103 protein-coding genes (2 of these 103 cut by a window edge) are annotated in these 113,259 nt (G+C 71.0%); 33 read left to right on the top strand and 70 right to left on the bottom strand.

The window, feature by feature from the left end; all coding sequences use genetic code 11:
- Positions 1 to 195, top strand: the 3' portion of a protein-coding gene (locus ACFY16_RS22285) for a L,D-transpeptidase (protein WP_390648888.1). 510 nt of this gene lie to the left of the window's left edge; 195 of the gene's 705 nt are visible here — the last part of the coding sequence; its start codon lies off the left edge, out of view; its stop codon occupies positions 193 to 195.
- 117 nt (positions 196 to 312) lie between these two features.
- Here the strand turns inward: ACFY16_RS22285 and ACFY16_RS22280 are convergent, their stop codons facing one another.
- Together ACFY16_RS22280 and ACFY16_RS22275 are read right to left on the bottom strand one after the other, a co-directional pair.
- Complete coding sequence (locus tag ACFY16_RS22280; protein ID WP_390648887.1) at positions 313 to 1,770, bottom strand: sensor histidine kinase; 1,458 nt, start codon at positions 1,768 to 1,770, stop codon at positions 313 to 315.
- 44 nt (positions 1,771 to 1,814) lie between these two features.
- Positions 1,815 to 2,555, bottom strand: coding sequence for a response regulator transcription factor (locus ACFY16_RS22275; protein WP_390648886.1), 741 nt, complete (start codon positions 2,553 to 2,555; stop codon positions 1,815 to 1,817).
- A gap of 152 nt (positions 2,556 to 2,707) precedes the next feature.
- On the opposite strand from ACFY16_RS22275, the gene ACFY16_RS22270 reads away from it, so the two are divergent.
- The 8 genes from ACFY16_RS22270 (at position 2,708) to ACFY16_RS22235 (ending at position 10,857) form a co-directional block, all read left to right on the top strand.
- Positions 2,708 to 4,060 carry a ferric reductase-like transmembrane domain-containing protein gene (locus tag ACFY16_RS22270; RefSeq protein WP_390648885.1) on the top strand — a complete coding sequence of 451 codons (1,353 nt, stop codon included), beginning with the start codon at positions 2,708 to 2,710 and terminating at the stop codon, positions 4,058 to 4,060.
- A 55-nt stretch (positions 4,061 to 4,115) separates the two neighbouring features.
- Positions 4,116 to 4,592: an FMN-binding protein gene (locus ACFY16_RS22265; RefSeq protein ID WP_390648884.1), complete on the top strand. Its 477-nt coding sequence runs from the start codon at positions 4,116 to 4,118 to the stop codon at positions 4,590 to 4,592.
- A gap of 59 nt (positions 4,593 to 4,651) precedes the next feature.
- Complete coding sequence (locus ACFY16_RS22260) at positions 4,652 to 6,034, top strand: ferric reductase-like transmembrane domain-containing protein (RefSeq protein WP_390648883.1); 1,383 nt, start codon at positions 4,652 to 4,654, stop codon at positions 6,032 to 6,034.
- 19 nt (positions 6,035 to 6,053) lie between these two features.
- A complete protein-coding gene (locus tag ACFY16_RS22255) occupies positions 6,054 to 6,872 on the top strand; it encodes an FMN-binding protein (RefSeq protein ID WP_390648882.1) in 819 nt (272 codons plus the stop codon).
- Complete coding sequence (locus ACFY16_RS22250) at positions 6,865 to 7,668, top strand: FAD:protein FMN transferase (RefSeq protein WP_390648881.1); 804 nt, start codon at positions 6,865 to 6,867, stop codon at positions 7,666 to 7,668. The genes ACFY16_RS22255 and ACFY16_RS22250 overlap by 8 nt, the downstream gene beginning before the upstream one ends.
- Positions 7,669 to 7,783: 115 nt before the next feature.
- Positions 7,784 to 7,990, top strand: a complete 207-nt coding sequence (locus ACFY16_RS22245) for a hypothetical protein (RefSeq protein WP_390648880.1) — start codon at positions 7,784 to 7,786, stop codon at positions 7,988 to 7,990.
- Between the two features lie 78 nt (positions 7,991 to 8,068).
- The gene (locus tag ACFY16_RS22240; protein ID WP_390648879.1) at positions 8,069 to 9,916 is read left to right on the top strand and encodes an ABC transporter ATP-binding protein; all 1,848 of its coding nucleotides are present in this window, start codon (positions 8,069 to 8,071) and stop codon (positions 9,914 to 9,916) included.
- Positions 9,913 to 10,857, top strand: coding sequence for a serine/threonine-protein kinase (locus ACFY16_RS22235; RefSeq protein WP_390648878.1), 945 nt, complete (start codon positions 9,913 to 9,915; stop codon positions 10,855 to 10,857). Before ACFY16_RS22240 ends, ACFY16_RS22235 begins: the two co-directional genes overlap by 4 nt.
- A gap of 51 nt (positions 10,858 to 10,908) precedes the next feature.
- Here the strand turns inward: ACFY16_RS22235 and ACFY16_RS22230 are convergent, their stop codons facing one another.
- From ACFY16_RS22230 to ACFY16_RS22195, 8 genes are all read right to left on the bottom strand, one after another.
- On the bottom strand, positions 10,909 to 11,682 hold the full coding sequence (locus ACFY16_RS22230; RefSeq protein WP_390648877.1) for an anti-sigma factor family protein: 774 nt from the start codon (positions 11,680 to 11,682) through the stop codon (positions 10,909 to 10,911).
- Positions 11,672 to 12,259 (bottom strand): RNA polymerase sigma factor, encoded by a 588-nt coding sequence (locus ACFY16_RS22225; RefSeq protein WP_390648959.1) that lies wholly within the window; start codon positions 12,257 to 12,259, stop codon positions 11,672 to 11,674. Before ACFY16_RS22225 ends, ACFY16_RS22230 begins: the two co-directional genes overlap by 11 nt.
- Before the next feature lie 107 nt (positions 12,260 to 12,366).
- A complete protein-coding gene (locus tag ACFY16_RS22220) occupies positions 12,367 to 12,906 on the bottom strand; it encodes an arginine repressor (RefSeq protein ID WP_390648876.1) in 540 nt (179 codons plus the stop codon).
- A gap of 19 nt (positions 12,907 to 12,925) precedes the next feature.
- On the bottom strand, positions 12,926 to 14,113 hold the full coding sequence (locus tag ACFY16_RS22215) for an acetylornithine transaminase (RefSeq protein ID WP_390648875.1): 1,188 nt from the start codon (positions 14,111 to 14,113) through the stop codon (positions 12,926 to 12,928).
- Positions 14,110 to 15,012 carry an acetylglutamate kinase gene (gene argB / locus ACFY16_RS22210; protein ID WP_390648874.1) on the bottom strand — a complete coding sequence of 301 codons (903 nt, stop codon included), beginning with the start codon at positions 15,010 to 15,012 and terminating at the stop codon, positions 14,110 to 14,112. The genes ACFY16_RS22215 and argB overlap by 4 nt, the downstream gene beginning before the upstream one ends.
- Positions 15,009 to 16,160, bottom strand: coding sequence for a bifunctional glutamate N-acetyltransferase/amino-acid acetyltransferase ArgJ (argJ, locus tag ACFY16_RS22205; RefSeq protein WP_390648873.1), 1,152 nt, complete (start codon positions 16,158 to 16,160; stop codon positions 15,009 to 15,011). The genes argB and argJ overlap by 4 nt, the downstream gene beginning before the upstream one ends.
- Positions 16,157 to 17,185 (bottom strand): N-acetyl-gamma-glutamyl-phosphate reductase, encoded by a 1,029-nt coding sequence (gene argC, locus ACFY16_RS22200; RefSeq protein WP_390648872.1) that lies wholly within the window; start codon positions 17,183 to 17,185, stop codon positions 16,157 to 16,159. The genes argJ and argC overlap by 4 nt, the downstream gene beginning before the upstream one ends.
- A 141-nt stretch (positions 17,186 to 17,326) precedes the next feature.
- Complete coding sequence (locus ACFY16_RS22195) at positions 17,327 to 19,810, bottom strand: alpha-L-arabinofuranosidase C-terminal domain-containing protein (RefSeq protein ID WP_390648871.1); 2,484 nt, start codon at positions 19,808 to 19,810, stop codon at positions 17,327 to 17,329.
- 161 nt (positions 19,811 to 19,971) lie between these two features.
- Between ACFY16_RS22195 and ACFY16_RS22190 the strand changes: the two genes are divergently transcribed.
- On the top strand, positions 19,972 to 20,223 hold the full coding sequence (locus ACFY16_RS22190) for a hypothetical protein (RefSeq protein ID WP_390648870.1): 252 nt from the start codon (positions 19,972 to 19,974) through the stop codon (positions 20,221 to 20,223).
- A 2-nt stretch (positions 20,224 to 20,225) separates the two neighbouring features.
- The gene (locus tag ACFY16_RS22185; protein WP_390648869.1) at positions 20,226 to 20,669 is read left to right on the top strand and encodes a DUF6314 family protein; all 444 of its coding nucleotides are present in this window, start codon (positions 20,226 to 20,228) and stop codon (positions 20,667 to 20,669) included.
- Here the strand turns inward: ACFY16_RS22185 and ACFY16_RS22180 are convergent.
- The 3 genes from ACFY16_RS22180 to ACFY16_RS22170 all read right to left on the bottom strand — a co-directional run bounded on the left by ACFY16_RS22180 (position 20,651) and on the right by ACFY16_RS22170 (position 23,283).
- On the bottom strand, positions 20,651 to 21,244 hold the full coding sequence (locus ACFY16_RS22180; protein WP_351143969.1) for a histidine phosphatase family protein: 594 nt from the start codon (positions 21,242 to 21,244) through the stop codon (positions 20,651 to 20,653). The genes ACFY16_RS22185 and ACFY16_RS22180 overlap by 19 nt on opposite strands.
- A 116-nt stretch (positions 21,245 to 21,360) precedes the next feature.
- Positions 21,361 to 21,798, bottom strand: coding sequence for a GNAT family N-acetyltransferase (locus ACFY16_RS22175; RefSeq protein ID WP_390648868.1), 438 nt, complete (start codon positions 21,796 to 21,798; stop codon positions 21,361 to 21,363).
- A gap of 18 nt (positions 21,799 to 21,816) precedes the next feature.
- Entirely contained in the window at positions 21,817 to 23,283 is a 1,467-nt protein-coding gene (locus tag ACFY16_RS22170; protein WP_390648867.1) for a PLP-dependent aminotransferase family protein, read from the bottom strand.
- On the opposite strand from ACFY16_RS22170, the gene ACFY16_RS22165 reads away from it, so the two are divergent.
- Both ACFY16_RS22165 and ACFY16_RS22160 read left to right on the top strand, forming a co-directional pair.
- Positions 23,282 to 24,208, top strand: coding sequence for a DMT family transporter (locus tag ACFY16_RS22165; protein ID WP_390648866.1), 927 nt, complete (start codon positions 23,282 to 23,284; stop codon positions 24,206 to 24,208). The genes ACFY16_RS22170 and ACFY16_RS22165 overlap by 2 nt on opposite strands.
- 26 nt (positions 24,209 to 24,234) lie before the next feature.
- Positions 24,235 to 24,432 (top strand): DUF1918 domain-containing protein, encoded by a 198-nt coding sequence (locus tag ACFY16_RS22160; RefSeq protein ID WP_390648865.1) that lies wholly within the window; start codon positions 24,235 to 24,237, stop codon positions 24,430 to 24,432.
- A 1-nt stretch (position 24,433) separates the two neighbouring features.
- Here the strand turns inward: ACFY16_RS22160 and ACFY16_RS22155 are convergent, their stop codons facing one another.
- The gene (locus ACFY16_RS22155; RefSeq protein ID WP_390648864.1) at positions 24,434 to 25,669 is read right to left on the bottom strand and encodes a glycoside hydrolase family 10 protein; all 1,236 of its coding nucleotides are present in this window, start codon (positions 25,667 to 25,669) and stop codon (positions 24,434 to 24,436) included.
- Positions 25,670 to 25,845: 176 nt separating this feature from the next.
- On the opposite strand from ACFY16_RS22155, the gene ACFY16_RS22150 reads away from it, so the two are divergent.
- Positions 25,846 to 26,706: a 3-hydroxybutyryl-CoA dehydrogenase gene (locus ACFY16_RS22150; protein ID WP_390648863.1), complete on the top strand. Its 861-nt coding sequence runs from the start codon at positions 25,846 to 25,848 to the stop codon at positions 26,704 to 26,706.
- Between the two features lie 195 nt (positions 26,707 to 26,901).
- Positions 26,902 to 27,159: a hypothetical protein gene (locus tag ACFY16_RS22145; RefSeq protein WP_390648862.1), complete on the top strand. Its 258-nt coding sequence runs from the start codon at positions 26,902 to 26,904 to the stop codon at positions 27,157 to 27,159.
- 23 nt (positions 27,160 to 27,182) lie between these two features.
- On the opposite strand, the gene ACFY16_RS22140 is transcribed toward ACFY16_RS22145, so the two are convergent.
- The 10 genes from ACFY16_RS22140 to infC all read right to left on the bottom strand — a co-directional run bounded on the left by ACFY16_RS22140 (position 27,183) and on the right by infC (position 38,208).
- Positions 27,183 to 27,728 (bottom strand): NUDIX hydrolase, encoded by a 546-nt coding sequence (locus ACFY16_RS22140; protein WP_390648861.1) that lies wholly within the window; start codon positions 27,726 to 27,728, stop codon positions 27,183 to 27,185.
- A 128-nt stretch (positions 27,729 to 27,856) separates the two neighbouring features.
- Positions 27,857 to 29,197 (bottom strand): transcriptional regulator, encoded by a 1,341-nt coding sequence (locus ACFY16_RS22135; RefSeq protein WP_390648860.1) that lies wholly within the window; start codon positions 29,195 to 29,197, stop codon positions 27,857 to 27,859.
- 277 nt (positions 29,198 to 29,474) lie between these two features.
- Positions 29,475 to 30,566, bottom strand: a complete 1,092-nt coding sequence (locus ACFY16_RS22130; protein ID WP_390648859.1) for a PP2C family protein-serine/threonine phosphatase — start codon at positions 30,564 to 30,566, stop codon at positions 29,475 to 29,477.
- Between the two features lie 248 nt (positions 30,567 to 30,814).
- The gene (gene pheT / locus ACFY16_RS22125) at positions 30,815 to 33,331 is read right to left on the bottom strand and encodes a phenylalanine--tRNA ligase subunit beta (protein WP_390648858.1); all 2,517 of its coding nucleotides are present in this window, start codon (positions 33,329 to 33,331) and stop codon (positions 30,815 to 30,817) included.
- Positions 33,331 to 34,452, bottom strand: a complete 1,122-nt coding sequence (pheS, locus tag ACFY16_RS22120; protein ID WP_390648857.1) for a phenylalanine--tRNA ligase subunit alpha — start codon at positions 34,450 to 34,452, stop codon at positions 33,331 to 33,333. The genes pheT and pheS overlap by 1 nt, the downstream gene beginning before the upstream one ends.
- 129 nt (positions 34,453 to 34,581) lie before the next feature.
- Positions 34,582 to 35,718 carry an ATP-binding protein gene (locus tag ACFY16_RS22115; protein ID WP_390648856.1) on the bottom strand — a complete coding sequence of 379 codons (1,137 nt, stop codon included), beginning with the start codon at positions 35,716 to 35,718 and terminating at the stop codon, positions 34,582 to 34,584.
- Between the two features lie 51 nt (positions 35,719 to 35,769).
- Entirely contained in the window at positions 35,770 to 36,627 is an 858-nt protein-coding gene (locus ACFY16_RS22110) for a TrmH family RNA methyltransferase (RefSeq protein ID WP_390648855.1), read from the bottom strand.
- A 97-nt stretch (positions 36,628 to 36,724) separates the two neighbouring features.
- Positions 36,725 to 37,108, bottom strand: coding sequence for a 50S ribosomal protein L20 (rplT, locus tag ACFY16_RS22105; protein WP_055492778.1), 384 nt, complete (start codon positions 37,106 to 37,108; stop codon positions 36,725 to 36,727).
- 97 nt (positions 37,109 to 37,205) lie between these two features.
- On the bottom strand, positions 37,206 to 37,400 hold the full coding sequence (rpmI, locus tag ACFY16_RS22100; RefSeq protein WP_003977225.1) for a 50S ribosomal protein L35: 195 nt from the start codon (positions 37,398 to 37,400) through the stop codon (positions 37,206 to 37,208).
- A 109-nt stretch (positions 37,401 to 37,509) separates the two neighbouring features.
- A complete protein-coding gene (gene infC, locus ACFY16_RS22095; protein WP_390648854.1) occupies positions 37,510 to 38,208 on the bottom strand; it encodes a translation initiation factor IF-3 in 699 nt (232 codons plus the stop codon).
- 359 nt (positions 38,209 to 38,567) lie between these two features.
- Between infC and ACFY16_RS22090 the strand changes: the two genes are divergently transcribed.
- A complete protein-coding gene (locus ACFY16_RS22090; protein ID WP_390648853.1) occupies positions 38,568 to 38,945 on the top strand; it encodes a DUF1844 domain-containing protein in 378 nt (125 codons plus the stop codon).
- Positions 38,946 to 38,990: 45 nt separating this feature from the next.
- Here the strand turns inward: ACFY16_RS22090 and ACFY16_RS22085 are convergent, their stop codons facing one another.
- The gene (locus ACFY16_RS22085; RefSeq protein ID WP_390648852.1) at positions 38,991 to 39,722 is read right to left on the bottom strand and encodes an SseB family protein; all 732 of its coding nucleotides are present in this window, start codon (positions 39,720 to 39,722) and stop codon (positions 38,991 to 38,993) included.
- Positions 39,723 to 39,872: 150 nt separating this feature from the next.
- Between ACFY16_RS22085 and ACFY16_RS22080 the strand changes: the two genes are divergently transcribed.
- On the top strand, positions 39,873 to 40,889 hold the full coding sequence (locus tag ACFY16_RS22080; RefSeq protein ID WP_390648851.1) for a serine hydrolase: 1,017 nt from the start codon (positions 39,873 to 39,875) through the stop codon (positions 40,887 to 40,889).
- A gap of 14 nt (positions 40,890 to 40,903) precedes the next feature.
- On the opposite strand, the gene mycP is transcribed toward ACFY16_RS22080, so the two are convergent.
- Together mycP and ACFY16_RS22070 are read right to left on the bottom strand one after the other, a co-directional pair.
- Positions 40,904 to 42,088 (bottom strand): type VII secretion-associated serine protease mycosin, encoded by a 1,185-nt coding sequence (mycP, locus tag ACFY16_RS22075; protein ID WP_390648850.1) that lies wholly within the window; start codon positions 42,086 to 42,088, stop codon positions 40,904 to 40,906.
- Positions 42,085 to 42,897, bottom strand: a complete 813-nt coding sequence (locus ACFY16_RS22070; RefSeq protein ID WP_390648849.1) for a hypothetical protein — start codon at positions 42,895 to 42,897, stop codon at positions 42,085 to 42,087. Before ACFY16_RS22070 ends, mycP begins: the two co-directional genes overlap by 4 nt.
- Before the next feature lie 1,592 nt (positions 42,898 to 44,489).
- Between ACFY16_RS22070 and ACFY16_RS22065 the strand changes: the two genes are divergently transcribed.
- A complete protein-coding gene (locus tag ACFY16_RS22065; protein WP_390648848.1) occupies positions 44,490 to 45,692 on the top strand; it encodes an amino acid deaminase/aldolase in 1,203 nt (400 codons plus the stop codon).
- Positions 45,693 to 45,946: 254 nt separating this feature from the next.
- On the opposite strand, the gene ACFY16_RS22060 is transcribed toward ACFY16_RS22065, so the two are convergent.
- Genes ACFY16_RS22060 through ACFY16_RS22050 form a run of 3 tightly spaced genes read right to left on the bottom strand, consistent with a single transcriptional unit; the run spans position 45,947 to position 49,559 of the window.
- Positions 45,947 to 46,768, bottom strand: coding sequence for a 3-oxoacyl-ACP reductase (locus ACFY16_RS22060; protein WP_390648847.1), 822 nt, complete (start codon positions 46,766 to 46,768; stop codon positions 45,947 to 45,949).
- On the bottom strand, positions 46,765 to 48,180 hold the full coding sequence (locus tag ACFY16_RS22055; protein ID WP_390648846.1) for an aldehyde dehydrogenase family protein: 1,416 nt from the start codon (positions 48,178 to 48,180) through the stop codon (positions 46,765 to 46,767). Before ACFY16_RS22055 ends, ACFY16_RS22060 begins: the two co-directional genes overlap by 4 nt.
- Positions 48,181 to 48,188: 8 nt before the next feature.
- Positions 48,189 to 49,559 (bottom strand): glutamine synthetase family protein, encoded by a 1,371-nt coding sequence (locus tag ACFY16_RS22050; RefSeq protein ID WP_390648845.1) that lies wholly within the window; start codon positions 49,557 to 49,559, stop codon positions 48,189 to 48,191.
- Between the two features lie 82 nt (positions 49,560 to 49,641).
- Here ACFY16_RS22050 and ACFY16_RS22045 point away from each other — a divergent pair, with 82 nt between their 5' ends.
- On the top strand, positions 49,642 to 50,394 hold the full coding sequence (locus tag ACFY16_RS22045) for a FadR/GntR family transcriptional regulator (RefSeq protein WP_390648844.1): 753 nt from the start codon (positions 49,642 to 49,644) through the stop codon (positions 50,392 to 50,394).
- A gap of 94 nt (positions 50,395 to 50,488) precedes the next feature.
- Positions 50,489 to 51,175 carry a gamma-glutamyl-gamma-aminobutyrate hydrolase family protein gene (locus ACFY16_RS22040; protein ID WP_390648843.1) on the top strand — a complete coding sequence of 229 codons (687 nt, stop codon included), beginning with the start codon at positions 50,489 to 50,491 and terminating at the stop codon, positions 51,173 to 51,175.
- On the opposite strand, the gene ACFY16_RS22035 is transcribed toward ACFY16_RS22040, so the two are convergent.
- Both ACFY16_RS22035 and ACFY16_RS22030 read right to left on the bottom strand, forming a co-directional pair.
- A complete protein-coding gene (locus ACFY16_RS22035) occupies positions 51,159 to 52,112 on the bottom strand; it encodes a phosphotransferase (RefSeq protein WP_390648842.1) in 954 nt (317 codons plus the stop codon). The genes ACFY16_RS22040 and ACFY16_RS22035 overlap by 17 nt on opposite strands.
- A 143-nt stretch (positions 52,113 to 52,255) precedes the next feature.
- Entirely contained in the window at positions 52,256 to 53,188 is a 933-nt protein-coding gene (locus ACFY16_RS22030) for a LysR family transcriptional regulator (protein WP_390648841.1), read from the bottom strand.
- A 70-nt stretch (positions 53,189 to 53,258) separates the two neighbouring features.
- Here ACFY16_RS22030 and ACFY16_RS22025 point away from each other — a divergent pair, with 70 nt between their 5' ends.
- A complete protein-coding gene (locus ACFY16_RS22025; protein ID WP_390648840.1) occupies positions 53,259 to 54,422 on the top strand; it encodes a TDT family transporter in 1,164 nt (387 codons plus the stop codon).
- Here the strand turns inward: ACFY16_RS22025 and ACFY16_RS22020 are convergent.
- From ACFY16_RS22020 to ACFY16_RS22005, 4 genes are all read right to left on the bottom strand, one after another.
- Positions 54,334 to 55,053 carry a helical backbone metal receptor gene (locus ACFY16_RS22020; RefSeq protein ID WP_390648839.1) on the bottom strand — a complete coding sequence of 240 codons (720 nt, stop codon included), beginning with the start codon at positions 55,051 to 55,053 and terminating at the stop codon, positions 54,334 to 54,336. The genes ACFY16_RS22025 and ACFY16_RS22020 overlap by 89 nt on opposite strands.
- Positions 55,054 to 55,056: 3 nt before the next feature.
- Positions 55,057 to 55,623 carry a helix-turn-helix domain-containing protein gene (locus ACFY16_RS22015; protein WP_390648838.1) on the bottom strand — a complete coding sequence of 189 codons (567 nt, stop codon included), beginning with the start codon at positions 55,621 to 55,623 and terminating at the stop codon, positions 55,057 to 55,059.
- Between the two features lie 647 nt (positions 55,624 to 56,270).
- Positions 56,271 to 58,892: an ABC transporter permease/substrate binding protein gene (locus ACFY16_RS22010; protein WP_390648837.1), complete on the bottom strand. Its 2,622-nt coding sequence runs from the start codon at positions 58,890 to 58,892 to the stop codon at positions 56,271 to 56,273.
- Positions 58,885 to 59,973: a glycine betaine/L-proline ABC transporter ATP-binding protein gene (locus ACFY16_RS22005; protein ID WP_390648836.1), complete on the bottom strand. Its 1,089-nt coding sequence runs from the start codon at positions 59,971 to 59,973 to the stop codon at positions 58,885 to 58,887. The genes ACFY16_RS22010 and ACFY16_RS22005 overlap by 8 nt, the downstream gene beginning before the upstream one ends.
- 213 nt (positions 59,974 to 60,186) lie before the next feature.
- Here ACFY16_RS22005 and ACFY16_RS22000 point away from each other — a divergent pair, with 213 nt between their 5' ends.
- Complete coding sequence (locus ACFY16_RS22000) at positions 60,187 to 61,107, top strand: 5'-3' exonuclease H3TH domain-containing protein (RefSeq protein WP_390648835.1); 921 nt, start codon at positions 60,187 to 60,189, stop codon at positions 61,105 to 61,107.
- A gap of 151 nt (positions 61,108 to 61,258) precedes the next feature.
- Positions 61,259 to 62,104, top strand: coding sequence for a siderophore-interacting protein (locus ACFY16_RS21995; RefSeq protein ID WP_390648834.1), 846 nt, complete (start codon positions 61,259 to 61,261; stop codon positions 62,102 to 62,104).
- 58 nt (positions 62,105 to 62,162) lie between these two features.
- On the opposite strand, the gene ACFY16_RS21990 is transcribed toward ACFY16_RS21995, so the two are convergent.
- The 3 genes from ACFY16_RS21990 to ACFY16_RS21980 form a co-directional block, all read right to left on the bottom strand.
- The gene (locus tag ACFY16_RS21990) at positions 62,163 to 62,939 is read right to left on the bottom strand and encodes an ABC transporter permease (RefSeq protein WP_390648833.1); all 777 of its coding nucleotides are present in this window, start codon (positions 62,937 to 62,939) and stop codon (positions 62,163 to 62,165) included.
- Positions 62,936 to 63,952 (bottom strand): ATP-binding cassette domain-containing protein, encoded by a 1,017-nt coding sequence (locus ACFY16_RS21985; protein WP_390648832.1) that lies wholly within the window; start codon positions 63,950 to 63,952, stop codon positions 62,936 to 62,938. Before ACFY16_RS21985 ends, ACFY16_RS21990 begins: the two co-directional genes overlap by 4 nt.
- A 177-nt stretch (positions 63,953 to 64,129) precedes the next feature.
- Positions 64,130 to 64,747 (bottom strand): PadR family transcriptional regulator, encoded by a 618-nt coding sequence (locus ACFY16_RS21980; protein ID WP_390648831.1) that lies wholly within the window; start codon positions 64,745 to 64,747, stop codon positions 64,130 to 64,132.
- Between the two features lie 229 nt (positions 64,748 to 64,976).
- On the opposite strand from ACFY16_RS21980, the gene ACFY16_RS21975 reads away from it, so the two are divergent.
- Positions 64,977 to 66,524, top strand: a complete 1,548-nt coding sequence (locus tag ACFY16_RS21975; RefSeq protein WP_390648830.1) for an amino acid permease — start codon at positions 64,977 to 64,979, stop codon at positions 66,522 to 66,524.
- Between the two features lies 1 nt (position 66,525).
- On the opposite strand, the gene ACFY16_RS21970 is transcribed toward ACFY16_RS21975, so the two are convergent.
- On the bottom strand, positions 66,526 to 67,107 hold the full coding sequence (locus ACFY16_RS21970; RefSeq protein WP_390648829.1) for a GNAT family N-acetyltransferase: 582 nt from the start codon (positions 67,105 to 67,107) through the stop codon (positions 66,526 to 66,528).
- 95 nt (positions 67,108 to 67,202) lie between these two features.
- Between ACFY16_RS21970 and ACFY16_RS21965 the strand changes: the two genes are divergently transcribed.
- Complete coding sequence (locus ACFY16_RS21965; RefSeq protein WP_390648828.1) at positions 67,203 to 68,162, top strand: RluA family pseudouridine synthase; 960 nt, start codon at positions 67,203 to 67,205, stop codon at positions 68,160 to 68,162.
- Here the strand turns inward: ACFY16_RS21965 and ACFY16_RS21960 are convergent.
- The 6 genes from ACFY16_RS21960 to ACFY16_RS21935 form a co-directional block, all read right to left on the bottom strand.
- The gene (locus tag ACFY16_RS21960; protein WP_390648827.1) at positions 68,156 to 69,658 is read right to left on the bottom strand and encodes a cytochrome P450; all 1,503 of its coding nucleotides are present in this window, start codon (positions 69,656 to 69,658) and stop codon (positions 68,156 to 68,158) included. The genes ACFY16_RS21965 and ACFY16_RS21960 overlap by 7 nt on opposite strands.
- A gap of 55 nt (positions 69,659 to 69,713) precedes the next feature.
- A complete protein-coding gene (locus ACFY16_RS21955; protein WP_390648826.1) occupies positions 69,714 to 70,334 on the bottom strand; it encodes an ATP/GTP-binding protein in 621 nt (206 codons plus the stop codon).
- Positions 70,315 to 70,710, bottom strand: coding sequence for a DUF742 domain-containing protein (locus ACFY16_RS21950; RefSeq protein WP_390648825.1), 396 nt, complete (start codon positions 70,708 to 70,710; stop codon positions 70,315 to 70,317). The genes ACFY16_RS21955 and ACFY16_RS21950 overlap by 20 nt, the downstream gene beginning before the upstream one ends.
- A complete protein-coding gene (locus ACFY16_RS21945; RefSeq protein WP_390648824.1) occupies positions 70,707 to 71,114 on the bottom strand; it encodes a roadblock/LC7 domain-containing protein in 408 nt (135 codons plus the stop codon). Before ACFY16_RS21945 ends, ACFY16_RS21950 begins: the two co-directional genes overlap by 4 nt.
- Positions 71,111 to 72,736 (bottom strand): ATP-binding protein, encoded by a 1,626-nt coding sequence (locus ACFY16_RS21940; RefSeq protein WP_390648823.1) that lies wholly within the window; start codon positions 72,734 to 72,736, stop codon positions 71,111 to 71,113. Before ACFY16_RS21940 ends, ACFY16_RS21945 begins: the two co-directional genes overlap by 4 nt.
- A 259-nt stretch (positions 72,737 to 72,995) precedes the next feature.
- Complete coding sequence (locus ACFY16_RS21935) at positions 72,996 to 73,622, bottom strand: TetR/AcrR family transcriptional regulator (protein WP_390648822.1); 627 nt, start codon at positions 73,620 to 73,622, stop codon at positions 72,996 to 72,998.
- A 203-nt stretch (positions 73,623 to 73,825) separates the two neighbouring features.
- Between ACFY16_RS21935 and ACFY16_RS21930 the strand changes: the two genes are divergently transcribed.
- Genes ACFY16_RS21930 through atzF form a run of 4 tightly spaced genes read left to right on the top strand, consistent with a single transcriptional unit; the run spans position 73,826 to position 80,550 of the window.
- On the top strand, positions 73,826 to 74,650 hold the full coding sequence (locus ACFY16_RS21930) for an urea amidolyase associated protein UAAP1 (protein WP_390648821.1): 825 nt from the start codon (positions 73,826 to 73,828) through the stop codon (positions 74,648 to 74,650).
- Complete coding sequence (locus tag ACFY16_RS21925) at positions 74,647 to 75,252, top strand: urea amidolyase associated protein UAAP2 (protein WP_390648820.1); 606 nt, start codon at positions 74,647 to 74,649, stop codon at positions 75,250 to 75,252. Before ACFY16_RS21930 ends, ACFY16_RS21925 begins: the two co-directional genes overlap by 4 nt.
- A complete protein-coding gene (locus ACFY16_RS21920; RefSeq protein ID WP_390648819.1) occupies positions 75,249 to 78,764 on the top strand; it encodes a 5-oxoprolinase/urea amidolyase family protein in 3,516 nt (1,171 codons plus the stop codon). Before ACFY16_RS21925 ends, ACFY16_RS21920 begins: the two co-directional genes overlap by 4 nt.
- Positions 78,765 to 78,780: 16 nt before the next feature.
- The gene (gene atzF, locus ACFY16_RS21915) at positions 78,781 to 80,550 is read left to right on the top strand and encodes an allophanate hydrolase (protein WP_390648818.1); all 1,770 of its coding nucleotides are present in this window, start codon (positions 78,781 to 78,783) and stop codon (positions 80,548 to 80,550) included.
- On the opposite strand, the gene ACFY16_RS21910 is transcribed toward atzF, so the two are convergent.
- The 11 genes from ACFY16_RS21910 to ACFY16_RS21860 all read right to left on the bottom strand — a co-directional run bounded on the left by ACFY16_RS21910 (position 80,532) and on the right by ACFY16_RS21860 (position 92,038).
- A complete protein-coding gene (locus ACFY16_RS21910; RefSeq protein ID WP_390648817.1) occupies positions 80,532 to 83,384 on the bottom strand; it encodes a DEAD/DEAH box helicase in 2,853 nt (950 codons plus the stop codon). The genes atzF and ACFY16_RS21910 overlap by 19 nt on opposite strands.
- 231 nt (positions 83,385 to 83,615) lie before the next feature.
- On the bottom strand, positions 83,616 to 84,566 hold the full coding sequence (tatC, locus tag ACFY16_RS21905) for a twin-arginine translocase subunit TatC (protein WP_390648816.1): 951 nt from the start codon (positions 84,564 to 84,566) through the stop codon (positions 83,616 to 83,618).
- Between the two features lie 47 nt (positions 84,567 to 84,613).
- Complete coding sequence (gene tatA / locus ACFY16_RS21900; RefSeq protein ID WP_390648815.1) at positions 84,614 to 84,895, bottom strand: Sec-independent protein translocase subunit TatA; 282 nt, start codon at positions 84,893 to 84,895, stop codon at positions 84,614 to 84,616.
- A gap of 258 nt (positions 84,896 to 85,153) precedes the next feature.
- Positions 85,154 to 85,348, bottom strand: a complete 195-nt coding sequence (locus tag ACFY16_RS21895) for a hypothetical protein (protein ID WP_390648814.1) — start codon at positions 85,346 to 85,348, stop codon at positions 85,154 to 85,156.
- A 44-nt stretch (positions 85,349 to 85,392) separates the two neighbouring features.
- Entirely contained in the window at positions 85,393 to 85,683 is a 291-nt protein-coding gene (locus ACFY16_RS21890; protein ID WP_390648813.1) for a hypothetical protein, read from the bottom strand.
- Positions 85,680 to 86,741, bottom strand: a complete 1,062-nt coding sequence (locus ACFY16_RS21885) for a helix-turn-helix transcriptional regulator (RefSeq protein ID WP_390648812.1) — start codon at positions 86,739 to 86,741, stop codon at positions 85,680 to 85,682. The genes ACFY16_RS21890 and ACFY16_RS21885 overlap by 4 nt, the downstream gene beginning before the upstream one ends.
- Before the next feature lie 18 nt (positions 86,742 to 86,759).
- Complete coding sequence (locus tag ACFY16_RS21880; RefSeq protein WP_390648811.1) at positions 86,760 to 87,713, bottom strand: helix-turn-helix transcriptional regulator; 954 nt, start codon at positions 87,711 to 87,713, stop codon at positions 86,760 to 86,762.
- A gap of 129 nt (positions 87,714 to 87,842) precedes the next feature.
- Complete coding sequence (locus ACFY16_RS21875) at positions 87,843 to 88,214, bottom strand: FKBP-type peptidyl-prolyl cis-trans isomerase (RefSeq protein WP_390648810.1); 372 nt, start codon at positions 88,212 to 88,214, stop codon at positions 87,843 to 87,845.
- Positions 88,215 to 88,274: 60 nt separating this feature from the next.
- Positions 88,275 to 89,279: an FKBP-type peptidyl-prolyl cis-trans isomerase gene (locus ACFY16_RS21870; RefSeq protein WP_390648809.1), complete on the bottom strand. Its 1,005-nt coding sequence runs from the start codon at positions 89,277 to 89,279 to the stop codon at positions 88,275 to 88,277.
- Between the two features lie 128 nt (positions 89,280 to 89,407).
- Positions 89,408 to 90,769 (bottom strand): Pup--protein ligase, encoded by a 1,362-nt coding sequence (gene pafA, locus ACFY16_RS21865; protein ID WP_340382033.1) that lies wholly within the window; start codon positions 90,767 to 90,769, stop codon positions 89,408 to 89,410.
- Positions 90,770 to 90,778: 9 nt separating this feature from the next.
- Positions 90,779 to 92,038, bottom strand: coding sequence for an MFS transporter (locus ACFY16_RS21860; RefSeq protein ID WP_390648808.1), 1,260 nt, complete (start codon positions 92,036 to 92,038; stop codon positions 90,779 to 90,781).
- A 128-nt stretch (positions 92,039 to 92,166) separates the two neighbouring features.
- On the opposite strand from ACFY16_RS21860, the gene ACFY16_RS21855 reads away from it, so the two are divergent.
- Positions 92,167 to 93,186: a LacI family DNA-binding transcriptional regulator gene (locus ACFY16_RS21855; RefSeq protein ID WP_390648807.1), complete on the top strand. Its 1,020-nt coding sequence runs from the start codon at positions 92,167 to 92,169 to the stop codon at positions 93,184 to 93,186.
- Between the two features lie 72 nt (positions 93,187 to 93,258).
- Here the strand turns inward: ACFY16_RS21855 and prcA are convergent, their stop codons facing one another.
- The 6 genes from prcA to arc form a co-directional block, all read right to left on the bottom strand.
- Complete coding sequence (gene prcA, locus ACFY16_RS21850; RefSeq protein ID WP_390648806.1) at positions 93,259 to 94,020, bottom strand: proteasome subunit alpha; 762 nt, start codon at positions 94,018 to 94,020, stop codon at positions 93,259 to 93,261.
- Between the two features lie 61 nt (positions 94,021 to 94,081).
- Positions 94,082 to 94,927 carry a proteasome subunit beta gene (gene prcB / locus ACFY16_RS21845; RefSeq protein WP_390648805.1) on the bottom strand — a complete coding sequence of 282 codons (846 nt, stop codon included), beginning with the start codon at positions 94,925 to 94,927 and terminating at the stop codon, positions 94,082 to 94,084.
- The gene (locus ACFY16_RS21840) at positions 94,879 to 95,454 is read right to left on the bottom strand and encodes an endonuclease VII domain-containing protein (protein WP_390648958.1); all 576 of its coding nucleotides are present in this window, start codon (positions 95,452 to 95,454) and stop codon (positions 94,879 to 94,881) included. The genes prcB and ACFY16_RS21840 overlap by 49 nt, the downstream gene beginning before the upstream one ends.
- Positions 95,455 to 95,505: 51 nt before the next feature.
- Positions 95,506 to 95,724 carry a ubiquitin-like protein Pup gene (locus ACFY16_RS21835; RefSeq protein WP_390648804.1) on the bottom strand — a complete coding sequence of 73 codons (219 nt, stop codon included), beginning with the start codon at positions 95,722 to 95,724 and terminating at the stop codon, positions 95,506 to 95,508.
- Positions 95,725 to 95,912: 188 nt separating this feature from the next.
- Positions 95,913 to 97,424, bottom strand: a complete 1,512-nt coding sequence (gene dop / locus ACFY16_RS21830) for a depupylase/deamidase Dop (protein ID WP_390648803.1) — start codon at positions 97,422 to 97,424, stop codon at positions 95,913 to 95,915.
- A 234-nt stretch (positions 97,425 to 97,658) separates the two neighbouring features.
- Entirely contained in the window at positions 97,659 to 99,425 is a 1,767-nt protein-coding gene (gene arc, locus ACFY16_RS21825) for a proteasome ATPase (protein ID WP_390648802.1), read from the bottom strand.
- A 249-nt stretch (positions 99,426 to 99,674) separates the two neighbouring features.
- On the opposite strand from arc, the gene ACFY16_RS21820 reads away from it, so the two are divergent.
- Positions 99,675 to 99,974, top strand: a complete 300-nt coding sequence (locus ACFY16_RS21820) for a ferredoxin (protein ID WP_390648801.1) — start codon at positions 99,675 to 99,677, stop codon at positions 99,972 to 99,974.
- Positions 99,975 to 100,032: 58 nt separating this feature from the next.
- Here the strand turns inward: ACFY16_RS21820 and ACFY16_RS21815 are convergent, their stop codons facing one another.
- The 3 genes from ACFY16_RS21815 to ACFY16_RS21805 form a co-directional block, all read right to left on the bottom strand.
- On the bottom strand, positions 100,033 to 100,614 hold the full coding sequence (locus ACFY16_RS21815) for a hypothetical protein (RefSeq protein WP_390648800.1): 582 nt from the start codon (positions 100,612 to 100,614) through the stop codon (positions 100,033 to 100,035).
- 229 nt (positions 100,615 to 100,843) lie between these two features.
- Complete coding sequence (locus ACFY16_RS21810) at positions 100,844 to 101,746, bottom strand: tRNA (adenine-N1)-methyltransferase (protein ID WP_067031713.1); 903 nt, start codon at positions 101,744 to 101,746, stop codon at positions 100,844 to 100,846.
- 40 nt (positions 101,747 to 101,786) lie between these two features.
- Positions 101,787 to 103,553 (bottom strand): site-2 protease family protein, encoded by a 1,767-nt coding sequence (locus tag ACFY16_RS21805; protein ID WP_390648799.1) that lies wholly within the window; start codon positions 103,551 to 103,553, stop codon positions 101,787 to 101,789.
- Between the two features lie 174 nt (positions 103,554 to 103,727).
- On the opposite strand from ACFY16_RS21805, the gene ACFY16_RS21800 reads away from it, so the two are divergent.
- Together ACFY16_RS21800 and ACFY16_RS21795 are read left to right on the top strand one after the other, a co-directional pair.
- Positions 103,728 to 104,666 (top strand): RecB family exonuclease, encoded by a 939-nt coding sequence (locus ACFY16_RS21800; protein ID WP_390648798.1) that lies wholly within the window; start codon positions 103,728 to 103,730, stop codon positions 104,664 to 104,666.
- Between the two features lie 81 nt (positions 104,667 to 104,747).
- Complete coding sequence (locus tag ACFY16_RS21795) at positions 104,748 to 105,419, top strand: response regulator transcription factor (RefSeq protein ID WP_053673884.1); 672 nt, start codon at positions 104,748 to 104,750, stop codon at positions 105,417 to 105,419.
- A 101-nt stretch (positions 105,420 to 105,520) separates the two neighbouring features.
- Here the strand turns inward: ACFY16_RS21795 and ACFY16_RS21790 are convergent, their stop codons facing one another.
- The 4 genes from ACFY16_RS21790 to metH form a co-directional block, all read right to left on the bottom strand.
- The gene (locus ACFY16_RS21790) at positions 105,521 to 107,101 is read right to left on the bottom strand and encodes an ABC transporter substrate-binding protein (RefSeq protein WP_390648957.1); all 1,581 of its coding nucleotides are present in this window, start codon (positions 107,099 to 107,101) and stop codon (positions 105,521 to 105,523) included.
- 67 nt (positions 107,102 to 107,168) lie between these two features.
- A complete protein-coding gene (locus ACFY16_RS21785) occupies positions 107,169 to 108,773 on the bottom strand; it encodes an ABC transporter substrate-binding protein (RefSeq protein ID WP_390648797.1) in 1,605 nt (534 codons plus the stop codon).
- Positions 108,774 to 109,203: 430 nt separating this feature from the next.
- Complete coding sequence (locus tag ACFY16_RS21780; protein WP_390648796.1) at positions 109,204 to 109,905, bottom strand: HAD family hydrolase; 702 nt, start codon at positions 109,903 to 109,905, stop codon at positions 109,204 to 109,206.
- 134 nt (positions 109,906 to 110,039) lie between these two features.
- Positions 110,040 to 113,259 carry the 3' portion of a methionine synthase gene (metH, locus tag ACFY16_RS21775; RefSeq protein WP_390648795.1) on the bottom strand. The gene runs 296 nt beyond the window's last position, so 3,220 of the gene's 3,516 nt are visible here — the last part of the coding sequence; its start codon lies off the right edge, out of view — the gene reads right to left on this strand; the stop codon is at positions 110,040 to 110,042.

The following is a 113,259-nucleotide window of genomic DNA, read 5'->3' as shown; positions in this document are numbered from 1 at the left end:
TTCAACTACCACAAGCCGGTGCGCGGGCGCGGCGCAGGCATCTTTCTGCACGTCAACGGGCGCGGGGCGACCGCCGGGTGTGTGTCGGTGCCGGTGGCGGCGATGCGTGCGCTGGTGCGCTGGGCCGATCCGGCGCTGAGACCGCACATCGCGATCGGAACGCGGAGCGGGCCGACGGCGATCACGCGCTACTGACGTCCGACGTCTTCGCTGCTGTGCCTGTGCCTGTGCCTTGCCTGTGCCTTGCCTGTGCCTTGCTGTGCCCGAGCCCGGGCCGTGACGCTCCCCGGTGCCCCGTCAGGTGGCGGCGGCTCAGCCGGCCGTCAGGGGCAGCCGCACCGTGAACGTCGTCGCCCCCGGGCGGCTCTCCAGGTCCACGCACCCGGCATGGGCCTCCACCACCGCCGCCACGATCGACAGACCCAGTCCCGCGCCGCCGCCGGAGGCCTCTGTGCGGCGACGGTCGGCGCGGCTGAAGCGTTCGAAGACGCCCGGCCGGATGTCGTCGGGGATGCCGGGGCCGTCGTCGTGGACCTTGAGGGCGGCCGTGGTGGCGTCGGTCTCCAGAGACACCGTCACCTTGGTGCCAACAGGTGTGTGCAAACGCGCGTTGGCCAACAGGTTGGCCAACACCTGGTGCAGGCGGTGCGTGTCGCCGGTCACCGTGACCGGATCCTCCGCGAGCTCCAGGATCCAGCGGTGGCCGGGGCCGGCCGCGCGGGCGTCGGTGACCGCGTCCAGGACCAGGCGGGTCAGGTCGACCGGAAGGTGTTCGAGGGGGCGGCCGGCGTCCAGGCGGGCCAGCAGGAGCAGGTCGTCGACCATCTCGCCCATACGGGAGGACTCGGCGGCTATGCGCTCCAGGGCACGGGTGACCTGCTGCGGCACCGGGCCGGGGTGCAGCAGGGCGAGTTCGGCGTGGCCGCGGACCGAGGCGACCGGGGTGCGCAGCTCGTGGCTGGCGTCGGCCGCGAAGCTGCGCAGCCGCTCCTCACTGGCGTGGCGTTTGGTCAGGGCGTCCTCGACATGGCCGAGCATGCGGTTGAAGGCGGCGGCCACCTGGCCCACCTCGCTGCGCGGGTCGGATTCGGGGGCGCGCGGCGGCAGCGCGACCTCCCCGCTGGCCAGCGACAGCTCGCTGACCCGGGTCGCGGTCGCCGCGACCCTGCTCAGCGGGCGCAGCGACCAGCGCACCCAGAGGGCGCCGGCGACACCGGTGGCCGCCAGGGCCAGGGCGAAGACGATCCCGGCGACCAGCTCCAGCCTGCGGACGGTGGCCTGCACCGGCTCCAGGGGCAGCCCCGTGATCAGTACGTCGCCGTCGAGGCCCCGGGTCGCCAGGACCCGGTAGTCGTCCAGGGAGGAGAGGTCGACCGTGTGTCCCCTGCCGTCTGCCGGGACCACGGCGAGCTGCTTCTCGTCCCCGGCGGACAGGGGCACGTTCAGGTTCGCCGTGGCGTCGCCGGAGCGGACGACCGCCGCGTTGGTGACCGTGCCGCCGACCAGTCGGGCGCCGAACGTACCCGTGGCCTGTCTGCGGGTGTCGCCGTGCTCGTCGCCGTCGTTGTCCGGCAACCGGCCCCGGTGTTCCAGGCTGGCCGGGAACCGGGTCCCGACGTCGCTGAGCTGCTCGTCGAGGCGGCGGGTGAGGAAGCCGTTCAGCTCGACCACGGCGGCGACGCCGACCGCGGCGCAGCTGATCGCCAGCAGCACCACCAGGCCGACGGTGAGCCGGGCGCGCAGGGTGCGTGGCCGGGGCAGGCGCCGCACTCGCTGTCGCAGTCGCGGCCTCACTGCCTGTCGCAGTCGCGGCCTCACTGCGCCACCGGCTTGAGCACGTAGCCGGCCCCGCGCACGGTGTGGATCATCGGCTCGCGGCCCGAGTCGACCTTCTTGCGCAGGTACGAGATGTACAGCTCGACGACGTGGGCACGGCCGCCGAAGTCGTACGACCAGACGCGGTCGAGGATCTGCGCCTTGCTGAGTACGCGCCGCGGGTTGCGCATCAGGAAGCGCAGCAGCTCGAACTCGGTGGGCGACAGCTCGATCAGCTCGCCCGCGCGGGTCACCTCGCGGGCCTCCTCGTCCATCACCAGGTCGCCCACGGTCAGCCGTGGCCCGTCCTCCTGCTGACGGGCGATGCCCGCGCGGCGCAGCAGTCCACGCACCCGGGCGACGACCTCCTCCAGGCTGAAGGGCTTGGTGACGTAGTCGTCGCCGCCCGCCGTGATGCCCGCTATGCGGTCCTCCACGGCGTCCCGGGCGGTGAGGAAGAGCACGCAGACGTCGGGTTTCACGGCGTGCAGGGTGCGCAGCACGGCGAAGCCGTCGGTGTCGGGGAGCATCACGTCGAGGATGACGGCATCGGGCATCAGTTCCCGGGCCTCGGTGACGGCCGACGCGCCGTCGCCGGCGGTGCGCACCTGCCAGCCTTCGTAGCGCAGTGCGCCGGACAGCACCTCGGCGAGGTCCGGGTCGTCGTCGACGACGAGGACGCGCAGCGGTGTGCCGTCGGGGCGGGTCAGGGCGGGGCGGCCGGAGCGGGTGGTGTTCATGACTCCTACCAGCATCACCCCTCCGACGGGTCGCGAGTGTCTGCGGAGGCTCTGAGTTTCCTTTGAGTCCACCGTCCGGGCCGCCCGCTCAGAGCGAGCTCAGAGGTTCGGCCTGCACAGTGGCGCCCAGGACAGGCGAAAGGACGCACACAATGACCACCGTGTACGAGCGACGGGCGGCGACCGCCGTGCCGCCGGCTCCCCGGCGCTCCCCCGCGGGTGGGGTGCTCGCCCTCCTGTGGGCGGGGGCCGCCGCGGTGCTCGCGCTGTGGTGGTCGGACACCGGCTCCGTGATCGGTGCGGCGGGCTGGCTCACCGGCGCCGGCCGGATCGCGGGGCTGCTGTGCGGGTACGCGTGCGCGGTGCTGGTCGGCCTGATGGCGCGCGTGCCGCTGCTCGAGCGGCGCATCGGCTCCGACCGGGTGGCCCGCTGGCACGCGATGGCCGGCCGCTACACGGTCTGTCTGCTGGTCGCGCACATCGTGCTCATCCTCGCCGGGTACGCCGCACAGGACCGCCAGTCGGTCGTGCACGAGACGCTGACCGTGGTCCTGGACTACCCGGAGATGCTGAAGGCCACCGCGGCCACGGTCATCCTGTTCGCGGTCGGCGTCACCTCGGCCCGCGCCGTGCGCCGCCGGACCAGCTACGAGTTCTGGTACTACGTCCACCTGCTCACGTACGCCGCGCTGTTCCTCGCCTTCGGCCACCAGCTGGCGCTGGGCAACGACTTCAGCGGCAACAGCGTGGCCACGGCCGCCTGGTACACGCTGTACCTCGGCGTCACGGCCCTGGTGCTCTGGTTCCGGATCCTCGCGCCGGTCCGGCTCAACCTGCGCCACCGGCTGCGGGTCGAGGCGGTACAGCGGGAGGCGCCGGGCGTGTACTCGGTAGTCGTGCGCGGCCGGCGGCTGGACGAGCTGGGCGCGCAGGCGGGGCAGTTCTTCCGGTGGCGGTTCTTCGGGGAGGGCATGGGCTGGACCTCGACGCCGTACTCGCTGTCGGCGCCGCCCCGCCGCGACCTGATGCGCATCACGGTCAAGGCGCTCGGCGGCCACAGCGCGGCCGTGTCCCTGTTGCGGCCGGGCACCCGGGTGTGGGCGGAGGGGCCGTACGGATCACTGACCGCCGACCGGCGCACCGCGTCCAGGTCGCTGCTGATCGCGGGCGGGGTCGGCATCACCCCGCTGCGGGCGCTGTTCGAGACCCTGCCCGGCGACGTCACCCTGCTGTACCGGGCGCGCACCGCCGAGGACCTCGCTCTGGGCGGGGAGTTGGAGGCCGTGGCGCGGTGGCGGGGGGCGCGGGTGCTGTACGCGCTCAACGGGCCGCACGGGGAGCGCCCCGACCTCACGGCCGACGCCCTGCGCGCGACCGTCCCCGACCTGTCCGGACACGACGTGTTCATATGCGGTCCGCACGGCTTCGCCCAGGATCTGTACGGAGCCCTGCGCGCCGCCGGAGTGCCGGACCGCCGTATCCACCACGAGTCGTTCGAGCTGTGAGAGCCGCGAGCGTTGCAAGAGTTGCGAGAGTTGCGAGAGTTGTGATGAGGCCGTCGTGCACGCACTGAAGAAGAACCGTCCCCTGCGCCGCATCGTGCTGGCGAGCGCCGCAACCGTCTCCGGAATGGTGCTGCTGCTGTCGCTGAAGCCGCACACGAGTACGGCCGTCGCCGTCGGGTCGCCCGCCACCGCTCCGTCCAGTGGCTCCAGTGCCTCCGCCGGGTCCGGCTCGACGGGCTCCTCCGGCACGACCGGCACGAAGACCGTGACGGGCGACTCGATCCAGACCCGCTGGGGACCCGTCCAGGTCCGGATCACCCTGAAGGACGGCAAGCTGACCGAGGTCACCGCGATCACCTACCCCCAGGAGAACCCCCGGGACCAGGAGATCAACAGCTACGCCGTTCCGCAGCTGAGGCGGGAGGCGCTGGCCGCGCAGAGCGCCGAGATCGACACCGTCTCGGGGGCGACGTACACGAGTGACGGTTACCGCCGGTCGCTCCAGTCCGCACTCGACTCGGCAGGAGGCTGAACACTCGCGAGCCGCGGCGCGTATCTGTGGGCCAAGGGTCAAGTCCCCACGGAGGAACCGTGACCACCACGCTCGCGGGCGGCCGTGCCGCCCGACGCCAGACGATGCGCCGCATCCGTCCGCGCCGCTCCCCGGCCGTCCCCCTGCTGCTCGCCGTGTGGGCGGGCGCGGTGGGGGTGCTGTGGCTGTGGTGGCACAACACGCCGTCGATCGCGGACGACAACAGCAAGATCCTCAACGCGGGCCGGATCACCGGCCTGCTCGCCGGATACCTGATGGCGCTCGTCGTCCTGCAGATGGCCCGCGTGCCCGCGCTGGAGCGGCGGGTGGGCTCCGACCGGGTGGCCCGCTGGCACGCGATGAGCGGCCGCTACACGGTCTGCCTGGTGGTCGCGCACGTCTTCCTCACGATGTGGGGCTACGCGTTGCAGGCCGGCAAGTCGCTCGGCGACATCGTCCAGCAGACGATCGACTCCATCAACCAGCTGCCGGACATGGGCAAGGCCGCCATCGGCACGGGTCTGCTGTTCCTCATCGGGCTGGTGTCGGTCGGCGGGATCCGCAAGCTGATGCCGTACGACACCTGGTACCACATCCACCTGATGACGTATGCGTCGGTGTTCCTGACGTTCTGGCACCAGCTCACCACTGGCAACGACTTCGCCGTCGAGCCGGTCGCGAAGACCGTCTGGTACGTGCTGTACGGCTCGGTCACCGCGCTGGTGGTCTGGTACCGCATCCTCACGCCGATCCGGCTGAACCTACGGCACCGGATGCGGGTCGAGGCGGTGATCGAGGAGACGCCCGGGATCGTGTCGGTGCTGATCGGCGGGCGCAAGCTGCACCGGATGGGTGCGGAGGCCGGGCAGTTCTTCCGCTGGCGGTTCCTGGCGCCGGGGATGCGGTTCAGCTCGCACCCGTACTCGCTGTCGGCGGCGCCCCGGCCGGACATGCTGCGGATCACCGTGAAGGCGATCGGCGACCACAGCGCCCGGCTGCGCGAACTCACGCCCGGCACCCGGGTGTGGGCCGAGGGCCCGTACGGGGCGATGACGGCGTCGCGGCGCAGCCGCGGCAAGGTGCTGCTGGTCGCGGGCGGTGTCGGCATCACCCCGATGCGGGCGCTGTTCGAGACGCTGCCCGGCGCGGCCGGCGACATCACCCTGCTCTATCGAGCCAACAGCACCCAGGACCTGGCGCTGTGGGACGAGCTGGCCAAGATCGCCGGTGAGCGCGGCGCGCGGCTGATGTACGCGGTCAACAGCCCCGACGGGGAGCGCCCCGACATCTCGGCCGAGAGCCTCCAGCGCAAGATCGGGGACATCGACCGCCACGACGTCTTCATGTGCGGGCCGCCCGGTTTCGCCCAGCAGGTGTACGAAGCACTGCGCGGCGCGGGGGTTCCCGCCCGCCGCATCCATCACGAGTCGTTCGAGATGTGAGCGACGGGAGTCAGGAGCGATGAAGAAGAGCCACCCCATTCGGCGTGTCGTGCTCGCCACCGCCGCCACCGTGTCCGGGATCGTGCTGCTGCTGTCGCTGAAGCCGGCGTCCGACCCGGGCTCCGCGCAGGCGGCCGGCGGCGTGGCCCCCCAGCAGACGGCCGCGGCACAGGAGTCGGCCCAGGGCGGCGCCGCGGCCGCCGGTGCCGGCACGGTCACCGGAGCCGTGGCCCAGACCCAGTACGGCCCCGTCCAGGTGCGTCTCACCATGAGCGGCGGAAAGATCACCAAAGCGGAGGCAGTCCAGGCGCCCAGCGGCGGCACCAGCACCCAGAAGACCGAGCTGGCCGTACCCAAGCTCAACCAGGAGGCGGTCGCCGCGCAGAGCGCGGACATCGACACCGTCTCCGGTGCCACGTACACCAGCACCGGCTACAAGCAGTCGCTGCAGTCGGCGTTGGACCAGGCCAAGGCCGCCGGGAGCGGGTCCGCCTCCGGGAGCGGTGGCTCGTCCGGTAGCGGTGGCTCGTCCGGGAGCGGTGGCTCGTCCGCCCCTGCCGCGCAGGCCCGTACCGTCACCGGACGCGTGGCGCAGACGCAGTACGGCCCTGTCCAGGTCCGTATCACGGTCAGCGGCGGCAAGATCACCAAGGCGGAGGCGGTGCAGGCGCCCAGCGGCGGCACCAGCAGCCAGAAGACCCAGCTGGCCGTGCCCAAGCTCGACCAGGAGGCCGTGGCGGCCGGCAGCGCGGACATCGACACGGTGTCCGGCGCGACCTACACCAGCACCGGCTACAAGCAGTCCCTGCAGTCGGCGCTGGACCAGGCCGGTGGCTGAGCCGGTGGCCGAGTCCGCGGAAGCTCCCGCCCCGGTACGTCATGTGGAGGAGGTCATGGGGACCGTCTTCTCCTTCGACGTCCGGGGCGGGGAACCCGCCGCCGTGCGGGCCGCGCTCGAGGAGGCCGTCGCCGGGCTGCACCGGGCCGACGAGGTGTTCAGCACCTACCGCGAGAACAGCCAGGTCTCCCGGCTGGCCCGTGGGGAGCTGTCCGTCGGGGAGTGCGCTCCCGAGGTGGCCGAGGTACTGGAGCTGGGCGCCGAGGCGGAGCGGGTGAGCGAGGGCTGGTTCAGCACGTCGTACGAGGGGCGCCTCGATCCGACCGGGATCGTCAAGGGCTGGGCCGCCGAACGGGCCGCCCGGCGGCTGGCGGCCGCCACCGGGGTGAGCGGGGTGAGCGTGAACGGCGGCGGGGACGTCCAGCTGTTCGGCACTCCGGGTCCGCAACGGCCGTGGCGGGTCGGGGTGTCGGATCCGCTCCGGCCGGGCGGGCTGGCCGCGGTGATCTCCGCGGCCGGGACGGACCGGCTGGCGGTGGCCACCTCCGGCACCGCCGAGCGGGGCGCGCACATCGTGGATCCGCGTACGGGGCGCTCCGCGGTGACCGATCTGGTGGCGGTGACCGTCGTGGGGCCCTCACTGACGTGGGTCGACTGCTGGGCGACGGCCGCCTTCGCGATGGGGTCGCGGGAGGCTCTGAGCTGGCTGGAGGGCCTGCCGGACGTGGAAGCGCTGCTGATCACGGCCGGTGACGAGGTGCGGTGCACCGGAGGGCTCGCGGCGCGGCTGGGCTGAACGGTGTCGAGGTTTTCGCCGATACGCGACCATTTTCACCTTTTTACCCCGGAACGCCATCCAACTTCCGTTCTGAGACGTATCCCATGTGCAGCAAGTTTCAGGAGGAATGCACATGGCCATCTTCAGCAATCTGATTCCCGCCAACCGCCGGGACCGCGACCGCGACACGTCGGGCCGCGACTTCTCGGGGCACGGTCACGGTCACGGCCACGGCCACGGCCACGACCACGACCACGGCGGCCACCGCGGGCACGGCCACGATCACGGTCATGACCACGGCAACGGCAACGGCCACGGCCACGGCCACGGCGGCTACTGACCGCACACGGAGGCTGAGCGGACCGGGGACCCGGGGCCCTGGTCCGCTCTGTCCGTCCGTCCATGAGGAACCCGTGCCATGGTGCATGTCCTGCGGCGTCTGCTGTCGGTGGGTGAGTCTTCCGACGTGGTGGCTGCCGCACCCCCGGTGTCTCCGCGCGAGGTGTTCCGGCGGTTCTGGCCCTACACCCGCGGTGGCCGACGCTGGTTCGTGCCCGTCGGCCTCTTCAGCCTGATCGGCCCCGCCGTCGAGGCCGCGGAGATCTGGCTCTTCAAGATCGTGGTGGACGACGTTCTGGTCCCCCGCGACATCAAACCGCTCCTGTGGATCGCACCGGCCTATCTGGGGCTCATCATCGGCTCCGGCATTCTGGGGTTCGCCGACGACGTGACGTCCACGTGGGTCAGCGAACGCTTCCTGCTGACTCTTCGCGCCGATGTGTTCCGGCACGTCCAGGGCCTGTCGCTCGGATTCTTCGAACGCCGGCGACTCGGGGACGTGCTGTCGCGTGTGACGGGCGATGTCGACGCGGTCGAGACGTTCCTGCTCTCGGGAGTGGCGGACGCCCTCTACTACGTGATCCGCCTGGGCGTCTTCCTCGGTCTGCTGTTCTATCTGCAGTGGGATCTGACCCTCCTGGCCCTCGTCATCGTGCCGTTGTTCTGGGGCGTCGCCCGGCACTTCTCAAAGCTGGTCAAGGAGGCGTCCCGGGAGCGCAGGCGTCGGAGCGGCTCGATCAGCGCGATCGCCGAGGAGTCGCTGGGCAACGTCGCCCTGGTGCAGGCGTACAACCGGCAGGGGTGGGAGGAGCGCCGGTTCGAGCGTGAGAACGTCGGCAGGTTCCGGGCCACGATGACCTCGACGCGGATCCGCGCCGTCTACGGATCCGTCGTCGAGATCGTCGAGGTGTCCGGCGTCCTCGCGGTCATGAGCCTGGGCACCTGGAAGCTGGCCCAGGGACAGCTCACTCTGGGCGGGCTCCTGGTCTTCCTGGCGCTGATCGGCAAGATGTACAGCCCGGTCCATGGTCTGTCCCACCTCGGTACCACCTTCTACGCGGCGTCCGCCTCGGCCGAACGGGTCATCGAGCTGCTGGACCAGCGGCCGCAGGTCGTCGAGGCCGCCGACGCCCGGCGGATCGGCCGGGCGCGGGGCGACGTGGAGTTCGACGGCGTCTCCTTCCGCTACCCCGGTACGTCGGCCTGGGCCCTGTCGGACGTGTCGTTCCACGTGGCACCCGGAGAGACGCTGGCGCTGGTCGGGGCCAGCGGGGCCGGCAAGTCGACGGTCGCGAAACTGCAGCTCCGCTTCTACGACCCCGACGTCGGAGCGGTCCGCCTCGACGGGACGGATCTGCGGGACCTGTGCCTGACCGACGTGCGGCAGAGCGTCGCGGTGGTCCTGCAGGAGACGCTCGTCTTCCACGGCACTGTGCGGGACAACATCGCCTATGGCCGGCCGGAGGCGACCGAGGCGGACGTCGTCGCGGCGGCGCGCGCCGCGGACGCGCACGAGTTCATCGAGCTGCTCCCGGAGGGCTACGACACGATGGTCGGCCAGCGCGGCCGGACGCTCTCCGGCGGACAGCGCCAGCGCCTGGCGATCGCCCGCGCGATGATCAGGGACGCGCCCGTGCTCCTCCTCGACGAACCGACCACCGGGCTCGACGTGCGGTCCGGGCGGCGGATCATGGACCCGCTGCGCCGGCTCATGGCCGGGCGGACGACGGTCGTCATCTCCCACAACCTGCTGACCGTCCGGGACGCCACGCGCATCGTGGTTCTCGACCACGGCCGGGTCGTCGAGTGCGGCGCCCACGACGACCTGCTCGAGCGCGGCGGGACGTACGCCCGGCTGCACCGGCTGAACGCCATGGCCGGTGCCGCTCCGGCCGGGTCCTCGGCTCCGGGGACGGTGCTGTCGTGAGTGTCCCGGCGGTGCCGACCACCGCCCCACCCCTGGCACCCGGCACGAGACCGGTCCCTGGCTACGAGGTCCTGGCGCGTCTGGCGCGCACCGGCTGGCTCGACGTCTACGACGCCTGGAGCGAGGAACGGGACTGCCGGTGTGTGATCAAGGCCGTACGTCCCGACCTCCGGGACCGGGAGCAGCTGCGCGACCGGCTGCTGCGTGAGGGCCGGTGGCTGAGGGCCTTCACCCATCCGCACCTGGTCCGCGCGTACGAGACGTTCGAGTCGCCGCTGCCGCTCGTCGTGCTGGAGACGCTGACCGGTGAAACGCTGTCCCACCTCGTCCACCGGTTGCGGCGCCGGCCGTCCGCCGCGGACGTGGCGCTTCTCGGGGTGCAGCTGTGTTCCGCGATCCACTACCTCCACGGTCAGGGTCTGCTGCACCTGGACCTCAAGCCGTCGAACGTGGTGGTGGACTGCGGTCACGCGAAGGTGCTGGACCTGAGCACCGCGCGGCCGCCCGGCCCCGCGCCCGCGGGGGTGGGCACGTTCCGCTATCTCGCTCCGGAGCAGGCCCGCGGCGGCCCGCTGTCGGCGGCCGCGGACGTGTGGGGCATCGGCATCACGTTGTACGAGGTCGCCGCCGGTGACGTGCCCTTCGACGGCAGGGGGCCCCACCAGGAGACCGGCGAGAGGCCCGGCGAGGAGCCTTGCGAGGAGAGGAGCACCGAGCCCTGCGACGCCCGCGTCACGGGCGGCGGTCAGGACGACCGGTATCCGCAGCTGGAAGGGCGCGCCCCGCCGATCGGCTCGCGGCGGCGTCTGCCCGGGGGGCTGGCGAGGGCCATCGACGGCTGCCTCCGGGCCGATCCGTCGTCCCGGCCCTCGGTCGCCGAGCTGGCCGCCGCGCTCGAAGCGACCCTGCCCGGCCCGGGGCGCCGCACCGCCCACCCCTGAGGCGGTGGCGGGGCGCCGATCTCACGCGCTTCGGCAGGGTCTCCAAAGGGTTCACGCGCTTCGGTCGGTGTCGAAGTGGCCGGTGGCGAGGACCGTGCCGTCGGAGGAGGTCAGGCGGGCGCCGGAGAGCGCCTCGGGGTCGACAGGGGCCGCCGCGCCCCACTCAGCGCGTCCCTCGCGCAGGGAGAAGGTGCCCACGCGGATCGAGGTGCCGTTCGAGCGTTCCAGCTGGCAGACGACCTTGCCGCTGTACGGAGTGCCGGCGGCGGCAAGATCGACAGACATGTAGATCCAGCCAGGCTTTCCCGGGTCCCCGGGGTGGGCGTAGATCTCACCGGCCGGCGGCCTGGGGCCCGAGGCCGAGGTCAGATCTCCCTCCATCAGACGCGACCCGGCCTCCACGGCGGGCGAGCTCGAGGCCGTGAGGTTCTCGATGGCGTTGCCCACCGCCCATCCGACGAACCCGAAGGTGAGTCCGAACGCGGCCACGGCGGACGCGACCCGCAACCGGGCACGACGGGCGCGGCCGCGGAACGCCTTGCGTCCGGGGCCTGACGCCGTCGACTGCGCGCCCCCTTCGTGCAGGGCCGCGTCCCGGACCAGCCTGCGAGCCACCCTGGTCTCGAACCCGAGCGGCGGTTCCCTGTCCGGCAGCAGGCCGATCAGCCCGTCGCCGACCAGGGTCATGTGCTCGATGTACTCCCGACAGGCCGCGCACCGGTCCAGATGCGCGACCGCCTCCGCCCGCTCACGGCCGGGCAGCACGCCCAGCGCCAGCTCGGCACCGATCTCGCGGAGCTTCTCGCAGGTCACGTCATTGGACATGGTCCCCTCGTTTCGGAGACGCGAGTGTGTTGCGCAGCTTTCCCATCGCGGTCCTGATCCGCGTTTTGGCGGTGCCCAGCGGGATCTGCTCCCAGTCGGCGATCTGCTGGGCCGTCATTCCGTAGATGCCCGCCATCACCAGGGCACGACCCTGTTCCCGCGGCAGTTGCGCCACGGCGGCCCGCAGCCGGGACGAGGCCTCGTCGGCCAGCGCCCACTCCTCGGGGGTCTCGGTCACGACATCGAGGAGCGCATCGAGGTCCTCGGGTGCCACCGGCTCCGTCCGCCGCGCACGGACGGCGTCGATGGCGAGGTTGTGCGCGATGGTCGTCAGCCAGGTCGCCACCGACCCACGGCGCGAGTCGTAGATCTGCGCATGACGCCACGCACGCTCGAATGTCTGCTGGGCGATGTCCTCGGCGAGCTGCGGGTCTCCGGTGACGGCGATGGCGACACCGAAGACCGTGCGCTGGAACCTCCGTACGAAGGTGACGGCGAGTTCCGGATCACCGGTGGCCAGCCCGGACAGCAGAGCCTCGTCCGGGAGACGGCCCACGGGGAACCGGAAGCTCGGCACACCTTTATATACGGCCCGCACCCGCCAAGGGATTGCCCGGCCGCTACGGAAGATCACATTCCCATTCTGCGCCGGTTTCCCCGGCGGCACGACCCCCCTCGGCGCGGTCAGTGACCGTTCTGCGCCAGCCGCAGCAGGTGATCCGCCAAGGACTGTCCCCCGGTCGGATCCCTGCTGATCAGCAGCAGTGTGTCGTCACCGGCGATCGTCCCCAGGATGTCGTGCAGTTCCGCCTGGTCGATCGCCGAGGCCAGGAACTGCGCCGCCCCCGGAGGGGTGCGCAGGACCACGAGGTTGGCGGAGGCCTCCGCGGAGATCAGCAGCTCCTGCGAGAGCCGCCGCATCCGCTCCTCCTTCGCCGACTCGCCGAGCGGGGCCCGCGGGGTGCGGAAGCCACCCTCGCTGGGGACCGCGTAGATGAGGTCGCCGTCCGTGTTGCGGATCTTCACCGCGTTCAGCTCGTCCAGGTCCCGGGAGAGCGTCGCCTGTGTGACGGTCAGCCCGTCGTCGGCGAGGAGCTTCGCCAACTGACTCTGGGAGCGCACCGGTTGCCGGTTGAGGATGTCCACGATCCGGCGGTGGCGGGCGGTGCGGGTCTGCGGCACGGCAGGCCCCGCGGTCTGCTCGTGATCCTGCGCCTGGCTCATCGTCGTCTCATTCCCCGGATCATCCGTCCCCCTTGGCCACGTCCAGGATGCCGGGCAGCGCCCCGACGAACGCGTCCACGTCGTCGTCGCCGAGGTTCAGCGCCGGCATCAGCCGTACGACATCGGGTGCGGGCGCGTTCACGAGGAAGCCGGCGTCCTGGGCCGCCTGCTGCGCCTTCTGCGCGAGCGGCTCGGTGAGCACGATACCCAGGAGGAGGCCCGCGCCCCGGACATGGTCGATCAACGGGTGCCCGAGGGACTCGATTCCGTCGCGCAGCTTCTCGCTCTGGTTCTTGACGTTCTCCAGGAGGCCGTCGTTCGCGATGGTGTCGAGGACGGCGAGTCCGGCCGCGCAGGCGACGGGGTTGCCGCCGAAGGTCGTCCCGTGCTGCCCCGGCTGGAGCAGTTCGGCGGCGCGCCCGAAGGCGACGGTCGCACCGAGCGGCAGCCCGCCGCCGAGGCCCTTGGCGAGGGTGACGACGTCGGGCAGGACGCCCTCGTGGGCCTGGTACTCGAACCAGTGCCCGGTACGGCCGATGCCGGTCTGCACCTCGTCGAGGACGAGCAGCGCCCCGGTCGCGGCGGTGATCGCCCGAGCGGCCTTCAGGTAGCCGGCGGGCGGGACGACGACGCCGTTCTCGCCCTGGATGGGCTCGATGATGACGAGCGCGGTCTCCTCGGTCACCGCGGCGGCCAGCGCCTGCGCGTCGCCGTACGGCACATGCGTGACGTCGCCGGGAAGCGGCAGGAACGGTCCCTGCTTGCCGGGCTGGCCGGTGAGCGCGAGAGCGCCCATCGTGCGGCCGTGGAAGCCGCCCCGGGTGGCGACCATGTGGGTCCGCCCGGTCAGCCGGCCGATCTTGAAGGCGCCCTCGTTGGCCTCGGCACCGGAGTTGCAGAAGTACACCTTGCCGTCCCGGCCGAAGTGCTGGAGCAGCCGTTCGGCGAGGGCGACGGGCGGTTCGGCGACGAAGAGGTTGGAGACATGGCCGAGGGAGGCGATCTGCGTGCTGACGGCCTCGACGACCGCCGGGTGGGCGTGGCCGAGCGCGTTGACCGCGATACCGCCGACGAAGTCGACGTACTCCTTGCCGTCGGCGTCCCACAGCCGGGTGCCCGCGCCACGGACGAGGGGCAGCCGCGGGGTGCCGTAGTTGTTCATGAGCGCGCCCTGCCACCGCTGGGTCAGCTCTTCGTTGGCGGTCATGCGTCCCCCTCCTCGTCCGGCACGACCATCGTGCCGATGCCTTCGTCGGTGAAGATCTCCAGCAGGATCGAGTGCTGGACCCGGCCGTCGATGACGCGGGCGGTGGTCACACCGTTGCGTACGGCGTGCAGACAGCCCTCCATCTTCGGCACCATGCCGGACGACAGCTCCGGCAGGAGCTTCTCCAGCTGGGAAGCGGTGAGGCGACTGATCACCTCGTCGCTGTTCGGCCAGTCCTCGTAGAGGCCCTCGACGTCCGTGAGGACCATGAGGGTTTCGGCCCCCAGTGCCGCAGCGAGTGCCGCAGCCGCCGTATCAGCATTGACGTTGTAGACATGTCCGTCGTCCTGGCTGCGGGCGATCGACGAGACGACCGGGATGCGGCCGTCGGCGAGCAGGGCCTCGATCGCGCCCGTGTCGATCGCGGTGATCTCGCCCACCCGCCCGATGTCGACGAGCTCGCCGTCGATCTCGGGCTGGTGCTTCGTTGCGGTGATGGTGTGCGCGTCCTCGCCGGTGAGGCCGACGGCGAGCGGGCCGTGCTGGTTGAGCAGCCCGACCAGCTCGCGCTGCACCTGCCCGGCGAGCACCATGCGTACGACGTCCATGGCGTCCTCGGTGGTGACCCTGAGGCCCGCCTTGAACTCGCTGACGATGCCGTGCTTGTCGAGGGCCGCGCTGATCTGCGGGCCGCCGCCGTGCACGACGACGGGCTTGAGCCCGGCGTGGTGCAGGAACACGATGTCCTGCGCGAACGCGGACTTCAGCTGCTCGTCGATCATGGCGTTGCCGCCGAACTTGACGACGACCGTCTTGCCGTTGTGCCGGGTCAGCCAGGGCAGTGCCTCGATGAGGATCTGGGCCTTGGGCAGGGCGGTGTGCTTGCGAGTAGTGCTCATGACGAGTACGCGCTGTTCTCGTGGACGTAGTCCGCGGTGAGGTCGTTGGTCCAGATGGTGGCGGTCTCGGAGCCGGCCGCGAGGTCGGCGACGATGTGCACCTCGCGGTAGCGCATGTCGACCTTGTCGCGGTCCTCGCCGACGCCGCCGTTCTTGCAGACCCAGACGCCGTTGATGGCGACGTTGAGCCGGTCGGGCTCGAAGGCGGCGCCGGTGGTGCCGATGGCGGACAGCACCCGCCCCCAGTTGGGGTCCTCACCGTGGATCGCGCACTTGAGGAGGTTGTTGCGGGCGATGGAGCGGCCCACCTCGACGGCGTCCTCCTCGGCCGCGGCGTTGATCACCTCGACCTTGATGTCCTTGCTGGCGCCCTCGGCGTCCCGGATCAGCTGCTGCCCGAGGTCGTCGCACACGGCACGCACGGCCTCGGCGAACTCCTCGTACTCCGGGGTGACCTCGGACGCTCCGGAGGCCAGCAGCAGCACGGTGTCGTTGGTGGACATGCAGCCGTCGGAGTCGACCCGGTCGAAGGTCATACGGGTCGCGGCCCGCAGCGCCTTGTCCAGTACGTCGCTGTCGAGGTCGGCGTCGGTGGTGAGGACGACGAGCATGGTGGCCAGACCGGGGGCGAGCATGCCCGCGCCCTTGGCCATGCCGCCGACGGTCCAGCCGTCCTTGGTGACGACGGACGTCTTGTGGACGCTGTCGGTGGTCTTGATGGCGATGGCGGCCTTCTCGCCGCCGTGCTCGCTCAGGGACGCGGCCGCGGTCTCGACCCCCGGGAGGAGCTTGTCCATGGGCAGGAGCACGCCGATGAGCCCCGTCGAGGCGACGGCGACCTCGGCGGCGTTGTGGCCGAGCACGTCGGCGACCTTCTCGGCGGTGGCGTGCGTGTCCTGGAAGCCCTTCGGACCCGTACAGGCGTTGGCGCCACCGGAGTTGAGGACCACCGCGGAGACCTGACCGCCCTTGAGGACCTGCTCGGACCACAGCACGGGGGCGGCCTTCACACGGTTGGAGGTGAAGACGCCGGCGGCGGCGCGGCGGGGCCCGTTGTTGACCACGAGGGCCAGGTCCGGGTTGCCGTTCTCCTTGATCCCGGCGGCGATGCCCGCCGCCGTGAATCCCTTGGCTGCCGTGACGCTCACGGTGCGACTCCGATCGTGGAAAGCCCGGTGGCCTCGTCGAGTCCGAGGGCGATGTTCATGCTCTGGACGGCACCACCCGCGGTGCCCTTGGTCAGGTTGTCGATGGCGCTGATCGCGATGATGCGGCCCGCGGCCTCGTCGTACGCGACCTGCACCTGAACGGCGTTGGAACCGTAGACGGACGCCGTGGCCGGCCACTGGCCCTCGGGGAGCAGATGGACGAAGGGTTCGTCGGCGAAGGCCTTCTCGTAGGCGACGCGCACGGACTCGGCGGTGACGCCGGGCTTCGCCTTGGCGCTGCACGTGGCGAGGATGCCGCGGGGCATCGGTGCGAGCGTCGGTGTGAAGGAGACGGTGACCGGCTCGCCGGCGGCCGCGCCGAGGTTCTGGATCATCTCGGGGGTGTGCCGGTGGCCGCCACCGACGCCGTACGGCGACATGGACCCCATGACCTCGCTGCCGAGCAGGTGGGGCTTGGGCGCCTTGCCCGCCCCGGAGGTGCCGGAGGCGGCGACGATCACGGCCTCGTTCTCGGCCAGGCCCGCCGCGTACGCCGGGAAGAGGGCGAGCGTGGCCGCCGTCGGGTAGCAACCGGGCACCGCGATGCGCTTGGACCCCTCCAGCGCGGCGCGGCCGCCCGGCAGTTCGGGGAGGCCGTAGGGCCAGGTCCCGGCGTGCGCGGAGCCGTAGAACTTCTCCCAGTCGGCGGCGTCCTTCAGCCGGAAGTCGGCGCCCATGTCGACGACGAGGACGTCCGGGCCGAGCTGCTCGGCGACGGCGGCGGACTGCCCGTGGGGCAGGGCGAGGAAGACGACATCGTGCCCGGCGAGCACCTCGGGGGTGGTGTCCTGGAGCACCCGGTCGGCCAGCGGCAGCAGATGCGGCTGGAGCGCGCCCAGCTTCTGGCCGGCGTTGGAATTGCCGGTCAGGGCGCCGATCTCGACCTCGGGGTGCGCCAGGAGCAGACGCAGCAGTTCCCCGCCCGCGTACCCGCTCGCTCCGGCCACTGCCGCACGTACCGTCATGGACTCCTCCTCCTTGATGGCATGACTATACGTATCGCTGCACGTTTATGCAATCCATGCGGGCGGCGACCTGCGCGCAGTCGTGACGGTGGTCATTGCGTGGGCTGCCGCCACTGGGACAGCAGCCCACGCCGGAACCCGCTACCTCTGCTTGATCCGCAGGAAGGTGATGGAGTTCGCCGGGAAGGTGTACGTGAACCTGTCGGCGACTCCGGTGAAGGTCGACGTCACCGGCTCGACCGCCGTCTCCGTCTCGGAGTTCACCGCGTCCGGCGCGGCGGCCAGCGTGGTCACCCGGGCCTTGGAGGCGACCTCGGCGCCGCCCAGGTCGACCGCCGTACGGGCCGCCGAGGACTGGGCATTGACGACCTTGACGATCAGGTCGCCGGTCTTCTTGTCCGTGGTGACGACCTGCCGGAACGGCTCGGCCGGCTTGTCGTCGGTGAAGCTGCCCCACTCCTGGCCGTCGAGGGAGAGGGTGACCTGGCGGCCCCGCACCTTGATGTCGACGTCGTACGCGCGGCCGGTCTCGATGGTCCCCGCCTTGGAGATCAGCGTCGACTTGCCGCCGTCCACGGCCTGCTCGACGGCGGACTGGGTGTTGTTCCAGCCGCCCAGGTTCCACCAGTAGTAGTTGCCGGTGTCCTTGACGCCGAAGGCGACGAGGAAGCCCTCCTTGCCGGACTTCTTGGTGGCCTTCACATGCAGGTCGTAGTCGTGCCAGGAGGGGTCGCCCGCCGAGACCATGGTGTTCTCGGCGGCCACGTCGGTCTGGACGTACTGCCCGTCCTGGAGGCTCCAGCTGCCGCCACCGGTGTGGGTCCACTGGGTGGCGTCACCGCTGAAGTCGTCGCTGAGCAGCGTCGTCCCGTCCGCGCCGGTCACCTTGACGTCGTCGTAGGCGGCCGTCGTGGCCCATGTCGACAGGCCGACGGCGCCGGAGATCGGGCCGCTCAGGGCCGGGGTCGTCGTGGCGGTGCTGGGCACCACGCGGTCGCCGACGTTGGTCATGAACAGCTTCTGGACCTCGTAGTCGGCCGAGTTCCAGGAGGCGTGGTTGTTGAACCACACCATGTCCGGGCGCCACTGCACGTAGTCCTCGTTGGCGAACAGCGGGGCGTAGGAGGCGAGCTTGACGACGTCCGCGTTGCGCTCCAGGCCGGTCATGTACGCGGCTTCGGCGAGGCCGTTCTTGAAGGTGTTGCCCTGGGAGGCGTACTCGCCGAGGAAGACCTTCGGGCCGCTGCGGTCGTAGGAGTCGTAGCGGTCGTTGTTCTGCAGGAACCACTGCGGGCTGTTGTAGTAGTGCTCGTCGACCATGTCGACCTCGGCGTCCTTGTTGAGCTGCCAGGCCGTGTCGAAGGTCGTACCGGAGTCGTCCGGTCCGGAGTTGGAGATGACGGTGATGTCGGGGTACTCGGCCTCGATGGCGGTACGGAACCGGGTGAAGCGGGCGAAGAACTCCTCGGGGAGGTTCTCCTCGTTGCCGACCTCGATGTGGGTGAGGTGGAAGGGCTTGGGGTGGCCCATCTCGGCCCGCTTCTTGCCCCACGTCGACGTGACGGGCCCGTTGGCGAACTCGATGAGGTCGAGGGTGTCCTGGATGTGCCGCTGGAGCAGGGCGTCGTCGTCGACGGCCTTGTTCTGGCCGCAGCCGGTCACCAGGGCGGGTACGACGGGCAGCGGCATCGCGCCGATGTCCTCGGCCAGGCGGAAGTACTCGTAGTAGCCGAGTCCGTAACTCTGGTTGTAGCCCCAGAAGTTGGAGTTCGTGGCGCGCTGCTCGACCGGGCCGATGGTGTCCTTCCACTGGTAGGAGCGGGCGCGCTGGTAGCCGGACGACTCGCTGTAGTCCTGCATGGAGCCGGTGTTGACCAGGCAGCCGCCGGGGAAGCGCACGAAGCCGGGATGCAGGGCGGCGATCTTCTCGGCGAGGTCCTTGCGCAGGCCGTTGGTCTCGTGCTTGTAGGTGTCGCGCGGGAACAGCGACACCATGTCGAGGGCGGCCGCGCCGGAGGAGGCGACGGTGAGGCGGCCGTCGGCGCTGGTGCGGCTCGCCGTGAAGGTGGCGGTGTACTTGGCCCAGCCACCCTGCGCGGCCACCTGGCGGACGTTCGCCAGCGTGCCGTCGGCGTCCTGGAGGGTGACGGTGAGCGTGGTGCCGCTGCCGGTCCGGGCCCACACCGAGAAGTCGTACTTCTTGCCCTCCTCGACGCTGATGCCGGTGTTGTAACCGGCGTTCGTGACGGACGAACCGGCGTCCAGGGAGAGGTAGTTGCGGTTGCGTGCGTTGAGGCGGCCGTCGTCGTTCACGACCTGGGCCGTACCGGCGACCGTCCAGGACGTGAGCGGGGTGTAGGACCGGTTGTCGGTGGTGGAGTACTCGAAGGACCGGTTCTGCACGAGCTCGGCGTACAGGCCTCCGTCGGCGGCGCGGTTGATGTCCTCGAAGAAGACGCCGTACATCGTGTCGTCGATCTTCGCGCCCTTGGCGGTCGGGTCGACGGTGATCGCGTAGTCGGTGACGTCCACGGCGTGCGCGGGGGCGGGGATCACGGCCGAGGCCGCCAGGAAGGCGGTGGCGGTCAGGCCGAGTCTCCAGCGGGTGCGGGTGGTGCGTGACATGAATACTCCGCGGCTCTGTAGGAGTTGTCCGAAATATCAAACAGCGGTCAGCACTTCGAACGGCACGATAAAGAGGGGGCATGATCGCGTCAATGGGGCGTGCGACGACCCGTCGGGCGGGGGCTGCCACACACGGGCGACCGGGACGTAAGGTCGACGGCATGGATGCGCCGCTTCCCTACCTGGTCCTGCTCGGTCACCTGGCAGCGGCCCTGGGGTTCTTCACCTGGCCGGCACGGCTGATACGCGGGCGCGGCACCGCAGGCGCGGGCCCGGCGGCCGCCCCGGCTTCGTACGAGGCGGCCTTCCGCGTCACGAGCCATGAGTCGCACTACGAGATCCGGGCCCGGGCGGAGCGCGAAACCCCCGCCGACTCCCCGGACGGACGGCGCCGCCGGCCGAGGAAGGGATGACGATGGGCGGCTTCTGGCCCGTGCCGGACGTGCTGGCCCATCTGGCCGGGCGCTGGCGTGTGGAGCGCACCGTGCGGGATCTCGCGGGCGGCGACGAGGGTCGTTTCGAGGGCGCCACCGTCTTCGGCCCGCTGGACGGAGGCGGACTGCTGCACCAGGAGGCCGGCACGTTCGTCTGGCAGGGGGTGGCCCGCCCCGCCGAGCGGACCCTGCGGTTCCTGCCGGGCGCGGCGCCCGGCACGGCGGACGTGCGGTTCGCGGACGGGCGGCCCTTCCACGACCTGGACCTGACGTCCGGCCGGTACGTGGCCGACCACCCCTGTGCCGCCGACCTCTACCGGGGCGAGTTCACCGTCCGGGACGCGGACCACTGGCGGACGGTCTGGCGCGTCGGCGGCCCCGCGAAGGACCTCGTCCTCACCACCGACTACGTCCGTGAGGGCTGAGCGGACGCGGGATCGAAACGAAGGTTCCAGCGGCCCGCCCGGCCGGTGACGGTGGTCGTCGACAGGGGGCGGACGTCGATGTTCCAGTACGTCGAGGGCGGTGCCTTCAGGGCGTAGACCAGGGCGGCGCGGATCACGGAGGGCTCGGCCACGGCGACGATGCGGCCACCGTCCTCGACCGGGCGGGTGTCCAGCCAGCCGCCGACCCGGGAGACGAAGGCGAGCAGCGACTCACCGCCGTGCGGGGTGGAGCGCGGGTCGGCGAGCCACGCGTCGACGGACTGCGGCTCCCGGGCCATCGCCTCACCGAGTGTCAGCCCGCGCCAGCGGCCCATGTCGCAGTCCCGCAGGGCGAGTTGCACGAGCGGGGCGTAACCGAGGGCGTCCCCGGTGGCGCGGCTGCGCGGGGTCGGCGAGCAGTAGCGCAGCTCCGCGGCCGCGAGCGGCAGCAGTTCACCGGCGACGCGCTGCATCTCCTCCCAGCCCGCCTGGTCCAGTGGCCGGTCGTCCTCGAAGCGCTCGGCGAGCAGCGGGGAGCTGCGCGCTGCGGCGACGAACGTGACCCGAAGTGGCATGCGGCGATCGTGAGCCGTGCAACTGCGCTGGTCAAGGGGTGTTACCTGGGAGTTACCCAGGGTGCGCGAAACCTTACTCGAAGGTCAGGATCTGACGGACAAGTCCCACGAAAACCTCACTCGAAGGACAGAGTCATCCACTGGTCGGGCCGCTCCAGTGCCTTGAAGCCCAGTTTCTCGTAGACCCCGTGCGCGTCGTGCGTGGCGAGCAGGATGCGGCGCAACCCGTACGGCCGCAGATGTTCGCGCACGGCGCCCACCATGGCGGTGCCGATCCCCTTGCCCCGCACCGACGGATCCACGTACACGTCGCACAGCCACGCGAAGGCCGCCCGGTCGGTGACGACCCGCGCATACGCCACCTGTTCGCCCGAAACCGTGTCGTACACCCCGAAGTTGAGCGATCCGGCGATCGCCCGGTCCTGCTTCTCGCGCGGCCGGCCGATCGCCCAGTACGCGTCGGTGGACAGCCAGCGGTGCACGCGCTCGGCGTCGATGCGGTCGGGGTCGGTGGAGATCTCGTAGCCCTCGGCAAGGCTCGGCGTGTCGGTCATGCCGGGATCCTCACAAGGTCACGCCCCTCGTGTCGAGCGGTTTCCGCGGCCCGGGAGCACCTCGTCGCAGGCCGTACGCAGCCGTCGTACGCCCTCCGTGATCTCGCCGGTCCCGGCGACCGCCGCGAAGCTCAACCGGACGTGCCCGGCCGGGGGTTCGGCGCTGAAGTAGGGGCGGCCGGGGGCCAGCGCGACGCCCGCGCGCAGGGCGGCCGCGGTCAGGGCCGTCTCGTCCGTGCCGTCGGGCAGGCGCAGCCACAGGTGATACCCGCCGGACGGGACGTGCGGCAGGGCGAGTTCGGGGAGGGTCAGGCGCAGGGCGGTGGTCATCGTGTCGCGGCGTACCCTCAACTCGGCCGAGATCGCCCGCAGATGGCGTGGCCAGGCGGGCGAGCCGACGAGCTCCAGGGCGGCCTCCTGAAGGGGCCGGGGGACGAAGAAGGTGTCGACCACCTGGATGGCGCGCAGCCGTTCCAGGACCGGGCCGTGCCCGGCGAGGGCGCTGACCCGGAAGCTGGGCGAGGTGGCCTTGGTGAGCGAGCCGACATGGACGACGACGCCGTCCGGGTCGTCCGCGGCGAGCGGACGCGGCAGTTCCCCCGCGTCCTCGTGCACGAGCCGCCGTACGAAGTCGTCCTCGACGACGAACGCGCCCGCCTCCCGGGCGATGCGCAGCACCTCGCCGCGGCGGTCCGGGGCGAGCACGGCGCCGGTCGGGTTCTGGAACAGCGGCTGGCAGACGAAGACCCGGGCGCCCGTCGCCCGGAACGCGTCGGCGAGCAGCTCCGGCCGCACACCGTCCGCGTCCACCGGGACGGGGACCGGGCGCAGGCCCGCCGCGCGGGCGATGGCCAGCATCCCCGGGTAGGTGGGCGATTCCACGAGCACCGGGGCGCCGGGCGGTGCCAGCGCGCGCAGTGCGGTGGTCAGCGCGGACTGGCCGCCGGCGGTGACCAGTACCTCGGCGGCCGTGACGGACCCGCCGATGCTCCGCGCGAACCACTCACGCAGCTCCGGCAGCCCTTCCATGGGCGGCCGGCCCCAGGCACCGGGGCGACGCCCGGCGCGCGACAGCGCCGCGGCCATCGCCCGCTCGGGCTGGAGCGAGGGATGCAGATAGCCGCCGTTGAACTCGATCACGCCGGGCGGCGGCGCGGCGAGCGAGACCGTGACCCCGGAGGCGTCCACGGTGCGCGGTACGAGGTCGGCGGCGCCGTCCGCACTGAGGGCGACCTCCTGCCAGGAGGTGTCGCCGACGGGTGCCGCGGTGGCGCGTGGCCGCGCGCGGAACGCGCCCGCGCCGGGCCGGGTGACCACCAGCCCCTCCGCGGCCAGCTGCGCGAGGGCGCGCGAGACGGTCACCGGGCTCACCCGGAACCGTTCGACGAGGGCCCGGCTGGACGGGAGCTTTCCATCTGGCGAGTAGCGGTCAAGCTCCTGCCTCAGCCGATCCGCCAGTTCACCGACACTGCTACGCTCTTGCATGAGAGTACAGAGTAGCGCTACTACGGCAACCCGGATAGCGGTCGACACCGCCTCCCCCAGACCGTCCAGGGCCCCCGCAGGGGTGCTGCAGGCCGCCCTGGGCGTCGTCGCCTTCTCCCTCACCTTCCCGGCCACCGCCTGGGGCCTGGAGGGCTTCGGGCCCTGGGCCCTGGTCGCCCTGCGCAGCGTCCTCGCGGCGCTGATCGCGGGCGGCTGTCTGCTCGCCCTGCGTGTCCCGCCGCCCGCCCGGCGGCACTGGCCGGGGATCGCGGTCGTCGCCGCCGGGGTCGTCCTCGGCTACCCGCTGCTCACCACCCTCGCCCTGGAGACGTCGACCACCGCGCACGCCGCCGTCGTGGTCGGCCTGCTCCCGCTGACGACCGCGCTGCTGTCCGCGCTGCGCGTCGGCACCCGGCCCTCGCGTGCGTTCTGGGCCGCGGCGCTGGCGGGCGCCGCCGCCGTGGTCGCCTTCACCGTGCTGCAGAGCGGGGGCGCCCTGACCTCCGCCGACCTGTACCTCTTCGCGGCGCTGCTGGTGTGCGCGGCCGGCTACACCGAGGGCGGCCGGCTGGCCCGGGTACTGCCGGGCTGGCAGGTCACCGGCTGGGCGCTGGTGCTGTGCCTGCCGCTCACCGTGCCCGTCGCCGCCGTGGCCCTCGCCCATCAGCCGCCGCAGCTGACCGCCCACAGCGTCGTCGGGGTGCTGTGGGTCGCGGCCGGCTCGCAGTTCCTGGGCCTGGTCGTCTGGTACCGGGGCATGGCCGCCATCGGCATCCCCAAGGCCAGCCAGTTGCAGTTGGCGCAGCCGCTGCTCACACTGGTGTGGTCGGTGCTGCTGCTCGGCGAGCACCTCACTCCGGCCGCCCCGCTGACGGCCGCCGCCGTGCTCGTCTGCATCGCCGTCACCCAGCGGGCGCGCGGCTGAGCGCGCACTGGTGAGGAGGCCCTTAGATGCGCGCATCCAAAGGCGACCAGCTTGTCCAGCACGGCAGGGTGGTCGGCCAACACGATCAGATCTCGGAAGTTGTCGAAGTGATGGGCACGGAGGGCAACCCGCCGTACCGCGTCCGCTTCCCCGACGGTCACGAAGCAGTGATGTCTCCCGGCCCCGACTGCGAGGTCCGGCACCACAAGGAGAAGGAAGGGTGAGTCAGCGCGGGGGCTTCGCCGGCTGCCGGTAGTGGTCGGCGACGACCCGCGCCATCGCCCCGATCGGGTCCGCCGCCACCTCCCGGGCGGCGAAGAAGACATGGCCGCGCACCTCCGGGTGACCGGCGGCGAGGGTGAGGTGGCGGGACAGCTCGGCCGGGTCCTGCCAGGCGGCCGGCTGCGCCGGGTTGCCCGCCTTGTACAGCGCCTCGCCCAGGTACAGCTTCGTCCTGGTGCCCCGCGCGACCTCGGCCCACCAGGGCAGCAGCTTGGCGTAGTCGGCGGCGGCCAGGCCGATGTTCCAGTACAGCTGCGGGGCGAGGTAGTCGATCCGGTGCTCGCGCACCCATCTGCGCGTGTCCGCGTACAGGTCGTCGTACGTCTGCACGCCCGCCCGGGTGTCGGAGCCGAGCGGGTCCGTGGCGGCGTTGCGCCACACCCCGAAGGGACTGATCCCGAACTCGGTGCCGGGCCGGACCTCCTTGACACGGGCCGCCATCTCGCGGACCAGCCGGTCGGTGTTGTCGCGGCGCCAAGCGGCCCGGTTCGGGAAGTCGCCGCCGTACGCGTCGTAGGCGTCGTCGTCGTCGAAGGTCTGGCCCGCCACCGGATACGGGTAGAAGTAGTCGTCGAAGTGCACGGCGTCGACCGGGTACCTGGCGACCGCGTCGAGCATCGCGTCCTGGACGAACGCGCGCACCTGAGGCAGGCCCGGGTTGTAGTACATCCTCCCGCCGTACGCCACCACCCAGTCCGGGTGCCGCCGGGCCGGGTGGGAGGCGACGAGTCCCGACGGGTCGGCATGCATGGCGATCCGGTACGGGTTGAACCAGGCGTGCAGCCGGAGCCCCCGGACATGGGCCTCCTCGACGGCCGTGCCCAGCGGATCCCAGCCCGGGTCCGCCCCCTGGGTGCCCGTGAGGTACTGCGACCACGGCTCGTACGGCGAGGGCCACAGCGCGTCCGCCGTCGGCCGCACCTGGAAGATCACCGTGTTGAGACGGTTGCGCATCGCCGTGTCCAGGTGGGCGATCAGCTCGGTGCGCTGCTCGGCCGCCGTCAGCCCGGGGCGGGAGGGCCAGTCGCGATTGACCACCGTCGCCAGCCACACGCCCCGCATCTCCTCGGCCGCACGGCGGTGACCCGGCTCCCGCGGCCCGGGCCGCGCCGCCGCACCCGTCGTCGTCCACGCCGTCAGTGCCGCCAGCGCGAAAGCCCGCCGGGTCGGTCGCCCCATACCGAACCACCCCCAATACGCCACGGATCCGTGCCGTCACGGACCGTCCGCGCGCCAAGGATGCCGCACCCCGGCGATCGATCATCGATACTTGGCGGTAACGTGCACGATTGGAGCAGGCGCCGAACCACGGCAGACCTGCCACAGCCGTAGATCAGCGCAGCGAAAGGGACGATGTGACCGACATCGAACGCGTCGGAGTGGTGGGCTGCGGCCAGATGGGAGCGGGCATCGCCGAGGTCTGCGCCCGCTCCGGTCTGAACGTCAAGGTCGCCGAGACCACGGGCGAAGCCCTGGAGTTCGGCCGTACCCGCCTGTTCACCTCCCTGGCCAAGGCCGCCGAGCGCGGCAAGATCACCGAGGAGGAGCTCGCGGCGACCCAGGCGCGCCTCAGCTTCACCACCGACCTCGGCGAGTTCGCGGACCGCGACCTGGTGATCGAGGCCGTCGTCGAGAACGAGCAGGTCAAGACCGAGATCTTCCAGGTCCTGGACCAGGTCATGACCCGCCCGGACGCCATCCTGGCGTCCAACACCTCCTCCATCCCGCTGGTGAGGCTCGCGGTCGCCACCTCGCGGCCGGACCAGGTCATCGGCATCCACTTCTTCAACCCGGCCCCGGTGCAGCAGCTCGTCGAGCTGATCCCGGCGCTGACCACCTCCGAAGGCACGCTGAGCCGGGCGCAGCTGTTCACCGAGAAGGTGCTCGGCAAGCACGCCATCCGTGCCCAGGACCGCTCCGGCTTCGTGGTCAACGCGCTGCTGATCCCGTACCTGCTCTCGGCGATCCGGATGTTCGAGTCGGGCATCGCCAGCCGCGAGGACATCGACAACGGCATGGAGCTGGGCTGCGCCCACCCGATGGGCCCGCTGAAGCTGTCCGACCTGATCGGCCTGGACACGGTCGCCTCGGTGGCGCACAGCATGTACGAGGAGTACAAGGAGCCGCTGTACGCCGCTCCCCCGCTGCTCCAGCGCATGGTCGACGCCGGCCGGCTGGGCCGGAAGTCCGGCTCGGGCTTCTACACCTACGGCTGACCCGCGGCTGACTACAGCGAGCGACGCCCCACGGGCCCGGCACCGGAAACGGTGCCGGGCCCGCGGCATTCACACACCGTGTGCGCGCCGGGCACGCATATGCCCCTCGCACACTCTCCCCACGCGCCCACCAGGCGAGTTGACTCTTCATGCACATGCAAGGGATGTGAGACGACTACGGAAAGGAGCGGACACATGACCGCCGATCCCGAGCATCCCGTCGTCCATGGAGACGTCGCAGAGTTACGGCGCCGCCTCGACGTGGCGTACGCCCGCGTCGAGGGCGGACTGGCTCTGCTCACCCATCGCACCGAAGAGACCGCCAAGGAACTCGACGAACTGAGCACCCGGCTCGGCTCGCTGGAACACGCGCGCTGGCCACTGCCCTCGATCGCGGCCGTCACGGCCGTGGGAGCACTGGTCGCGACGGTCTGGCAGGCCCTTGGCCACTAGCGCCCAGGACACCGTGGGGGGATTCAGGGCAAGGTGTCCTGCCCGAACCTGAGGTGGTGCAGGAGCAGTAACGCGGCCGCCATGTTGGCGGCCGGGACCTCACCGCGGGCGACCATGTCGGGGACCAGCTTCAGGGGGACCCATTCCCGACGGTCCGACTCGAAGTCGTCCACGGGGTGTCCGATGTACTCCCCCTCGTCGGCCCAGTAGATGTGGTGCCGGGCGTCGGTGAGCCCGTTGGACGGCTCCACGCTCATGAGGTGGCGCAGAGGCCCCGGCCGCCAGCCGGTCTCCTCCTCGAGTTCCCTGGCGGCCGCGCTTGCGATGTCCTCGCCGTCCTCGACGACGCCCGCCGCGAGTTCCCACCCCCAGCTGTCGGTGATGAAACGGTGGCGCCACAGGAGGAGGACCTCATTGGCCTCATTCACCACCGTGGCCACGGCGACGGGCCGCAGCCGTATGAGGAAGTGGTCGAGGTGCCGGCCGTCCGGCAGCTCGACATCTGCGAGATTGACGCTGAACCAGCGGTTTTCATACACAGTTTGTTCGTTCTGCTTCGTCCACTGCACGGTTCTGCCACCTTCCGCCGAGTAAGTGGCAATATCGCAGCAGGAGCGGTCTGACAGCAGGCGCACAGCGAGCCGCTCCCGGCGCAGCGGTAGGCGCGGCGGTCCCTACCTGCGGGATTTTCGGGAATCTACAGCGGTACGCGCAGTGCCCCGTCGATGAGTTCGGCGGCCTCGGCCGTGCCGGCCACGCCACTGCGCACCAGGTGCTCGCGTACCGCGCGGAGTCTGTCGCGCAGGCGCTGGGACTCCATTCCGCGGGCCTGTTCGGTCATCTGCACCGCCGTGGCCACCGCCTTGTCGGCGTTGCCCTGGCGGAGTTCGATCGTGCTGAGCATCGCGAGCCGGTGCACCCGGCCCCGGTCGTGGGCCGGGTTGTCCACGGCGGCCGCCGCGTGCTCCCGGGCGGCGGCCAGCTCGCCGAGGCTGAGCAGGGCCTCCGCCACCTGGACGTTGACGAGGCCCGGCTGGACATAGCCGGTTTCGTCGGGTTCGTATCCGCGCCGGATGCGTTCGGCGGCCGCCTCGGCACGCCGGATGCAGGACAGGGCGCTCGTGCCGTCGCCCAGATGTGCGTACGCCTTGGCCTGCATCGCGTACAGATCCGAGGCGAGCGCGGGGGTGATGTGCCGTCCGGCGGCGCGCAGCGCGGCCTCGGCGAAGGCGACGGCCTGGCGGTACTCCCGCATGAACAGCGACTGGTTGACGAGCAGCGCGATGACATACGCGCCAAGTCCCCGGTCGCCGCTGGCCTTCGCGAGTCTGAGCGCCTGGTGGAAGTAGCGCTGGGCCAGTCCGTGCGCGTCGGAGTCGTACGCGCAGATGCCGACGATCGCCACCAACCCACCGGTGGCCCGGTGGAGTTGGCGGCCGGTGGCGTCGGTGTAGCTGCCGCGCAGCAGCGGGGCCGCCTCGGCGTTGAGGAAGCCGACGATGCGGCTGCGGGTCGCTATGCCGCCGGCCTTGCGGTACAGCTGCTCGTAGTGGGCGCGGGCGGCACGCAGCATCTCGATGTCGAACTGGGTGACCCGGTGTCTGCCGCCGCGGGAGACGTCCACGTCCTCGGGCGGGTTCTCCCACTCCCATACGGGCATCACCGCGGGCGTGCCGGTGACGGCGGGGGCACCGAGGACGTGCGGGCGCTGCTGTTCGTCGGAGCGCCACAGGGCGGTGGCCCGCTCCACGAAGCCGGAGAGCGAGGTGCCGTGCGGGGCCGACGGCTCGCCCGGGACGCCGAGGCCGATGTCGTCGAGGGTGACCGGCCGGTGCAGCCGGCCGGCGAGCACCTCGCAGATCAGGTCGGGCACCTGGCCGCGCGGCCGCTGGCCCTTCAGCCACCGTGCCACGGCGGTGTGTTCGTATCGCAGTGCCAGGCCGCGGCCCCGCCCCGCCTGGTTGACGTGCGCGGCCAGCCCGGCATGCGAGATGCCCGCCTCGTCCAGGATCGCGTCGAGCAGAGTGTTGGGCTGCATGGGTGCCCCCCGGTGGCTCGGTGCCGACAGAGTAGTGGGTCCCGTTTCACACGGGGTGTGAACGGAGTGCGCGAATCCACGCTGTGCGCGCGCTGTTGCGGAAAGTCCCCGCCCGGTTGACTGAAATGCCTCGCAAGAGGCCGGCCGGGCCGCCGGCTCCCCCTCATACAGTGCGGCGGCCCGCTTCCGCGCCGTCCGCCCTGCTGCCTGCCCGACACTCCGTGGCGGGGCGGACGGCGAACGGCGCTGTGCTGTGCTGCGCCGGCAATGGCGGGTACTACACGTGGTTCGTCGGCAGCGGGTGCGTGGGGGCTGGTCGCGCCCGCGCGGCGGAGCCGCATGTGTCACCGTCTCGCACCCCTTCAGGGGCGCGTTCCCGCACACGTTCGTTGCGCAGTACGAGTAAGGCCACGTCGTCGGTCGGTCGGCCGCCCGTGTGGCGATGGAGGGCGGTGAAGACGGTGCGCAGGATGGTCTGGGGTGTGACCGGGTCGTCGCCGACCGCCGCGGCGATCGCGGTCGGCAGGGAGAAGAAGCGGCCGTGGCAGTCCCTCGCGTCCTCCGCCCCGTCCGTGTGCAGAACCAGTGACTCGCCCGGGAGCAGACGGCCTACGCGCACGGCGGGAAGTTCCCGCGGGAGGGGGAACGGGCCGAGGGGAGGGAGGGGATCCGCCCGGGCCAGGGGCTCGACCCGGGTGCCGCTCAGCAGATACGGCCACGGGTGGCCGCAGTTGAGGGCGTGGACCTCGCCGTCCCGGCCGATCTCCAGCAGCAGGACGGTGACGAACTCCTCGACGACCGGGGTGTCGGGCGGCGGGCCGGCCGAGGGGTGCTCGGCACGGGCACGTTCGCGCAGATGCCGGGCGAGCGCGCGCTCCAGGCGGTGCAGCACGCTGCCGAGTTCGGCCTCGTCGTGCACGGCCTCGCGGAAGCAGCCGAGGACGGCGGCGACGGTGCCGATCGCCGCGAGCCCGTGCCCGCGGACGTCGCCCATCACCACCCGTACGCCGTGTTCGGTGGCGATGGCCTCGTAGAGGTCGCCACCGACCGAGGCGCCGCGGTCCGCGGAGAGCTGGGCGGCGGCGACGCCCAACCCGTCGATACGCGGCGGCAACGGCCGCAGCAGCACGCTCTGGGCGGCGCCCGCGACCCGGCGGGCCTGCCTGAGCTCGCGCAGCAGTGTCGCCCGGAGGTGGAGGACCAGCCCCGTGCCGACGGCGAAGAAGACCGCGCTGGTGGCGACCCGCGCGCCGAGCCCGGTCTGCTGGGCGAGCGGACAGGCCAGTTTGTACGTGATCGCCAGGGCGCCCCACACCGTGGGCAGCCCCAGCAAGAAGGCTCGGCGCAGCGGCCGCCTGATGCGGAACATGTCGATGGCCCCCCATCTAGGCCGTGACGGCACAGACCGACCGGCCCCGAAAGGCCGGTCCGATTCTGTCGACCGCGTGACCTGGGAGGCCAGGCCGCTGGGGGATCTCACCCGATCGAGTGAGACGCCTGATGGGGGACGCCCTGACAGGGGCACGGGCCAGTGACACATGCGGCTCCGCCGCGCGTTGTTTCGCCGGCCACGGAGGACCCGTGGCGGGCGAAACAACGCTCGGTTCCCCGGCGGAACTAACTCCGCAGCACCGCTCCCGTACGCTCAGCGGCCAGCGCGACCGCCGCGTCGCGGGCGGCGGACGCCTCGTCGACCGTCAGCGTCCGGTCCCCGGCGCGGAAGCGCAGCGCGTACGCGAGCGACTTCTTGCCCTCGCCGAGCTGCTCGTCGTTCTCGTAGACGTCGAACAGTCGGATGGCCTCCAGCAGTTCACCGGCGCCGTCGCGCAACGCGCCCTCGACGTCCGCGTGCGGGACCGACTTGTCGACGACCAGGGCGACGTCCTGCGTGGCGACCGGGAAGGTGGAGATTCTGGGCGCCTGCGGGGTGTCGTTGCCGACCGCCTCCAGGATGTCCAGGTTCAGCTCCGCCGCGCTGGTGCGGGCGGGCAGACCCAGGGCCTTGACGACGCGCGGGTGCAGTTCGCCCGCGTGGCCGACGAGCTTCTCCGTGCCGTCGGCGGCGACGACCAGCAGCTCCGCGCAGCGGCCCGGGTGCCACGGTCCGTGCTTGCCGTTGCGGACGACCAGCTCGGCGCCGACCTCACGGGCGACGGTCCGGGCGGCCTCGACCGCGTCGGCCCAGTCGGCCGGGCGGCCCTTGCCCCACCAGCCGGCCTGCTCGCGGGCGCCCGCGAGGACGACGGCGACATGGCGCGGCTGCTCGGGCAGCGCCGCGTCGAGCGTCGCGATCTCCTCGTCGGTGGGACGCCGGTCGACGGGGAGGGCGACGGCGACCCGCTGCTCCTCGCGCGGGTGGAAGACCAGCCCGGTCTCGAAGAGCGCCAGGTCGTGCGAGCCCCGGCCGTCGTTGCGGCGCAGCGCGCCGAGCAGGCCCGGCAGCAGCGACGTACGGAGCGCGGGCTCCTCGTCGTTGAGCGGGTTGGTCAGCTTCACGACCCGGCGCCCCGGGTCGTCGGCGTCCAGGCCGAACTGGTCGAAGACCTGCTCGCTGATGAACGGGTAGTTCGGCGCCTCGACGTAGCCCGCTCCGGCCAGCGCCCGCCCGACGCGGCGGTGCAGCCGCTGCCGGTGGGTCAGGCCGCGGCCCGACGGGGGCTTGGGCAGCGTGGAGGGCAGGTTCTCGTAGCCCTCCAGGCGGATGACCTCTTCGGCCAGGTCGTTGGGCTCGGTGAGGTCGGGCCGCCACGACGGCACGGTGACGATGAGCTCGTCCTGCCCGTACACGTCACAGCCGATCTCCTGGAGACGGCGTACGACCGTCTCGCGGCCGTAGTCCACGCCCGCGACCTTGTCCGGGTGGCCGGCCGGAACGGTGATGGTGTGGGGCGCGGACGGCGCGATGACCTCGGTGACCCCCGCGTCGGCCGTACCGCCGGCGAGGAGCACGAGGAGGTCGACCGTGCGCTGGGCGGCGGCGGACGCGGCCTGCGGGTCGACGCCGCGCTCGAAGCGCTTGGACGCCTCCGAGGACAGCTTGTGCCGGCGGGCCGTACGGGCGATCGCGACCTGGTCGAAGTGCGCGGCCTCGATGACCACGTCCGTCGACACGTTCTCGACGTCGTCGTGGTCGGCGATCTCCGTGTTCGCGCCACCCATGACGCCGGCGAGCCCGATCGGGCCACGGTCGTCCGTGATCACCAGGTCCTCGGCGTGCAGCTTTCGCTCGACGCCGTCGAGGGTGACGATCTTCTCGCCCTCCTCGGCCCGGCGCACGCCGATGGTGCCCTGGACGAGCGAGCGGTCGTACGCGTGCAGCGGCTGGCCGAGCTCCATCATCACGTAGTTCGTGACGTCGACGGCGAGCGAGATCGGGCGCATGCCGACCTTCTGCAGGCGGCGCTGCAACCAGATCGGGGAGCGTGCCTCGGGGCTCAGGCCGGTGACGGTGCGCGCGGTGAAGCGGTCGCAGTTGACGGGGTCGGAGACCTTCACGGGGTAGCCGAACGCGTTCGGGCCCGGGACGTCGAGCAGCGCCGGGTCGCGCAGCGGCAGGCCGTAGGCGATGGCGGTCTCGCGGGCGACACCGCGGATCGACAGGCAGTCGCCGCGGTTGGCGGTGACGGCGATGTCGAGGACCTCGTCGACCAGCTCGAGCAGCTCGATGGCGTCCTTGCCGACCTCGGTCTCCGGCGGCAGCACGATGATGCCGTGGGTGCCGTCGTCGCCCATGCCCAGCTCGCCGCTGGAGCAGATCATGCCGTGCGAGGTCCTGCCGTAGGTCTTGCGCGCGGCGATCGCGAAGTTGCCGGGCAGTACGGCGCCCGGCAGCACCACGACGACCTTGTCGCCGACGGCGAAGTTGCGGGCGCCGCAGACGATCTCCTGGGGCTCGCCGATGCCGTTGGCCTGGCCGACGTCGACCGTGCAGAAGCGGATCGGCTTCTTGAAGCCCTCCAGCTCCTCGATGGTCAGCACCTGGCCGACGACGAGCGGACCCTTGAGGTCGGCGCCGAGGTGCTCGACGGTCTCGACCTCCAGACCGGCCGAGATCAGCTTGTCCTGGACGTCACGCCCGGTTTCGGTCGCCGGCAGGTCGACGTACTCCCGCAGCCAAGAAAGCGGGACCCGCATCAGATCTCCATCCCGAACGGCCGGGTGAACCGGACGTCACCCTCGACCATGTCTCGCATGTCTTCGACGTTGTGGCGGAACATCAGCATCCGTTCGATGCCGAACCCGAAGGCGAAGCCGCTGTACTTCTCCGGGTCGACGCCGCAGGCGGTCAGCACCTTGGGGTTGACCATGCCGCAGCCGCCGAGCTCGATCCAGCCCTCGGACGAGCAGGTGCGGCAGGGCCGGTCGGGGTTGCCGACGGACTCGCCGCGGCAGACGTAGCACACCATGTCCATCTCGGCGGACGGCTCGGTGAACGGGAAGAAGTTCGGCCGCAGCCGGGTCTTCATGCCCTCTCCGAACAGCGACTGGACCATGTGATCCAGGGTGCCCTTGAGGTCGGCCATGGTCAGGCCCTCGTCGACGGCGAGCAGCTCGACCTGGTGGAAGACCGGGGTGTGGGTCGCGTCCAGCTCGTCCGTGCGGTACACACGTCCGGGGCAGATCACGTACACCGGCAGCTCGCGCTGCAGCAGGGAGCGGATCTGCACGGGCGAGGTGTGGGTGCGCAGCACCACGCCGGACTCGGTGCCGCCCTCGGGGCCCTGCACGAAGAAGGTGTCGGCCTCGCCGCGGGCCGGGTGGTCCGGGCCGATGTTGAGCGCGTCGAAGTTGAACCACTCGGCCTCGACCTGCGGGCCCTCGGCGACCTCGTAGCCCATGGCCACGAAGACGTCCTCGATGCGCTCCGAGAGCGTGGTCAGCGGGTGCCGGGCGCCGGCCGGTACGCGGTCGTGGGGCAGTGTGACGTCCACGGCCTCCTCGACCAGTACCCGGGCGTCGCGATCGGCCTCCAGTTCGGCCTGGCGGACGGCGAGGGCCTTGTTCACGGCACCACGGGCCTGGCCGACCAGCTTGCCGGCGGCGGCCTTGGCGTGCGGGGGCAGGGCGCCGATCTCGCGGTTGGCCAGGGCCAGCGGCGAGGTGCCGCCGGTGTGGGCGACCTTGGCCTCCTGGAGCGCGTCGAGGGAGTCCGCGGCGGCGAAGGCGGCGAGCGCCTCGTCCCGCATGCGCTCGATCTCTTCCGGTTTCAACGCCTCGACCTCTACAGGGTCGTACGACTTATTCGGTGCCGACATCTCTTCCCGTGCTTCCGATTGGCTGGCTGAAGGTCCCCGTCATCGACTCAGAGGCCCGTCTGTGGGACACAAAGGTGCCAAAGGCCGAGTCTAACGGGGTGGAGGTATACGAATGCGCCCGCGGGCTGCTCAGGCGAGATACGCCGGGGCGCCCACGGGCAACGTAAATCGGAATTCGGCGCCGCCGCCGGGGGCGCGGCCGACCGTGATGGTGCCGCCGTGGGCTTCGACGATGCCCTTGACGATGTACAGCCCGAGGCCCGTGCCGCCGCGCTTGCTGCCCCGCCAGAAGCGGGTGAAGACGCGGTTCATGGACTCCTCCGGGATGCCGAGCCCCTCGTCGCTCACCGTGACCGATGTGCCGACATCCTCCCCTTCGCGGGGGGACGCCGAGGGCGTGACGTCAATCGTGACGGTTCCCTCTCCGTGACGCACGGCATTTTCGAGCAGGTTGCTGAGCACCTGGTCGACCTTGTCCGGATCGGCCCACAGGTCGGGCAGCGGCTGCTCGATGCGCAGCAGAAAGCGGTCGGCCGGCTGACCTGCGGCGACGTATGCCTGGATGTGCCGTCCCACGGCCGCGCCCATGTCCACGGGCTGGCGGCGCACCTCCAGCCGCCCGGAGTCGATCCGCGAGATGTCCAGCAGCTCGGCGATGAGCCGGGTGACCCGGTCGGCGTCGGCGTCGACGGTCTCCAGCATCAGCCGCTTCTGGTCGTCGGTGAACCGCTCCCACTTGGCCAGCAGAGTGGCGGTGAAGCCCTTGACGGAGGTCAGCGGCGAGCGCAGCTCGTGGGCGACGGTCGCGATGAGTTCGGCGTGGCTGCGCTCGGTGCGCCGACGGGCCTCGGTGTCACGGAGGGTGACGACGACGCGGCGGACGGGCCCGGTGGGTTCCGTGCGGACGTACCGCGCGGACACGAGTACTTCCCGTCCGCCGGGCAGCAGCAGATTGCGCTCGGGCTGGCGGACCCTGATGGACAGGCCGCCGTACGGGTCGGTCAGCTGCCACCAGCGCCGCCCTTCCAGGTCCTCTAACGGCAGCGCTTTCTCGAGCCGCTGCCCGAGGGCGTCCGCGGCGGCGGTGGCGGTGATGCGCTGGGCGGCGGCGTTGAAGCAGATGACGTGCCCGTGCTCGTCGGCGATCACGAGGCCGTCGGGCAGTTCGTCGGGATCGATGCCGAGCTCGGCGAGATCACCGCAGCGGGGCGCGGGTGTGCGTCGCGCCTGCCTCGCTCCCGGTGCGCTGCTCGTGCCGACAGTCATCCCCGTACCCCACCTCTCAGACGGCCACGGGCCCCCGAGCTGGTCACCCTACTAGCTCTCGGTGACGGAGCGGCACCCTCCGGAGGCGCGCTGTGCACGGGCCGACGCGTAGAGACATACGGCGGCCGCGGTGGCGAGGTTCAGGCTCTCGGCCTTTCCGTGGATCGGGACGCGGACCACGGCGTCCGCGAGCGCGCGGGTCTCCTCCGGGAGCCCCCAGGCCTCGTTCCCGAAGACCCACGCGGTGGGCCCGCCCATGGTGCCCTTGTCGAGCTCGTCGTCGAGGTCGTCGGTACCGGCGCCGTCGGCGGCGAGGATACGGACCCCTGCCTCCTTGAGGCCCGCCACGGCCTGTTCCACGGGTACGCCGACGGCGACCGGGAGGTGGAACAGGGAGCCGACGGAGGCGCGCACGGCCTTGGGGTTGTACAGGTCGACCGAGGCGTCGGTCAGTACGACCGCCTCGGCGCCGGCGGCGTCCGCGCAGCGCAGCACGGTGCCGGCGTTGCCGGGGTCACGGACGTTGGCGAGGACGGCGACGAGCCGGGGGCGGGCTTCGAGGATCTCCTCGAAGGGGGTGTCGAGGAACCGGCAGATCCCGACGAGTCCCTGCGGGGTGACGGTGGTCGAGATGTCCTCGATGACCTGCTCGTCGGCGAGGTGGATGCGGGCGCCGCCGGTGCGGGCCTCCCCGACGATGTCGGCATACCGCTCCGCTGCCTCGACGGTGGCGAACAGCTCGACGAGCGTGGGCGGGCCGCCGGCCTCGTGTGCCGCGGCCTCCCGCACGGCCTGCGGCCCCTCCGCGAGGAACAGCCGCTCCTTCCCCCGGAAGTTCCGCTTGGCGAGCCGCCGCGCTGCGGAGACGCGGGGCGAGCGGGGGGAGATCAGCTCGGGGGCGGGGGGCATACGGTCCACTTTCGGAAGAGTCGAACACGACGGACCCGCAGACCGGCTGGGGCCTGCGGGTCCGATCACGTCACGTCCGGCGCGAGCCGGCGCGGCGTCACGCAGCCTTCGGCGCGTTCACGTCCGCCGGCAGCGCCTTCTGGGCGACCTCGACGAGCGCGGCGAACGCACCGGCGTCGTTGACGGCCAGCTCGGCCAGGATCTTGCGGTCGACCTCGACGTTCGCGGCCTTCAGACCCTGGATGAAGCGGTTGTACGTGATGCCGTTGGCGCGGGCAGCGGCGTTGATGCGCTGGATCCACAGCTGGCGGAAGTCACCCTTGCGCTTCTTGCGGTCGTTGTAGTTGTAGACCAGCGAGTGGGTGACCTGCTCCTTGGCCTTGCGGTACAGGCGCGAACGCTGACCGCGGTAGCCGGAGGCCTGCTCGAGGATCGCCCGGCGCTTCTTGTGGGCGTTGACTGCCCGCTTGACGCGTGCCACTTGTTAACTCCTTGTAGCGGGGCCGTGGTTGGACTCACACGGCCCGGAAACGATTGGGTCCCGGTCCAGACGTACGGCGCTCAGTGGCGCCCGTACGTCACTTGCCGAGAAGCTTCTTGATCTTCGCGGCGTCGCCCGGGGCCATCTCGGCGTTGCCGGTGAGGCGACGCGTCACGCGGGACGACTTGTGCTCGAGCAGGTGGCGCTTGCCGGCGCGCTCACGGAGCACCTTGCCGGAGCCGGTGATCTTGAAGCGCTTGCTGGCACCGCTGTGCGACTTGTTCTTCGGCATAGCGCCGTTCTCTCCTCGTCGGTGGCGCTCCGGTGCCCGGTCGTTAAACCGGGCACGGTGGAGCGTCGTACTTGTATCGGGTTGCATCCTGGGACTCGCGTCCCGGGGATCACGCCTCGGCGTGCTCCTCGGCGGGTGCCTCGGTCTCGACGTCGGTCTCGACCGCGGCGTCGGCGTCGGTGTCAGCAGGGTTCTGCGAACGACCGGGGTTGGCCTTCGCTTCCGCCTTGCGGGCCTCCTGCGCCTGCCGGGCCTCGGCCATCGCCTCGGTCTTCTTCTTGTGCGGACCGAGGACCATGATCATGTTGCGGCCGTCCTGCTTCGGGTTCGACTCGACGAACCCGAGGTCCTGGACATCCTCCGCGAGACGCTGCAGCAGTCGGTAGCCCAGCTCGGGACGGGACTGCTCGCGACCACGGAACATGATCGTGATCTTGACCTTGTCGCCCTGCTTGAGGAACCGGACGACGTGACCCTTCTTGGTGTCATAGTCGTGCGGGTCGATCTTCGGCCGGAGCTTCATCTCCTTGATGACCGTGTGCGCCTGGTTCTTGCGCGCCTCACGGGCCTTCATGGCCGACTCGTACTTGAACTTCCCGTAGTCCATGAGCTTGCACACAGGCGGACGGGCGTTCGCCGCGACCTCGACCAGGTCCAGGTCGTACTCCTGCGCAAGCTCCAGTGCCTTGGCCAGCGGGACAATGCCCACCTGCTCGCCACTGGGACCGACAAGTCGCACCTCGGGAACGCGAATCCGGTCGTTGATGCGGGGCTCGGCGCTGATGGATCCTCCTCGGTAGCACCACACGGCGGTCTGGCGGACAGCCGCGTAACGTCTCTGTTCGTTAGACCGAACCGCGCCGAAGCACAAAAAATGCCCCGGACGATCACAGGCGGGGCTCCTCGAACTACCGGAACACCGCCGCGGTGAACGCGGGGCGCACTATCGGGCGGACCGCCGTCACAGGGATGGCGCCGCCTGACCGGTGACCCGCCGCCCCGGAGGGCGGTCAGGTGGGAGTTCGAAGCCTCCACTTGTAGGTCGGGCCCGTCTGCCATGGGCATGCGTGTCCGACCGGTCGTTACACAAGGTTAGCAGCATCGGTCCGGAACGGCTAATTGAGGCCAAGTAGGGCCGGGTCCCGCCCGGCACCTATCGTGTGGGGCATGAGTGAGACCTCCCCCTCGGACACGCCCGAGACCCCCGGCACGACCGACTTCGATGCCATGACCCGCGACATCGCCGAGGTCCCCGCGGTCGAGGTGATCGTGACGGTCGCCGTCAACCTGATGAGCGCCGCCGCCGTGAAGCTCGGTCTGACCGAGGAGGGCGACAAGTACAAGGACCTGGACGAGGCCCGCAAACTGGTGCACGCCCTGGCCGGTCTGCTGGACGCGAGCGCGACCGAGATCAGCTCGTTCCACGCGGCGCCGCTGCGCGACGGCCTGAAGTCGCTGCAGCTGGCGTTCCGCGAGGCGTCGATCGCCCCGGACGATCCGGGTCAGGGGCCCGGCGAGAAGTACACCGGCCCGATCTACGGCTAGCTCGCCGACAGCCGATATCCCACCGTCAGGCGATATCCGGCGGCTTCATCCTCGTACGTACAGGGGCTCGCCCGGTGGCGTCGTCCCGGCCGGCAGCAGTGCCAGGTCGAGGCCGCGCACCAGGCGGGCCCTCAGTGTCTCGTCGGCGGCCAGCCGCCGGGCGACCGCCCGGGCGGCGTCGGCCGGGGGTGCGGCCGGGTCCAGTACGAGGGCGAGGGTGCCGTCGGCCGGCCCGGGCCCGAGGTGGGCGCGCAGCACGGCGGGCTCGGCGGCCACCACGGCGCGTACCGCCTCGACGACGGCCGGGTCGGCGATCGGGTCGGTCGTCGTACGGCCCTCGGCGAGCGCCAGCAGTGCCGGTCCCGTCAGCTCGTACGGCACCGGACCGGCCAGGTCCAGCAGGACCGTGTCCGCCTTCTCGTGCGCCGCGGCCTGGAGGGCCTGGTGCAGGGGTACGGCCACGGGGCGGGCCTGGGCGTCCCAGCGGGCCAGCGACTCGGTGGACGTGAAGGCGGGGAGGGCGGTGCGGTGGCCCGCCTTCAGGGTCGGTACGGCCATGTCGCTGGTCTTCTCGCGGCGCAGCCCGTTCGCGTCCTCCTCCACCTCGCCGAGCACGGCGACGACGGGGACGAGCAGCCGGGCACCCTTGAGCGCCTCCAGGACGGGGGTCACGGCGGTGCGGTCCTCGGCCCAGGCGGCCAGCGCGGCGCTCAGCCGGGGGTCGGCACTGCCGTCGTCGTCGGAGAAGCCAGGGTCGGGAATGTTCTTGTTCGCCACGGTCACCGACCCTATAGGGGGGATGCTGTTGCGCTTGTGCGGGCCCGGAAACCAGCCGGACACGAGATTCACGGGTTTCTCATATTTCCCTGACGAAGCTCTTACTTTCGTCTAACGGCCCGCACAGTCGCCGCCCCGAGCATCGCGGCCATGGAGTCCTCCAGAGCCCGCCGACGCCGCTGTGCTCGTCCGTCACGGCGCCGCCCCCTTCTGTACACCGCGCTCGTCTCGGTCGCCATCGTCGGCGGTACGGCCGCGGGCACCGTGTACGTCAAGGCGAAGGCGCATACCGGGACGAGCGCCGTATCGTCGTCGGTGTCGCCGTCGGCCACGTCCTCGCCCTCGGCGGACGGGGAGGCATCGGTGGAAGCCGTGGCGGAGCCGACGGTGGACCGCGAACAGTTGCTGGCCGACGCGCTGGCGTCGGTGACCGTGCCGGACGGCGCGAAGGTGTCGGCGGCGGTGCTGGACCTGGAGTCCGGGGAGAGCGCCACGTACGGGGACGCCGCCTTCGACACGGCGAGCATCGTCAAGGTCGACATCCTGGCGACGCTGCTGCTCCAGGCGCAGGACGCGGGCCGGCGTCTCACCGCCGCGGAGAAGACGTACGCCACCGCGATGATCGAGAACAGCGACAACACCTCCGCGTCGGCGCTGTGGCGGATCATCGGCAAGGCGGACGGGCTCGACGCCGCGAACGAGCGTTTCGGGCTCACGGACACCGCGGGCGGCGACGACATGCTGTGGGGGCTGACCCAGACCACGGCGGCCGACCAGCTCACGCTGCTCCAGCAGGTCTTCGGGGACGACTCGAAGCTGAGCGAGGCCTCGCAGTCGTATCTGCGAGGGCTGATGAAGCAGATAGAGACCGACCAGCACTGGGGTGTCTCGGCCGCCGCCGACGGCTCCGCGTGGGCGCTGAAGAACGGCTGGCTGGCGCGCAGTACCACCGGCCTGTGGGACATCAACAGCATCGGGCGGGTGACGGTCGACGGCCACGACTACCTGGTGTCCGTCCTGTCCAACGGCAATGCGACACAGACGAAGGGCATCTCGCTGGTCGAGGCGGCGGCGCGGGCCGCGCTCTCGGCGTTCACGGGCGGCGACGGTTCGGCCTCGGCGTCCGCCGCTGCCCGTGCCACCGCCTCTGCCACTACCTCCGGCTAGGACGTGTCCGGCGCCTAGAAGCCGTCGTTGTGCCGCGACTCACGGCGGCCCCGCCACATCACGATCGCGACGACCAGCAGTACTCCCCCGGTACTGCCCGCCAGCGGGCCCGCCCAGCTCGACGTGTCGTCGTCCGCCTCGGCGGTGTCCGGTCCCGAGCCGAAGTACTTCTCGCCGTACGACGCGGCTCGCAGGCCCTCCGGATCGAGGCGGGCTGCGGCCTTGAGGGCGGCGGCCGGGTCGATGAAACCGAAGCCGCGGGAGTCGTCGCGGCCGCTGCTGGGGGCGTCGCGGGCGGTGTCCTCGAGGAGTTTCTTGAACTGGGGCGGGGTCAGGCCCGGGTGGGCCGCCTTGATGAGGGCCACCGCGCCGGAGACGAAGGCGGAGGCGGCGCTCGTGCCCCAGCCCTGGTAGTACTTGTGGTCCGGGTCGGCGATCACGACGTCGACGCCGGGGGCGCTGACGGTGGCGTACCAGCGGCGGGTGGAGAAGGACGCGCGGGTGCCGTAACGGTCGACGGCGGTCGCGGCGATGACGCCGGGGTAGGCGGCCGGGTAGGAGATGTGGTCGCCCTTCTCGCCCCCGTTGCCGGCCGAGGCGACGACGACGGCGCCTTTCTTGAGGGCGTACTGGACGGCCTCGTCCTCGCTGGGCTCCGGGTGCGCGGAGGCGGAGTCGTCGCCGAGGGAGAGGTTGATGACGTCGGCGCCGTGGTCGGCGGCCCAGCGGATGCCCTCGGCGAGGGCGTTGCCCCGGGTGCTGCGGGCCTTGGCCCGGGAGGGGTCGCCGTCCTCGAGGATGACGCGGACGGGAAGGATCTTGGCTTCGGGGGCGATGCCCATGACGCCGTCGGCGTCGCCGAGGCCGTGTCCGTGGCCGGCGATGATCCCGGCCATCGCGGTGCCGTGCCGGGCCCAGGCGCGGTCGCCGGGTCCGGCCCCGAAGCCCACCATGTCCTTGCCGGTCAGGACGTTGCCGGTGAGGTCGGGGTGGTCGGCCTCGACGCCGGTGTCGAGGACCGCGACGGTGATGCCCCGGCCCTTCGTGGTCTGCCAGGCCTGCTGGGTGTGCATGGCGTCCAGGGCCCACTGCTGGGCGCGGATGCCGTCGGCGTGCGCGGGGGTGGCCGGCACGAGGGCGAGGGAGGCTGCGAGGAGGCAGCTCACGAGCCCGGCGCGATGTGTCGTACGGCTGCTCATGAGGGCGCCTCCGTGGCCGCGCCGGCGGTCTCGCGGAAGGCGCGTTCGATGCGGTCGGCGAGGCCCTGGGCCTCGTTGCCGAGACCGGCCTGGGCAGGGGCGGTGGTGGCACCGGTCCGGGTGGCGTCCGCCGCGGGCTGTGGCGTGTCGACGGTGCGGCCGTCGGCCCAGCCGGAGACGGCGAAGACGACGACGGGGGCGTCCGTGAGGACGGAGATGGTCCACGATGCGCGCTGCTTGTCGCCGAAGGCGGCGGCGACGGTGTCCTTCGCGGCGTACGGGCGGGGCATGAGGTCGGTGCGGCGGTCGAGGCCCTCCTTCTGGAACTGGGTGTCCAGGGCGCTCATGGCCGCCGCGTCGGCCTTGGTGAAGAGCATGCCGACGGTGGTGACGTAGCTCCGGGTCGCGTCCGTGTACGTGGCGCGCAGCAGGCGCCGGCAGCCGGCGGGGGCGAGGGCCTTGCCCAGCAGCGGGTCGAAGGCGTTCTGGCAGCCGCTGTCCGGGGCGACGGCGATCCGCGTCCAGGTCCGGTCGGCGCCGCCCGGGCCGGCTCCCGTCCCCGGCACGGTGGGCGGGAACAGCTGGTCGACGGGGATGCTGTGCCACAGGTCGGCGGCCGCCGTGAAGGTGTCCGGGGCCTTGTCGTCCCCGGCACCGCCGGTCAGCCAACTGCCCGTCACGGCACCACCGATGAGCCCGAGCCCCAGCACCAGACAGACGCCGACGGCTGCGGTACGGGGCCGCAGTCGCGCACCGAGCGGCCGTGGCCGCGTCCGCTCGTCGTACCCCTCCGGCTCCCCGAACGTCACGACGGGCCGATCCGCACCGAGCGTCCCACCCGGCGTCATGACACTCCAGGAGAGCGCCGGGTCCGGCGCCAGGGGGATGGGGGCAGCGGGGGCACCCGCGGCGCCGGGCGGCACGGGGCGCGGCGGCACGGCGGAACCGGCGGGAGACGCCGACGGTACGGCGGAACCGGGGCGGCTGAAGGCGTCGGCGGACGTGGGGGCGGGGCGGGTGTCCGGACGCGGCGGGACGGCTCCGGGAGCAGCACGGTGGGAGGCATCGGCGGACAGGCCACCGGGCCGACTGTCCGGACGCGGTGGGACGGCTCCGGAACCACGGCGCCGGAAGGGCTCCGCGGGCGTGGCGGTGCCGGGGCGAGTCTCCGGACGCGGCGGGACGGCGGTGGCGCCGGGACGGCTCGGCGGTGCTGTGGGGGTGAAACCCCGGTCGGTGTCCGGCTCGGGCTGGGGGGCCGGGGGAATCGGGCGGAGGCGGGCGGTCGTCTCCGACGGCGTCTCGGACGGTGCGCCGGTGCGCCTCGGCTGCGCCATGGGCCGGTGGCCCGGCCGCGGCGGCGCACCGCCCGGCGCGACGCCTCCGGCGCCGTCGCGCCGCGGCTCACGGCCCGCACCCCGCGTCGTGGCCTCGTGCCGAGCCTCACGGCCGGCGCGCGGGACCATGCCGTCGCGCCCTGGCTCACGGCCCGTGCTCTCGGACGCGCTCCCGCGCCAAGCCGCAGGACCTCCACCCTCGGCCGTGCTGTCACCCCCCGCCTCACGGCCCGTGGCGGACGGGGCGTCCGGGAAACGGGCCGAGTCTGCCGGTGGAGTGTCGGGGAAACGGGAAGATGCTGCCGGTGGCGGCGGAGTCGTCGGGTCACCGAGTCGTGAGGGGGCGGACCGAAAGCGGGGGAAGCGCACCCCGGTCTGCGCGGAACCGGACGCGGAAGGGCCCGCCCCGGTCGCGTCGCCACCGCGTGTGCCCTGCGCCCCGGAGTCCGACCGGGCGGAAGACGACGAGCCACGCACAGCACCCGACGAAGCTCCCGACGGTCCGCCGAAGCCCTCGGGCGTACCGCCCGACGAAGTTCCCGGCCGCGCGCCGCATCCCTCGGACGCCCCGCCCGACAAGACCCCCGTGCCAGTCCCGGAACCCTCCGACGCCCCGCCCGGCGAAACCCCCGACCGCGCACCGGGAGCTTCCGGTGCGGTGGCTGACGAGTCGTTGCCCGGGGGTGCGTCGGGCCCGGGTGATGCGCCCTCGTCCACCGGATCCCCCGAGGGGGGCGTCGTGGGGCGTGGGGGGACGGGGGCGCGGCGCGCTTCCGTGCTCATGCACCCCCCGTTTCCCTCGTACCCGGGCCGTCGTTCTCGTGCGCGGGTCACTGTCGTGCTCGTGCCCGGACTGCCCGCTACGGATTCGTTCGCCTCGGGCACGCATACCCGCACGGACGGACCGCCATCCCGGCGCGGACCTGCGACCGGTGTCGATCCTCTGTGCGTGCGCGTCACTCTACGGCTTGTTCAGGGGCGAACGGGAACCAGTCCGCGACGCCGGGGCATCTGCCCGGAACGTCCCCCTACCCTGCGGTAATCCTGTCTGGCAGGCTTCGTTCATGACTGCGCGCGCCGCCGACAGGGCCCGTTACGACCGGGCCACCGCCCATCTCGACGCCCCCCTCGCGATCGTGGACCTGGACGCCTTCGACGCCAACGCGGACGACCTCGTCCGCCGGGCCGGCGGCAAGCCGATCCGGGTCGCCAGCAAGTCCGTTCGCTGCCGGGCCCTGCTCGAACGCGTCCTGGCGAAGGACGGCTTCGCGGGCATCATGTCCTTCACCCTCGCCGAGTCCCTGTGGCTGGCGCGCTCCGGATTCGACGACGTCCTGCTCGCCTACCCCTCGGCCGACCGCACGGCCTTCGCCGAACTGACCGGCGACCCCAAGCTGGCCTCCGCCGTGACCGTGATGGTCGACGACCCCGCCCAGCTCGACCTGATCGACGCCGCGCGCTCCGGTGGGAGCGAAGTCGTGCGCGTCTGCCTGGAGTTGGACACCGCCCTGAAGCTGTTCGGCGGCCGGGTGCGGGTCGGGGCGCGCCGTTCCCCGCTGCACTCCCCCGCGCAGGTCGCCGACCTGGCCCGCGCGGTGGCCCGGCGGCCGGGGTTCAAGGTCGTCGGGATCATGGCGTACGAGGGTCATGTCGCCGGCGTCGGGGACGCGGTCGCCGGTCGGCCGCTGCGCTCCCGTGCCGTACGGCTGATGCAGGCGGCCGCCCGCCGGGAGCTGGCCGAGCGGCGCGCCGCGGTGGTGCGCGCGGTCCGGGCCGTCGTACCCGACCTGGAGTACGTCAACGGCGGCGGCACCGGCAGCGTGCAGCACACGGCCGCCGAGGACGCGGTCACCGAGATAGCGGCCGGCTCCGGGCTGTACGTACCGCGGCTGTTCGACAACTACACGTCCTTCAGGGGGCGTCCGGCCGCCCTCTTCGCGCAGCCGGTGGTGCGGCGGCCGGGGGTCGGGGTGGTGACCGTCCTGGGCGGCGGCTACCCCGCCTCGGGCGCCGCGGGGCCGGACCGGCTGCCGGTGCCGTACCTGCCGGAGGGACTGCGCTACGACCCCCAGGAGGGGCCCGGCGAGGTGCAGACCCCGCTGCTCGGCTCGCCGGCCGACGACCTGCTCGTCGGCGACAAGGTGTGGTTCCGGCACGCGAAGGCCGGTGAGCTGTGCGAGCGGTTCGACGTGCTGCACCTGATCGAGGGGGACACGGTGACGGCGACCGCGCCGACGTACCGCGGCGAGGGCCACACCTTCCTGTAGATCGGCTCACTGCACGGATCTGTTGGCTCGATGCACGGTGTCCCGCCGGTCGGGGACCACCGTGCCGTCGTCCCGCAGGAGGGGCGCCCGCGGGGTGACGTCGGGGTCGGCGTCACCGCCCGCGATCGCCGGCCGGTGCGGCCACGGCTGCCGGCGCCGGGCGGCGCCCTGGACGCCGTAGACCTCCTGGTTGAGCCGGCAGCGTTGCCGTCGGTGTACGGGATCGCATACGCGTGAACCGTACCGTTTCGTCCCTACAGGGGCGTGACGTACGCGCCCGAGATTCCGCCGTCCACCAGGAAGTCGCTGGCGTTCACGAAGGAGGAGTCGTCGCTGGCCAGGAAGGCGACGGCGGCGGCGATCTCCTCGGCCTCGGCGAACCGGCCGACCGGGATGTGCACGAGACGACGGGCGGCCCGCTCCGGGTCCTTGGCGAACAGCTCCTGGAGGAGCGGAGTGTTGACCGGTCCGGGGCACAGGGCGTTGACGCGGATGCCCTCCCGCGCGAACTGCACACCCAGTTCCCGGGACATGGCCAGGACGCCGCCCTTGGAGGCCGTGTACGAGATCTGGGACGTGGCGGCGCCCATGCGGGCCACGAACGACGCCGTGTTGATGATGGAGCCCTTGCCCTGGCGCCGCATGTACGGGATCGCGGCCTTGCAGCACAGGTAGACGGAGGTGAGGTTGACCTCCTGCACGCGCTTCCACGCCTCCAGCCCGGTCTCCAGGATGGAGTCGTCGTCGGGTGGGGAGATACCGGCGTTGTTGAAGGCGATGTCGACGCTGCCGTAGGTGTCGTAGGCCGTCTTGAACAGGGCCTCGACCTGCTCGGGGTCGGTGACGTCGACCTTCACGAAGATCCCGCCGACTTCCTCGGCGGCCGCCTTGCCGCGGGCGTCGTCGACGTCGCCGCAGACGACGTGGGCGCCCTCGGAGGCGAGCCGGCGGGCGGTGGCGAGGCCGATGCCGCTGCCGGCTCCGGTGATGACGGCGGTACGGCCGACCAGCCGACGGCAGACGGGGGTCTGGGGGGAACCCCCAGAGGATGTACCGGTCTCCTGAGCCTGAGTCATAGTGCGGGGCCCTCCGTGCTGATGAAGACGTTCTTGGTTTCGGTGAAGGCGGTCAGGGCGTCGGGGCCCAGCTCGCGGCCGATCCCGGACTGCTTGAAGCCGCCGAAGGGGGTCCAGTAGCGGACGCTGGAGTGGGAGTTGACGGACAGGTTGCCGGCGCGGACGGCCCCCGAGACGCGCAGGGCGCGGCCGACGTCCCGGGTCCAGATGGAACCGGAGAGCCCGTAGTCGGTGGCGTTGGCCAGCGCTACGGCCTCCGCCTCGTCCTCGAAGGGCAGGACGACGGCGACCGGGCCGAAGACCTCCTCGACGGCCACGCGCGCGTGCGGGTCGACGCCGGTGAGGACAGTGGGCGGGAACCAGAAGCCGGGGCCCTCCGGGGCCTTGCCGCGGATGCCGGGCGCGGCCGCGTCGACGTACGAACGCACCCGCTCCAGCTGCACCTTGGAGATCAGCGGGCCCATCTGCGTCTGCTCGTTCGCCGGGTCGCCGACGAGGACGGACTCGATGGCGGGGGCGAGCAGGTCGAGGAAGCGGTCGTACGCCGAGCGCTGGACGAGGATGCGGGTGCGGGCGCAGCAGTCCTGGCCGGAGTTGTCGAGGAAGGACATGGGGGCGGCGGCCGCGGCGGCTTCGAGGTCGGCGTCGTCGAAGACGATGTTCGGACTCTTGCCGCCGAGTTCCAGGGTGACGCGCTTGAGGAGGGCCGAGCCCTTCGCCAGCACCTGTTTGCCCACGGCCGTCGACCCGGTGAAGACGATCTTCGCGACGCCGGGGTGCTCGACGAGCGCGTTGCCGGCGACCGGGCCGTGGCCGGGCAGCACCTGGAAGAGGCCTTCCGGCAGCCCGGCGGCCAGGGCGAGTTCGGCGAGGCGCAGGGCCGTCAGCGGCGTCGTCTCGGCGGGCTTGAGGAGCACCGCGTTGCCCGCGGCGAGCGCCGGAGCCGTGCCCCAGGCCGCGATGGGCATGGGGAAGTTCCAGGGCGCGATGACACCGACGACGCCGAGCGGTTCGAGGATCGTCACGTCGAGGCCTCCGGCGACCGGGATCTGGCGTCCCGTCAGCCGCTCCACTCCCCCGGCGGCGTAGTCGAGCAGGTCGCGGACGTTGCCGGCCTCCCAGCGGGCGTTGCCGACGGTGTGACCGGCCTCTCGGACCTCCAACTGCGCCAGTTCCTCGACATGTTCGTCGACAGTGGCCGCGAACCGGCGCAGCAGCCGGGCGCGGTCGCCGGGCGCGAGGGCGGCCCACCGGGCCTGCGCCCCGGCGGCGCGTACGACGGCCGCGTCCACGTCGGCCGCGGTGGCGGCCTGGACGGTCGCGACGACCTCCTCGGTGGCGGGGTTCAGTACCTGAAGCTCGTGCTCGTGCGACTGCTCATGGGACCGCTCGTCGGACTGCTCGTAGGACAAGAATGACCTCACATGCGTTCGAAGGAGCGGCGCAGCTCCCAGTCGGTGACCGCGGCGTCGAAGGCCTCCAGCTCGACGCGTGCCATGTTGCGGTAGTGCGCGACGACCTCGTCGCCGAAGGCGGCCTTGGCGATCGGGCTGTTCTCCCAGAGCTCGGCGGCCTCGCGCAGTGTGGTGGGAACGTGCTCGAACGCGGCGGTGTAGGCGTTGCCCATGCACGCCTCGGGCAGCTCCAGTTGCTGCTCGATGCCGTACAGCCCGGCCGCGACCAGCCCGGCGACGGCGAGGTGCGGGTTGACGTCACCGCCGGGCAGCCGGTTCTCGAACCGCATCGAGCGGCCGTGGCCGACCACGCGCAGCGCGCAGGTGCGGTTGTCGTGGCCCCAGGCGACGGCGGTCGGCGCGAAGGAGCCGGGCTGGAAGCGCTTGTAGGAGTTGATGTTGGGGGCGTAGAGCAGCGAGAAGTCGCGGAGCGCGGCGAGCTGCCCGGCGAGGAAGTACCGCATGACGTCGGACATGCCGCCCGGCTCCGAGGCGGAGCCCGCCATGGCGTTCGTGCCGTCCGCGTCCGCGAGCGAGAGGTGGATGTGGCAGGAGTTGCCCTCGCGCTCGTTGTACTTCGCCATGAAGGTGAGCGAGACGCCCTCCTGGGCGGCGATCTCCTTGGCGCCGGTCTTGTAGACGGCGTGCTGGTCGCAGGTGACCAGGGCCTCGTCGTACCGGAACGCGATCTCGTGCTGGCCGGGGTTGCACTCGCCCTTGGCGGACTCGACGGTGAGGCCGGCGGCGGCCATCTCGTTGCGGATGCGGCGCAGCAGCGGCTCGATACGGCCGGTGCCGAGCACGGAGTAGTCGATGTTGTACTGGTTGACCGGCGTCAGCCCCCGGTAGTTGGCGTCCCAGGCCTGCTCGTAGGTGTCCTTGAAGACGATGAACTCGAGTTCGGTGCCGACCTGGGCGGTGAACCCGTGCTCGGCGAGCCGTTCCAGCTGGCGGCGCAGGATCTGCCGGGGCGCGGCGGCCACGGGGGACCGGTCGTCCCAGGCGAGGTCGGCGATCACCATGGCCGTACCGGCGTTCCAGGGCACGCGGCGGAGGGTGGACAGGTCCGGGTGCATGGCGAAGTCACCGTAACCCCGCTCCCAGGAGGACATGGCGTACCCGTCGACGGTGTTCATCTCGGTGTCGACGGCGAGGAGGTAGTTGCACCCCTCGGTGCCGTGCTCCAGCACCTCGTCGAGGAAGAACCGTGCGGCGAACCGCTTGCCCTGGAGGCGCCCTTGCATGTCGGGGAAGGCCAGGACGACGGTGTCGATCTCACCGCTCACGACGAGGGCGTGCAGTTCCTCGACGCTCAGCGGCGGCGTGCGGTCTGCCACGAGAGGGCCTCCTTCGCCTTCTTCGAACCGGGAGCCATAAGGTATTGCTGAGAACCATTGCTTGGGAAGGGGGTGCGGCCGGATGCCGCAGGACACGGGCCCGGGGAGGCCGGCCACGCGCGGCCCGGCCGACGGACTCGCGCCGGTGCTGCGGCCGGTGCGGGCGGGCAACGGCTTCGAGGAGGCGCTGGAGCAGATCCTCCAGGTCGTACGGCTGGGCCTGGTGCCCGGCGGCGAGCGACTGCCGGCCGAGCGGGAGCTGGCGGAGCGGCTCGGGATAAGCCGGGTGACGCTGCGCGACGTACTGAAGGTGCTCCAGGACCAGGGCCTGGTGGAGTCCCGTAGGGGCCGGTACGGCGGAACGTTCGTGCTGCCGCGCGCGGACGCCGGCGGCGAGGACGAGCTGCGGCGACGGATCGCCGAGGTCGACATCGAGGACGTGCTGCGCTTCCGGGAGGTGCTGGAGGTGGGCGCGGCGGGGCTGTGCGCGGCGCACGGGCTGACGGACGAGCAGGCGGCCCGGCTGCGCGAGGCGCTGGCCCGCACGCACGAAGCGCCGCTCGCGGACTACCGCCGCCTGGACACGCTGCTCCACCTCACGCTGGCCGAGCTGTGCGGCTCCCCGTCGCTCACCGCGCAGTACGCGGCCGTCCGGGCGACGGTGAACGACCTGCTGGACTGCATCCCGCTCCTGGTGCGCAACCTGGAGCACTCGCAGCGCCAGCACATCGCACTGGTCGAGGCGGTGCTGGACGGGGACGCGGACGGGGCGCGGGAGATGACACGGGAGCACTGCGCGGGGACGGCGGCACTGCTGCGGGGGTTCCTGGCGTGAGGGCCGGCAAGCGTGCGCCGGGCTCCCTCTTGCCGCGCACGGGCGCGCCCAGTAAAGGTATGCGGTCAATCCATTGCACGGGGTAGGAGGGCACATGGCGCGCAGGCCGCTGATCGGCGTCAGTACGTATCTGGAGTCCGGGACGCGCTGGGGCGTGTGGGAGCTGGAGGCGGCGCTGCTGCCGGCCGGGTATCCGCGGCTCGTGCAGCGGGCAGGCGGCCTGGCCGCGATGCTGCCGCCGGACGCGCCGGAGCACGCGGCGGCGACCGTGGCGCGCCTCGACGGGCTGGTGATCGCGGGCGGCCCGGACGTCGAACCGGTCCGCTACGGAGCCGAGCCCGACCCCCGCACCGGCCCGCCCGCCCGCGCCCGGGACGCCTGGGAGCTCGCGCTGATCGAGGCGGCACTCACCGCGCGCGTCCCGCTGCTGGGCATCTGCCGGGGCATGCAACTGCTGAACGTCGCTCTCGGCGGCACGCTCGTCCAGCACGTCGACGGGCACGCGGAGGTGGTCGGCGTCTTCGGCCGGCACCCGGTCAAGCCGGTCCCGGGCACGCTGTACGCCGGTGTCGTACCGGAGGAGACGGCCGTACCGACTTTTCACCACCAGGCCGTCGACCGCCTCGGCACCGACCTGGTCCCGTCGGCGTACGCGGCGGACGGGACGGTCGAGGCGATCGAGCTGCCGGCCACGGCGGGGTGGGTGCTGGGCGTGCAGTGGCACCCGGAAATGGGCGAGGACCTGCGGGTGATGCGGGCCCTGGTCACAGCCGCGTCCTGAGCCATTCCACGGCGGCCTCCCCCTGGGCCCGCTGAAAGGGGCGGAGGGTGGGCAGGCCGGGCGGCGGGGGCCGCAGCGCGTGTTCGAGGAAGTAGCCGGCGAGGGCGGCGAGGGCGGCGGTGACCGCGCCGGGGTCCGCGTCGCGGCCCACCGGATGCTCGGTGAAAACCTCCTGTGGATCCGGTCCGCCCTGCGCGCGCACGCACGGCAGCATCACGAGCAGGTCGAACCAGGGCGCGGCTCGCACGGCATGCGGCCAGTCGACGAACACGACACCTCCGTCGGCCGTCAGCAGCATGTTGTCCGCCCGCAGGTCGGCGTGGGCGAGGGTGTCGCCGGAGACGGACTCGGGCCACGGGGCGGCGAGTTCGGCCAGGTCGGCCAGGTGGGCGGCGCTCCAGTCGTCGAGGCGCCCGCGCACGTCGCCGGCCGCGCCGTCGCGCAGTCGGCGCCAGCCGTCGAAGGCGTCGGCGAATCGCTCGGCGGCGGGCGGGGCGTCGAGGGGGGACGGGGTGAGGGTACGGCTGAGGTCCTCGACCGCGTCGAGCACGCGCCGCAGCTCGGCCGGCCGCCATGGGACGTGCGGCTGGCGCCCAGACACTTCCTCGAAGACCAGCGCGACCCAGGTGCCGTCGTCGTAGGTGCCGAGGAGGCGGGGGGCGGGGACGGCGGGTGGGAGCGCGGCGGCGTTGCGGGCCTCCGTGCGGTGCAGGGCCGGGCTGTCGGGGTTGGTGTCGGCGCTGACCGCCTTGACGAAGGCGCGCCGTCCCTGGGCGGTACGGAGGCGGGCGGCCACGCCCGGGGAGAACCCGCCGGGCTCGGTGACGGCGTGGAGTACGGGCGCCCCGATGATGTGCGCGACGGCGTCGTGGACCGTGGTGGGAAGGGCTTCCCAGGGGGTGCGGGCGCCTGCGGCGGGCGGGGCGGTGGGGGTCATGCGGACCATGGTGGGGGCGGGTGGTCGCGGCTCGCCAAGGGTTTTCGCCCCCGCCGCCCCTACCCGTCCCGGGGGCGCTGCCCCCGGACCTCCGCTCGCAAACGCCGGGGGGCTGAACATTCACCGACCGGAGCCCGAAGAACTCAACCCCGCGTCAGTGACAGCAGCTCCCTCGCCGGGCCCATCGGCCGGTGTCCCGTGGGCCACACCGCCCGCAGATCCCGCCGCAGCGAAACGCCCTCCACGGGGATGCTCACCAGGCGGCGCATCGCCAGCTCCTCCCCCACCGCCAGTTCGCTCAGCACGGCCGGCCCGGCCCCGCTGACCGCCGCCGCCTTCACCGCCGTGGTCGAGGACAGTTCGATCAGGGGGCGGGCCAGGCCCCCCAGGGCCACGTCCAGGACCTGCCGGGTGCCCGAGCCCTCCTCCCGGAGGATCAGCGGCGTCGCGGCCAGCTCCTCGGCCTCCAGAGGGCGCCGGCGGCGGGCCCAGGGGTGGCGGGGAGCCGTCACCACGATCAGCCGGTCGTGGGCGATGACCGCGGATTCCAGGCCGGTCGGCACCGACAGCCCCTCCACGAAGCCGAGGTCCGCCTCGTCGGACAGCAGCCGTTCCGCCACCGCCGCCGAGTTCCCGGCCAGGAGCGACACCGCCGTGTCGGGGCGCTGGGCGCGCAGGGCGAGCAGCCAGCCCGGCAGCAGGTACTCGGCGATCGTCATGCTCGCCGCCACCCGCAGCCGGGAGTCACGGCGGTCGCGCAGCGCCTGCGCTCCCGCGTCGAAGGCCTCCGCCGCCTCGACGACGCGCCGCGCCCAGTCCGTCACCAACGCCCCGGTGTCCGTGAGCCGGGAGCCGCGCGGTGAGCGGTCCACCAGCGCCACGCCCAGCTGGCGTTCCATCGAGCGGATCCGGCTGCTGGCGGCGGGCTGGGTGATGCCGAGTTCCCGCGCCGCCCCGCCCAGGCTGCCCAGCCGCGCCACCGCCAGCAGCAGCTCCAGCGCGCCGAGATCCGGGACCCGGTGCGCGATCGAACCGCCCGGCGCCCGCGTGCCGCCCTGCCCACTCGCGTCGCTCATAAGCCCACCTTATGCCCCCATAGAGACAAAGTCCCTGGTCGCGGGCCCCGGCCGGCGAAAAGGTGGGTCCATGGTCACCGCAGCCCATCCCCTCCCTCTCCCAACGGTCCGCTACCCGGCCGTCCGCCACCTCGGCCCCAACTGGTACGCCTCCGTCATGGGAACCGCCATCGTCGCCACGGCGGGAGCGGGACTGCCCCTGCACCTCCCCGGCCTGCGCACCGTCTGCGCCGCCGTCTGGGCCCTGTCCCTCGCCCTGCTGGTGACCCTGCTGACCGCCCGCGTCCTGCACTGGACCCACCACCGCGACCAGGCCCGCGCCCACCTCCTCGACCCGGCGGCGGCCCCGTTCTACGGCTGCCTGGCCATGGCGCTGCTGGCCGTCGGCGGCGGTGCCGTCACCGTCGGCCGGGACTGGATCGGGACCGGGCCGGCGGTCGCCCTCGACGCCATCCTTTTCACTGCCGGCACCACCGTCGGCGTGGCGACAGCCGTCGCGGTGCCGTACCTCATGGCCGTACGCCATCGGATCGAGCCGGGGCAGGCGACACCCGTGTGGCTGCTGCCGGTCGTCGCGCCCATGGTGTCCGCCGCCCTCGGGCCGCTCCTGGTGCCGTATCTGCCGGCGGGGCAGCCTCGGGAGACGCTGCTCCTGGCGTGCTTCGCGTTGTTCGGGCTCAGCCTGCTCGCGACGCTGCTCATGCTGCCGCTGGTGTTCGCCCGGCTGCTCACCGGCGGGCCGCTGCCCCTCGCCCTCACCCCGACCCTGTTCCTGGTGCTGGGCCCACTCGGCCAGTCCACGACCGCCGTGGGGAACGTCGCGGACGCCGCTCCGGGCGTCGTGCCCGCCCCGTACGAGCAGGGCTTCGTCACGTTCGCCGTCCTGTACGGCGTCCCCGTCATGGGCTTCGCGCTGCTCTGGCTCTGCCTCGCCACCGCCCACGTTGTACGGGCCAGGAGGCAGGGGATGGGCTTCGCGATGACCTGGTGGTCGTTCACCTTCCCGGTCGGCACCTGTGTCACCGGCGCCGAGGCGCTGGCCCGGCACACCGGGCTGGTCGCCTTCGACGGGCTCGCGGTGGGGCTGTACGCGGTGCTCCTCGGCGCCTGGGTCACCGTCGCCGCGCACACCGTGCGCGGCCTGGTCAGCGGTGAGCTGCTCGCAGCGCCGCGCCCAGCACCCGGGGCGCCTCGGCCAGCGAGGGGCCGTACCACGTCAGGTGCCGTCCGCTGACGAGAGCGCAGGACAGGCCGGGGAAGGCCTCCGGGCCGTCGTCGGCAGTGAAGCGGTAGGGCTCGTCCGGGAGCACGACGGCGTCCGGCTCCGCCGCGCGCAGCTCCTCCAGGGGAACGCGCGGGTAGCGCTCCGCATGGGACGCGTAGACGTGGTCGACGCCCAGGCGGGCCAGCACGTCGCCGGCGAAGGTGTCGCGGCCCAGGACCATCCAGGGGCGGCGCCAGACCGGTACGACCGCGGTCGCGCGGCTCGTCGGCACCGGCAGCGACGCCCACGCCGCCTCCGCCTCGTCCAGCCAGCGCGGCCGCGACCGCGCCCCGCACGCCCGCAGCACCCGGTCCAGTTCCCAGAAGGCCTGCGGCACGTCCCGCACCTCGGTCACCAGCACCTCGACGCCCGCCGCGCGCAGCGCCGCCAGGTCCGGGGCGCGGTTCTCCTCCTCGTTGGCGACCACCAGGTCGGGAGCGAGGGCGAGAATCCGCTCGACCTTCGGGTTCTTGGTGCCGCCGACGCGGGCCACGTCGAGGTCCGCCGGGTGGGTGCACCAGTCCGTGGCACCGACGAGGACACCGGGGACCGACACGGCCACCGCCTCCGTCAGGGACGGCACCAGCGAAACGACCCGCACCGTCTACCTCCGCCGGCCGCGGACCGCCTCGATGTGCTCCGCCACCGCGACCACGACCACGCGGGTGTCCGGGACGGTCGCCCGCCACCGGTGGCGCACCCCGCCGGTCAGGTACAGCGTGTCGCCGCGGCCCAGGCGGTACGCGCGGCCCTCCGCCTCGATCTCCACGGCGCCGTCGGCGACGTACATCAACTGGTCGTTGCGGTACTGGAACTCACGGCCCGCCTCATGGTCGCCGGTGAACTCCGAGGCATGCATCTGGTGGTGACCGCGCACCAGGGACCGAGCCCGGGGTTCGGTCCCCGGCTCGGTGTCCTCGGCGCGGACGACGTCGACGCTGCACGCCGGGTCGGCGGCGGCGAGGAGTTCGACGGCGGTGGTGCGCAGGGCGTCGGCGACCTTCTCCAGGGAGGTTCTGCTGGGCCGCGCCCGGTCGTTCTCGACCTGGCTCAGGAAGGGGACCGACAGGCCGCTGCGCTCCGCCACGACGGCAAGGGTGAGGTCCAGCGCGCGACGGCGGCGCCGCACGGCCGCGCCCACCCGCAGGGGCTGCTCTTTGTTGTCGCCCATCGCTCCGGCTCCCTCCTTCGCTCGTCGGTCGCCTGCCCGGGTGCCAGGGTCCGCACGCACTCCTTCTGATGAGTTCTCTGCACCCTACGCATGTTCGGCAAACCGTTTCAGGCGCCCGTCACATCGACGAAACACCGCGACGGGTCGGACCTCACAGTTCTCGCCAGTGGAGCGGCCGCCGGGCCGGCCGCCCTTCGGGCTCGGTCACGAGCGTGGCCGAGGGGGCGGGCGAAGGCCCGGCCGCCGCCCGGGGGTGCGGACGGTCAGCAGGTCGGCACGTCCGGTCGCGGGCTCCCAGGCCTGCGTCCGCGGGGCGGTCAAGTCCTCGCGCACGGACTGACCCTCGATCAGCACGAGCGTGGTGCCGTTCAGTTGAACGCCTGAGCGGTCCCGGATGTTCCCCACCGCCCCCCAGGCCCGAACTGCCTGGTCGAGGCGGTGGTCGAAGCTCGCGTGCCGGGTCGGTGGTGTAGCGCTCTGTGGTTGTCCGGATCCTTTTCGTAGGAGGGAGCCGTCCGCCGCGCGCATTCCGTGCCGAGCGTACGGACGCCCCTCGGCTCCCGGGCACGGCCCGAGGGGCGGGCTCGACCACACGCGGTCAGGACGCGTGGGAAAGCCCACCCCTCGGGTGGCGGTCGGCGCAGCGACTACTGCTGCGGTGTCATGCGGTCGACGACGTCCGGGTGCTCCTTCAGCCAGGCCGCGACCGCTTCCTCCTCGTGGCCCTGGCCGCGGTCCTTGATCTCGCTCTCCAGGCTGCCGAGCTCGCCCTCGCTCATATGGAAGCCCTTGATCCACTTGGTGAGCTGCGGGTACTGCTCGGGGAACTTCTCGTTGGCGATGGTGCGGATCGTGTTGCCCTCGCCGAAGAGCTTCTTGTCGTCCTTCAGTTTGGTGAGGTCGTACTGGCTGTACGCCCAGTGCGGCGACCACAGGACGACGGCGACGGGCTCCTTCTTGGCGTAGGCGCGCTTGAGCTCGGCGAGCATCGCCGGTGTGGAGCCGTCGACGACCTTGTACTCCTTGTCCAGGCCGTAGCCGGGCAGGACCTTCGTCTTGAGCAGGTTCATCTCACCGGTGCCCGGCTCGATGCCGATGATCTTCCCGTCGAAGGTGTCGGCCTTGCCCTTGAGGTCCGCCAGGGACTTGACGTCCTTGACGTAGGAGGGCACGGCGATCTCCAGCGAGGTCGGCTGGTACCAGGTGCCCAGGTCCTTGAGTCTGTCCTTGCTCTTGTCCCAGTAGTTCTTCTGGGCGTAGGGCAGCCAGGCGTCGAAGTTGAGGTCGAGGTCGCCGGAGGCCAGGCCGGTGTAGACCGGGCCGACGTCCATCTGCTTGAGGTTCAGCTTGTAGCCGCGCCGCTCCAGGACGTTCTTCCACAGGTAGGTGACGGCGACGTCCTCGTCCCACGGGAACCAGGCGACGTCCACGGCCCGCTTGGCCTCGGCCGGGGTGGCGCCGGCACCGCTCCGCACGGGGGCCAGCTCGTCGACGACCGACGGATTGTCCTTCAGCCAGGCGCGTACGGCGTCCTGCTGCTTGCCCTTGCCCGCCTTGTTGATCTCGGCCTCGAGGCTGGTGAGCTGCTTCTCGGTCAGCTTGAAGTTCTTCAGCCACTCGCCGACGACCGGGTTGTCGTCCGCGAAGCCCTTGCGGGCCAGCGTGTGCACGCCGTCGCCCTCGCCCCAGGCACCCTTGGGGTCCTTCAGCTTCTTGAGGTCGTAGTCGTTGTACGCCCAGTGCGGCGACCAGAGCGTGACGACGATCGGTTCCTTCTTGCTGTAGGCGCGCTTGAGCTCGGCCAGCATCGCGGGCGTGGAGCTGTCGACGACCTTGTACTCCTTGTCCAGGCCGTACTCCTTGAGGACCTTGCTCTTGAGCAGGGCCATCTCGCCGGCGCTGGACTCGATTCCGGTGATCTTCCCGCCGAAGGCCGACGCCTTGCCCTTGAGGTCGTCCAGGGAGTCGACGCCCTTCATGTACGAGGGCACGCTCAGCTCCAGGGACGTCTTGCCGTACCAGGCGCCGAGGTCGTCGAGCTGGTCGCCGTACTTCTTCCAGTACTGCGCGTGGGTGGTGGGCAGCCAGGAGTCCGTCTCGAAGTCGACGCTGCCCTGTGCGAGGGAGGTGTAAAGCGGCCCGGCGTCGTACTGCTTGGCGTCCACCTGGAAGCCGCGCTGTTCGAGGATCTCCTTCCACAGGTACGTGGAGGCGACGCCCTCGTCCCAGGGGATGTAACCCATGGTGATCTTCTTGCCCTGGCCGACGTCCTTGCCGTCGGCGACGGCCGTGGAGCCGCCGTCGCCGCCGCCGAAGATCCCCATGCCGCCCGCCACCAGGCCGAGGATCACGACACCGATCACGGCGACCTGCGGGCGGGGCCGGTAGGACCAGATCTTCAGCCCCTGGGCGGCGCGCGCCTTGGCGGCGGCGCGGCGGCCGAGCGGGGACACCTGGGTGCCGAGGGCGCTGGTCATACGGTCGAGATAGATCGCGAGGATCACGATGGCGACGCCGGCTTCGGAGCCGAGGCCGACGTTGAGCTGGCCGATGGCCTCGTTGACGTCGCCGCCGAGGCCGCCGGTGCCGACCATGCCGGCGATCGCGGCCATGGACAGGCCGAGCATGATCACCTGGTTGACGCCCGCCATCACCGTGGGCAGCGCCAGCGGCAGCTGGACGCGCAGCAGGGTGTTGCGGGGCGTGGTGCCGAACGCTTCGGCGGCCTCGACCAGCTCCTTGTCGACCTGGCGGATGCCCAGCTCGGTCATGCGCACACCCGGGGCGAGCGCGAAGATCAGGGTGGCGACGATGCCGGCGGAGGCGCCGGTGCCGAAGAACAGGATCGCCGGGATGAGGTAGATCATCGCGGGCAGCGTCTGCATGAAGTCCAGGACCGGCCGGACCAGCCCGCCGACCCGGCTGGAGCGCGCCGCCCAGATACCCACCGGCACCGAGATCACCAGCGCGATGATCGTGGCGACGAGGACGAGCGACAGCGTGACCATCGCGTCGTCCCACAGTTCGAGGGAGTCGATGAAGGCGAAGCCCACGAAGGTGAGGACACCGGCGAGGGTGCCGCGCAGCCAGAAGGCCAGCACGGCGAGGATGCCGGCGAGCAGCAGCGGCTGCGGGGCCTGGAGGACGGCGTCGATGCCGTCGTAGGTGCCGGTGAAGACGGTCTTCAGGAAGTCGAAGAGCCAGGACACATGGCCGAGCAGCCAGTCGACCGCGTCGTTGACCCAGTCGCCGAGCGGGATCCTAGGCACGGGCCACCACCTTCTCGCCGCCCTTGTCGCGTGGGGAGTCGCAGGTGCCGGCGGCGGCCGGCTCGTCACCGAGGAAACCGATGAGGCGCTGTCGTGGGACGACCCCGACGAGAGCGCGTTTCGCGTCGAGCACCGCGACCGGGTGCGGCACGCGCGCGCTGATCGCGCACAGGTCGGTGAACGGGGTCTCGGGAGCGGCGGTCTCGCAGTCGCAGTCGGCCTCGTCACCGCGCACGTCACGGTCCATGACCGCGCCGGCGGTCAGCACCCGGGAGCGGTCGACGTCCTGGGTGAAGGAGGCGACGTAGTCGTTGGCGGGACGCATCAGGATGTCCTGCGCGGTGCCGATCTGCACGATCCGGCCGTCGCGCATCATCGCGACGCGGTCGCCCAGGCGCATGGCCTCGTTGAGGTCGTGGGTGATGAAGACGATCGTCTTCTTCAGGGTCTTCTGCAGGTCGAGCAGCTGGTCCTGCATGTCGCGGCGGATCAGCGGGTCGAGGGCGCTGAAGGACTCGTCCATGAGCAGCAGGTCGGCGTCGGTGGCGAGGGCGCGGGCGAGACCGACGCGCTGCTGCATGCCGCCCGACAGCTCGTCGGGCCAGGACTTCTCCCAGCCGGCCAGGCCACACAGGGCGAGCGCCTCGTCGGCGCGGCGTACGCGCTCGGCGCGGGGCACGCCCTGCACTTCCAGACCGTAGGCGGCGTTGTCGCGGACGCTGCGGTGCGGGAAGAGCGCGAAGTGCTGGAAGACCATGCTGATCTTCTTCGAGCGGACCTCGCGCAGTCCGCGGTCGCCGAGTGCGGTCAGGTCCTGACCGCCGAAGCGGACATGCCCGGCCGTCGGCTCCAGCAGGCCGTTGAGCATGCGCAGCAGCGTGGACTTCCCGGACCCGGACAGGCCCATGACGACGAAGATCTCGCCAGGCTCCACGGTGAAGGAGGCGTCGATCACGGCGGCTGTGGTGCCGTCGGCGCGCAGCTCCTCCCGGTCGGCTCCCTGGCGCAGTCTGTCGACTGCCTGGTCCGGTCGTCTGCCGAACACCTTGTAGAGGTTTTCGGCCTCAAGCCTGGCTGACACGCATGCCTCTTCTTCTCGGGGACAGGGGAAGGGGCGGTGGCCGACCGCAAACGTTGAATGTGCAACCGGCATCGCTCCGAACCCGCGCCTGCCCCCGCACGTACCGGCCAAACGCTGCAGTGGCCCAGCTCACAGCACATTTACATCCGCCACGTGCACGATCCGCTGTCGCCCTGACGGATGGTTGTCGGTGCCGTACGGCATGATGCGAGCGTGACCGGACGACTGATGCTCCTCGACACCGCCTCGCTGTACTTCCGCGCCTACTTCGGCGTGCCGGACTCCGTGCGGGCTCCGGACGGCACGCCGGTGAACGCCGTGCGCGGGCTGCTGGAGTTCATCGACCGGCTGGCCAAGGACCATCACCCCGAACACCTCGTGGCCTGCATGGACGCGGACTGGCGGCCGCGGTGGCGGGTCGACCTGATCCCGTCGTACAAGGCGCACCGTGTCGCCGAGGAGCACGCGGTCGGCCCGGACGAGGAGGAGGTGCCGGACACGCTGTCGCCCCAGGTGCCGGTCATCGAGGCGGTCCTGGACGCACTGGGCATCGCCCGCGTGGGCGTCGCCGGGTACGAGGCGGACGACGTGATCGGCACGTTCACCGCGCGCGCGAAGGGCCCGGTCGACATCGTCACCGGCGACCGCGACCTGTACCAGCTCGTGGACGACGCGCGCGGGGTGCGCGTGCTGTACCCGCTCAAGGGTGTGGGCACGCTGCAGCTGACCGACGAGGCGTGGCTGCGCGAGAAGTATGGGGTGGACGGGCCGGGGTACGCGGATCTGGCTCTGCTGCGCGGGGACCCGAGCGACGGCCTGCCGGGCGTGCCCGGGATCGGCGAGAAGACGGCGGCCAAGCTGCTGGCCGAGTTCGGGGACCTGACCGGCATCATGGCGGCCGTGGACGACCCGAAGGCGAAGCTCACGCCGTCGCAGCGCAAGCGGCTCGACGAGGCGCGGCCGTACGTCGCGGTGGCGCCGAAGGTCGTCCGGGTCGCCGACGACGTCCCGCTGCCGGACGTCGACACGGCACTGCCGCGTCATCCGCGCGACGCGGCGGCACTGGAGGAGCTGGCGGTGCGCTGGGGACTGGGAGGGTCGCTGCAGCGGCTGCTCACCACACTGGGCGCGTAACCATTGTTCTCGTTTCAGGAAACGACATTTCAGCTGACGGAAAGCCATGATCTCGGGGAGGGGTTCATGAACCTCTCACCATGGGGGAGTTAACTGAGGCAAGAGATGCTAACTTAGGTAAACCTAAGCTTGGGAGCACTGGGAGGCCGTCATGGCAGAACGTCCGGCACGGAAACCGCGGAAGCCCCACTCCGCGCAGGTCGTCCGCACCGAACGGCTGACCCCGCACATGCAGCGCGTGGTGCTCGGCGGCGAGGGTCTGGCCGACTTCACCGCAGGATCGTGCACCGATCACTATGTGAAGCTGCTGTTCCCGGCCGAGGGCGCGACCTACCCGGAGCCCTTCGACATGGAGCGGATCCGGGCCGAGTTCCCTCGCGAGCAGTGGCCGGTGACCCGGACCTACACCGTGCGCGCCTGGGACCCCGAGAACCACGAACTGACCCTGGACTTCGTCATCCACGGCGACGAGGGCCTCGCCGGGCCGTGGGCGATGCGCGTTCAGCCGGGCGAGACGGTGCGCTTCATGGGCCCCGGCGGCGCCTATGCCCCCGACGCCGGCGCCGACTGGCACCTGCTGGCCGGTGACGAGAGCGCGCTGCCCGCGATCGCGGCCGCGCTGGAGGCGCTGCCCGAGGGCGCGGTGGCCCATGCCTTCGTGGAGGTCGCGGGACCCGAGGAGGTGCAGAAGATCGACTCCGATGTGGAGGTCGTCTGGCTGCACCGCGGCGACCGGCCCATCGGCGAGAAGCTGCTCGAGGCGGTCCGGGGCCTGGACTTCCCCGAGGGCCGTGTTCACGCGTTCGTGCACGGCGAGGCCGGCTTCGTGAAGGAGCTGCGCCGGCTGCTGCGGGTGGAGCGGGAGTTCCCGCGCGAGGACCTGTCGATCTCCGGCTACTGGCGGCTCGGCCACAACGAGGACGGCTGGCAGGCCTCCAAGCGGGAGTGGAACGCGCGCGTGGAGGCGGAGCAGGAGGGCGCGGCGCCGGCCGCGTGACACATGTGCGGGGGCGGCACCTCGTCGTGGTGCCGCCCCACGTGACTTCACGGTGTGCTCACACCGACCGCTGGTACGACCGGAACGTCCGGATCGACAGCCACACCGCCGCCACCGCGAGTGCCATCAGCGCACCGCCGCGGCTCAGCACGTCACTCCGGTCGGGGTTCTCGGACAGTGCCGAACGGCCCGCGACCATCGCCCAGTCGAGCGGGTTGAAGTCGGCGATGTGCCGCATCCAGGAGGGCATCTGGGACGGCGCCATGAAGGCACTCGAGAGGAACGTCAGCGGCAGCAGCAGGAAGGTGTTGATGCCGATGATCGACTCCCGTTCCCGCACCAGCATGCCCAGCGCGTTGGACAGCGCCCCGAAGACCGTGCCGAGCAGCACGGCGGCGAGGACCAGGATCGCTGTGCCGCCGATGCCGCCCGGGTAGTCGGCACCGCCCAGCAGTCCGAGCAGCACGATGACGACCGACTGGAACGCGGTGACCAGCCCGTTGTTGACGACGTTGCCGTTCATCAGCGCGGCCCGGCTGACCGGAGTGGTCAGGAACCGGTCGAGGGTGCCCCGCTGGATCTCGTCGAGGGTCGTCATCCCCGCCCACATGTTGGAGCTGAGGGCGCTCATGACGACCACGCCGGGGACGAGGTAGTCGAGGTACGAGGTGGTGCCGAAGCCGCCCAGCTCGACGACGTTCTTGAAGAGGCTGCCGAACAGGAACAGCCAGATCACCGGCTGGATCAGGGTGATGATCGCGTACGCCGGCTGCCGTACGAACACCATGAGTTGACGCTGGGTCATGTACCAGGTCTGGGAGACGGCCGTGCTCATCGCGCACCTCCGGCGAGGACGAGGTTCCCGGTGGCTTCGGCGTCGGCCTCGGAGTAACGGCGGCCGGCATAGCGGAGGTAGACGTCGTCGAGGGAGGGCCGGGCGACGGTCGCGGCGGCCACACCGACCCCGGCGCGTTCGAGGGCACCGAGCAGTGCGGGTACGGCGGCTGCTCCGTCGTCGGCGCGGACGCTGACGCGGCGCCCGTCGACCAGCACCTCGTGCACGCCGGGCAGTCCGCCGAGGGCGCCCCTGAGCAGCGTACGGCCGGCTTCACCGACCGCTTCCCGCAGCTCCAGGTGGACGGCGTCGCCACGAAGTTCGCCCTTGAGGGAGTCCGGTGTGCCTTCGACGACGACCCGGCCGCGGTCGACGATGGCGATGCGCTCGGCGAGCCGGTCGGCCTCTTCGAGATAGTGCGTGGTGAGCAGGATGGTCAGACCCTCCTCGCCGGCGAGCCGGTCGATCTCGTCCCACATCGCGGTGCGGGCCTCGGGATCCAGGCCGGTGGTGGGCTCGTCGAGGAAGAGCACCTCGGGCCGGTGCACCAGGCCGAGGGCGACGTCGAGGCGGCGCCGCATACCGCCGGAGTAGCCCTTGACCTGGCGCCGGGCGGCGTCGGCGAGGCTGAAGCGGTCGAGCAGCTCGTCGACGCGCGCGTCGAGCGCGGCGCCCCTCAATCCGTAGAGCCTGCCCTGGAGCTGGAGGTTCTCGCGGCCCGTGGCGACCGGGTCGGCGCCGGAGCTCTGGGCGACCACGCCGATCGCGCGGCGCACCCGGTCCGGGTGGCGCAGGACGTCGTGCCCGGCGACGGTCGCCGAGCCCGAGTCGGGGCGGGCCAGGGTGGTGAGGATCTTGACGGTGGTGGACTTGCCGGCGCCGTTGGGCCCGAGGAGACCGAAGACGGTGCCCGGTTCGACGGTGACGTCCATGCCGCTGAGGGCGGTCACATCACCGGCGTAGGTCTTGATCAGCTGGCGCGCCTCCACTGCGGGCGCACGGGTACTACTCATGACGACAGCTCCCCATGAATGAGCGGATGTACAGCGATACGTCTGATCCGCATGAAGAGCACCGGGCTATCCTGGGTGTGCCGCACCTCGATCGCCTGGAGCTGCCTCTCGGCGGATTCAGTTCGGGGTTCGAGACCCCGGCGGAGCTGCTGCAACAGCTCGGTCGGGGTCTTTCTCTCAGGTGAATTCCGGTGGCAGCTCCCCCGTTTCGTGGAAGTGACGCCACCCCTCGACGCCCGGCAGCGAGCCCTTCTCGATCTCCTCCAGGAGACCGCGGACCCAGTCCGCCTGCGCCTCGACCATGTGCAACTGGTACTCGAGCTCGAGGAGGAAGAGCCGCGGGAGCGACTCACACAGCTTCTCCAGCGCCGCGCGCCCACTGGCCGCCTGCACGTCCAGGTTCTGCAGCCGTTCCTTCAGCAGCCGCACCACCTCGTCCGGATGCAGCGCACCGCACAGCGACAGCGCGGTCTCGAAGATCGGGAACTCCTTGACCGGGACGGCCAGCAGATCGGAGAGCCAACCGGTCATTTCCTCGCGCCCGGCCTCGGTGAGGCCGTAGACCGTGCGCTCGGGGCGGTTGCCCTGGCGCTCGACCTCGGTGACCTCCACGAAGCCGTGCTTCTCGAGGTTCTGCACGACCGTGTACAGCGAGCCGTAGTTGATCTTCATGCTGGCGTCCTTGCCCTGGCGGCGCAGGGTCTGGGCGATCTCGTACGGATGCATCGGCTGCTGCCCGAGGGTCACCATCACGGCGAGCGCCAGCGGGTTGCCGAGCTTGCGACGCTTCGCCATTCCGATCACCTCGTCTCCGAATATCCGTGACCGAACATATCGCGACTCGACGTCGAGCGTCAATAGACACGATGTATCGCGTTTCTGGGCACGCGGCAAGGGCGTGAGGACTTGGGCCCGTCGCGGACATGCCGGCGTGACGCGCGCGAAACAGCCCGTCCCTAATTTCTGTCGCCTGACAGGAACTCCGCGCCACTCTCCGCTCCCCGCGCCGAAGGCAGGTGCCGCCGTGACGACAACCGCCCCCTCCGACGTCCGCCCCGACCCACCGCACTCTCCCGACGACCGCTCCCTCGCCGAGTTCGGCTACCGCCAGGAACTGCACCGCAGCCTCGGCCGGTACGCGTCGTTCGCGGCCGGGTTCTCCTTCATCTCCGTCCTGACGACCGTCTTCCAGTTCTTCGCCTTCGGGTACGCGTTCGGCGGCCCCGTCTTCTTCTGGGCCTGGCCGGCGGTGCTGGTCGGACAGCTGCTGGTGGCCGCCTGCTTCGCCGAACTGGCCGCCCGCTACCCGATCTCGGGCGCCATCTATCAGTGGTCCTCGCGCCTGGCGAACGCCTCCTTCGGCTGGTTCGCCGGCTGGATCATGGTGATCGGGCAGATCGTGGTGGTCGCGGCGGCGGCACTGGCCCTCCAGATGGTGCTGCCGGCGATCTGGTCCGGCTTCCAGCTGATCGGCGACGACCCGGCCCCGACCTCCGCGGACGGCGCGGCCAACGCGGCGCTGCTCGGCGTGCTCCTGCTGGCCCTGACGACCCTGGTGAACGTCCTGGACAACCGCGTGATGTCCGTGGTCAACCGTGTCGGCGTCACCGCCGAGATCATCGGCGCGGTCCTCATCGTCGTCCTTCTGCTCACCCACTCCGAGCGCTCCCCCGGCATCACCTTCCACACCGCGGGCGCCGCCCAGGACGGCCTGTTCGGCGCGCTGCTCGTGGGCTCGTTCACGGCGGCGTACGTGATGATCGGCTTCGACAGCGCGGGCGAGATGAGCGAGGAGACGCACAACCCCCGGCGCACCGCACCCCGTACGATCCTCACCGCGCTCGGCGCGGCCGGTCTGCTGGGCGGGCTGATCGTGCTGGGCGGCCTGCTCGCCGCGCCCAGCCTCACCGATGGGCACCTGGCGGTGGACGGCCTCAGCTACGTCCTCACCAGCAGCCTGGGCGACGGGGTCGGCAAGGTCCTGCTGGCCGACGTGGTGGTGGCGATCGCGGTGGCGACCCTGGCGATCCAGACCGCGGCCTGCCGCATGCTGTTCTCGATGGCCCGCGACGGCCAACTGCCCTTCTCCCGCCGCCTGGCGAAGGTCAACCCGCGCACCGGCATGCCCAGCGCCCCCGCCCTGGTGGTCGGCGTCCTCGCCGCGGCCCTGCTACTGCTCGACTTCGCCTCGCCGGAGGCGTTCCTGGCCATCGGCACCACCTGCATCGTGATGCTCTATCTGGCCTACGCGATGGTCACCGGCCCCCTGCTGGTACGGCGCCTGCGCGGCGGGTTCACCACCCAAGGCACCGACGAGACGGGCACCCCGCTGTTCTCCCTGGGCCGCTGGGGCATCCCCGTCAACGCGCTCGCCCTCCTGTACGGCCTGCTCATGACCGTCAACCTCGCCTGGCCGCGCGCGGCGGTGTACGACCCGGCGGGCGGACACTGGTACTTCCAGTGGTTCACGGTGCTGTTCCTGGCGGCGGCACTCGCGGCGGGCGTGGCCTACCGGACGTACCGCAAACGGGCGGCGGCCGGGGCCGTGGTGCCGGAGACTGCGGCCGCGTGAGTCAGTCGCCCTGTACGCGCGCGTGCAGGTGCATGTCGTGCCAGCCGTCCCTGTGGAGGCCCGCGCTGCGCTTGGTGCCCTCCAGGGTGAAGCCGGTCTTGGCGGCGACGCGGCAGGACGCCTCGTTGGCGGTGGCGTGGGTGAGTTCCAGACGGTGGAAGCCGATTCCGTCGAGGGCCCAGGCGGCCAGCGTCACCGTGGCCCGCGCGGCCACCCCCTGGCCCCGGGCCGCCGCCACGGTCCAGTAGGCGACCTCCGCCACGCCGTCGGCGAGCACGATGTCGCGCAGCGCCACCCGGCCGAGCAGCCGGTCGGTGGCCTCGTCGGCGACGGCCCACTGGGCGTCGCGCTCGCCGGTCCAGGCCTGCCGCCACTCCTCGATCCAGCCGCCGGCCTCGTCCTCGGAGTCGGCGGCGCGGACGTGCCACTGGTGCATGGCCGGGTCCTGGAAGGCGCGGTGGACCGCGGGCGCGTCCTCGGTGCGCCAAGGGCGCAGGACCAGGCCGTCGCCGGTGGAAAGGGTGGGCTGGGGTGCGCGGGAGAGGGTGCCCGCGGGCAGGACGTCGGTCGTCAGGAAGGGCATGGTCCGTATCCTGCCCGGCGGGCCGCGGGCGAGCCCGGCGGTTTTGCGCCGTGCGCCGCCCCGGTGCCCCGCGCCGCCTCGTAGGCTGGGCGGCGATGAGACGCCGAACCCCGCCACCGCCCTCCCCGCTGCCGCAGCGCTACGGGGTGGACCCGGTGCGGGTGCGACTGCCCGCCGAGGGGGCGTGGGCCACGGTGCGCGCATACCTGGTCGAGCGGCTGTCGGGGGCGGCGCCGGGCGCGGTCGCCGGGATGTTCGACGCGGGGCTGATCGTCGGGGCGGACGGGCGGGCCGTGGCGCCGGAGACGGCGTACGCGCCGGGGACGTACGTGTGGTTCCACCGGGAGCTGCCCGCCGAGGTGCCGGTGCCCTTCCCGCTGGAGGTCGTGTACCGCGACGCGCACATCGTCGTGGCCGACAAGCCGCACTTCCTGGCCACGACACCCCGCGGCAGCCATGTCACCGAGACCGCGCTGACCCGGCTGCGGCGGGAGCTCGGCATCCCCGCGCTGGGCGCCGCGCACCGGCTGGACCGGCTCACAGCCGGGCTGGTGCTGTTCACGGTGCGGCCCGAGGAGCGCGGCGCGTACCAGACGCTGTTCAGCCACCGGCGGGTACGCAAGGAGTACGAGGCCGTCGCCCCGTACGATCCCGCGCTCGCCCTGCCCCGGACCGTGCGCAGCCGGATCGTGAAGGAGCGCGGGGTGCTGGCCGCGCGCGAGGTCGAGGGCGAGCCGAACGCGGTCAGCCGCGTCGAGCTGATCGAGCACCGCACCGACCGAGCAACCGCACTGGGCCGTTACCGGCTGCTGCCCGCCACCGGACAGACCCATCAACTGCGGGTGCACCTGAACACGCTGGGCGTGCCGATCCTGGGTGATCCGCTGTATCCCGTGGTGACCGGCCCCGTGCCGGACGGTGACTTCCGGCGGCCGCTGCAACTGCTGGCGCGGGAGCTGGAGTTCACCGATCCGGTCACGGGGGTGGCGCACCGGTTCCGCAGCGGGCGGACACTGGCCGCGTGGTCCGCGTACGGAGAGTGGTCCGGTCAGTAGCCGCGCCACCAGCGCAGGAGGCGTCGCCAGGCACCCGGCCGGCGGGGCGGCTCCTCCGGCGCAGCAGCGGGCTGCGCCGGGACGGGCTGTGGGGGCGCGACCGGCTGGGGTACCGGGGCGGCGACCTGCGCGGGCTGCGGCTCGAACGTGCCGATCTGCCAGGTGGAACGCTGCGACGGGATCGGGTTGCCGTGGCTCGGCGCCACCGTCACGTCCTGTTCCGGCTTCGGCTCGAACACCACGGGCAGATCCACCAGATGCCGCGAGGCGATCGACGTCGTCCAGCGCAACTCGTCCTCGTCGCAGTCGAGTTGGACGTCCGGCAGCCGCCTCAGCAGCGCGTCGACGCCGACGTCGGCGATGGCGCGGCCGACATCCTGTCCGGGGCACTCGTGCGGGCCGCCGCCGAAGGCGAGGTGCGAGCGGTTGCCCTGCATGCTGGCGGACAGGTCGGGGCGTACCCGCGGGTCGATGTTGCCCGGGGCGGGGGCGAAGATCAGCCCGTCGCCCCTGCGGATGCGCTGGCCGCCCAGCTCCGTGTCCTGCTTGGCGAAGTAGCCCAGGATGCCGCTGAACGGAGGCTCGTCCCACAGGGACTGCTCGACCGCCTCGGGCACCGTCATCTGGCCGCCGTTGAGCCGGGCCACGAAGCCGGGATCGGTGAGTACCCTGCGCAGCACGTTGCCGAGAAGGTTCGTCGTGGCCTCGTAGGCGGCGAAGAGCACCAGCCGCAGATGCTCCCTGACCTCGTCGTCGGTGAGCCGCGCCGGGTGCATGATCAGGTGGCTGGTGAAGTCCTCCTCGGGCTGGGCCCGGCGGCGGGTGGTGAGCCGGCTCAGCGCGTCCACGACGTAGCTGTGGCTGGCGATCGCCGTCTCGGTGCCCTTGAGCGCGTCGCGGGCGGCCTGCACCATCCGGTCGTTGTACTCGTCGGGCATGCCGAGGATCTCGCACAGCACGGCCATCGGAAGGTGCTCGGCGAACTGGCTGACCAGGTCGGCATGCCCCTTCTGGCAGAAGTCGTTGACGAGTCGCTGGGTGTAACGGTAGATGTGCCGGCGGACGCCGCGGGGGTCGATCGTCGACATGGCGCCGAGGACCGCCCCCCGCAGCCGCAGATGCTCGTCGCCCTCGGCATGGGAGCAGATGGGCTGCCATGCGATGTGCGGCATGAGGGGGTGGTCGGGTTTGACCGCGCCCTCCAGCAGCGGGTTCCAGATGCGGCTGTCCCGGGTGTACTGCGAGGGCGTGCGCACCATGTGCATGTTCTCGGCGTGGCCGAGGACCACCCAGATCGGTACGTCCTCATGGAGCAGGGCCGGTGCCACGGGGCCGTACTCGTCCCGTAGTTGCTCGTACAGGTCGCCCAGGTCCGCTGCTTCGGGGCCGTAGATCCGGTGCAGTCCGCCGGGGCCGCGGCCGTGCGCGGGACAGCCGGGGGGCGGGCCGCTCGTGAGGTCGTCCGTACCGGTCGTGGAGTGGTGTTCAGGCGTCACGGTGGTCGCTCCGAGAAAACTGAGGTCGGTCCAGAAGTGGGGAGGCGTGCGGTGATCAGATGAGGCTGCCGGAGAGGGCCATGGAGTGCAGGAAGCGCATCAGGGTCAGCAGGACGTCGCGGCTGGAGGCGCGGCGGCGGACGTCGCACTCGATGATCGGGATCGCCGGCGCCAGGTCGAGTGCCGCGCGAAGGTCCTCGACGGGGTAACGGGGTGCGTCGGGAAAGGAGTTGACGGCGACCACGAACGGCACACCGCGCTCCTCCAGCTGCCCCATGACGTCGAAGCTGACCTCGAGCCGCCGGGTGTCGATGAGTACGACGGCGCCGAGCGCGCCCTCGAACAGCCCGTTCCACAGGAACCAGAAGCGTTCCTGGCCCGGGGTGCCGAAGAGGTACAGCACCACCTGGTCGGTGATCTTGATGCGGCCGAAGTCCATGGCCACGGTGGTGGCCGTCTTGGTGTCGGAGCCGTAGTTGTCGTCGACTCCGATACCGGCCTGGGTCATGGTCTCCTCGGTGGTCAGCGGCCTGATCTCGCTGACCGCGCCGACCATGGTGGTCTTGCCGACGCCGAAGCCGCCCACGATGACGATCTTGGCCGCGGCCTCGGCCGTGTGCGGCAGATGGTCCTCGGCCCGTGGGCCGGGGACCGTGTCAGAGCCTTTGAAGTCCATGCATCACCGCTTCGAGGAGGGAACGGTCAGGGAGCTGCTGGCGGACGATCGGGGCGCGCACCTGTACCAGTTCGACCGCCAGCATCTCGGTGATCAGCACGGTCACCACGCTGAACGGCAGGCTGAGGTAGGCCGACAGCTCGGCCACGGACAGCGGGTTGGCGCACAACCGGAGTACCGCCGACTGCTCCGGCGTGGCGGACGAGGGCGGTTCGGCGCGCGCCACGATTAACGACACCAGGTCGAGGGGCACGCGCTCGCCGTCCGGGCCGGTGATGACGTACAGCCGTTCGGGGTTCTTCCGCTCGCCCTCTTTCTCCGGCTGAACGGGCGGTGGTTCCGTGGGGTGTCGCCGCTGGCGTTGCGGAGGAGTCATACGGTCTGCCCGTTGCGCCGGGGCGGACTGGTCAGATGGGATCCGATGCGGACGACGAGGTCACGCATGTGGGCGCTCATGTTCCCGGGTTCGCAGACCACATCGGCGAGGACCGCGAGATAGGCGTTGTCGCCGGCGGCCATCAGGTAGAAGTAGCCGCCGTTCAGCTCGATGATGACCACCTTCATCTCGCCGTCGCTGGTCGGGATCTCCTGGGCGACGGCGCTCGCCAGACTCTGCAGACCCGCACAGGCCGCGGCGACCCGGTCGGCTGCGTCCGGGTCGCCGGCGTAGCGGGCGATGCGCAGTCCGTCGGCCGAGAGCACCACGATCATCTCGATGCCTGGAACGCTTTTGTAGAGCTCCTTGAGCATCCAGTCGAAGTTCGCTCGCTGCTGGATCACTTGAGATCCCCCTCGTCGTCGGCCTCGGGGCCGACCGGCTTGTTGATCAGATGCATGTACGCGGTGGGGTTGCGGGTGAAGTCGGTCGGGTCCGGGCCCGGGTTGTCCTTCTTGAGCCCCTCCCAGAAGGCCTCGACCCACAGACCGGGCTCACGCTCGTCCTTCTTGGGCTTGGGTTCGGCCTGGGCCTGCGTCCAGATGTCGGGCTTGCCCTCGCGTGCCGCGCGTTCGGATGCGGCGGCCTCGGCGAACCGCTGGGCGAGCGGGGTCTTCATCCGGCTGCGGCGCTGCGGCAGGCCCTTGTCGGTCCACTCGGTGACCTCGGGCACGTCGTCCTCCATGGAGACCGAGGAGACCGAGGCCGGGATACGCGGGCTGGTGGGGCGGCGCTTCTTGGGCGGCCGCTTGGGGCCCTCGAGCGCACCGAGCTCGATCTTGGGCACGGCGGTGGCGCCGATGCCGTGCGCGAAGCCGGGCGCCGGGTCGGAGGTCATCATCTCGCTCGGCACGATGAGGACGGCGCGGACGCCGCCGTACGCGGAGGCCCGCAGCGAGACCTGGAGGTTGAACGACGTGCACAGACGGCCGACGACGGCGAGGCCCAGGCGTGGGGTGTCGCTGAGATCCTGGACGTCGACGCCGGCCTTGGCGGCCTCCAGCAGGCCCTCGGCCTTGGCGCGGGCCTCCTCGCTGAGGCTGACGCCGGCGTCCTCGATCTCGATGGCGATGCCGGTCTGCACCTCGACCGCGTTGACGTGCACGTTGGTCTGCGGCGGCGAGTAACGCGTGGCGTTGTCCATGAGTTCGGCGAGCGCGTGGATGAGCGGCTCGACGGAGATGCCACGGATGTTGACCTTGGCGATGGAGTCCAGCTTGATGCGGCGGTACTCCAGAATCCGGGACATGGCGCCGCGCAGCACGCTGTACAGCGGGACGGGCTGGGGCCACTGACGGCCGGGGCGGCCGCCACCGATGACGGCGATGGAGTCGGCGAGCCGGCCGATCAGCGAGGTGCCGTGGTCGATGCGCAGCAGGTCGTCGAAGACCTCGGGGTTGCGGCCGTGGTCCTCCTCCATCTCCCGGAGTTCACTGGCCTGCTGGTGGACGATCGCCTGGACGCGCCGGGCGACGCTGACGAAGGAGCGCTGCGCGGAGTCGCGCATCATTTCCTGGTGGTCGACGATGTCGAGCACCGTCTTGACCACGGTGCGGTGCGCGTCGGAGAGATCGCTGTAGGCGGGATCCGAGTTGATGAGGTGCCGCATCACCTCGTGGGGGCTGTTTCCGCCGCGCATCACCTTCAGCGCGGTGGGCAGGACCTCCTTCGCGACGCGGAGGTTCACCTCGTCGTGGGCGGCGACACACCCTTCCAGATACGCACGGTGACGGGCGTGCTCGGCGCGTGCCTCCTGGAGCCGACGGCCGCGGCGGACCGCCTCGGCCCCGGCCGCGATCACCAGGAGCGTGGCGACGCCGCCGCACAGGCCGACGGCGATCCGGGCCGAGTTCGCCACCAGGGCGACAGCGGCCCCGGTCGCCGCGGCCATCAGTATGGCGGGCAGCAACAGCACACGTACGAACGGAAGGTCGCGGCGATCTGGAGGGGACTGAACACTCACCATGTAGGCCCTCGAAACGAATCGGAATCTGCTAAACATTTGGGAACAAGCGCACGATTACCACCCAACTCGGTGCGCTGCGGGCGAGCTTAGTCCGACCGGATCATCGTCGTGTCATATTCAGCAAGCCCCTGAAACCGCCCCCGCGAGAGGAGTACCCTCAGCCCCATTTGCACGCTGAGCCCCGAATCGAACACGGTGCGTCACGCCGTACGGGCAGGCGAAAACCACTCACCGTAATGAGTCAAGGCGAATCCGGGGCTCAGACCCCGGCGATACGCAGCGCCGCGTCAGCGGTGGCCTCGGCGAACGCCGACACCGGCCGCTCCGGGTCGGAGCGGTGGACGAGGATGACGCCCTCGATCAGCCCGAACACCAGGTCCGTACGGAGATCGAGCCCGCTCTTGGCGAGCGCGCTGCCCGCGGCGGTCGCGGCGAGCAACTGCCGGTAGGTGTCCTTGAGTTCGGCGCGCACGGCGTGGAAGCCGGCGAAGCGCTCGGTGCGCACCTCGGGCAGGAGGTAGAGGCCACCGAGATTGTGCGGGCCGCCGCACAACAGCTCGACGTCGGCCCGGCACAGCCGCCACAGCCGGCCCTCGGCCGGCGTCGCGTCGTCGGCGAGCAGTTCACGGGCGTACGCCAGCGACGGCGTGACCGTGGACTCCAGCAGCGCGGCGAGGAGTTCCTCCTTGCCGGAGACGTAGTGGTACATGGACGCCTGCCGCATGCCCGCCCGCTCCGCGACGGCCCGTGTCGTCGTGGCCGCGTAGCCGCGCGTGGTGAACAACTCCGCGGCGGCGGAGAGCAGTTCGGCGCGCGGCTCCAGACCGCTGTCCGGCCGCTGCGCGGCCCGCGGCCTGCCGACCCTGCGCCCGCTGCCCGTCCCCATGCGTTCGATCCTCGCACACGGCCCCGTCCGCCGATCTCCGTGAGGGGTCGGTAACCGCTCGGCAACGCGGGGGCAATGCCGGTGACGCGACCCGCACCTAATTTCTGTCGGGCGACAGAAATAAGCAGCCGCACGAGTGAACACCGACACGAGTGAACACCGAAGTGAAGCCGCACGAGCGAACCCGAGCCGGAGGTCCCGCGATGGCGACAGCGACCACATACGGAGCCCGCGCCCATGCGCGCGCCCAGGAGGGCAGGCGCACCGACGCCATGCCCGTCGTGCCGGCGGGGAACTGGCCCACGCCGCCCTGCGAGGCGGGTCACCTGGTGTGGGCCGAGACGGTGGCCGGCGGCAACTACACGCACCGGGTCCTCGCGCGCGGCACCGAGCTGCGCCTGACCGACCTGCGCGGCGACGCCTGCGCACACCTGCTGCTCTTCGTGGCCGACCGGCCGTGGGAGCGCCTCAACGTGGCCGACACGGTCAAGGTCCAGTGGAACGCGTACCTGGGTGAGGGACAGCTCCTCCTGTCCGACCAGGGCCGGGTCCTCGCCTCGGTCGTCTCCGACACCTCCGGCCGGCACGACGCGCTGTGCGGCACCTCCACGCTCGTACGGAACACCGAACGGTACGGCGACGGAACCCCGCAGTCCGCCTCCCCGGCAGGCCGTGAGCTGTTCAAACTGGCCGCCGCCAAGAACGGCCTCGAGCCGCGCGACCTGCCACCGTCGCTGTCGTTCTTCCAGGGCGTGAAGGTCCGCGACGACGGCACGCTCGACTTCACCGGCTCGGCGGGACCGGGCGGCAGCGTCACACTGCGCGCCGAACAGGACGTGACCGTACTGATCACCAATGCGCCCCACCCGGCCGACCCCCGCCCGGACTACGTCAGCACCCCGCTGGAGGTGCTCGCCTGGCGCGCCGAGGCGACCAGGCCCGGCGACCCCCTGTGGGACGCCACGCCCGAGGGTCGCCGCGCCTTCCTGAACACCGCCGAATTCCTCGCCGCGAGGGGGCTCGCATGAGCACGAAGACCGTGGTCGCGGCCCGCGCCGCCTGGTCGTCCGTCGTCCGCACCGGCGAGACGCTGACCATCACCGACCTGCACGGAAACCAGGCCGTCGACTTCCTGGTCTACGACGCCCACGACACGTCCGTCCGCTACAGCGCGCCCGACACCATCCACGCGCAGGGCAACATCTTCCTCACCACGGGCAGCGTGCTGCTGTCCAACGAGCACACCCCGCTGATGACCGTGGTCGCCGACGACGTCGGCCGGCACGACACGGTCGGCGGTGCCTGCTCCAAGGAGTCCAACACCCTCCGCTACGGCCACCACACCTGGTCGCAGCACGCCTGCGTGGACAACTTCCTCGCCGAAGGCGCCCGGTACGGCCTCGGCAAGCGCGACCTCGTCTCCAACATCAACTGGTACATGAACGTGCCCGTCGAGCAGGACGGCACCCTCGGCATCGTCGACGGCATCTCCGCCCCGGGCCTGGCGCTCACCCTGCGCGCCGAGCGCGACGTCCTGGTCCTCGTCTCCAACTGCCCCCAGATCAACAACCCGTGCAACGGCTTCGAGCCGACGGCCGTGCAGATGACGATCACCGGGGCGGGCGCATGACCTTCTCCACGCTGCTGGTCGCCAACCGTGGCGAGATAGCCGTACGCATCATCCGCACGGCCCGCGAGCTCGGCCTGCGCACGGTCGCCGTGTACTCCGACGCCGACCGCTCCGCCCCGCACGTCCGGCTCGCCGACGAGGCGGTGCGGCTCGGCCCGGCGCCCGCGAAGGAGTCGTACCTCGACGCCGACCTGGTGCTGAAGGCGGCCAAGGACACCGGTGCGGGGGCGATCCACCCCGGCTACGGCTTCCTGTCGGAGGACGCGGCCTTCGCGCGCCGCTGCGAGGACGCGGGGATCGTGTTCGTGGGCCCGACGCCCGAACAGCTGGAGCTGTTCGGCGCCAAGCACACCGCGCGGGCGGCGGCCGAGGCGGCCGGGGTGCGGCTGGCGCCCGGGACGGGGCTGCTGGCCTCGCCGACGGAGGCGGTGCAGGCGGCCGCGCGCATCGGCTACCCCGTGATGCTCAAGGCCACCGGCGGTGGCGGCGGTATCGGCATGTCGGCATGTCACTCGGTCGACGAACTGACCGAGGCCTGGGACCGGGTCCAGCGCGTGGCCGCCGCGTCCTTCTCCTCCGCCGGGGTCTTTCTGGAGCGGCTCGTCGAGCACGCCCGCCATGTCGAGGTACAGGTCTTCGGCGACGGCGAGGGCCGGGTGGTCACCTTCGGCGACCGCGACTGCTCCCTCCAGCGCCGCAACCAGAAGGTCCTGGAGGAGGCGCCCGCGCCGGGGATCCCCCCGCAGGTCCGTGAACGACTCGCCGCGTCCGCCCGCGACCTGTGCGCCTCCGTCGGCTACCGCTCCGCCGGTACGGTCGAGTTCGTGTACGACGCCGCCCGCGAGGAGGCGTACTTCCTGGAGGTCAACACCCGTCTCCAGGTGGAGCACCCGGTCACCGAGGAGGTCTACGGCGTCGACCTGGTCGCCTGGATGCTGCGTCTGGCCCGCGGCGAACGGGACGTCGTGCGCGACCCGGGCACCCCGCGCGGCCACGCCGTCGAGGCCCGTCTGTACGCCGAGGACCCGTCACGCGAACACCGGCCCAGCGCGGGCCTGTTGACCCGGGTGGAGTTCCCGAGCGGGGTGCGCGTCGACGGCTGGGTGGAGACCGGCACCGAGGTGACGACGTCGTACGACCCCATGCTCGCGAAGGTCATCGCCTACGGCCCCGACCGCGACCACGCACTACGGCGGCTCGACGAGGCGCTGGCCCGCACCCGCGTCGACGGCATCGAGACGAACCTGGGGCTGGTGCGGGCCGCGCTGACGGACCGGGACTTCCTGATCGCGGCCCACTCGACGGCGACCCTCGCGCGCGTCACCGATCCGACGCCCCGCGTCGAGGTCGTCTCCGGCGGCACGCTCACCACCGTGCAGGACTGGCCGGGCCGCACCGGCTACTGGCAGGTCGGCGTCCCGCCCTGCGGCCCGATGGACGACCTGTCCTTCCGGCTCGGCAACCGGGCGCTCGGCAACCACGAGGGCGCGCCGGGTCTGGAGTGCACCCTCCAGGGGCCGTCGCTGCGTTTCACCCACCCCACGACGGTGTGCGTGACCGGCGCCCCGGCACCGGTGACGGTCGACGGCACGCCTGTGGCGCAGTGGGAGCCGGTGACGGTGCCGGCGAATGCCGTCCTCGCGATCGGGGCGCCCACCGAGCACGGCCTGCGCACCTACGTCCTGTTCGCGGGCGGCGGCCTGGACGTGCCCGCCTTCCTCGGCAGCGCGAGCACCTTCACCCTGGGCCGCTTCGGCGGACACGGCGGCCGGGCGCTGCGCACGGGCGACGTCCTGCACGGCGGGACCGTCACCGAGGGCACACCGGTGCCGGGGACCGACCGGCCGGCCTACGGCTCGCTGTGGCACATCGGCGTCGCCGAGGGCCCCCATGCGGCACCGGAGTTCTTCACCGAGGACGACATCCGCGACTTCTACGCCGCCGACTGGAAGGTCCACTTCAACTCGGCGCGCACCGGCGTACGCCTGGTCGGCCCCAAGCCGCGCTGGGCCCGCACCGACGGCGGCGAGGCGGGCCTGCACCCGTCCAACATCCACGACACCCCGTACTCCGTCGGCGCCGTCGACTACACCGGCGACATGCCGGTGCTGCTCGGCCCCGACGGCCCCTCGCTGGGCGGGTTCGTGTGCCCGGCGACGGTACTGAGCGCCGAGCGGTGGAAGCTGGGCCAGCTGCGGCCGGGCGACACGGTGCGCTTCAAGCCCGTGGACGTCGCCGGCGCACCGCGGCCGGAGATCGTGGACGGCGGGGTGCTGGCCCGGGACGGCGACGTGACCTACCGGCGCAGCGGCGACGACAACCTGCTGGTCGAGTTCGGCCCCATGCAGCTGGACCTGGCGCTGCGCATGCGCGTCCACGCCCTCATGGAGGCGGTGGCCGAGGCCGGGCTCGACGGGGTCACCGATCTCACCCCCGGCATCCGCTCCCTCCAGATCCACGCGGACCCGCACCGCCTCCCCCAGCCCGAACTCCTGGCCGTGGTACGGGAGATGGCCGCCGCGCTCCCACCCACCGACGAACTGGTCGTCCCGTCCCGCACCGTGCACCTCCCCCTCTCCTGGGACGACCCGGCGACCCGGGAGGCGATCGCCCGCTACATGGCGGGCGTGCGCGACGACGCCCCCTGGTGCCCGTGGAACATCGAGTTCATCCGCCGGGTCAACGGTCTGGAGTCGGTGGCGGACGTGTACCGCACGGTCTTCGACGCGGAGTACCTGGTCCTGGGCCTGGGCGACGTCTATCTGGGCGCCCCGGTGGCGACTCCCCTCGACCCCCGCCATCGCCTGGTGACGACGAAGTACAACCCGGCGCGCACCTGGACGGCCGAGAACTCGGTCGGCATCGGCGGCGCCTACCTGTGCGTCTATGGCATGGAAGGCCCCGGCGGCTACCAGTTCGTGGGCCGTACGACCCAGGTGTGGTCGGCCTGGCAGCAGCGCGGCGCGTTCGAGCCGGGCTCGCCCTGGCTGCTCCGCTTCTTCGACCGGATCAAGTGGTATCCGGTCGACGCGGACGAACTCCTCGACCTGCGCGCCGACATCACCTCCGGCCGCTTCGTGCCCCGCATCGAGGAGGGGACCTTCTCGCTCGCCGGGTACCGGACGTTCCTGGCCGAACACGCCGAATCCATCGGGGAGTTCAGGTCACGGCAGCAGACGGCGTTCGCGGCGGAGCGGGACGCGTGGGAGGCGGCGGGCGAGTTCACCCGGGCGGAGGCGGCGGCCGCGCCCGTGGCGCCTGCGGCCGAGGTGACGGTCCCGGCGGGCGGGCGGCTGATCGAGGCCGAGTTCGCCGCGTCCGTCTGGCAGGTGAACGTCGAACCGGGCGACGAGGTGGCGGCCGGACAGCCGCTGCTCGCCCTGGAGGCGATGAAGATGGAGTCCAGGGTGCACGCCCCGGCCGCCGGAGTGGTCGCCGAGGTCCTGGCCAGACCCGGCGACCAGGTGGAGGCGGGGACGGCACTGGTCGTCCTGGCCCCGGCCACGAGCTGAGATCCGAGGAGCACGTATGTCCCCCACCCTGTCCCGAGTCCGTGCCGCCTATGCCCGCATCGCGGCCGTCGGCCGCCCCGAGATCTGGATCGACCTGCGGCCGCGCGCGGAGGTCGAGACCGAGGCCCGGGCGATCGACAAGCGCGTGGCCGCCGGTGAACGGCTCCCGCTCGCCGGACGCCTGCTGGCCGCGAAGGGCAACATCGACGTGGCCGGCCTGCCCACGACCGCCGGCTGCCCCGCGTACGCCTACGCGCCGGAGGCCGACGCCCCGGTCGTCGCCCGGCTCCGCGCGGCCGGCGCGCTCGTGCTCGGCACCACGAACCTGGACCAGTTCGCGACGGGCCTGGTGGGCACCCGCTCCCCCTACGGCGCGGTCCGGAACGCGCACGATCCGGAGCGGGTCAGCGGCGGCTCCAGCTCCGGCTCGGCCGTCGCGGTGGCCCTCGGGATCGTCGACCTCGCGCTCGGCACGGACACCGCGGGCTCGGGCCGGGTCCCGGCCGCCTTCAACGGCATCGTCGGCCTCAAGCCCACCCGCGGCCTGGTCCCGACGACCGGCGTGGTCCCGGCCTGCGCCTCGATCGACTGCGTGACGGTGTTCGCCCGTACGCTCCCGGAGGCCGAGGAGGCGCTGGCGCACATGGCGTCACCGCCCGACCGCGTCCTCCCGGCGCTTCCCTCACGTGCTCCTGGCCCGTGGCGCGTCGCGGTCCCGGCGCCGGAGCAGCTGGGGGAGCTCGACGCGGGCTGGACCGAGGCCTACGAGGCGGCCGTCGCGCAGGTCGCGGCGGCGGGCGCCGACGTACGGACCGTCGACCTCTCCCCGTTCACCGAGGCCGCCGCCATGCTCTACGGGAGCGCGTTCGTCGCCGAGCGGTACACGGCGGTAGGGAGCTTTGTCGACAAGTTGATCGCAGCGGGTGGCGAGGGCCTCGACCCCACCGTGGCCGGCATCATCACCCGCGCCCGGGACATCCCGGCCCATCAGCTCTACGCCGACCAGGACCGCCTTGCCGCCCTGCGCACCCGCGCGCTCGCGGAGCTCGCCGACTCGGACGCCCTGCTGCTGCCCACCGCACCGGGCCACCCCACCCTCGCCGAGGTCGCCGCCGACCCGCTGGGCGCCAACGCCCGCCTGGGCCGCTTCACCAACTCCACCAACCTCTTCGACCTGGCCGCGGTCGCCGTCCCGGCGGGCGAGGCGAACGGCCTGCCCTTCGGCGTGATGCTGGTGGGCCGGGCGTTCACGGACGAGCGGCTGGCAAGGATCGCCGCTCTGCTGCAACCGGAGACCCGGCTCGCCGTGGTGGGCGCGCACCTGACGGGCCAGCCCCTCAACCCCCAGCTCCTCGCCCTCGGCGCCCGCCTCGACCGCACGACCACCACCGCGCCCGGCTACCGCCTGCACGCCCTGCGGACCGACCCGCCCAAGCCGGGCCTGGTCCACGTCGGCGAGGGCGGGGCCGAGATCGAGACGGAGGTGTGGCGCCTGCCGGCGGACGGCCTGGGCCGCCTGCTGGCCGCCCTCCCCCACCCGATGGCCCTGGGCAGCGTGGAACTGGCGGACGGCAGCCACGTCCCAGGGTTCCTCTGCGAACCCAGCGCGTTGCGGGGCGCCGAGGACATCACGTCCTACGGCAGCTGGCGTTCATATGTGAGCGCCGGTCAGGACCGCTCACCCAAGGGGCGCGGGGCTGTGACATATGCGGCTCCGCCGCGTGGGCGCGACCAGCCCCACACAACCCGCACCCGCCACCCGGACAATCACCCCACCGACGAGTAGGCAACAACCCCCCGCAGCAACAGATCAACAGCCTTCCGCGCACTCTTCGCCACCGTCGAGCCCGCCGCAGGAGAAGCCGCGGAGATCTGACCGAGCACATCGATCACCTGCTTGCACCACCGCACGAAATCTCCCGCCGGCATCTCCGCCTCGCGCAGCACCTCGTCGAGGCCCTTGCCGGACGCCCACATGTACGCGGCCCAGGCGAAGCCGAGGTCCGGCTCGCGCTGGCCGACGCCCTCGGTCTGGTTGATCCGGAAGTCCTCCTCCAGCGCGTCCAGCCGGCCCCAGATGCGGACCATTTCGCCGAGCGCGGCCTTGGCCTTGCCGGAGGGCAGCTTCGGCGCCATCGCGTCGTCGCCGACCCGTGCCTCGTACACCAGCGCCGAGACGCACGCGGCGAGTTCGGCCGGGGCGAGTCCCTCCCAGACGCCGGCGCGCAGGCATTCGCTGGCCAGCAGGTCGAGTTCGCCGTAGAGCCGGGCGAGGCGCTTGCCGTGTTCGGTCACCTCGTTGCCGCGCAGGTAGTCGAGCTCGGTGAGGAGCGCGACGATGCGGTCGAAGGTGCGGGCGATCGTGTTCGTCCGGCCTTCGATGCGGCGCTCCAGCTGCGAGGTGTCACGCAGCAGCCGGTGGTAGCGCTCGGCCCAGCGGGCGTGGTCCTCACGGTCGTTGCAGCCGTGGCAGGGGTGGGCTCGGAGCGCGGTGCGCAGCCGGGCGATCTCCCGGTCGTCGGCGGCCTGGGAGCGCTGCTTGCGGGCCCGCTCCGGCGGGATGTGCCCGGCCTTGGTGCGCAGCGCGGACGCGAGGTCGCGACGGGACTGCGGCGAACGCGGGTTGAAGGACTTCGGGATCCGCATCCGCTCCAACGCCGCGACGGGCACCGGGAAGTCCATCGAGGCGAGCCGCTTGACCTGCCGCTCGGCGGTCAGCACCAGCGGCCGCGGCCCGTCGTGGTGCTCGAAGCCCCGATGACCGTTGGACCGGCCGGCGGACAGCCCTGGGTCCAGCACCAGCGCCAGACCGGCGTACTTGCCGGTCGGCACATGGATGACGTCTCCCGGCTTGAGCTTCTCCAGCGCTACGGCGGCCTCGGCGCGCCGCTGGGCCGCGCCCTGCCGGGCCAGCTCGGTCTCCCGGTCCTTGAGTTCGCGGCGCAGCCGCGCGTACTCCTCGAAGTCACCGAGGTGACAGGTCATGGAGGCCTTGTAGCCCTCCAGGCCCTCCTCGTTGCGCTGCACCTGGCGGGAGATCCCGACGACCGACTTGTCGGCCTGGAACTGCGCGAAGGACGTCTCGAGGAGTTCGCGTGAGCGGTGCCTGCCGAACTGCTCGACCAGGTTGACCGCCATGTTGTACGACGGCTTGAAGCTGGAGCGCAACGGGTACGTGCGCGTGCCGGCGAGGCCCGCCAGATGGTCGGGGTTCATGGCGCGCTGCCACAGCACGACCGCGTGGCCCTCCACGTCGATGCCGCGCCGGCCGGCGCGACCGGTCAACTGGGTGTACTCGCCGGGGGTGATGTCGGCGTGCTGCTCGCCGTTCCACTTGACGAGCTTCTCCAACACCACGGAGCGGGCGGGCATGTTGATGCCGAGGGCGAGGGTCTCGGTGGCGAACACGGCCTTCACCAGGCCGCGTACGAACAGCTCCTCGACGACCTCCTTGAACGTCGGCAGCATGCCCGCGTGGTGGGCGGCGATGCCGCGCTCCAGGCCCTCCAGCCACTCGTAGTAGCCCAGGACATGCAGGTCCTCGGACGGGATGGAGGCGGTGCGCTCCTCGACGATGTCGCGCACCTTCGCCCGTGCCTCGTCGTCGTTCAGCCGCAGCCCCGCGTGCAGGCACTGCTGTACGGCGGCCTCGCAGGCCGCGCGGCTGAAGATGAACGTGATGGCGGGCAGCAGTCCCTCGGCGTCGAGGCGTTCTATGACTTCGGGCCGGCTCGGCGTCCAGATGCGCGAGCGCTGCCGGCGCTCGCGCTCGCGGTCGGCCTCGCGCATGGCGCGGCCGCGTCTGCGGTCCTGGTACGACGGCCTGCTCGCCTCCGTGCGGGCCAGGCGCGTGAGGTCGGGGTTGACGGCCTTCTTGTGGCCCTCGCCCTCCTCGAACAGGTCGTACATCCTGCGCCCGGCGAGCACGTGCTGGAACAGCGGCACGGGCCGGTGCTCGGAGACGATCACCTCGGTGTCGCCGCGGACGGTGTCGAGCCAGTCGCCGAACTCCTCGGCGTTGGACACGGTCGCCGACAGCGAGACGAGGGTGACCGACTCGGGGAGGTGGATGATCACCTCTTCCCACACCGCGCCGCGGAAGCGGTCGGAGAGGTAGTGCACCTCGTCCATGACCACATAGCCCAGGCCGAGGAGGGTCTGCGAGCCGGCGTACAGCATGTTCCGCAGCACCTCGGTGGTCATCACGATCACCGCGGCGTCGGGGTTGATGCTGTTGTCGCCGGTCAGAAGACCGACCATGCCCGTGCCGTAACGGCGGCACAGGTCGGCGTACTTCTGGTTCGACAGCGCCTTGATGGGTGTCGTGTAGAAGCACTTCTTGCCCTGTTGCAGGGCGAGGTGGACGGCGAACTCGCCCACGATCGTCTTGCCCGATCCGGTGGGCGCCGCGACCAGCACGCCCTTCCCCGCCTCGAGCGCCTGGCAGGCCTCGATCTGGAAGGAGTCGAGGCCGAAGTCGTACATCTCGCGGAAGGAGGCGAGCGCGGTGGCCTGCTCGGCAGCGCGCCTGCGTGCTGCGGCGTACCGCTCGGCCGGTGAGAGGTCCTCTGTCATCGTGCTTTCGAGCGTACCGGGCCGCACTGACAACAGGACGATCATTATCCGGATCGGTGCCGGTGAAACCCGGGATCCACGCAGCTCACGGCCCTGGGAGCGACGTGCCCCGGGGTGTGGGGGGGCACGGTCGGTCCCCGCGACCGCACGGTCGGTCCCCGCAACGCGGAAGCGGCCGGCCGCGCCATGTGGGCGCCCCGGCCGCTTCCGCGGTGGAGTGGACGAAGCGGATGGGTCGCCGGTCACCGGAGTGACCCGCGAGCTGCCGCCTGCCCGTCAGGTCACGTCGTCGTACCCGTTCACCCGGTCCGTGCTCGTCTGCTCCGGCAGCGCACGGCCGACCGACACGGACTCGGCCTCGCCGATGTCCTCGGGCGTGAGATCCAGGTCGGAGGCCTCGTCGTCGGCAGGACCCTCGGCCTCACGGCGGCGCTTGCGCTTGTCGTTGAGCAGCGAGAAGGCGACCGCGCCGAAGTACAGCACCCAGATCGGTCCGGCCAGCGCCAACATGGAGATGGGGTCGGTGCTGGGCGTGGCCACGGCCGCGAACACCGTGATGCCCATGATCATGCCGCGCCACCAGCCGAGCATGCGCCGGCCGGTGATGACGCCGGTCAGGTTGAGCATCACCAGCAGCAGGGGCAGCTCGAAGGAGAGCCCGAAGACGACCACCATGCGCGTGACCAACTGGAGCAGGTCGTCGAGCGGCAGCAGGTTGTCGACGCCGCTGGGCGTGAAGTCGATGAGCACGGCGGCGGTGGTGGGCAGCACCCGGTACGCGAAGTAGGCGCCGCCGAGGAACAGCGGAAAGCCGGTCCCCACGAAGGAGAGCGCGTACTTCTTCTCGCTCCGGTGCAGACCCGGCGCGACGAACGCCCACAGCTGGTAGAGCCAGACGGGAGCGGCGAACACGACGCCGGCCATCAGGGAGACCTGAAGGGCCAGCGTGAAGGGGGCGAGGAGACCGTTGATGGTGATCCGCGCGCACTTCTCGTTGGACGTCGACTTCGCCAGTTCCTCGAAGGTGGTCTTCCCGCAGCCGACCGAGTCGAGGATCGGCTTGGTGAGGAAGTTGATGATGTCGTTGTAGAAGAAGGCGGCGACGACCGTCACGATGACGATGGCGAGCATCGCCTTCGCGAGCCGGTTGCGGAGCTCACGAAGGTGTTCCGCGAGGGGCATCCGCCCCTCTGGGTCCTTCTCCTGACTGCGGGCGGACTTCAGCAACCCACGTTCCCATCTCGTGCGGCGGGCCGGAGGTCACCGGCCCTGCGTCAGCGCTTGGTCGTGTCCGTCGGCTCGGCGACCGGGCGGGAGCTGGTCACGTCGCCGGGGGCGGCCTGGATGGTGCGCTGAGCCGAGGGCTGCTCGTCGGTGGTGGGCGTCTGGGCGGAGCTGCTGCCGCCCTCTTCCTTCATGGCCTTGGCCTCGCTCTTGAGGATCCGCGCGGACTTGCCGAGCGAGCGCGCCATGTCCGGAAGCTTCTTCGCGCCGAACAGCAGGATGATGACGACGAGGATGAGAATGATCTCGGGAGCTCCGAGCCTTCCGAACATAATCTTTACCTTCTCACCGAGGCGGCTGGGTGGGACGCTGTCCGACCGGTCGGACAGATGTCCGAACGATCGTGTGTCAGCGATCGTAACGCTCAGGGGTGAACGGGAGGCAATCCCCGTGCGTACTCCCGGTTCGCGATGTGGGCCTCGTTCTCCGCACCGCGACCAGCAGCGTACCTGCCCCCACGGCCGGGGTGACAGGGCGAAGTCCCCCAAAACGCATCCAACTCCGGACTCACAGGAGCACCACAGCAGGACTCACATCGAGTCCACAGCCCGGGCCGTGCTCACAGCCGCCTTCTCCAGATCCCCGGCCGCCCTGTTGATGCGGCGCGCCGAGTCCGCGACCTGCCGGCCGAGGCGCTGCGCCTCCAGGAACACCCGGACGGCGAGCACACCGAGAACGACAAGACCCAGGAAACCCACGGCTACCGCGAACATCGGCCAGAACATGGCGCCGAGCCTAGTTGGTCCCTCACCGCCCGGCGCACACGCTCCTACGTCGAGTGCAGCCGCAGCGTGCTGACCCCGCCCCCGGTCAGCAGCTCCACGATGCGCTCACCCGCCGGCTTGCGGACGGACACACCGCAGTCGGGGCAGGTGAAGGAGTAGAAGGTGGTGCGGCTGGTGGCGCCGATGGCCAGGCGCAGGGCGCTCGCGGCGAGCTCGAAGCGGCCCCGGCAGTCCGGGCAGCCGGCCCTGAACACGACCGGCGCCACGCTCCTCATCCCGGCGAACGCCGCCGCCACCGACATTCCCCGCACCGCGGACGTCACCGACTCGCTCAAAGCCCCTGCTCCTGCCTGTCGTACTGCCCGTCGCGCACCTCGTGCGGCCCTCGCGCCGCGATCCCGTCGCTCTCGTCGAGCCCGTCGTACGCCGCCAGCGCCTCGCGGGCCGCCCGGCGGGCGCTGTCGGCCAGCTCGGGCGGCGAGACGATCCGGCCGTCGCGGCCGAGCCGCAGCGCCAGCCGTCTGAGCGAGGCAGGATCGGGCGTACGCAGGGTGATACGCAGGCCACCGTCCGGGAGCTCGTCCGCGCTGTCGTGCGGGTAGTACTCGGCGACCCAGCGGCCGCCGGGGCCGACCTCGACGACGACCTCCGGATCCTCGGCGGCGGGCTGGACCAGCCCCTCCGACAGGTCCCGCAGCTCGACCTCGGGCGGCGCGGACGGCTCGTCGAGGACCCTGATCTCGGCGACCCGGTCGAGCCGGAAGGTGCGGCGGCCCTCCGAGCGGTAGCACCAGGCCTCGACATAGGTGTGGCCGACACTGACCAGCCGGATGGGGTCGATCTCACGCTCGGTGACCTCGTCGCGCGCCGGCGAGTAGTAGCGGATCCACAGGCGGCGGCGCTCGGAGATCGCCCGGTCGACGTCGGCGAAGACACCGCCCTCGGACTCGAAGGTCACCGACAGCCGGGAGCTGGCCCCGGCCGCCTCGCCGGCCGAGGCCTCCACCTTGGCGGTGGCCCGCAGCAGCGCCTGCCGGTCGCTCTCGCGCAGCCCCGGCAGGGTCGACACGGCCCGGGCGGCCACCAGCAGCGCGGTCGCCTCGTCGGCGGCCAGCCGCAGCGGCTCGGCCGCGTCCGCCCCCAGCGCGGCCGGGTTGTGCCACCAGATGCGCTCGCCGTCGGTGTCGATGTCGAGCAGGTCGCCGCCGCGGAAGCTGGTGCCACACATGGGCAGCACGTCGAGGTCCGAGACCAGCTCGTCCTCGGTGATCCCGAAGGCACGCGCGACGTCCTCGATCCGGGCGCCCGGGCGCTCCCTGAGATACGTCACCAGGGAGAGCATCCGCCGGGTCTGGTCGATGGCGTTCGTGGGCCTGACCGGTTTGCCTGCCACTGTGTTGCTCGCTCCCCCTCAGCCCTTGGCCACGGCGCGCAGCCGGTCCACCACGTCGGCCCGCAGCTCCGCGGGCTCCAGGACCACCACGTCCGGCCCGAACTCCACCAGCCAGGCGTCCAGCCCGTGCCCGTACGGAATCTCCAACTCGTCCCAGCCGTCACCGAGTTCCCGCACCGCGCCGGCCTTCGCCCGAAGGGGGTACCCCGCGCCCGAACGCAGCCGGATCAGCGCGCTGCGGTCGGCGGTCTCCCCCGCCCAGCTCGCCACGGTCTCACGCACGGTGACCACGTCGGGGACCTCGGCGGTGAAGCGGCCGCTGCGGCTGCGCACCTTGCCGGTGATCCGGGACAGCCGGAACACACGCTCGGCGCCCCGGTCGCGGTCCCAGCCCGCCAGGTACCAGTGGCCGCGCCAGCACTCCAGGGCCCACGGCTCGACATGCCGGGGCTCGGGGTGGGCGGCGGTGGCCTTGCGGTAGTCGAACACGACCGGCCGGCGGTCGCGGCAGGCCAGCATCAGCGGCTCGAAGGCGGCCTCGTGCACCGGGATGCGCGGCTCCAGGGCGCCATGGGCCTCGTACGGGTCGACGTCCTCGGGCAGCCCGGCCGCCCGCAGCTTCTGCAGGGCGCCGCTGGCCGCGCCCGCCAGCCGCGCCTGCTGCCACACCTTGGCGGCCAGCCCGAGTGCGGCGGCCTCCTCGGCGTCGAGAGTGATGGGCGGCAGGCTGTTGCTGTCGCGGCGGGCCAGGTAGCCGACCTCGCCGTCGAGGTTGTCGACGGTCTCGATGACCAGGCCCAGCTCACGCAGGTCGTCCTTGTCCCGCTCGAACATGCGGTTGAAGGAGTCGTCCGAGCCGGCTTCCAGATACGCCTCGATGGACTCGCGCAGCTCGCGCTTGCTGAGCGGCCGCCGTGTCCCCAGCAGGCACAGCGCCAGGTTCATCAGCCGCTCGGCCTTGGCAATGGCCATCGACGCCCTTCACCTTCCCTATGGTGCTTCCGACCGATGACCGTACCGCTCCGCGGTGCCACGGCAAAAGCCGAGGGCCCATGCCCGGACAGGCATGGGCCCCAGGTGATCGGGTCCGGTCCCCCGCGATCAGACTCCGAGGAGGTCGACCACGAAGATCAGAGTCTCACCGGGCTTGATCGCCGGGGTCGGGCTCTGGTTGCCGTAGGCGAGGTGGGCGGGGATGGTCAGCTGGCGACGGCCACCGACCTTCATGCCCTGCACACCCTGGTCCCAGCCCTTGATGACACGGCCGCCACCCAGCGGGAAGCGGAACGGAGTGCCCCGGTTCCAGCTGGCGTCGAACTCCTCACCCGTGCTGAAGGCGACACCCACGTAGTGCACGGTGACGGTCTGACCCGCCTCCGCCACGGGACCGTCGCCCTCCCAGATGTCCTTGATCTCGAGGTCCGCCGGGGGCTCGCCACCCGGGAAGTCGATCTCAGGCTTCTCGATGCTCACGTCTCTAGCTCCTGCTTGTCTTCGGTAAGGCAACGGTCACAGTCTTACACCTTCCGGGCCTCACATCTTCGCGAGGATGTCCACGGAGAAAACCATCGTGGAGTCCTTGCTGATGCCGCTGCCACTCGGCGGGTTGTCGCCGTAACCCAGGTCCGGCGGAACCACGATCAGCACCCGGCTGCCCACCTTCTTGCCGGTCAGGCCCTGCGCCCACCCCTTGACGACCTGCGACAGCCCGAACGACGTCAGCGCCTTGCGGCCGTACGTCGAGTCGAACTCCTTGCCGGTGTCCCACAGCACGCCCTTGTACTGCACCAGGACACTGTCCTCGGCCCCCACCTCGGCGCCGGCGCCCTCGATGACGTAGTTCGCCACGAGCTCCTTGGGCGGGTCCACCTTGGGCACCTCGATGGAGGGCGCGCTGCCGTCGGTGTTCGTACCGACCTTGGGCAGGTCCGCGTCGTTCTGGGCGACGTCCGTGCCCTTCGCGGAGCTCTTCGCGTTGAAGGTCGCCTGCACGTCGACCACGAACACCAGCGTGTCGGTGCCCTTGATGCCCGCCTGCGAGTTGCCGTCCTTGCCGTAACCCCAGGTCGGCGGCACCGAGAACAGAACCCGGCTACCGGCCTTCTTCCCCGTCAGGGCATACCGCCAGCCGTCGATGATGCTGCCCTGGGCCAGCTGGATGACCAGCGGCGTCTTGCGGTCGTAGGAGTTGTCGAAGACCTTCGCCGTGTCCCAGATCTGCCCCAGATAGTGCGCCTGGATGTAGTCGTTCTCCGCGACCGTCTGGCCGCCGCCCGCGATCACCGTCTTGACCGCGAGCTGGCCGGACGGATCGCCGGTGCCCTTGGCGACCGTCGGCTTCTCGCCGAACGTGGTGCCGGCGGTGATCGCCGGCAGCGGACCGTCGACGATCTTCGGCGGTGGAACGGACGACGTGGCCGAGGCCGACGGCGACGCGCCGGCGCTCGCCTTGCTCGAGGCGGACTCGTCCTCACCGCATCCGGCGATCGTGACCAGTCCAGCGGGTACTGCGGCAAGGATGAGTGAACGTCGGCGCACGGTGAAGGCCTCGTAATCGGTCGATCTTGTTGATGGCGTGCGCGCAACTCTACGGCGTGGAACGGGCGCCGTACGGGAAACGTACGGCGCCCGTGTTGCGTTCCGACACTGTGTGCGGAACGCGTCGCTCACATTCCGGCGATCAACTTCTCCACCCGGTCGTCCACCGAACGGAACGGGTCCTTGCACAACACCGTGCGCTGTGCCTGGTCGTTCAACTTCAGGTGCACCCAGTCGACCGTAAAGTCACGGCGCTGTTCCTGGGCCCTGCGAATGAAGTCACCGCGCAGCCTCGCCCTGGTGGTCTGCGGGGGCACCGACTTGCCCTCGAAGATCTTCAAGTCGTTGCAGATACGGGTTGCTTGACCCTTCCTCTCCAGCAGGTAGTACAGACCACGACGGCGATGGATGTCGTGGTAGGCGAGGTCTATCTGCGCGACCCGCGGGTGGGACATCGTCATGTTGTGCTTGGCCCGGTACCGCTCGATGAGCTTGTACTTCATCACCCAGTCGATCTCGGTACCGATCCGGTCGAGGTCCTCGGCCTCGATCGCGTCCAGCGTGCGGCCCCACAGCTCCAGGACCTGCTCGACGGTGCCGGTGCGGATGCCGCGGCGCTCACAGAAGTCCACGGCCTTCTCGTAGTACTCGCGCTGCACCTCCAGCGCCGAGGCCTCCCGGCCACTGGCCAGGCGCACCTTGCGACGGCCCGTGATGTCGTGGCTGACCTCGCGGATCGCCCGGATCGGGTTCTCCAGGGTCAGGTCGCGCATCACCGTGCCCGCCTCGATCATGCGCAGCACCAGGTCGGTGGCTCCGACCTTGAGCAGCATCGTCGTCTCGGACATGTTCGAGTCGCCGACGATGACGTGCAGCCGACGGTAACGCTCGGCATCGGCGTGCGGCTCGTCGCGCGTGTTGATGATCGGCCGGGAGCGGGTCGTCGCCGAGGAGACGCCCTCCCAGATGTGCTCGGCCCGCTGGCTGACGCAGTACACGGCCCCGCGCGGAGTCTGCAGGACCTTGCCCGCCCCACACAGAAGCTGGCGCGTGACCAGGAACGGAATGAGGATGTCCGCGAGCCGGGAGAACTCCCCGTGCCGCGCCACCAGATAGTTCTCGTGGCAACCGTAGGAGTTGCCCGCCGAGTCGGTGTTGTTCTTGAAGAGGTAGACGTCGCCCGCGATTCCCTCCTCGTGCAGGCGTCGTTCCGCGTCCACCAGGAGTCCTTCGAGAATGCGCTCGCCGGCCTTGTCGTGGGTGACCAGTTCGGTCACATTGTCACATTCGGGTGTCGCGTATTCCGGATGTGACCCGACGTCGAGATAGAGGCGGGCGCCGTTTCGCAGAAAGACATTGCTGCTGCGGCCCCATGACACGACACGGCGGAAGAGGTACCGCGCCACCTCGTCAGGCGACAGGCGGCGCTGTCCCCTGAACGTGCACGTGACGCCGTACTCGTTCTCCAGCCCGAAAATGCGGCGGTCCATGACTGAACATTACGCCCGATCCCCTGAGCTGAAACGGGGTTCGGCAGCACGATTTGGATCATTTTCCAATGAAGCCGCAACCACCGCTCCCCCGGCGGGAGCTGCGAGGACCCGTCCCGTGGCCAGCAGAACCAACAGGGACACGGCTCCCGCGACCCCCGGAACGGCGAACCCCCACAGGGCCCCGCCCGCCTGGACGACCGGTCCCGCCAGGCCCGTTCCGACGGACGCGCCCACGGTGAACGTCGTCACAAGCCAGGAGAACGCCTCGGTGACCGTTCCCCTCGGCGCGTGCCGGTCCACGATGACGAACGCACAGGCGATGGCGGGCGCCAGGAACACCCCGGCGAGCGCCGTCAGCGCCACCATCGCCACCGCGCCCGGCATCAGCATGAGCGGCAGATAACACACCGCCAGGAACGCCACCAGGACCCGCAGTCGCCGCTCCGGCACCCCCGCCCACTGCCGCGCTCCGTACACCGCGCCGCCGACCAGCGCGCCGAGCCCGATGGCCGCCATCAGCCACCCGTACACCTCGTCACCACCATGGTCGTCCGCGTACGGCACCGAGGCGACCGTGATGGAACCCAGCGCGATCCCCACGAACAGGAACGCGGCAAGAAGCGCCAGCAGACCGCGCGACCTGAGCGCACCGAGCCAGTGGGCCTCGCGCGGCGCCGAACGCCACGCGCGCGAGGGCGGCGAAACGACCACGGAGAGCGCACCCAGCACCCCGACCACGTTCAGGACCAGCAGGGCCGCCCGCGCCGACCACAGCGACACGCACAGCGTCACCAGCAACGGGCCCACGGTGAACATGACTTCCTGGGCGATGGCGTCCATGGCGTACGCCGTGTGCACCTGGTCCCCCCTGCGCAGGACACTCGGCCACAGCGCCCGCAGACCGCCCTCCAGGGGCGGCGTGAAGAGCCCGGCCGCCGCCACCGCCACGTACGCGAGCGCAAGCGGGTCGGTGCCCGTGAAGGCGAACGCGGCCATCGCCAGCCCGGAGGCGAGCGCGGCGGGCAGCTGGACGCGCGGCTGCCCGTACAGGTCCACCAGCCGCCCGAGCACCGGCTGCCCCACGGCGTTGGCGACCCCGTACACCGCCGCCAGCGCCCCCGCCAGGCTGTACGTACCGCCCTCCGCCCGCACGAACAGCACGATCGCGATGGCGGCGGTGGCGTTCGGCAGCCGGCCCACGAGCGTGCCCGTCAGCAGCCGGACGGCATGCCTCGCCCTGAGGATCTCCAGATATCCCGCCGCCATGTCCTGCCTCCGTCGCCTCGCCCGAGGCTCCGTACCGCCCCATGGTGTTGTCAGTGTTACGTATAACGTCCTCATCCATACGTACCATGTGCGCTGTTCACCAGTCCAGACGAAGGAGCACGCCAGCGGTGGCACGAGGTAGCACACGCCCGACGAGCCGCGACGTCGCCCAGGCCGCGGGCGTCTCCCAGGCCGCGGTCTCCCTGGTACTGGGCGAAAAATGGCGCGGCCGCGTCTCCGAGACCACCGCGCAGCGCGTACGAGAAGCCGCACGCGACCTCGGCTACCGGCCCAACCTCGCCGCCCGCAACCTCCGCCTCGGCCGCACCCGCACCGTCCTGCTCGTCGTCCCCGCACTCACCACGGAGTTCTTCGCGGGCGTCTACACCGGAGCCGCCCGCGTCGCCGCCGACCACGGCTTCGGCGTGGTCCTCTACCCCTCCCCCGAAGGCATCGGCCCCGCCCGCGACCCCTTCGCCTCCGCCCAGGCAGCCCTCGACGGCGTCATCGCCTCCTCCATGGCCGCCGACGCCCTCACCGCCCTCCGCGGCGGCGACCAACTACCCCTCGTCATGCTCGACAGCGACCCCGACGGCAGCCTGGGCGCGGCAACCGTCAACCTGGACATCGCCGACGGCGCACGACAGGTCGCCGACCACCTGCTCGGCCTCGGCCACCGACGCTTCCTCCACCTCGCGGCGGACGTCCCCTCATGGACCTTCGACGTACGCGCACGAGAACTGGCCACGCGAATCGGCGCGGTACCCGGAACATCCCTCCGGACGACACACGCACCGATCTCCATCGAAGGCGCCCTGACGGCCGCGACCGCCGCCCTGCACACCCCCGGACCCCGCCCCACCGCGCTCGTCTGCGACGACGACAAACTGGCCGCCGGCGCCTACAAGGCGATCCGCCGCCTGGGCCTACGCGTCCCCGACGACATCTCCGTCACCGGACTCGACGACCTCGCCCTCGCCACCGCCCTCGACCCCGAACTCACCACCGTCCGCCTGGACGCCGAACTCTTCGGCGAACGGGGCATGCAAGCCCTCCTTGCCGTACTGGAGGGCCGTACACCCGACGCCGGGGACATCCCCGTAGAACTGGTCGTACGGGGCTCCACGGCACCCCCGAGCGCCTCCTGAACACGATGTGCCCCCGACCGCCGTCACCGGCCGGGGGCACACAAGCAGGGCGAATCAACAATCAGGGAAGATCTACTTCTCCTTGGACACGTCGCCGGAACCCTCGTCGGAACTCTCCGCCTCCGTCGACGCGCCACCCGCCTCCAGCAACCGCGACAGCTGAGGACCCACGATCCGCTTGAACTTCCGCGCCTGCGGACGCGTACGGTCCAGCACCGCGACCTCCAGGCGCTCGGCCGGAATCTCCCGCTGCGTGCCGTTCGTATCCCGGGACAGGGCCTGCACCGCCAGCTTCAACGCCGCGGCCAGCGTCATACCGTCCTCGTGACGCTGGTCCAGATAAGTGCTGATCTGCTCCGCATTGCCACCGACCGCGACCGAACCGTGCTCATCCACGATCGACCCGTCGTGCGGCAACCGGTAGATCTGGTCACCCTCCGGCGTCTCCCCTACCTCGGCCACGACCAACTCCACCTCGTACGGCTTCTCGGCCGCACTGGAGAAGATCGTGCCCAGCGTCTGGGCATAGACGTTCGCCAGCCCACGGGCGGTCACGTCGTCACGGTCATAGGTGTAACCCCGCAGATCGGCATAGCGCACGCCACCGATCCGCAGGTTCTCGTACTCGTTGTACTTACCGGCGGCCGCGAAACCGATCCGGTCGTAGATCTCGCTGAACTTGTGCAGCGCACGGGACGGGTTCTCGCCGACGAACACGATGCCGTCGGCATACTGCAGCACGACCAGGCTGCGGCCACGGGCGATGCCCTTGCGGGCGTACTCCGCCCGGTCGGCCATGGCCTGCTGGGGTGAGACATAGAACGGCGTCGACACCGGTTATCCGTCCCTTTCTGTCGAAGTCACAGGATCACCTTGCAAAGAACCGGGCCGCCGACTACAGCAGCGCGGCACGCGGGCCGTCGGGCTGCTCGAGACGGCGCTCCAGGATCGCGCGGGCGATCTCGGAGGACTCCCCGTCGGTCAGCCGGCGGAAGCCGTCCTCGGTGATCACGGTGACGATCGGGTAGATCCGGCGCGCGACATCGGGACCACCGGTCGCCGAGTCGTCGTCCGCCGCGTCGTACAGGGCCTGCACCACGAGCGTCGTGGCCTGCTCCTCGGTCAGGTCGTCACGGAACAGCTTCTTCATCGCACCGCGCGCGAAGATCGAGCCCGAACCCGTGGCGGCGAAGTTGTGCTCCTCGGACCGGCCGCCGGTCACGTCGTAGGAGAAGATCCGGCCCTTGGCCCGGTCCACGTCGAACCCGGCGAACAGCGGGACCACGGCCAAGCCCTGCATGGCCATGCCGAGATTCGACCGGATCATGGTCGACAGCCGGTTCGCCTTGCCCTCCAGGGACAGCTGCGCACCCTCGACCTTCTCGAAGTGCTCCAGCTCGAGCTGGAAGAGCTTGACCATCTCGACGGCCAGGCCGGCCGTGCCGGCGATACCGACGGCCGAGTACTCGTCCGCCGGGAAGACCTTCTCGATGTCGCGCTGGGCGATGACGTTGCCCATGGTGGCGCGGCGGTCACCGGCGAGCACGACACCACCGGGGAACGTGACGGCCACGATCGTCGTCCCGTGCGGCGCCTCGATCACGCCCTGGGTGGGCGGCAGCTGCCGCTTACCAGGGAGCATCTCCGGCTGGTGCTCGGACAGGAAGTCCATGAAGGACGACGACCCAGGCGTCAGGAAGGCAGCTGGTAGACGCCCGGTGCTACGAGTGTTGGCTTCCACGCGTTTCCTTCCACGTATGCAGCAGCCCGCCTTATGGCATCGGGCCGATCCTTGAGCTGCCCCAGTGCGGCGTTGCAGCTGAAGCACAGTACGCCTCGGACCCTACCCGTGTTGTGGCAGTGATCCACATGTGCCGCCGGAGCAGACAAACATATGCAGCAGACGCCTCCTTGGGAGGCGATCAACCCGTCTCGTTCGGCTTCGGTGATGCCGTACTGGCGCTTCAGATGGCCCGCACGCCCCTTGACCGCACGACATGCCTTGCAACTCGTCGACAGGCCGTCAGTGGCCGTAGCGTTGCGATGCCAATCACTGTGCGGCTTGACCTCACCGCAGCTACGGCAGAACTTGTGCCCCTTAGGCGTCTCTACGCGGGGCCGCACGTTCTTTCCCTTCGCCAACTGCCGAGCTTGGTGATAGGACGCCCAGCACTCCCGACAGTAGGCCTGCAACCCATCTCGGGCCGCTTTGTTACTGGCGAAGGCTGCCCGCGGCCTGAACTCCTGACACCGCGAGCAACGCTTCACGTCATCTTCGCTTGACAAGCCCAAGCCCCCCCGACGCCTTCGATTCAAAGGCTACTGGCCGCCCTTCTGAACGAAACTTCGAACGAAGTCCTCTGCATTCTCCTCGAGGACATCGTCAATTTCGTCAAGAACCGAGTCCACGTCGTCGCTCAGCTTCTCCTGACGCTCCTTGAGGTCCTCCGAAGCCTGCGCGTCTGCCGCCTGCTCCTCGACCTCCTCCGTGGAGCGCGTCGCCTTCTGCTGGCCGCCGCCGGTGTCCTTGGTCGCCATAACCCTCACCCCGCTCAGTTCGCCCGACATGGTCGACAGGTCGGCATTCCTGCCGATCGGTGATGATCAGACCCTACAAGCCGGGTCCGACATCGGCCCCGCAGTTGCTGCAACGTGCGGGGGCCACCTCAATGATTCCCTTACGCAGGGGTTTCCACCCGCGCGCAAGGGCCCGCCCTGGTACCTGCTCAGCCGCCGGAAAGGACCCTGACCAGGTCTTCGGCGGTGCGACAACGGTCCAGGAGTTCCTTGACGTGATTTCGCGTTCCGCGTAGCGGTTCCAGGGTTGGAACGCGCTGGAGGGAGTCCCGGCCAGGCAGGTCGAAGATCACGGAGTCCCAGGAGGCGGCGGCTACGTCGTCCGCGTACTGCTCGAGGCAGCGGCCGCGGAAGTAGGCGCGGGTGTCCTCCGGGGGCGTGGTCCTGGCCCGCTCGACCTCCGCCTCGTCCAGGAGCCGCTTCATCCGGCCGCGGGCCGCCAGGCGGTTGTAGAGGCCCTTCTCGGCCCGTACGTCCGCGTACTGGAGGTCGACCAGGTGGAGCCGGGCGGCGTCCCAGTCGAGGTCGTCGCGGCGGCGGTAGCCCTCCATGAGCTCGCGCTTGGCGACCCAGTCCAGCTCGCCGGCCAGGCTCATGGGGTCGCGCTCGAGGCGGTTCAGGGTGTCTTCCCAGCGGGTCAGGACGTCCTTGGTCTGTTCGTCGGCGTCGGCGCCGTAGCGCTCCTCGACGTACTTGCGCGAGAGCTCGTAGTACTCCATCTGGAGCTGGACCGCGGTGAGTGTCCGGCCGCTGCGGAGGGTGACCAGGCGCTTGAGGGTCGGGTCGTGGGAGACCTGGTGGAGGGTGCGTACGGGCTGGTCGACGGCGAGGTCGACGGCGATGAAGCCGTCCTCGATCATGGAGAGGACCAGGGCGGTCGTGCCCAGCTTCAGGTAGGTGGAGATCTCGGAGAGGTTCGCGTCGCCGATGATCACGTGCAGGCGGCGGTATTTCTCCGCGTCCGCGTGGGGTTCGTCGCGGGTGTTGATGATCGGGCGCTTGAGGGTCGTCTCGAGGCCGACCTCGACCTCGAAGTAGTCCGCCCGCTGGCTGAGCTGGAAGCCGTGTTCGTGGCCGTCCTGGCCGATGCCGACGCGGCCGGCTCCGGCGAAGACCTGGCGGGAGACGAAGAAGGGGGTCAGGTGGCGCACGATGTCCGAGAAGGGGGTTTCCCGCTTCATCAGGTAGTTCTCGTGCGTGCCGTAGGAGGCGCCCTTGTTGTCGGTGTTGTTCTTGTAGAGGTGGATCGGCTGGGCGCCGGGGAGCTGGGCGGCTCGTTCGGCGGCCTCGGCCATGATCCGTTCGCCGGCCTTGTCCCAGAGGACGGCGTCGCGGGGGTTGGTGACCTCCGGGGCGCTGTATTCGGGGTGTGCGTGGTCGACGTAGAGGCGGGCGCCGTTGGTGAGGATCACGTTGGCGAGGCCGATGTCCTCGTCGGTGAGCTGGCTGGAGTCGGCGGCCTCGCGGGCGAGGTCGAATCCCCGGGCGTCCCGCAGCGGGTTCTCCTCCTCGAAGTCCCAGCGGGCCCGGCGGGCCCGGTGCATCGCCGCCGCGTAGGCGTTGACGATCTGGGACGAGGTGAGCATGGCATTGGCGTTGGGGTGGCCGGGGACGGAGATGCCGTACTCCGTCTCGATGCCCATTACTCGCCGTACGGTCATGCGGCCCTCCTTGCCCGGCGGCACCCTCGGTCGTGGGCGCCGCTCAAGTACCGGTGGTGCTCCGGTGCGTGTGCGGTGCCCGTCCCCGCACTGCGCGACTCGGCGGTACGGAAGAGCCTAGAACGCCTTTGCGCTGGTGGGGAGATCATTTGCGTCATTGCCTTGCTCCAGCCGTGGCCCTGGAAAACAGTTGGCTGCGGGTACCCGCCGAGGGCACCCGCAGCCGCCCTGTTCTTACAGGTACTGTCCGGTGTTCGCCACCGTGTCGATGGAGCGTCCGGTGTCCGCGCCCTGCTTTCCGGTGATGAGGGTACGGATGTAGACGATCCGTTCGCCCTTCTTTCCGGAGATGCGGGCCCAGTCGTCCGGGTTGGTGGTGTTGGGCAGGTCCTCGTTCTCCTTGAATTCGTCCACGCAGGCCTGGAGGAGGTGGGAGACGCGGAGGCCCTTCTGGTTGTGGTCGAGGAAGTCCTTGATGGCCATTTTCTTGGCGCGGCCGACGATGTTTTCGATCATGGCGCCGGAGTTGAAGTCCTTGAAGTAGAGGACTTCCTTGTCGCCGTTTGCGTAGGTGACTTCCAGGAAGCGGTTTTCCTCGGATTCGGCGTACATGTGTTCGACCGCCGTCTGGATCATGCTCTGGACGGTGGTCGCCTTGCTGCCGCCGTGCTCGCCGAGGTCGTCGGAGTGCAGCGGGAGGCGCTCGGTGAGGTACTTGCCGAAGATGTCCTTGGCCGCTTCGGCGTCCGGGCGTTCGATCTTGATCTTCACGTCGAGGCGGCCGGGGCGCAGGATGGCCGGGTCGATCATGTCCTCACGGTTGGAGGCACCGATCACGACCACGTTCTCCAGGCCCTCCACGCCGTCGATCTCGGCGAGCAGCTGCGGGACGATGGTGTTCTCCACGTCCGAGCTGACACCGGAGCCGCGGGTTCGGAAGAGGGACTCCATCTCGTCGAAGAAGACGATGACGGGCGTGCCCTCGCTGGCCTTCTCCCGGGCTCGCTGGAAGACGAGGCGGATCTGGCGCTCGGTTTCGCCGACGTACTTGTTCAGGAGCTCGGGGCCCTTGATGTTGAGGAAGAAGCTCTTGCCGGCGGCCGCTCCGGTCACTTCGGCGACCTTCTTGGCGAGCGAGTTGGCCACGGCCTTGGCGATGAGCGTCTTGCCGCATCCGGGGGGTCCGTAGAGGAGGACGCCCTTCGGTGGGCGCAGCTCGTGCTCCTTGAACAGGTCCGGGTAGAGGTACGGGAGCTCGACCGCGTCGCGGATGGCCTCGATCTGGTTGCCGAGGCCGCCGATCTGCTCGTAGCCGATGTCGGGGACCTCTTCGAGGACGAGTTCCTCGACCTCGCTCTTGGGGACGACCTCGTAGACGTAGCCGGAGCGGGGTTCGAGCAGGAGGGCGTCGCCGGGACGGATGGTGACGTCCAGCAGCGGCTCGGCGAGCCGTACCACCCGTTCCTCGTCGGTGTGCCCGAGTACCAGGGCGCGCTCGCCGTCCTCGAGGATCTCCTTGAGGGTGACGATGTCCCCGACCCGCTCGTACTCCATGGCCTCGACCACGTTGAGCGCTTCGTTGAGCATCACTTCCTGGCCGCGTCGGAGCTCGTCGAGTTCCACGCTGGGGCTGACGTTCACCCGGAGCTTGCGGCCGCCGGTGAAGATGTCGGCCGTGCCGTCCTCGTTCGCCGTGAGGAAGACTCCGAAGCCGGCCGGGGGCTGTGCGAGCCGGTCGACCTCTTCCTTGAGGGCCACGATCTGGTCGCGGGCCTCACGGAGTGTGTTGGCGAGTCGCTCGTTCTGTGCGGACACGCCGGCCAGGTTGGTCTGCAGCTCGACGATCCGCTCTTCGAGAATCCTCGTGTGTCGCGGAGAGTCGGCGAGCTTGCGTCGCAGGACGGCGATCTCCTGCTCAAGGTAGGCAATCTGACCGGCCGGGTCGTCGGACCCTCGTCCCGGGCGGATGCCGCGGTTCATGTCGTCGTCGTGGGCTGCCACGGTCCTCACCTCCTCCAAGGGGAGCTGGACGCTTCCAGACCCTACCTGGGTGGGTGTCGATTGAAACCCCTAGATCACAAAGACTGTCGGGGTGTGTCCGATCTTCACCCTTGCGCTCTCCCTCACGCCAGGGGAATACCCACCGAACATGATTGGAAAGCGGACGGGGGTAGGGTCGAAGTGTTCAACACCCGTCAGGGCCAGCATCGTTCCCGCGGCTCGGCGCAGTAAACGGTCAGGAGAGATGACGTGCAGCAGGAGGCCGCAGTCGGCGGTGAGGCGTTGGAGGTCTGGATCGACCAGGATCTCTGTACCGGCGACGGCATCTGCGCCCAGTACGCACCCGAGGTGTTCGAGCTGGACATCGATGGTCTGGCCTATGTGAAGGGCGCCGGGGACGAGCTGTTGCAGGACCGGGGTGCGACGACGCCGGTGCCGCTGCCGCTGCTGGCGGACGTGGTGGACTCGGCGCGGGAGTGTCCTGGCGACTGCATCCATGTGCGGCGCGTTTCGGACAGGGTCGAGGTGTACGGCCCGGACGCGGAGTGAGCGTCCGGGTGCGTGGCGTAGTGAGTGTCTGATTTCTCACACGCGGGGGTTGCCGGGCTCAGACGCCGTGTGCTCCGGCGGGTGTCGAGCGGATGAACGCGCTGTTCTTCCACTGCCACTTGGCGCTGTCGGTCAGGTCGGGGCAGCAACTGGGTACGTCGGTCGACGAGTAGCCGAGGAGCGTGGCGAGCACGGCTCCGTCGCTCACGGCGAGGCTGCTGACGGTGAAGCGGTCCTTGGGGTCGACGAGTGTGGCGACCACGCGGGGCCGCTGGGCGTCGGCGGCCTGGGTGAGGACGTAGACGCCGTCGGGCGGGGTGCCCATGCCGGCGTCGCAGTGGACCGCGGCCACGGTTTCGGGCCGGCCGTCGCCGTCGAGGTCTCCGGTGGCCTTCTTCTGTACGACGGCCTTGACGGGGCCGCACTCCAGGGGGAAGTCGATGCCGGTTGTCGCCGGCGCCCGCGGGGTGGTTGCGGAGGTGGACTTGGCCTCGGTGCCGGGGGTCTGGGCGGCCGTCGCCGGGTGGGGCTGCAGGACCGAGGTGAGGGCCACGACACCGGCGACAGCGGTTGCGGTGGCGACCCAGTGGATCGGTCGGGTGTGGGTGTGTGCCAGTTCCGGGACGGCGGATTGCTGCACTAGGAGCGTCTCCTGCGAGGACTGTGCCGGTGGGGTGGCCAGCATCGTGCCACACGTCACAGTGCGGGGGAACGGCGGGGTCAGGGGTTCCCGTGGCGCGGTGACGGACGCGGCAACGGAAAGGCGCCGTGGCCGAGTTCCGGTGTGGGGTACGGGAACTCGGCTACGGCGCTGCGTCGTTGAATGCGGCACAGGGCCGCCTGGCGAGTTGGCTGCGGCGGGGGCCGGCTCAGCGGCCGGAGCCGCCGTCGGCGTTGGGGCCGGCGTAGTCCTCGCCGTAGGCGCCCTTGGCGGGGCGGCGGCGGCGCATGGGCGGCTCGACGCCGTCCGCGAGGCGGCGGGCGGTGAGCAGGAAGCCGGTGTGGCCGATCATCCGGTGGTCCGGGCGGACGGCCAGGCCCTCGATGTGCCAGTTGCGGATCATCGTCTCCCAGGCGGTCGGCTCGTTGAAGCAGCCGATCTCGCGGATGGACTCGACGGTCCGGGCGAGCTGGGTGGTGGTGGCGACGTAGCAGCAGAGGATGCCGCCGGGGACGAGTGCCTTGGATACGGCCTCGAGGCACTCCCAGGGGGCGAGCATGTCGAGGATGACGCGGTCGACGTCGGTGTCGCTCAGGTTGTCCTGGAGGTCACCGACGGTGAGCTGCCAGGCGGGGTGCGGGCCGCCGAAGTAGCGCTCGACGTTCTGCTGGGCGATCTCGGCGAAGTCTTCGCGGCGCTCGTAGGAGTGCAGCATGCCCTGGTCGCCGATGGCGCGCAGCAGGAAGCTGCTGAGCGAGCCGGAGCCCACGCCCGCCTCCACGACGCGTGCGCCGGGGAAGATGTCGGCGAAGGCGAGGATCTGCCCCGCGTCCTTGGGGTAGACGACTGCTGCCCCGCGGGGCATGGACAGGACGTAGTCGGGGAGCAGGGGGCGCAGCGCGAGGTAGGCGACGTTACCGGTGGTGCGGACAACGCTGCCCTCGGGTGCGCCGATCAGTTCGTCGTGCGGGAAGGAACCCTTGTGGGTGTGGAAGTTCTTCCCGGCTTCGAGCGTGAACGTGTAGTGGCGGCCCTTGGGGTCGGTCAGCTGAACCTGGTCCCCGACCTTGAAGGGCCCGCGCCTGCGGGCGGCACCGGTCGGTTCGGACATGTGACCAGCCTACCGGTCCCTGGAGGGCTCGCCGACCATCTCAGCTCGGCCTGGCCATCGCCTTCACGAAGGCGCGTTCCACGTCCGCGGCGGACAGGACGCCGTAGATCTCGCCGGTGTCCTCGACGACGAGGTACTCGGTGGCGGGGGTGGCGCGCAGGACGTCGAGGAGGTCCTCGCCCGCGAGCTCGGCGGAGACGCGCATGCCGTCGGTGAGGTCCTGGGCGAGGCCGCTGACGGCGACCCAGGGGCGGCGGTGTTCGGGTACGCCGACGATGGCGGCCTCGCGTACGAGGGAGAGGGGTTCGCCGTTGGCGTCGACCACGACCAGGGCGCGGGCACCCGCGGCGTTGGCGCGGCGCAGGGCTTCCGAGAGGGGGGTGTCGGTCTCTACGGGGACCGCGCGGCGGGTGAGGTTGCGGGCACGCAGTTCGGGGAGGTGTTCACGCAGGCGGGCCATGCGCAGGCTGTTGCCGGCGCCGGTCCAGATGATGGCGGCGAGGATCGCGGCGAGCAGGGCGTCGAAGACGGTGTCCATGCCGACGCTGTCCTCGGCGGTGGCGCCGAGGGCGCCGGACTGGGTGAGCAGCGGCAGGCCGATCAGGACGGAGACGGCGAGGGCGCGGCCGACCCAGGCGGCGGCGGTCGTGCCGGTCATCGCGCGGCCGGTGATCTTCCAGACGACGGCGCGGAGCATACGGCCGCCGTCGAGGGGGAGGCCGGGCAGGAGGTTGAAGGCGGCCACGATGAGGTTGGAGATCATCAGGCCGGCGAGCAGGACGCCGGGGACGGTGCCGGGCTCGACGGGCCGCAGGGCGAGGTAGAAGAGGCCGGAGAGGATCAGGGAGAGCAGGGGGCCGACGAAGGCGAGCACGAACTCCCGGCCCGGGGTCTCCGCCTCCTTCTCGATCTCGGAGACGCCGCCGAAGAACTGGAGCTGGATGCGGCGGACCGGGAGCTTGAAGCGGAGGGCGGCGACGGTGTGGGCCAGTTCGTGGACGAGTACGGAGGCGTAGAAGGCGACCGCGAAGAAGAGGGAGACCAGGTAGCGGGCGGCGCCGAGTTCGGGCAGTACGCGGTCGAGCTGGTTGCCGAACACCCAGGTGATCAGGGCGGCGACCAGGAACCAGCTGGGCGCCACGTACACGGGCACCCCGAAGGGCCGCCCCATCAGCAGCCCGCCGCGTGGCTCGGGCGCCCGCTGCGGCGGACGGTTCTTGCGGGGGGCCGAGTGGGCGAGGGTGCGGTCGCCGGGGGCGGGGGTGTCGGGGCCGGGGGCGGGCGCGTGGTCGTCGGGTACGCCGGGGGCGCCGGACTCGCTCGGGTGAGCGCGGTCGGCCGGGGCAGCGGGCTGGTCTTCCGGGTGGGTGTGCTCCGCGGTCACGGAGGGAACCTCCGCGTCGGCGGGGGCTTCGGGCGTGGCGCCCGCGCCGGCAGGAGCTTCGGGTGTGCTGCCCGCGCCGGCAGAACCCTCGGACGAGCTGGCAGCGCCGGCAGAACCCTCGGACGAGCTGCCCCCGCCGACAGGGGCTCCAGGCGGGCCGTCCGCGCTTGTACGGTCCTCGGGCAGTTCCCCGGATGCAGAGCCGGGTGCCGGTGATGACCCGTCGGTGGTGGCGGACGGTGTCGTCTCGGCGGCCTCGTCGTCGGGGGTGTCGGGAGGCGTGGGCTTCGGGTGGGCGGTCTCGTCGCGTGGGGTCGGGGCCGGGCGTGCGGGGCCGGAGGCCGGGGCCGCAGGCCCGGCGTGGCGCTCGGCCGACTCGTCGTTGCCCGACCGCGGCTGCCCGCTCCCGCCGCTCTCGTCCACGATGTCCCCTCGCTCGAAGCGTCTTCCGCTCCTGCCGGGCGGAAGGTCTCGGGTCGATGGTATGCGGCGTCCGTGACGCGTTCCGCCCCGGCACCCCCTGTGTTTCCCTTGCCGTCGCCCTTGTCAGGGCCGCGGTTGGGTCACTGTCAGTGGTGAGCCGTATGGTCTGTGGTCATGGAGACGAGCGCGGAGGGCGTCGCGGAGGCCCACAGCAGCGGTACGACAGCGCAGGACCCGTCGGCCACGGTCGCGATTGAGCCGGTGGCGACTGAGCCGGTGGCGGGGGCTCGGCCGCCCGCGTCCCTCTCTCCCTCGCGTGCCAGTGACTTCATGCAGTGCCCGCTGCTGTACCGGTTCCGGGTGATCGACCGGCTGCCGGAGAAGCCGAGCGAGGCGGCGACGCGGGGCACGCTGGTGCACGCGGTACTGGAGCGGCTCTTCGACGCGCCGGCCGTGGAGCGGACCGCGCCGCGGGCCAAGTCCCTCGTCCCGGGCCAGTGGGATCGGCTTCGGGAGAGCCGGCCGGAGGTCGTGGAGCTGTTCGCCGACGATCCGGAGGGCGAGCGGCTGGCGCGCTGGCTGGGCGAGGCGGAGCGACTCGTCGAGCGCTGGTTCACGCTGGAGGATCCGACGCGCCTGGAGCCGGCCGAGCGGGAGCTGTTCGTCGAGGCCGAGCTGGACTCGGGGCTGACGCTGCGCGGGATCATCGACCGGGTGGACGTGGCGCCGACGGGCGAGGTGCGGATCGTCGACTACAAGACGGGCAAGGCGCCCCGGCCCGAGTACGCCGAGGGTGCGCTGTTCCAGATGAAGTTCTACGCGCTCGTCGTGTGGCGGCTGAAGAATGTGATCCCGCGGCGGCTCCAGCTCGTCTATCTCGGCAGCGGTGACGTGATGACGTACGACCCGGTCCGCGCCGACCTGGAGCGTGTCGAGCGCAAGCTGCTCGCCCTGTGGGAGGCGATCCGGCTGGCCACCGAGACGGGCGAGTGGCGGCCACGGCCGACGAAGCTGTGCGGCTGGTGCGACCACCAGGCGCACTGCCCGGAGTTCGGCGGGACTCCCCCGCCCTATCCCCTGCCGGTGAGGGCGGCCGCGTCCGGTGACGAGTGAGCCACCGGCCGGATCGCCCCGGAGGCGAACCGGTGAACGCGCGCAGGGCAGAATGGGGCCGGACTAGCGAAGGAGACTTACGTGGCCATCCGCGTCCTACTGGTCGACGACCAGCCGCTGCTGCGTACGGGCTTCCGGATGATCCTGGAGGCGGAGCAGGACATCGCGGTGGTCGGCGAGGCCGGAGACGGTCTGCAGGCGCTCGACCAGGTGCGGGCCCTGCAGCCCGATGTGGTTCTGATGGACATCCGCATGCCGCGGATGGACGGTGTGGAGGCGACCCGGCAGATCACCGGGCCGGAGCGGGACGGTCCGGCGAAGGTGCTGGTGCTGACCACCTTCGACCTCGACGAGTACGTGGTGGAGGCACTGCGCGCGGGTGCCAGCGGGTTCCTGCTGAAGGACGCGCCCGCGAACGAGCTGGTGCAGGCGATCCGGGTGGTGGCGGGCGGCGAGGCGATGCTCGCGCCGAGCATCACTCGGCGGCTGCTCGACAAGTACGCCACCCATCTGCCGTCCGGGGACGAGCCGGTGCCGGACACGCTGCACACGCTGACGGACCGTGAGGTGGAGGTGCTGAAGCTGGTGGCGCGCGGGCTGTCGAACGCCGAGATCGCGGCGGATCTGTTCGTCAGCGAGACCACCGTCAAGACGCACGTCGGCCATGTGCTGACGAAGCTGGGGCTGCGCGACCGTGTGCAGGCCGCGGTGTACGCGTACGAGAGCGGTCTGGTGCGCCCCGGCGCACAGTAGGCCCGGCAGTGGCCCGCAGCCGGGCCACTGCTGCCGTACGACGCGGAGGGCGCCCCTTCTTCGGGAGAAGAGGCGCCCTTTGTGTGTGTCGGCTGGTCTCGTCAGCCCTTGCTGAGTTCCCAGAACCGGAACACGGTCGAGGCGTCGAGGCAGTACTCGAGGCCGTAGACGCCGTCGCGGGCGACCGCGTACTGCTTGGCCTGCCAGACCGGGAGGACGGGGAGCTGCTCTGCGACGATGTCCTGGAGCTTGCCGAAGTCGTTGTCGGTCGCGGCGCGGTCGCTCTGCGCGGCGGTGCGCGGGATGAGCGTGCCGGTGATCGTGTTGTTGGTGTAGTTGTTGCTCAGCACGTTGCCCGCGCCGAAGAAGGGGGCCGTGAAGTTGTCGGCGTCCGGGTAGTCGGGGACCCAGCCCTTGACGTAGACGCCGTACTTGCCGTCGGCGATGTCCTTCTCGTACTGGGCGTAGTCGACGGACTGGACGTCGGCGTCGAACAGGCCGCTGGCGTTGAGCTGGCCCGCGATCGCCTTCAGTTCCTGGTCGGTGGCGGGGCCGTAGCGGGACGGGGTGGACCAGAGGGTGAGCTTGACCTTGTCGGTGATGCCCTCGGCCTTGAGCGCGGCGGCGGCCTTGGCCTGGGAGGGGCGGGCGCCGTAACGGTCGAAGAAGGCCGTGTTGTGGCCGGCGATACCGGCCGGGATGATCGAGTAGAGCGCGGTCGCCGTGCCCTCGTAGACGTTCTTGATGAGGGCGTCGCGGTCGATGAGGTAGGCGATGGCCTGGCGGACACCGAGCTGTCCGGCGACCGGGTCGTCCATGTTGAAGACGAGGTGCTGGACCTCGGCGCTGCTGCCTTCGATGACCTCGGCGCCGGAGTCGGCGCTGCTCTGGTCGATGTCGGCGATGTCGCTCGCGGTGAGGCCTCGGTAGGCGATGTCGACCTTGCCGTCGAGGAGGTCCTTCTTCAGGGCGGACTGGTCGCCGTGGAAGAACTTGAGGGTCACGCCGGAGTTCTGTATGTCGGCGGTGCCCTTGTAGTTGTCGTTGACGGAGAAGACGGCCTTGTCGTCGCCGAACGAGTCGAGCTTGTAGGGGCCGGAGCCGACGGCCTCGCCGTCCTTGCGCAGGCCGGTCGCGTCGTACTGCCGGTGGTCGACGATGGAGCCGGCACCGGAGGCGATCTTGCTGGGGAAGGTGGCGTCCGGGACCTTCAGGCGGAAGACGACGGTCTTCTCGTCGGGTGTCTCGACCTTGTCGAGCATCGGGAACATGATCGCGGGACCGGCATCGTCGTTGATCTTCAGCATGCGGTCGAAGGAGAACTTCACGTCCTCGGAGGTGAGCGCGTCACCGTTGCTGAACTTGAGGCCGTCCTGGAGCGTGCACTTGTAGACCTTGGTCTGCGTGTCGCTGAAGCCGCACTCCTTGGCGGCCTCCGGCTCGGGTTCGGTGCCTCCCTTGGGGAAGCTGAGCAGCGACTGGAAGACGTTGTTGAACAGCAGCCAGGAGCCGGGGTCGTAGCCGGAGGCGGGGTCGGTGGCGAGGACGTCGTCGGACATCCCCATCACCAGGGAGGAACCGCTGCCCCCCGAATCGCCGCTGTCCGTTCCGCAGCCGGTCAACAGGCCGGAGGCCAGACCCGCCACGATCGGCAGGACTGGCCACTGGTTGCGCATGTTCACGTGCATGTGCCTTGTCGTCGGTCTCGTCGACCAGGGGCCCGTCCCGGGCCCCTGGTCCGGTCGGGCGTCAGTCGCTCACGCCGTGGCCGAGCTCCCACAGCTGAAGGGTGGAGGAGGAGTTCAGGGCGTACGCGGTGCCCGTGACGTCGTCGCGGGCGGCGACGTACTGCTTGCCCTGCCACAGCGGGATCACGGGGACGTCCCGGGCCACGATGTCCTGGATCTCGGTCAGGCTCGAGGCGGCGGTGAGCCGGTCGGCCTCGCGGCGGGACTGCGGGATCAGGTCGTTGATGATCTGGCTGTTGGCGTACGGCGAGTTGAGGAAGTTGTCCTTGTCGAGGAACGGCGCGAGGAAGTTGTCGGCGTCGGGGAAGTCGGGGAACCAGCCCATGCCGAAGACGTCGTACTCGCCCTTGGTCTCGGCCGGGACGAAGGACTCCCACAAGGTGCCCTTGATGTCGACGTCGAACAGGCCGCTCGCGTTGAGCTGCTTCTGCAGCACCTCGAACTCCTGCTTGGTGCTCGTGCCGTAGTGGTCGATCGTGTAGTTCAGGGTCAGCTTCACCGGGGTGGTGATGCCGGCCTTGGCCAGCAGGGACTTGGCCTTGGTGACGCTCGGGTCGCGGTACCGGTTGAAGAACGAGTTGGAGTGGCCGGTCACTCCGGCCGGGACGAGCGAGTACAGCGCCTCGGCCTGGGAGCCGTACACCTTGGACACGAGCTCGCTGCGGTTGATGATCTGGGCCATCGCCTCGCGCACGGCCTTGTTCTTCACCGTCGGGGCGTCGGTGTTGAAGCCGAGGTAGCGGATCTCGAGGCCGGGCAGTTCGACGATGTCGACGTCGCCACCGGTGTTGTTGGACAGCTTCTTGATCTGCTCCGGCGTCATGCCGCGGGTCACGATGTCGACATCGCCCTTGTCGAGGGCGGTGCCCAAGGCCGTGGCGTCCGCGTAGTAGACCATCTCGACCTTGTCGTTGTTCACCTTCAGCACCCCCTTGTAGTTGGGGTTCTTGGTGAACACGCCCTTGACCATCACGTTGTTCTTGGTCTCGGCCTGGAAGGTGTACGGGCCGGAGCCGTCCACGTCGAAGCCGTCGCGCAGCTTGTCCTTCTGGTAGTCGTCGGAGTTCACGATGCCCGCGACCGGAGTGGACAGCTTGTAGGGGAAGGTGGCGTCGGCGGTCTTCAGGTGGAAGATCACCTCGCGGTCGCCCTGCGTCTCGACGGTGTCGATGGTGGACAGCAGCGCGAAGACACCCAAATCGCTCTTGATGGCGCGGGCGCGGTCGATGGAGAACTTCACGTCGGCCGCGGTGATGGCGTCCCCGTTGGAGAACTTCAGACCGCTGCGCAGCTTGCAGGCGTAACGTTCGTTGCCGCTGTCGGTGAAGCCGCAGCTCTCGGCCGCCTCCGGTACCGGGTCGCCCTCGCCCTTCGGCTGCACCATCAGGGTCTGCACGGTCTGGCGCAGGACGTTCCAGCTGCCGACGTCGTAGGCGTACGCGGGGTCGAACGGCGCGGGTGCGTCCTTGGTGACGGTGAATTTGTCCGTGGTGCCGAGGACGATGGCGTCGCCGCCGCTGCTCCCGCTGCCGGACCCGCCACAGGCGGCAAGCACGGGCGCCATGAGGCCGATCACGGCCGGCAGCACCAAAGTCTTGCGGTTCATGCTTGAGTTTCTCCAGCTGTTCGATTCCGTGTACCCGGCATGCATGGGGTGTTGCTGCGGATCACGGGGGTGGGGCGATGTTCTCGCGATGAGATTAGTCCGCGCCTGCACGAGGGTTCGCAGCCAGTGGAGTTGAGCCCTCATCACGCAGCGAAACCGGGTGCGGACACACCGAAAACCCGACAGCGGAAGGATTAGTGCAGGGTTTCACCAATCAGGACACAAAGGCGCGCCGACATCCCCCGAAAAGGGGTGAGCAGCACGCGTCGGCCCGTCTGTCGACCCCGTTTGAGGTGGCGAACGTCACACCGTCAACTGTGTTCGAGCGGAGTGGAATTCGGCCACACAGGGCACTCCAATTCCCTGGAGTCGCTTCGGAGTCACTTCGCCGGAATTCCCCGCCTAACGATGTTGCACGCTGGGTGAACGCCTAGCGCATTTCCGTCATCAGTCCGCGCAGGAATGCCAGGTCCACCTCTTCGAGCGAGGTCACCACGGTGCGCCGGGCGGCCGGGGCGATGGGCGCCACCGACGGCACCGCCACCACGTGGCAGCCCGCGGCCTCGGCCGCCGCGACCCCGGTCGCGGTGTCCTCGACGACCGCGCATCTGGCGGGATCCACACCGAGTCCGGCGGCGGCGAGCAGATACGGGTCGGGGTACGGCTTGGTGCGCGACACCTCGTCGCCGGCCACGCTCAGGGCGAAGTGCTGGGGGCCGAGCGAGGTGAGGACGCGGTCGATGATGCGCCGGTGCGAGGCGGACACGAGGGCGGTGGGGATCTCGTACTCGGCCAGTTCGGCCAGCAGCCGGGCGGCCCCGGGCATCAGCGGCAGTGCGTGGGCGATGCGGTCCTCGAACCCGGTGTTCAGCAGGACCGTGAGCTCGGCGAGGGTGATGTCGGCGCCCGTGGCCTCGATCAGGAACCCCGCACTGCGGGTCATCGGGCCGCCGACCACGACATGGCGCCAGGAGTCGTCGAGGGCGTGGCCGAGGCCGGCGAAGATCTCGACCTCGACGTCCCACCAGAAGCCCTCGGTGTCCACCAGGGTGCCGTCCATGTCCAGGAGCACAGCCTGAAGAGCCGAGCCTTCGGCCGTTCGGGTTCCGAGTGCGGGGACCGTGCTGGTCATCCACGTACCTCCTTGAAGGGACGATCAGGCCGGTTCCCACGCGGGGAACCGGCCTGGAGTGGACCGACCAGTGTACGACCTGTTCGATCAGCGCGCGCTGCGGTATACGTCTCACGGCGCGCCGCGGGTGTTCGTCACCGTGCGTTGAAGTACTTCGCTTCCGGGTGGTGGATGACGATGGCGTCGGTGGACTGCTCGGGGTGGAGCTGGAACTCCTCCGACAGGTGGACGCCGATCCGCTCGGGCTGGAGCAGGTCGGCGATCTTCGCGCGGTCCTCCAGGTTCGGACAGGCGCCGTAGCCGAGCGAGAAACGGGCACCCCGGTACTTCAGGGCGAACATGTCCTCGATCTCGGCCGGGTCCTCGCCGGCGAAGCCCAGTTCGGAACGCACGCGCGCGTGCCAGTACTCGGCGAGCGCCTCGGCCAGCTGGACGGACAGACCGTGCAGTTCGAGGTAGTCGCGGTAGGAGTCCGACGCGAACAGCTTCGCGGTCTCCTCGCCGATCCTGGAGCCGACGGTGACGACCTGGAGGCCGACCACGTCCTGCTCCCCCGACTCCTCCGGGCGGAAGAAGTCCGCCAGGCACAGCCGCCGGCCACGGCGCTGGCGCGGGAAGGTGAAGCGGGTGCGCTCGTTGCCCTGCTCGTCCAGGATGATCAGGTCGTCGTCCTTGGACACGCACGGGAAGTAGCCGTAGACCACGGCGGCTTCCAGCAGGTTGTCGGTCTGGAGCCGGTCCAGCAGCCCGCGCAGCCGCGGCCTGCCCTCGGTCTCGACGAGCTCCTCGTACGTCGGCCCGTCACCGGTGCGGGCCTGCTTGAGGCCCCACTGGCCCTTGAACAGCGCGCCCTCGTCGAGCCAGCTCGCGTACTCCTTGAGCTGGATGCCCTTGATGACCCGGGTGTCCCAGAAAGGCGGCGTGGGGACAGGGTTGTCGGTGGCCACGTCGGAACGGACGTGGCCCTCTTCCGGACGCTCCTCGACCTCCACGGCGGCCGCCGGGCGGACCCGGCGCTGCTTGAGCTCCGGCAGCTTCGCGCCCGGCACGCCCCGCTTGACGCCGATCAGGGCGTCCATCAGGCGCAGGCCCTCGAACGCGTCGCGGGCGTAGCGGACCTCGCCCTGGTAGATCTCGTGCAGGTCCTGCTCCACATACGCCCGGGTCAGGGCCGCACCGCCGAGGATGACCGGGTAACCGGCCGCCAGGCCACGCTGGTTGAGCTCCTCCAGGTTCTCCTTCATGATCACCGTGGACTTCACCAGCAGACCCGACATCCCGATGACGTCCGCCTTGTGCTCCTCGGCCGCCTCCAGGATCGCCGAGACCGGCTGCTTGATACCGAGGTTGACGACGTTGTAGCCGTTGTTCGACAGGATGATGTCGACCAGGTTCTTGCCGATGTCGTGGACGTCCCCGCGCACGGTGGCCAGCACGATCGTGCCCTTGCCCTCGGCGTCCGACTTCTCCATGTGCGGCTCGAGATACGCCACCGCCGTCTTCATCACTTCGGCGGACTGGAGCACGAACGGCAGCTGCATCTGACCCGAGCCGAACAGCTCACCGACGACCTTCATCCCGTCCAGCAGCGTCTCGTTGACGATGTCCAGAGCCGGACGGCTCTCGAGAGCCGCATCGAGGTCGGCCTCCAGGCCGTTCTTCTCGCCGTCGATGATGCGGCGCTTGAGGCGCTCCTCCAGCGGGAGGGCTGCCAGCTCCTCGGCCTTGCCTGCCTTCAGCGACTTCGCCGTGGCGCCCTCGAACAGGGCCATCAGCTTCTGGAGCGGGTCGTAGCCCTCGGCACGGCGGTCGTGGATCAGGTCGAGGGCCGTCTGCACCTCCTCCTCGCTGAACCGGGCGATCGGCAGGATCTTCGACGCGTGCACGATCGCCGAGTCGAGGCCCGCCTTCACGCACTCGTCCAGGAAGACGGAGTTGAGCAGGATGCGGGCGGCCGGGTTGAGGCCGAAGGAGATGTTCGACAGGCCCAGGGTGGTCTGGACGTCGGGGTGGCGGCGCTTGAGTTCGCGGATCGCCTCGATGGTGGCGATGCCGTCCTTGCGGGACTCCTCCTGACCGGTGCAGATGGTGAAGGTCAGGGTGTCGATGAGGATGTCCGACTCGTGGATGCCCCAGTTGCCGGTGAGGTCGTCGATGAGCCGTTCGGCGATCTCGACCTTCTTCTCCGGGGTGCGGGCCTGGCCCTCCTCGTCGATCGTCAGCGCGATCAGCGCGGCGCCGTGCTCCTGCGCCAGCTTGGTGACCTTCGCGAAGCGGGACTCCGGGCCGTCGCCGTCCTCGTAGTTGACGGAGTTGATGACCGCGCGGCCGCCGAGCTTCTCCAGGCCGGCCCTGATGACCTCGACCTCGGTGGAGTCCAGCACGATCGGCAGCGTGGAGGCAGTGGCGAAGCGGCCCGCCAGCTCCTCCATGTCGGCGACCCCGTCACGGCCCACGTAGTCCACACAGAGGTCCAGCATGTGGGCGCCCTCGCGGATCTGGTCGCGGGCCATCTCCACGCAGTCGTCCCAGCGGGCGTCCAGCATCGCCTCGCGGAACTTCTTCGAACCGTTGGCGTTGGTGCGCTCGCCGATCGCCAGGTACGAGGTGTCCTGACGGAACGGGACGGTCTGATAGAGGGAGGCCGCACCCGGCTCCGGCTGCGGGTGACGCTCGGCCGGGCTGAGGTCGCGGACGCGTTCGACGACCTGGCGCAGGTGCTCGGGGGTGGTGCCGCAGCAGCCGCCGATGAGGGAGAGGCCGTATTCGCGGACGAAGGTTTCCTGGGCGTCGGCGAGCTCCGGCGCCGTCAGCGGGTAGTGGGCGCCGTCCTTGCCGAGGACCGGCAGGCCCGCGTTCGGCATGCAGGACAGCTGGATGCGGGAGTGGCGGGCCAGGTAGCGCAGGTGCTCGCTCATCTCGGCCGGGCCGGTCGCGCAGTTCAGGCCGATCATGTCGATGCCCAGCGGCTCCAGCGCGGTCAGCGCGGCTCCGATCTCCGAGCCGAGCAGCATGGTGCCCGTCGTCTCCACGGTCACCGACACGATCAGCGGGACCTCGTACCCGGCAGTCTCCATCGCCCGGCGCGCGGCCAGGACGGAGGCCTTGGTCTGCAGCAGGTCCTGGGTGGTCTCCACCAGCAACGCGTCGGCACCGCCGGCGAGCAGGCCCTCGGCGTTGCGCTGATAGGCGTCGCGGATGGCGGTGAAGGTGGTGTGGCCGAGGGTGGGCAACTTGGTGCCGGGGCCCATCGAACCCAGCACCCAGCGCTGACGACCGTCGCGGGCCGCGTACTCGTCGGCCGTCTCGCGGGCGATGCGGGCGCCGGCCTCGGACAGCTCGGCGACGCGCTCG

The organism is Streptomyces sp. NPDC001315, from assembly GCF_042896175.1.
In the GTDB taxonomy this organism is placed as follows: domain Bacteria; phylum Actinomycetota; class Actinomycetes; order Streptomycetales; family Streptomycetaceae; genus Streptomyces.
Note: the sequence above shows the minus strand (reverse complement) of the source record. Positions and strands in the feature narration are given on the sequence as shown.

What these genes read in the sequence shown, in the direction of transcription:
- ACFY16_RS22220 (WP_390648876.1), bottom strand. Translation starts at nt 12,906, where the DNA reads ATGAGCCAGGCGCAGGATCACGAGCAGACCGCGGGGCCTGCCGTGCCG.
- ACFY16_RS22030 (WP_390648841.1), bottom strand. Translation starts at nt 53,188, where the DNA reads ATGAGCGACGCGAGTGGGCAGGGCGGCACGCGGGCGCCGGGCGGTTCG.
- ACFY16_RS22240 (WP_390648879.1), top strand. Translation starts at nt 8,069, where the DNA reads ATGGTGCATGTCCTGCGGCGTCTGCTGTCGGTGGGTGAGTCTTCCGAC.
- pheS (WP_390648857.1), bottom strand. Translation starts at nt 34,452, where the DNA reads ATGTCGGCACCGAATAAGTCGTACGACCCTGTAGAGGTCGAGGCGTTG.
- ACFY16_RS22035 (WP_390648842.1), bottom strand. Translation starts at nt 52,112, where the DNA reads ATGACCCCCACCGCCCCGCCCGCCGCAGGCGCCCGCACCCCCTGGGAA.
- ACFY16_RS22040 (WP_390648843.1), top strand. Translation starts at nt 50,489, where the DNA reads ATGGCGCGCAGGCCGCTGATCGGCGTCAGTACGTATCTGGAGTCCGGG.
- ACFY16_RS22130 (WP_390648859.1), bottom strand. Translation starts at nt 30,566, where the DNA reads ATGTTCCGCATCAGGCGGCCGCTGCGCCGAGCCTTCTTGCTGGGGCTG.
- ACFY16_RS21965 (WP_390648828.1), top strand. Translation starts at nt 67,203, where the DNA reads ATGAGACGCCGAACCCCGCCACCGCCCTCCCCGCTGCCGCAGCGCTAC.
- ACFY16_RS21780 (WP_390648796.1), bottom strand. Translation starts at nt 109,905, where the DNA reads ATGACCAGCACGGTCCCCGCACTCGGAACCCGAACGGCCGAAGGCTCG.
- argB (WP_390648874.1), bottom strand. Translation starts at nt 15,012, where the DNA reads ATGAGCACTACTCGCAAGCACACCGCCCTGCCCAAGGCCCAGATCCTC.
- ACFY16_RS21970 (WP_390648829.1), bottom strand. Translation starts at nt 67,107, where the DNA reads ATGCCCTTCCTGACGACCGACGTCCTGCCCGCGGGCACCCTCTCCCGC.
- ACFY16_RS21980 (WP_390648831.1), bottom strand. Translation starts at nt 64,747, where the DNA reads ATGGCGAAGCGTCGCAAGCTCGGCAACCCGCTGGCGCTCGCCGTGATG.
- pafA (WP_340382033.1), bottom strand. Translation starts at nt 90,769, where the DNA reads ATGGACCGCCGCATTTTCGGGCTGGAGAACGAGTACGGCGTCACGTGC.
- ACFY16_RS22015 (WP_390648838.1), bottom strand. Translation starts at nt 55,623, where the DNA reads ATGGGCGACAACAAAGAGCAGCCCCTGCGGGTGGGCGCGGCCGTGCGG.
- ACFY16_RS21800 (WP_390648798.1), top strand. Translation starts at nt 103,728, where the DNA reads ATGGAGACGAGCGCGGAGGGCGTCGCGGAGGCCCACAGCAGCGGTACG.
- ACFY16_RS22175 (WP_390648868.1), bottom strand. Translation starts at nt 21,798, where the DNA reads ATGACCGACACGCCGAGCCTTGCCGAGGGCTACGAGATCTCCACCGAC.
- ACFY16_RS21880 (WP_390648811.1), bottom strand. Translation starts at nt 87,713, where the DNA reads ATGGCCATTGCCAAGGCCGAGCGGCTGATGAACCTGGCGCTGTGCCTG.
- ACFY16_RS22080 (WP_390648851.1), top strand. Translation starts at nt 39,873, where the DNA reads ATGGAGTCCTCCAGAGCCCGCCGACGCCGCTGTGCTCGTCCGTCACGG.
- mycP (WP_390648850.1), bottom strand. Translation starts at nt 42,088, where the DNA reads ATGAGCAGCCGTACGACACATCGCGCCGGGCTCGTGAGCTGCCTCCTC.
- ACFY16_RS21950 (WP_390648825.1), bottom strand. Translation starts at nt 70,710, where the DNA reads ATGACTCCTCCGCAACGCCAGCGGCGACACCCCACGGAACCACCGCCC.
- ACFY16_RS22215 (WP_390648875.1), bottom strand. Translation starts at nt 14,113, where the DNA reads ATGACCGCCAACGAAGAGCTGACCCAGCGGTGGCAGGGCGCGCTCATG.
- ACFY16_RS21785 (WP_390648797.1), bottom strand. Translation starts at nt 108,773, where the DNA reads ATGAACCGCAAGACTTTGGTGCTGCCGGCCGTGATCGGCCTCATGGCG.
- ACFY16_RS22045 (WP_390648844.1), top strand. Translation starts at nt 49,642, where the DNA reads ATGCCGCAGGACACGGGCCCGGGGAGGCCGGCCACGCGCGGCCCGGCC.
- dop (WP_390648803.1), bottom strand. Translation starts at nt 97,424, where the DNA reads ATGACCGTACGGCGAGTAATGGGCATCGAGACGGAGTACGGCATCTCC.
- ACFY16_RS22060 (WP_390648847.1), bottom strand. Translation starts at nt 46,768, where the DNA reads ATGACTCAGGCTCAGGAGACCGGTACATCCTCTGGGGGTTCCCCCCAG.
- ACFY16_RS21835 (WP_390648804.1), bottom strand. Translation starts at nt 95,724, where the DNA reads ATGGCGACCAAGGACACCGGCGGCGGCCAGCAGAAGGCGACGCGCTCC.
- ACFY16_RS22110 (WP_390648855.1), bottom strand. Translation starts at nt 36,627, where the DNA reads ATGCCCCCCGCCCCCGAGCTGATCTCCCCCCGCTCGCCCCGCGTCTCC.
- ACFY16_RS22065 (WP_390648848.1), top strand. Translation starts at nt 44,490, where the DNA reads ATGACTGCGCGCGCCGCCGACAGGGCCCGTTACGACCGGGCCACCGCC.
- ACFY16_RS22195 (WP_390648871.1), bottom strand. Translation starts at nt 19,810, where the DNA reads ATGTCACGCACCACCCGCACCCGCTGGAGACTCGGCCTGACCGCCACC.
- pheT (WP_390648858.1), bottom strand. Translation starts at nt 33,331, where the DNA reads ATGCGGGTCCCGCTTTCTTGGCTGCGGGAGTACGTCGACCTGCCGGCG.
- ACFY16_RS21860 (WP_390648808.1), bottom strand. Translation starts at nt 92,038, where the DNA reads ATGGCGGCGGGATATCTGGAGATCCTCAGGGCGAGGCATGCCGTCCGG.
- ACFY16_RS22270 (WP_390648885.1), top strand. Translation starts at nt 2,708, where the DNA reads ATGACCACCGTGTACGAGCGACGGGCGGCGACCGCCGTGCCGCCGGCT.
- ACFY16_RS21910 (WP_390648817.1), bottom strand. Translation starts at nt 83,384, where the DNA reads ATGATCGTCCTGTTGTCAGTGCGGCCCGGTACGCTCGAAAGCACGATG.
- ACFY16_RS22145 (WP_390648862.1), top strand. Translation starts at nt 26,902, where the DNA reads ATGACCGCCGATCCCGAGCATCCCGTCGTCCATGGAGACGTCGCAGAG.
- ACFY16_RS21895 (WP_390648814.1), bottom strand. Translation starts at nt 85,348, where the DNA reads ATGTTCTGGCCGATGTTCGCGGTAGCCGTGGGTTTCCTGGGTCTTGTC.
- ACFY16_RS22190 (WP_390648870.1), top strand. Translation starts at nt 19,972, where the DNA reads ATGGATGCGCCGCTTCCCTACCTGGTCCTGCTCGGTCACCTGGCAGCG.
- atzF (WP_390648818.1), top strand. Translation starts at nt 78,781, where the DNA reads ATGTCCCCCACCCTGTCCCGAGTCCGTGCCGCCTATGCCCGCATCGCG.
- ACFY16_RS22165 (WP_390648866.1), top strand. Translation starts at nt 23,282, where the DNA reads ATGAGAGTACAGAGTAGCGCTACTACGGCAACCCGGATAGCGGTCGAC.
- ACFY16_RS22180 (WP_351143969.1), bottom strand. Translation starts at nt 21,244, where the DNA reads ATGCCACTTCGGGTCACGTTCGTCGCCGCAGCGCGCAGCTCCCCGCTG.
- ACFY16_RS22025 (WP_390648840.1), top strand. Translation starts at nt 53,259, where the DNA reads ATGGTCACCGCAGCCCATCCCCTCCCTCTCCCAACGGTCCGCTACCCG.
- ACFY16_RS21955 (WP_390648826.1), bottom strand. Translation starts at nt 70,334, where the DNA reads ATGGACTTCAAAGGCTCTGACACGGTCCCCGGCCCACGGGCCGAGGAC.
- ACFY16_RS21940 (WP_390648823.1), bottom strand. Translation starts at nt 72,736, where the DNA reads ATGGTGAGTGTTCAGTCCCCTCCAGATCGCCGCGACCTTCCGTTCGTA.
- ACFY16_RS22185 (WP_390648869.1), top strand. Translation starts at nt 20,226, where the DNA reads ATGGGCGGCTTCTGGCCCGTGCCGGACGTGCTGGCCCATCTGGCCGGG.
- rpmI (WP_003977225.1), bottom strand. Translation starts at nt 37,400, where the DNA reads ATGCCGAAGAACAAGTCGCACAGCGGTGCCAGCAAGCGCTTCAAGATC.
- ACFY16_RS22090 (WP_390648853.1), top strand. Translation starts at nt 38,568, where the DNA reads ATGAGTGAGACCTCCCCCTCGGACACGCCCGAGACCCCCGGCACGACC.
- ACFY16_RS22255 (WP_390648882.1), top strand. Translation starts at nt 6,054, where the DNA reads ATGAAGAAGAGCCACCCCATTCGGCGTGTCGTGCTCGCCACCGCCGCC.
- ACFY16_RS22135 (WP_390648860.1), bottom strand. Translation starts at nt 29,197, where the DNA reads ATGCAGCCCAACACTCTGCTCGACGCGATCCTGGACGAGGCGGGCATC.
- ACFY16_RS22115 (WP_390648856.1), bottom strand. Translation starts at nt 35,718, where the DNA reads ATGACTGTCGGCACGAGCAGCGCACCGGGAGCGAGGCAGGCGCGACGC.
- ACFY16_RS22170 (WP_390648867.1), bottom strand. Translation starts at nt 23,283, where the DNA reads ATGCAAGAGCGTAGCAGTGTCGGTGAACTGGCGGATCGGCTGAGGCAG.
- ACFY16_RS21995 (WP_390648834.1), top strand. Translation starts at nt 61,259, where the DNA reads ATGGCAGAACGTCCGGCACGGAAACCGCGGAAGCCCCACTCCGCGCAG.
- ACFY16_RS21990 (WP_390648833.1), bottom strand. Translation starts at nt 62,939, where the DNA reads ATGAGCACGGCCGTCTCCCAGACCTGGTACATGACCCAGCGTCAACTC.
- argC (WP_390648872.1), bottom strand. Translation starts at nt 17,185, where the DNA reads ATGACGGTACGTGCGGCAGTGGCCGGAGCGAGCGGGTACGCGGGCGGG.
- ACFY16_RS22245 (WP_390648880.1), top strand. Translation starts at nt 7,784, where the DNA reads ATGGCCATCTTCAGCAATCTGATTCCCGCCAACCGCCGGGACCGCGAC.
- ACFY16_RS21935 (WP_390648822.1), bottom strand. Translation starts at nt 73,622, where the DNA reads ATGGGGACGGGCAGCGGGCGCAGGGTCGGCAGGCCGCGGGCCGCGCAG.
- ACFY16_RS21925 (WP_390648820.1), top strand. Translation starts at nt 74,647, where the DNA reads ATGAGCACGAAGACCGTGGTCGCGGCCCGCGCCGCCTGGTCGTCCGTC.
- ACFY16_RS22160 (WP_390648865.1), top strand. Translation starts at nt 24,235, where the DNA reads ATGCGCGCATCCAAAGGCGACCAGCTTGTCCAGCACGGCAGGGTGGTC.
- ACFY16_RS22275 (WP_390648886.1), bottom strand. Translation starts at nt 2,555, where the DNA reads ATGAACACCACCCGCTCCGGCCGCCCCGCCCTGACCCGCCCCGACGGC.
- ACFY16_RS22155 (WP_390648864.1), bottom strand. Translation starts at nt 25,669, where the DNA reads ATGGGGCGACCGACCCGGCGGGCTTTCGCGCTGGCGGCACTGACGGCG.
- ACFY16_RS21985 (WP_390648832.1), bottom strand. Translation starts at nt 63,952, where the DNA reads ATGAGTAGTACCCGTGCGCCCGCAGTGGAGGCGCGCCAGCTGATCAAG.
- ACFY16_RS21920 (WP_390648819.1), top strand. Translation starts at nt 75,249, where the DNA reads ATGACCTTCTCCACGCTGCTGGTCGCCAACCGTGGCGAGATAGCCGTA.
- tatA (WP_390648815.1), bottom strand. Translation starts at nt 84,895, where the DNA reads ATGTTCGGAAGGCTCGGAGCTCCCGAGATCATTCTCATCCTCGTCGTC.
- ACFY16_RS21930 (WP_390648821.1), top strand. Translation starts at nt 73,826, where the DNA reads ATGGCGACAGCGACCACATACGGAGCCCGCGCCCATGCGCGCGCCCAG.
- ACFY16_RS22230 (WP_390648877.1), bottom strand. Translation starts at nt 11,682, where the DNA reads ATGTCCAATGACGTGACCTGCGAGAAGCTCCGCGAGATCGGTGCCGAG.
- ACFY16_RS21810 (WP_067031713.1), bottom strand. Translation starts at nt 101,746, where the DNA reads ATGTCCGAACCGACCGGTGCCGCCCGCAGGCGCGGGCCCTTCAAGGTC.